Source organism: Caulobacter sp. GW821-FHT10E02, assembly GCF_059415225.1.
The window spans coordinates 783810-894191 of record NZ_JBWKMV010000003.1; the positions used below are offsets into that span (position 1 = coordinate 783810).

The 110382-nt window shown below is 68.9% G+C and carries 108 protein-coding genes and 1 riboswitch (2 of these 109 running past the window's edge); of the genes, 61 read left to right on the plus strand and 47 right to left on the minus strand.

The features are described from left to right. From AC07NI_RS18875 to AC07NI_RS18885, 3 genes are all read left to right on the plus strand, one after another. Positions 1 to 1081, plus strand: the 3' portion of a protein-coding gene (locus AC07NI_RS18875; RefSeq protein ID WP_494621889.1) for a S41 family peptidase. 215 nt of this gene lie to the left of the window's left edge; the window shows 1081 of its 1296 coding nt (coding positions 216–1296); the start codon falls outside the window, past its left edge; its stop codon occupies positions 1079 to 1081. A 15-nt stretch (positions 1082 to 1096) separates the two neighbouring features. Beyond that, complete coding sequence (locus AC07NI_RS18880; RefSeq protein ID WP_494621891.1) at positions 1097 to 1552, plus strand: MarR family winged helix-turn-helix transcriptional regulator; 456 nt, start codon at positions 1097 to 1099, stop codon at positions 1550 to 1552. 260 nt (positions 1553 to 1812) lie between these two features. Then, entirely contained in the window at positions 1813 to 2403 is a 591-nt protein-coding gene (locus tag AC07NI_RS18885; protein WP_494621893.1) for a hypothetical protein, read from the plus strand. Positions 2404 to 2460: 57 nt separating this feature from the next. Here the strand turns inward: AC07NI_RS18885 and AC07NI_RS18890 are convergent, their stop codons facing one another. The 3 genes from AC07NI_RS18890 to AC07NI_RS18900 are packed head-to-tail and all read right to left on the minus strand — an operon-like array spanning position 2461 to position 5445. Next, positions 2461 to 3468: an HlyD family secretion protein gene (locus AC07NI_RS18890; protein ID WP_494621895.1), complete on the minus strand. Its 1008-nt coding sequence runs from the start codon at positions 3466 to 3468 to the stop codon at positions 2461 to 2463. A 19-nt stretch (positions 3469 to 3487) separates the two neighbouring features. Continuing rightward, positions 3488 to 4237, minus strand: a complete 750-nt coding sequence (locus tag AC07NI_RS18895) for an ABC transporter ATP-binding protein (protein ID WP_494621897.1) — start codon at positions 4235 to 4237, stop codon at positions 3488 to 3490. Continuing rightward, entirely contained in the window at positions 4234 to 5445 is a 1212-nt protein-coding gene (locus tag AC07NI_RS18900; protein ID WP_494621899.1) for an ABC transporter permease, read from the minus strand. Before AC07NI_RS18900 ends, AC07NI_RS18895 begins: the two co-directional genes overlap by 4 nt. 158 nt (positions 5446 to 5603) lie before the next feature. On the opposite strand from AC07NI_RS18900, the gene AC07NI_RS18905 reads away from it, so the two are divergent. From AC07NI_RS18905 to AC07NI_RS18925, 5 genes are all read left to right on the plus strand, one after another. Then, positions 5604 to 7667, plus strand: coding sequence for a S46 family peptidase (locus AC07NI_RS18905; RefSeq protein WP_494621901.1), 2064 nt, complete (start codon positions 5604 to 5606; stop codon positions 7665 to 7667). A 177-nt stretch (positions 7668 to 7844) separates the two neighbouring features. Next, the gene (locus tag AC07NI_RS18910; RefSeq protein ID WP_494621903.1) at positions 7845 to 8759 is read left to right on the plus strand and encodes an EF-hand domain-containing protein; all 915 of its coding nucleotides are present in this window, start codon (positions 7845 to 7847) and stop codon (positions 8757 to 8759) included. Position 8760: 1 nt separating this feature from the next. Next, the gene (locus tag AC07NI_RS18915; protein ID WP_494622275.1) at positions 8761 to 8886 is read left to right on the plus strand and encodes a hypothetical protein; all 126 of its coding nucleotides are present in this window, start codon (positions 8761 to 8763) and stop codon (positions 8884 to 8886) included. Positions 8887 to 9028: 142 nt separating this feature from the next. Next, the gene (locus tag AC07NI_RS18920; RefSeq protein WP_494621905.1) at positions 9029 to 10309 is read left to right on the plus strand and encodes a NupC/NupG family nucleoside CNT transporter; all 1281 of its coding nucleotides are present in this window, start codon (positions 9029 to 9031) and stop codon (positions 10307 to 10309) included. A 62-nt stretch (positions 10310 to 10371) separates the two neighbouring features. Continuing rightward, positions 10372 to 10989, plus strand: coding sequence for a glutathione S-transferase family protein (locus AC07NI_RS18925; RefSeq protein ID WP_494621907.1), 618 nt, complete (start codon positions 10372 to 10374; stop codon positions 10987 to 10989). Here the strand turns inward: AC07NI_RS18925 and AC07NI_RS18930 are convergent. Next, the gene (locus AC07NI_RS18930) at positions 10986 to 11438 is read right to left on the minus strand and encodes a PaaI family thioesterase (protein WP_494621909.1); all 453 of its coding nucleotides are present in this window, start codon (positions 11436 to 11438) and stop codon (positions 10986 to 10988) included. The genes AC07NI_RS18925 and AC07NI_RS18930 overlap by 4 nt on opposite strands. A 108-nt stretch (positions 11439 to 11546) precedes the next feature. On the opposite strand from AC07NI_RS18930, the gene AC07NI_RS18935 reads away from it, so the two are divergent. From AC07NI_RS18935 to AC07NI_RS18960, 6 genes are all read left to right on the plus strand, one after another. Further along, a complete protein-coding gene (locus AC07NI_RS18935; protein ID WP_494621911.1) occupies positions 11547 to 11858 on the plus strand; it encodes a DUF3253 domain-containing protein in 312 nt (103 codons plus the stop codon). A 45-nt stretch (positions 11859 to 11903) separates the two neighbouring features. After that, on the plus strand, positions 11904 to 12818 hold the full coding sequence (locus tag AC07NI_RS18940) for a S1/P1 nuclease (protein WP_494621912.1): 915 nt from the start codon (positions 11904 to 11906) through the stop codon (positions 12816 to 12818). 40 nt (positions 12819 to 12858) lie between these two features. Then, the gene (locus tag AC07NI_RS18945) at positions 12859 to 13443 is read left to right on the plus strand and encodes a uracil-DNA glycosylase family protein (protein WP_494621914.1); all 585 of its coding nucleotides are present in this window, start codon (positions 12859 to 12861) and stop codon (positions 13441 to 13443) included. Next, the gene (locus AC07NI_RS18950) at positions 13440 to 14498 is read left to right on the plus strand and encodes an alpha/beta hydrolase (RefSeq protein ID WP_494621916.1); all 1059 of its coding nucleotides are present in this window, start codon (positions 13440 to 13442) and stop codon (positions 14496 to 14498) included. Before AC07NI_RS18945 ends, AC07NI_RS18950 begins: the two co-directional genes overlap by 4 nt. A gap of 61 nt (positions 14499 to 14559) precedes the next feature. Further along, on the plus strand, positions 14560 to 15621 hold the full coding sequence (locus AC07NI_RS18955) for a Leu/Phe/Val dehydrogenase (RefSeq protein WP_494621918.1): 1062 nt from the start codon (positions 14560 to 14562) through the stop codon (positions 15619 to 15621). Between the two features lie 49 nt (positions 15622 to 15670). Then, on the plus strand, positions 15671 to 15877 hold the full coding sequence (locus AC07NI_RS18960) for a UvrB/UvrC motif-containing protein (RefSeq protein ID WP_494621920.1): 207 nt from the start codon (positions 15671 to 15673) through the stop codon (positions 15875 to 15877). Here AC07NI_RS18960 and AC07NI_RS18965 read toward each other — a convergent pair. Then, positions 15849 to 17261 (minus strand): MFS transporter, encoded by a 1413-nt coding sequence (locus AC07NI_RS18965; protein WP_494621921.1) that lies wholly within the window; start codon positions 17259 to 17261, stop codon positions 15849 to 15851. The two genes, AC07NI_RS18960 and AC07NI_RS18965, sit on opposite strands and share 29 nt — an antisense overlap. A 192-nt stretch (positions 17262 to 17453) precedes the next feature. Between AC07NI_RS18965 and AC07NI_RS18970 the strand changes: the two genes are divergently transcribed. Beyond that, positions 17454 to 18254 (plus strand): DUF4908 domain-containing protein, encoded by an 801-nt coding sequence (locus AC07NI_RS18970; protein WP_494621923.1) that lies wholly within the window; start codon positions 17454 to 17456, stop codon positions 18252 to 18254. 7 nt (positions 18255 to 18261) lie between these two features. Here AC07NI_RS18970 and AC07NI_RS18975 read toward each other — a convergent pair whose 3' ends face one another. The 5 genes from AC07NI_RS18975 to AC07NI_RS18995 all read right to left on the minus strand — a co-directional run bounded on the left by AC07NI_RS18975 (position 18262) and on the right by AC07NI_RS18995 (position 22091). Then, positions 18262 to 19113 (minus strand): hypothetical protein, encoded by an 852-nt coding sequence (locus AC07NI_RS18975; protein ID WP_494621925.1) that lies wholly within the window; start codon positions 19111 to 19113, stop codon positions 18262 to 18264. 117 nt (positions 19114 to 19230) lie between these two features. Further along, entirely contained in the window at positions 19231 to 19377 is a 147-nt protein-coding gene (locus AC07NI_RS18980; RefSeq protein WP_494621927.1) for a hypothetical protein, read from the minus strand. A gap of 31 nt (positions 19378 to 19408) precedes the next feature. Next, positions 19409 to 20284: a transglutaminase family protein gene (locus AC07NI_RS18985; protein ID WP_494621929.1), complete on the minus strand. Its 876-nt coding sequence runs from the start codon at positions 20282 to 20284 to the stop codon at positions 19409 to 19411. 46 nt (positions 20285 to 20330) lie between these two features. Next, the gene (locus AC07NI_RS18990) at positions 20331 to 20999 is read right to left on the minus strand and encodes a TetR/AcrR family transcriptional regulator (protein ID WP_494621931.1); all 669 of its coding nucleotides are present in this window, start codon (positions 20997 to 20999) and stop codon (positions 20331 to 20333) included. Between the two features lie 120 nt (positions 21000 to 21119). Next, the gene (locus AC07NI_RS18995) at positions 21120 to 22091 is read right to left on the minus strand and encodes a glycosyltransferase family 2 protein (protein WP_494621933.1); all 972 of its coding nucleotides are present in this window, start codon (positions 22089 to 22091) and stop codon (positions 21120 to 21122) included. Positions 22092 to 22247: 156 nt separating this feature from the next. On the opposite strand from AC07NI_RS18995, the gene AC07NI_RS19000 reads away from it, so the two are divergent. Together AC07NI_RS19000 and AC07NI_RS19005 are read left to right on the plus strand one after the other, a co-directional pair. Further along, positions 22248 to 22595 carry a helix-turn-helix domain-containing protein gene (locus tag AC07NI_RS19000; protein ID WP_494621935.1) on the plus strand — a complete coding sequence of 116 codons (348 nt, stop codon included), beginning with the start codon at positions 22248 to 22250 and terminating at the stop codon, positions 22593 to 22595. Positions 22596 to 22609: 14 nt separating this feature from the next. After that, a complete protein-coding gene (locus AC07NI_RS19005) occupies positions 22610 to 23998 on the plus strand; it encodes a calcium-binding protein (protein WP_494621937.1) in 1389 nt (462 codons plus the stop codon). A 2-nt stretch (positions 23999 to 24000) separates the two neighbouring features. On the opposite strand, the gene AC07NI_RS19010 is transcribed toward AC07NI_RS19005, so the two are convergent. From AC07NI_RS19010 to AC07NI_RS19020, 3 genes are all read right to left on the minus strand, one after another. Next, positions 24001 to 25179: a vWA domain-containing protein gene (locus AC07NI_RS19010; RefSeq protein WP_494621939.1), complete on the minus strand. Its 1179-nt coding sequence runs from the start codon at positions 25177 to 25179 to the stop codon at positions 24001 to 24003. A gap of 65 nt (positions 25180 to 25244) precedes the next feature. Then, entirely contained in the window at positions 25245 to 25751 is a 507-nt protein-coding gene (locus tag AC07NI_RS19015; RefSeq protein WP_494621941.1) for a GNAT family N-acetyltransferase, read from the minus strand. Positions 25752 to 25789: 38 nt separating this feature from the next. Next, complete coding sequence (locus AC07NI_RS19020) at positions 25790 to 26794, minus strand: zinc-binding alcohol dehydrogenase family protein (RefSeq protein WP_494621943.1); 1005 nt, start codon at positions 26792 to 26794, stop codon at positions 25790 to 25792. Between the two features lie 108 nt (positions 26795 to 26902). On the opposite strand from AC07NI_RS19020, the gene AC07NI_RS19025 reads away from it, so the two are divergent. The 6 genes from AC07NI_RS19025 to dxs all read left to right on the plus strand — a co-directional run bounded on the left by AC07NI_RS19025 (position 26903) and on the right by dxs (position 32046). Then, entirely contained in the window at positions 26903 to 27259 is a 357-nt protein-coding gene (locus AC07NI_RS19025) for a winged helix-turn-helix transcriptional regulator (RefSeq protein WP_494621945.1), read from the plus strand. Between the two features lies 1 nt (position 27260). Next, positions 27261 to 28181, plus strand: coding sequence for a histone deacetylase family protein (locus AC07NI_RS19030; RefSeq protein ID WP_494621947.1), 921 nt, complete (start codon positions 27261 to 27263; stop codon positions 28179 to 28181). Beyond that, the gene (locus tag AC07NI_RS19035) at positions 28156 to 28836 is read left to right on the plus strand and encodes a histidine phosphatase family protein (RefSeq protein ID WP_494621949.1); all 681 of its coding nucleotides are present in this window, start codon (positions 28156 to 28158) and stop codon (positions 28834 to 28836) included. Before AC07NI_RS19030 ends, AC07NI_RS19035 begins: the two co-directional genes overlap by 26 nt. Before the next feature lie 98 nt (positions 28837 to 28934). After that, complete coding sequence (locus AC07NI_RS19040) at positions 28935 to 29189, plus strand: exodeoxyribonuclease VII small subunit (protein WP_494621951.1); 255 nt, start codon at positions 28935 to 28937, stop codon at positions 29187 to 29189. Then, complete coding sequence (locus AC07NI_RS19045) at positions 29189 to 30091, plus strand: polyprenyl synthetase family protein (RefSeq protein ID WP_494621953.1); 903 nt, start codon at positions 29189 to 29191, stop codon at positions 30089 to 30091. The genes AC07NI_RS19040 and AC07NI_RS19045 overlap by 1 nt, the downstream gene beginning before the upstream one ends. Before the next feature lie 17 nt (positions 30092 to 30108). Further along, a complete protein-coding gene (gene dxs / locus AC07NI_RS19050) occupies positions 30109 to 32046 on the plus strand; it encodes a 1-deoxy-D-xylulose-5-phosphate synthase (RefSeq protein WP_494621955.1) in 1938 nt (645 codons plus the stop codon). Here the strand turns inward: dxs and AC07NI_RS19055 are convergent. From AC07NI_RS19055 to flgF, 5 genes are all read right to left on the minus strand, one after another. Further along, entirely contained in the window at positions 32043 to 32510 is a 468-nt protein-coding gene (locus tag AC07NI_RS19055) for a hypothetical protein (protein WP_494621956.1), read from the minus strand. The two genes, dxs and AC07NI_RS19055, sit on opposite strands and share 4 nt — an antisense overlap. A 129-nt stretch (positions 32511 to 32639) precedes the next feature. After that, the gene (flgH, locus tag AC07NI_RS19060) at positions 32640 to 33374 is read right to left on the minus strand and encodes a flagellar basal body L-ring protein FlgH (RefSeq protein WP_494621958.1); all 735 of its coding nucleotides are present in this window, start codon (positions 33372 to 33374) and stop codon (positions 32640 to 32642) included. Between the two features lie 15 nt (positions 33375 to 33389). Next, a complete protein-coding gene (gene flgA / locus AC07NI_RS19065; RefSeq protein ID WP_494621959.1) occupies positions 33390 to 34181 on the minus strand; it encodes a flagellar basal body P-ring formation chaperone FlgA in 792 nt (263 codons plus the stop codon). A gap of 4 nt (positions 34182 to 34185) precedes the next feature. Continuing rightward, complete coding sequence (flgG, locus tag AC07NI_RS19070; protein ID WP_494621961.1) at positions 34186 to 34974, minus strand: flagellar basal-body rod protein FlgG; 789 nt, start codon at positions 34972 to 34974, stop codon at positions 34186 to 34188. A 12-nt stretch (positions 34975 to 34986) separates the two neighbouring features. Further along, on the minus strand, positions 34987 to 35724 hold the full coding sequence (flgF, locus tag AC07NI_RS19075) for a flagellar basal-body rod protein FlgF (protein WP_494621963.1): 738 nt from the start codon (positions 35722 to 35724) through the stop codon (positions 34987 to 34989). 226 nt (positions 35725 to 35950) lie between these two features. On the opposite strand from flgF, the gene fliL reads away from it, so the two are divergent. The 9 genes from fliL (at position 35951) to glk (ending at position 47288) form a co-directional block, all read left to right on the plus strand. After that, a complete protein-coding gene (gene fliL / locus AC07NI_RS19080) occupies positions 35951 to 36574 on the plus strand; it encodes a flagellar basal body-associated protein FliL (RefSeq protein ID WP_494621965.1) in 624 nt (207 codons plus the stop codon). A gap of 26 nt (positions 36575 to 36600) precedes the next feature. Continuing rightward, entirely contained in the window at positions 36601 to 37746 is a 1146-nt protein-coding gene (gene fliM / locus AC07NI_RS19085; protein ID WP_494621966.1) for a flagellar motor switch protein FliM, read from the plus strand. Then, on the plus strand, positions 37743 to 38345 hold the full coding sequence (locus AC07NI_RS19090; RefSeq protein ID WP_494621968.1) for a DUF6468 domain-containing protein: 603 nt from the start codon (positions 37743 to 37745) through the stop codon (positions 38343 to 38345). Before fliM ends, AC07NI_RS19090 begins: the two co-directional genes overlap by 4 nt. Next, positions 38342 to 39178 (plus strand): MotE family protein, encoded by an 837-nt coding sequence (locus AC07NI_RS19095; protein ID WP_494621970.1) that lies wholly within the window; start codon positions 38342 to 38344, stop codon positions 39176 to 39178. The genes AC07NI_RS19090 and AC07NI_RS19095 overlap by 4 nt, the downstream gene beginning before the upstream one ends. 9 nt (positions 39179 to 39187) lie before the next feature. Continuing rightward, positions 39188 to 42061, plus strand: a complete 2874-nt coding sequence (locus AC07NI_RS19100; RefSeq protein ID WP_494621972.1) for a tetratricopeptide repeat protein — start codon at positions 39188 to 39190, stop codon at positions 42059 to 42061. 244 nt (positions 42062 to 42305) lie between these two features. Then, positions 42306 to 43769, plus strand: a complete 1464-nt coding sequence (gene zwf / locus AC07NI_RS19105; protein ID WP_494621974.1) for a glucose-6-phosphate dehydrogenase — start codon at positions 42306 to 42308, stop codon at positions 43767 to 43769. A 2-nt stretch (positions 43770 to 43771) separates the two neighbouring features. After that, the gene (pgl, locus tag AC07NI_RS19110) at positions 43772 to 44464 is read left to right on the plus strand and encodes a 6-phosphogluconolactonase (protein WP_494621976.1); all 693 of its coding nucleotides are present in this window, start codon (positions 43772 to 43774) and stop codon (positions 44462 to 44464) included. A gap of 5 nt (positions 44465 to 44469) precedes the next feature. Continuing rightward, the gene (edd, locus tag AC07NI_RS19115) at positions 44470 to 46278 is read left to right on the plus strand and encodes a phosphogluconate dehydratase (protein WP_494621978.1); all 1809 of its coding nucleotides are present in this window, start codon (positions 44470 to 44472) and stop codon (positions 46276 to 46278) included. A gap of 14 nt (positions 46279 to 46292) precedes the next feature. Further along, positions 46293 to 47288 (plus strand): glucokinase, encoded by a 996-nt coding sequence (gene glk, locus AC07NI_RS19120; protein WP_494621980.1) that lies wholly within the window; start codon positions 46293 to 46295, stop codon positions 47286 to 47288. A 22-nt stretch (positions 47289 to 47310) separates the two neighbouring features. Here glk and AC07NI_RS19125 read toward each other — a convergent pair whose 3' ends face one another. Further along, positions 47311 to 48081: a hypothetical protein gene (locus tag AC07NI_RS19125; RefSeq protein WP_494621981.1), complete on the minus strand. Its 771-nt coding sequence runs from the start codon at positions 48079 to 48081 to the stop codon at positions 47311 to 47313. A gap of 182 nt (positions 48082 to 48263) precedes the next feature. On the opposite strand from AC07NI_RS19125, the gene AC07NI_RS19130 reads away from it, so the two are divergent. From AC07NI_RS19130 to pyk, 3 genes are all read left to right on the plus strand, one after another. Continuing rightward, entirely contained in the window at positions 48264 to 49283 is a 1020-nt protein-coding gene (locus AC07NI_RS19130; protein ID WP_494621982.1) for a LacI family DNA-binding transcriptional regulator, read from the plus strand. A gap of 304 nt (positions 49284 to 49587) precedes the next feature. Next, on the plus strand, positions 49588 to 52050 hold the full coding sequence (locus AC07NI_RS19135; RefSeq protein WP_494621984.1) for a glycoside hydrolase family 3 protein: 2463 nt from the start codon (positions 49588 to 49590) through the stop codon (positions 52048 to 52050). A 19-nt stretch (positions 52051 to 52069) separates the two neighbouring features. After that, entirely contained in the window at positions 52070 to 53500 is a 1431-nt protein-coding gene (gene pyk, locus AC07NI_RS19140; RefSeq protein WP_494621986.1) for a pyruvate kinase, read from the plus strand. Positions 53501 to 53569: 69 nt separating this feature from the next. Here the strand turns inward: pyk and AC07NI_RS19145 are convergent, their stop codons facing one another. The 6 genes from AC07NI_RS19145 to AC07NI_RS19170 form a co-directional block, all read right to left on the minus strand. Then, positions 53570 to 54253: a Crp/Fnr family transcriptional regulator gene (locus AC07NI_RS19145; protein ID WP_494621988.1), complete on the minus strand. Its 684-nt coding sequence runs from the start codon at positions 54251 to 54253 to the stop codon at positions 53570 to 53572. A 313-nt stretch (positions 54254 to 54566) separates the two neighbouring features. Continuing rightward, positions 54567 to 55067 carry a pyridoxamine 5'-phosphate oxidase family protein gene (locus tag AC07NI_RS19150; protein WP_494621990.1) on the minus strand — a complete coding sequence of 167 codons (501 nt, stop codon included), beginning with the start codon at positions 55065 to 55067 and terminating at the stop codon, positions 54567 to 54569. Between the two features lie 214 nt (positions 55068 to 55281). After that, on the minus strand, positions 55282 to 55941 hold the full coding sequence (locus AC07NI_RS19155; RefSeq protein ID WP_494621992.1) for an SH3 domain-containing protein: 660 nt from the start codon (positions 55939 to 55941) through the stop codon (positions 55282 to 55284). 121 nt (positions 55942 to 56062) lie between these two features. Further along, a complete protein-coding gene (locus tag AC07NI_RS19160; RefSeq protein ID WP_494621994.1) occupies positions 56063 to 57190 on the minus strand; it encodes an acyl-CoA dehydrogenase family protein in 1128 nt (375 codons plus the stop codon). Then, positions 57190 to 57849: a 2-hydroxychromene-2-carboxylate isomerase gene (locus AC07NI_RS19165; RefSeq protein ID WP_494621996.1), complete on the minus strand. Its 660-nt coding sequence runs from the start codon at positions 57847 to 57849 to the stop codon at positions 57190 to 57192. Before AC07NI_RS19165 ends, AC07NI_RS19160 begins: the two co-directional genes overlap by 1 nt. After that, on the minus strand, positions 57806 to 59014 hold the full coding sequence (locus AC07NI_RS19170) for an acyl-CoA dehydrogenase family protein (protein ID WP_494621997.1): 1209 nt from the start codon (positions 59012 to 59014) through the stop codon (positions 57806 to 57808). Before AC07NI_RS19170 ends, AC07NI_RS19165 begins: the two co-directional genes overlap by 44 nt. Positions 59015 to 59188: 174 nt before the next feature. Between AC07NI_RS19170 and AC07NI_RS19175 the strand changes: the two genes are divergently transcribed. Beyond that, positions 59189 to 60847 carry a phosphatidylglycerol lysyltransferase domain-containing protein gene (locus AC07NI_RS19175; protein WP_494621999.1) on the plus strand — a complete coding sequence of 553 codons (1659 nt, stop codon included), beginning with the start codon at positions 59189 to 59191 and terminating at the stop codon, positions 60845 to 60847. Here AC07NI_RS19175 and AC07NI_RS19180 read toward each other — a convergent pair. Then, positions 60844 to 61059 (minus strand): hypothetical protein, encoded by a 216-nt coding sequence (locus tag AC07NI_RS19180; protein WP_494622001.1) that lies wholly within the window; start codon positions 61057 to 61059, stop codon positions 60844 to 60846. The two genes, AC07NI_RS19175 and AC07NI_RS19180, sit on opposite strands and share 4 nt — an antisense overlap. Positions 61060 to 61268: 209 nt before the next feature. Here AC07NI_RS19180 and AC07NI_RS19185 point away from each other — a divergent pair, with 209 nt between their 5' ends. The 4 genes from AC07NI_RS19185 to AC07NI_RS19200 all read left to right on the plus strand — a co-directional run bounded on the left by AC07NI_RS19185 (position 61269) and on the right by AC07NI_RS19200 (position 66461). Next, the gene (locus AC07NI_RS19185) at positions 61269 to 64247 is read left to right on the plus strand and encodes a peptidoglycan-binding protein (protein WP_494622003.1); all 2979 of its coding nucleotides are present in this window, start codon (positions 61269 to 61271) and stop codon (positions 64245 to 64247) included. A gap of 68 nt (positions 64248 to 64315) precedes the next feature. Continuing rightward, a complete protein-coding gene (locus AC07NI_RS19190) occupies positions 64316 to 65239 on the plus strand; it encodes a sulfite exporter TauE/SafE family protein (RefSeq protein WP_494622005.1) in 924 nt (307 codons plus the stop codon). Beyond that, positions 65236 to 65997, plus strand: coding sequence for a TIGR02186 family protein (locus tag AC07NI_RS19195; RefSeq protein ID WP_494622007.1), 762 nt, complete (start codon positions 65236 to 65238; stop codon positions 65995 to 65997). Before AC07NI_RS19190 ends, AC07NI_RS19195 begins: the two co-directional genes overlap by 4 nt. 2 nt (positions 65998 to 65999) lie before the next feature. Beyond that, on the plus strand, positions 66000 to 66461 hold the full coding sequence (locus AC07NI_RS19200; RefSeq protein ID WP_494622009.1) for a DUF3429 domain-containing protein: 462 nt from the start codon (positions 66000 to 66002) through the stop codon (positions 66459 to 66461). A gap of 6 nt (positions 66462 to 66467) precedes the next feature. On the opposite strand, the gene pdeM is transcribed toward AC07NI_RS19200, so the two are convergent. Then, positions 66468 to 67175 carry a ligase-associated DNA damage response endonuclease PdeM gene (gene pdeM / locus AC07NI_RS19205; RefSeq protein ID WP_494622011.1) on the minus strand — a complete coding sequence of 236 codons (708 nt, stop codon included), beginning with the start codon at positions 67173 to 67175 and terminating at the stop codon, positions 66468 to 66470. Beyond that, entirely contained in the window at positions 67172 to 69622 is a 2451-nt protein-coding gene (locus tag AC07NI_RS19210; protein WP_494622013.1) for a ligase-associated DNA damage response DEXH box helicase, read from the minus strand. Before AC07NI_RS19210 ends, pdeM begins: the two co-directional genes overlap by 4 nt. A gap of 146 nt (positions 69623 to 69768) precedes the next feature. On the opposite strand from AC07NI_RS19210, the gene AC07NI_RS19215 reads away from it, so the two are divergent. The 4 genes from AC07NI_RS19215 (at position 69769) to AC07NI_RS19230 (ending at position 74597) form a co-directional block, all read left to right on the plus strand. Continuing rightward, positions 69769 to 70740 carry an SEL1-like repeat protein gene (locus AC07NI_RS19215; protein WP_494622015.1) on the plus strand — a complete coding sequence of 324 codons (972 nt, stop codon included), beginning with the start codon at positions 69769 to 69771 and terminating at the stop codon, positions 70738 to 70740. Between the two features lie 49 nt (positions 70741 to 70789). Next, the gene (locus AC07NI_RS19220) at positions 70790 to 73615 is read left to right on the plus strand and encodes an ATP-dependent DNA helicase (RefSeq protein ID WP_494622017.1); all 2826 of its coding nucleotides are present in this window, start codon (positions 70790 to 70792) and stop codon (positions 73613 to 73615) included. An 89-nt stretch (positions 73616 to 73704) separates the two neighbouring features. Then, positions 73705 to 73971, plus strand: a complete 267-nt coding sequence (locus AC07NI_RS19225) for a helix-turn-helix domain-containing protein (RefSeq protein ID WP_494622019.1) — start codon at positions 73705 to 73707, stop codon at positions 73969 to 73971. 50 nt (positions 73972 to 74021) lie between these two features. Next, positions 74022 to 74597, plus strand: a complete 576-nt coding sequence (locus tag AC07NI_RS19230; RefSeq protein WP_494622021.1) for an SRPBCC family protein — start codon at positions 74022 to 74024, stop codon at positions 74595 to 74597. Positions 74598 to 74599: 2 nt separating this feature from the next. Here AC07NI_RS19230 and AC07NI_RS19235 read toward each other — a convergent pair whose 3' ends face one another. Further along, a complete protein-coding gene (locus AC07NI_RS19235) occupies positions 74600 to 76237 on the minus strand; it encodes a pectate lyase (protein WP_494622023.1) in 1638 nt (545 codons plus the stop codon). 537 nt (positions 76238 to 76774) lie between these two features. Between AC07NI_RS19235 and AC07NI_RS19240 the strand changes: the two genes are divergently transcribed. After that, positions 76775 to 76957 (plus strand): hypothetical protein, encoded by a 183-nt coding sequence (locus AC07NI_RS19240; protein ID WP_494622024.1) that lies wholly within the window; start codon positions 76775 to 76777, stop codon positions 76955 to 76957. Here AC07NI_RS19240 and cuyB read toward each other — a convergent pair. Together cuyB and cuyA are read right to left on the minus strand one after the other, a co-directional pair. After that, the gene (cuyB, locus tag AC07NI_RS19245; RefSeq protein WP_494622026.1) at positions 76947 to 77615 is read right to left on the minus strand and encodes a cysteate racemase; all 669 of its coding nucleotides are present in this window, start codon (positions 77613 to 77615) and stop codon (positions 76947 to 76949) included. The genes AC07NI_RS19240 and cuyB overlap by 11 nt on opposite strands. A gap of 11 nt (positions 77616 to 77626) precedes the next feature. Further along, positions 77627 to 78628 carry a D-cysteate sulfo-lyase gene (gene cuyA / locus AC07NI_RS19250; RefSeq protein ID WP_494622028.1) on the minus strand — a complete coding sequence of 334 codons (1002 nt, stop codon included), beginning with the start codon at positions 78626 to 78628 and terminating at the stop codon, positions 77627 to 77629. A 146-nt stretch (positions 78629 to 78774) separates the two neighbouring features. On the opposite strand from cuyA, the gene AC07NI_RS19255 reads away from it, so the two are divergent. The 3 genes from AC07NI_RS19255 to ypfJ are packed head-to-tail and all read left to right on the plus strand — an operon-like array spanning position 78775 to position 80633. Continuing rightward, on the plus strand, positions 78775 to 79332 hold the full coding sequence (locus AC07NI_RS19255) for a tetratricopeptide repeat protein (protein WP_494622030.1): 558 nt from the start codon (positions 78775 to 78777) through the stop codon (positions 79330 to 79332). 47 nt (positions 79333 to 79379) lie between these two features. Further along, on the plus strand, positions 79380 to 79769 hold the full coding sequence (locus AC07NI_RS19260) for a hypothetical protein (protein ID WP_494622032.1): 390 nt from the start codon (positions 79380 to 79382) through the stop codon (positions 79767 to 79769). Between the two features lie 15 nt (positions 79770 to 79784). Then, positions 79785 to 80633, plus strand: a complete 849-nt coding sequence (gene ypfJ, locus AC07NI_RS19265; protein WP_494622034.1) for a KPN_02809 family neutral zinc metallopeptidase — start codon at positions 79785 to 79787, stop codon at positions 80631 to 80633. A 3-nt stretch (positions 80634 to 80636) separates the two neighbouring features. On the opposite strand, the gene AC07NI_RS19270 is transcribed toward ypfJ, so the two are convergent. Further along, positions 80637 to 81161: a RidA family protein gene (locus AC07NI_RS19270; RefSeq protein WP_494622035.1), complete on the minus strand. Its 525-nt coding sequence runs from the start codon at positions 81159 to 81161 to the stop codon at positions 80637 to 80639. A gap of 69 nt (positions 81162 to 81230) precedes the next feature. Continuing rightward, complete coding sequence (locus AC07NI_RS19275; RefSeq protein WP_494622037.1) at positions 81231 to 81983, minus strand: alpha/beta hydrolase; 753 nt, start codon at positions 81981 to 81983, stop codon at positions 81231 to 81233. 106 nt (positions 81984 to 82089) lie between these two features. Continuing rightward, positions 82090 to 82195: riboswitch (TPP riboswitch) on the plus strand. Positions 82196 to 82269: 74 nt separating this feature from the next. On the opposite strand from AC07NI_RS19275, the gene thiC reads away from it, so the two are divergent. The 4 genes from thiC (at position 82270) to AC07NI_RS19295 (ending at position 89008) form a co-directional block, all read left to right on the plus strand. Continuing rightward, positions 82270 to 84108 carry a phosphomethylpyrimidine synthase ThiC gene (gene thiC / locus AC07NI_RS19280; protein WP_494622039.1) on the plus strand — a complete coding sequence of 613 codons (1839 nt, stop codon included), beginning with the start codon at positions 82270 to 82272 and terminating at the stop codon, positions 84106 to 84108. 47 nt (positions 84109 to 84155) lie between these two features. Beyond that, entirely contained in the window at positions 84156 to 85544 is a 1389-nt protein-coding gene (locus tag AC07NI_RS19285) for a S41 family peptidase (RefSeq protein WP_494622041.1), read from the plus strand. Positions 85545 to 85587: 43 nt separating this feature from the next. Beyond that, the gene (locus tag AC07NI_RS19290) at positions 85588 to 85944 is read left to right on the plus strand and encodes a DUF1428 domain-containing protein (RefSeq protein ID WP_494622043.1); all 357 of its coding nucleotides are present in this window, start codon (positions 85588 to 85590) and stop codon (positions 85942 to 85944) included. A gap of 331 nt (positions 85945 to 86275) precedes the next feature. Continuing rightward, positions 86276 to 89008 (plus strand): TonB-dependent receptor, encoded by a 2733-nt coding sequence (locus tag AC07NI_RS19295; protein WP_494622045.1) that lies wholly within the window; start codon positions 86276 to 86278, stop codon positions 89006 to 89008. A 3-nt stretch (positions 89009 to 89011) separates the two neighbouring features. Here the strand turns inward: AC07NI_RS19295 and AC07NI_RS19300 are convergent, their stop codons facing one another. After that, positions 89012 to 89824 carry a tetratricopeptide repeat protein gene (locus AC07NI_RS19300; protein WP_494622047.1) on the minus strand — a complete coding sequence of 271 codons (813 nt, stop codon included), beginning with the start codon at positions 89822 to 89824 and terminating at the stop codon, positions 89012 to 89014. Positions 89825 to 89977: 153 nt separating this feature from the next. On the opposite strand from AC07NI_RS19300, the gene AC07NI_RS19305 reads away from it, so the two are divergent. The 3 genes from AC07NI_RS19305 (at position 89978) to AC07NI_RS19315 (ending at position 91311) form a co-directional block, all read left to right on the plus strand. Then, the gene (locus AC07NI_RS19305) at positions 89978 to 90364 is read left to right on the plus strand and encodes a hypothetical protein (RefSeq protein ID WP_494622049.1); all 387 of its coding nucleotides are present in this window, start codon (positions 89978 to 89980) and stop codon (positions 90362 to 90364) included. Positions 90365 to 90427: 63 nt separating this feature from the next. Further along, positions 90428 to 90763 carry a GIY-YIG nuclease family protein gene (locus AC07NI_RS19310; protein WP_494622051.1) on the plus strand — a complete coding sequence of 112 codons (336 nt, stop codon included), beginning with the start codon at positions 90428 to 90430 and terminating at the stop codon, positions 90761 to 90763. Next, positions 90763 to 91311 carry a DUF2239 family protein gene (locus tag AC07NI_RS19315; protein WP_494622053.1) on the plus strand — a complete coding sequence of 183 codons (549 nt, stop codon included), beginning with the start codon at positions 90763 to 90765 and terminating at the stop codon, positions 91309 to 91311. Before AC07NI_RS19310 ends, AC07NI_RS19315 begins: the two co-directional genes overlap by 1 nt. Here the strand turns inward: AC07NI_RS19315 and AC07NI_RS19320 are convergent. Further along, the gene (locus AC07NI_RS19320; RefSeq protein WP_494622054.1) at positions 91308 to 92363 is read right to left on the minus strand and encodes a ThuA domain-containing protein; all 1056 of its coding nucleotides are present in this window, start codon (positions 92361 to 92363) and stop codon (positions 91308 to 91310) included. The two genes, AC07NI_RS19315 and AC07NI_RS19320, sit on opposite strands and share 4 nt — an antisense overlap. A gap of 7 nt (positions 92364 to 92370) precedes the next feature. Beyond that, positions 92371 to 92757: a VOC family protein gene (locus AC07NI_RS19325; RefSeq protein ID WP_494622056.1), complete on the minus strand. Its 387-nt coding sequence runs from the start codon at positions 92755 to 92757 to the stop codon at positions 92371 to 92373. 126 nt (positions 92758 to 92883) lie between these two features. On the opposite strand from AC07NI_RS19325, the gene AC07NI_RS19330 reads away from it, so the two are divergent. Then, positions 92884 to 93321, plus strand: coding sequence for a hypothetical protein (locus AC07NI_RS19330; RefSeq protein ID WP_494622277.1), 438 nt, complete (start codon positions 92884 to 92886; stop codon positions 93319 to 93321). On the opposite strand, the gene AC07NI_RS19335 is transcribed toward AC07NI_RS19330, so the two are convergent. Next, positions 93318 to 94331, minus strand: a complete 1014-nt coding sequence (locus AC07NI_RS19335) for an SDR family oxidoreductase (RefSeq protein ID WP_494622058.1) — start codon at positions 94329 to 94331, stop codon at positions 93318 to 93320. The genes AC07NI_RS19330 and AC07NI_RS19335 overlap by 4 nt on opposite strands. Before the next feature lie 112 nt (positions 94332 to 94443). Here AC07NI_RS19335 and AC07NI_RS19340 point away from each other — a divergent pair, with 112 nt between their 5' ends. Further along, positions 94444 to 95862, plus strand: coding sequence for an MATE family efflux transporter (locus tag AC07NI_RS19340; RefSeq protein ID WP_494622060.1), 1419 nt, complete (start codon positions 94444 to 94446; stop codon positions 95860 to 95862). On the opposite strand, the gene AC07NI_RS19345 is transcribed toward AC07NI_RS19340, so the two are convergent. From AC07NI_RS19345 to AC07NI_RS19360, 4 genes are all read right to left on the minus strand, one after another. Continuing rightward, on the minus strand, positions 95859 to 96755 hold the full coding sequence (locus AC07NI_RS19345) for a cobalamin biosynthesis protein CbiG (protein WP_494622062.1): 897 nt from the start codon (positions 96753 to 96755) through the stop codon (positions 95859 to 95861). The two genes, AC07NI_RS19340 and AC07NI_RS19345, sit on opposite strands and share 4 nt — an antisense overlap. 135 nt (positions 96756 to 96890) lie before the next feature. Continuing rightward, positions 96891 to 98882, minus strand: a complete 1992-nt coding sequence (gene mdoH / locus AC07NI_RS19350) for a glucans biosynthesis glucosyltransferase MdoH (RefSeq protein WP_494622064.1) — start codon at positions 98880 to 98882, stop codon at positions 96891 to 96893. 372 nt (positions 98883 to 99254) lie between these two features. Further along, positions 99255 to 100106, minus strand: a complete 852-nt coding sequence (gene kdsA, locus AC07NI_RS19355) for a 3-deoxy-8-phosphooctulonate synthase (protein ID WP_494622066.1) — start codon at positions 100104 to 100106, stop codon at positions 99255 to 99257. A 53-nt stretch (positions 100107 to 100159) separates the two neighbouring features. Further along, positions 100160 to 101185, minus strand: coding sequence for an NADP-dependent oxidoreductase (locus tag AC07NI_RS19360; RefSeq protein WP_494622068.1), 1026 nt, complete (start codon positions 101183 to 101185; stop codon positions 100160 to 100162). A 116-nt stretch (positions 101186 to 101301) separates the two neighbouring features. On the opposite strand from AC07NI_RS19360, the gene AC07NI_RS19365 reads away from it, so the two are divergent. Then, positions 101302 to 102219 (plus strand): Gfo/Idh/MocA family protein, encoded by a 918-nt coding sequence (locus AC07NI_RS19365; RefSeq protein WP_494622070.1) that lies wholly within the window; start codon positions 101302 to 101304, stop codon positions 102217 to 102219. On the opposite strand, the gene AC07NI_RS19370 is transcribed toward AC07NI_RS19365, so the two are convergent. Continuing rightward, positions 102216 to 103127, minus strand: a complete 912-nt coding sequence (locus AC07NI_RS19370) for a LysR family transcriptional regulator (RefSeq protein WP_494622072.1) — start codon at positions 103125 to 103127, stop codon at positions 102216 to 102218. The genes AC07NI_RS19365 and AC07NI_RS19370 overlap by 4 nt on opposite strands. Before the next feature lie 100 nt (positions 103128 to 103227). Between AC07NI_RS19370 and AC07NI_RS19375 the strand changes: the two genes are divergently transcribed. After that, positions 103228 to 104073, plus strand: a complete 846-nt coding sequence (locus AC07NI_RS19375) for an NmrA family NAD(P)-binding protein (RefSeq protein WP_494622074.1) — start codon at positions 103228 to 103230, stop codon at positions 104071 to 104073. Here the strand turns inward: AC07NI_RS19375 and AC07NI_RS19380 are convergent. Then, the gene (locus AC07NI_RS19380; RefSeq protein WP_494622076.1) at positions 104070 to 104996 is read right to left on the minus strand and encodes a GlxA family transcriptional regulator; all 927 of its coding nucleotides are present in this window, start codon (positions 104994 to 104996) and stop codon (positions 104070 to 104072) included. The two genes, AC07NI_RS19375 and AC07NI_RS19380, sit on opposite strands and share 4 nt — an antisense overlap. A gap of 126 nt (positions 104997 to 105122) precedes the next feature. Here AC07NI_RS19380 and AC07NI_RS19385 point away from each other — a divergent pair, with 126 nt between their 5' ends. Continuing rightward, positions 105123 to 105920, plus strand: a complete 798-nt coding sequence (locus tag AC07NI_RS19385; RefSeq protein ID WP_494622078.1) for an SDR family NAD(P)-dependent oxidoreductase — start codon at positions 105123 to 105125, stop codon at positions 105918 to 105920. 9 nt (positions 105921 to 105929) lie between these two features. Here AC07NI_RS19385 and AC07NI_RS19390 read toward each other — a convergent pair whose 3' ends face one another. The 4 genes from AC07NI_RS19390 to xth all read right to left on the minus strand — a co-directional run bounded on the left by AC07NI_RS19390 (position 105930) and on the right by xth (position 110368). Beyond that, positions 105930 to 107897, minus strand: a complete 1968-nt coding sequence (locus tag AC07NI_RS19390) for a potassium transporter Kup (protein WP_494622080.1) — start codon at positions 107895 to 107897, stop codon at positions 105930 to 105932. A gap of 116 nt (positions 107898 to 108013) precedes the next feature. Then, positions 108014 to 108967, minus strand: coding sequence for a hypothetical protein (locus tag AC07NI_RS19395; RefSeq protein ID WP_494622082.1), 954 nt, complete (start codon positions 108965 to 108967; stop codon positions 108014 to 108016). Positions 108968 to 109011: 44 nt separating this feature from the next. Further along, entirely contained in the window at positions 109012 to 109515 is a 504-nt protein-coding gene (locus AC07NI_RS19400; RefSeq protein WP_494622084.1) for a hypothetical protein, read from the minus strand. A gap of 64 nt (positions 109516 to 109579) precedes the next feature. Next, positions 109580 to 110368, minus strand: coding sequence for an exodeoxyribonuclease III (gene xth, locus AC07NI_RS19405; RefSeq protein ID WP_494622086.1), 789 nt, complete (start codon positions 110366 to 110368; stop codon positions 109580 to 109582). Here xth and AC07NI_RS19410 point away from each other — a divergent pair. After that, on the plus strand, positions 110368 to 110382 hold the 5' end (the start) of the coding sequence (locus AC07NI_RS19410; RefSeq protein ID WP_494622088.1) for a hypothetical protein. 360 nt of this gene lie beyond the right edge of the window; the window shows 15 of its 375 coding nt (coding positions 1–15); the start codon lies at positions 110368 to 110370; its stop codon lies beyond the right edge, outside the window. The genes xth and AC07NI_RS19410 overlap by 1 nt on opposite strands.

Below are 110382 nucleotides of genomic sequence, written 5' to 3' on the forward strand. Positions count from 1 at the left end.
GTTCGCGGCCAGCCTGGCGCAAGGCCTGGTCAAGGCGAGCAACGATCTGCACTTCTCGGTGGCTTTCGATCCCGAGGAAGTCGCCGCCAACCGCCGGGCGAAAGCCACGGGCGAGGCGACGACCCAGGCCCAACGCGACAGCGAGCGGGCGGCCAATTTCGGCTATCGCGACGCCAGGCGGCTGGACGGCGGCCTGGCCTATGTCCGGTTCGACTTCTTCGCCGATCCGCAATACGCCCAGGACATCGCCGCGGGGGCCATGCGCTTCGCCGAAGGCGCCAAGGGGCTGATCTTCGACCTCCGCTACAACAACGGCGGCGTCCTGGAGATGGCGCAGTTCCTGATGAGCTACCTCTACCCGGCGGGCAAGGAGCAGAAGTTCTTCGACTACTATTACACCGAGAACGGGGTTCGCGTTGAGCGCAGCCAATGGAGCCTGGCGGCCGTGCCCGGCCAGCGGTCGGGGACTGTTCCCGTCGTGGTGCTGACCGGCTCGACGTCCTTCTCCGCCGCCGAATGGATGGCGTTTTCGCTGCAACGGCTGGGCCGCGCGACGGTGATCGGCGAGCGGACCGCCGGCGGCGCCCATCCGGTCACCCGCGTGCCGATCGACGACCGCTTCATGCTGCAGACGCCGTTCGGCCAGATCCGCGATCCGGTGGGCGGCAAGGACTTCGAGGGTGTCGGTGTGACGCCTGATCTCGCCGTACCGGCTTCGGACGCCCTGTTGGCGGCGCAGAAGTTCCTGCTGCAAGGCCGGGCGGCGAAGGGCGACGCGGACGCCAAATGGGCCCTGGTCCCGGTCGAGTTTGTGCTCTCGGGCCAGGCGCCTAGCGCCAAGGACCTGGACGACGCGGCCGGCGCCTATGAGGGCCGGACCCTCGTCCGCACGGCCAGCGGCCTGGCCTATCACTGGCGCGACCGCTTTGTGCTGGCCCTGGATCCGATCGGCAAGGACCTGTTCGCGGTGCAGGGAACGGATGATTACCGGTTCCATCTGGTGCGCGAGAATGGTGTTGTGCGCGGCCTTGAGCGCGTGTGGAAGTCTGGCCAGACGGCCACCTATCGTCGCCTGAACTGAAGGACTGTCGGGCGAATGACCGAGTTGAGCCGCACCTTCCTGGGCCGCCTGAGCGAACAACTCAGCGACCTGATCGAGCAGCAGTCGGCCGAGGTGTTCAAGCGCGCCGGCCTCGTCCTGCCGGTCAAGTCCGCGTCGTTATTGAGCGCCATCGCGACGCAGGGGCCGGTGTCGGTGTCCGACCTCGTGCGGGCCCTCAACCGCTCGCACCAGCTGATCCAGCAGAAGATGCCCAAGCTGGTGACCCTGGACCTGGTCACCCGCCGGCCCGATCCGGATGATCAGCGCGTGATCCTGGTCGAGATCACGGAGAAGGGGCGGGAACAGCTGGCGCTGCTGGACCGGCTGGCCCCGGAGTTCGAGCGGGCCTATGCGGAGATCGAGGAGGACGCCGGGCCTGTGTTCGACGCCATAGATCGCGCGATCCAGGCGCTGAAGTCGCGGCCGCTGATCGAGCGGATAGGCGGCTGAGCGCTCAACCCCTCTCTCTTAGAGAGAGGGAGGGGCCCAGCGCCGCAGGCGATGGGAGGGTGAGAGGTTTCACCGTTGGCCTGTGAAGCCCAAACCGTTCCGTTGAACTTCTAAGAGGCGCGCCCTCGTCAGAGCTTCGTTCGGAGAAAGTGTAACCTCTCACCCTCCCACCGCTTCGCGGCGGGCCCCTCCCTCTCTCAAAGAGAGAGGGTTGCCAATTAATGTTGCCATAATGTTCTTATTTTGGCAGCCTCGCACCTATGATGTTCAACGATGTTCATGATCGCACCGTCGACAGTTGGGTGACGTGGGGAGAGCATTTTCTTTGGCAGCAGAACGCCGAAGAAGCCCTATGGAGTTTCCAGGAGGCGCTAAGACTTTCAAGGCGATCGCTAAGAGCTGAGCCGAGCAACCTCCTTCGCGTTCGAGACGTAGCTGAGTGCTGGGATAGGGTCGCCTTTGCCCATCAAATGATGGGTGAGCCTGCGCTGGCTTTGGAAGCCTACGCGGAGGCGTTTGCTCGACGTCTGCGGCTCTCACGGATGGAAGAAAGATACGGTCGGGTCACGGGGGAGATGGCGCTCGGATTAATAAGGTTTGCGGGACTTTTTGCCTTTGAGGACGATGTCGTCTCCGCCCTAATGATAAGCGAGCAAAGCATTTTGATCCTTAGAATGCGCGACGCGCTAAAGCCTGGCGATGAACAACGCATGAGCGATTTAGCGAGAGCCTTGCGCGTTGCCGCTAAAATACGAGCGCAGGCTGGCCTATTCTTGTGGGCCCAGACGTATCGCCTTGAGGCTATTTCCATCGAATCTCGAATTAGATCGAGTGAGCGCCTCCACAAATGAAAACGCCGCGCGGGAGACGCGCGGCGTTCCAATGAGATTTGAGCCGGAGGCGGCCTACTACGCCTTCTTCTTCGTCATCCCACCCGCCACCGGCTGGGTCGGCTTGTCCCGCTTGATGCCGGCCTTCTGGCCCGGCTTCATGAACTTCACCAGCACGCGCTGGCCCACCAGGAACGGGGCGCCGTCGGCGCTGACCACGACCTCGACGACGCGTTCGTCGCTGCGTTGGCTGGGGTCGTCGGAGGCCAGCTTGCGGGCGCCGAAGACGGCGGCGCGGCGCAGGACCTTGCCGACGAAGGTCTTGTCCGGATCGCCTTCCGGCTGGATCTCGACTTCCTGGCCGATGGCGATGTTGGGGATGTCGGCCTCGACGATCTCGGCGCGGACGATGCGCTGGGTGTTGGGCTCGAGGTCGAACATGGCCGTGACGTTCAGGGTCGAGGCGCCGGCGCCCGGATTGGCCTGGCGGCGGGCGATGCGGCCGTCGGCCGGGGCGCGGATGATCGTCAGTTCCTGGTTGTACTGGGCCTGGGCGACCTGGGCCTGGGCGACGCCGATGGCGGCCTGCTGGGCGCCGATATTGGCCTGGGCCGAGGCGATCTGGTCGCGGGCCGTGTCCAGGCGCTGGGCGGCCACGAAGTTCGAGGCGCTGAGGTTCTGCAGGCGGGCGTATTCACGCTGGGCCGTGCGCAACTGCACCTGGAAAAGCTGCAGCTGGGCGCGGGCCGAGGCCAGGGCCGCGGCGGCGGTCTGCGAGGCCAGGCGGACGTCGTCGTCCTCCTGTTTGGCCAGCGGCTGGCCGGACTTCACGACGTCGCCTTCCTGGACGAAGACCTCGCGGACGATGCCCTGGCGGCGCGCGGCCACCTGGATCACGCCGCCCTCGACGTCGGCCTTGCCCTGGGCGATGGCGGCGTAGGGGGAAGGCTCTTCCTGGGCGGCGGCGGCCTCGAGCTGCTTCTTCTTCTCGGCCGCCTGGCTCTTCATGTAGAAGAAGCCGCCGCCGAGCAGCACGACGACGACGATGGCGATCCAGAAGGCGGGTCGGCGCAGAAACGCGGGCATTCTCAAATTCCCCCAGAAATCAGTGGCTGAGCGACGCGGGATTGGCGTCGGGCGTTCTACGCACGTCGTCCAGGATCCGGCCGTCTTCGATGTGGATGACGCGGTCGGCATAGGCCTCGAGCCGCGGGTCGTGGGTGACGCAGATCACCGCCGCGCCGCGTTCGGTGGCGGCGGCGCGCAGCAGCTTGATCACGGTCTCGCCGCTCTTGCCGTCGAGGGCCGAGGTCGGTTCGTCCGCGAAGATCAGGTTCGGGTTCTTGGCGAGCGCCCGGGCGATGGCCACGCGCTGCTTCTCGCCGCCCGACAGTTCCGACGGGCGCTGGTTGACCCGGGGGCCGAGACCCACCGACTCCAGCGCCGCCTGGGCGCGGCGCGAGGCCTCGCCGGGGCTGACGTCCTGGTACTTGAGGATGGTCATCACCTGCTGCTTGGCCGTGAGGGCCGGGAACAGGTTGAAGCCCTGGAAGATGAAGCCGCAGTGGTCGAGGCGGAACTTGTCGATCTTGCCCTTGGGCATGGCCCACAGGTCCTTGGCCTCCAGCGCCGAGACCTTGCCCTCGTCAGGCATCAGCAGGCCCGAGAGGGCGGCCACCAGGGTGGACTTGCCCGAGCCCGAGGGGCCCATGACCATGGTCACGTCGCCGTGGCGGGCGTCGAAGTCCACGCCCTTGAGCACCTCGATGAAGGTGCGGCCGGTCTTGAAGCGCTTGACCAGGCCCTTGGCGGCCAGGGCGGACTCGCCGCGCTTGTGGCTGTGATCGTTGCTCATCGCAGCAGGTCCGCCGGTTGGCTGTTCTTCAGGATGCCCAGCGACAGGAAGCCGGAGAGCATGGCGATGACGATCAGGAAGACGGCGACGATGATCACCAGCGTCGGCGGGAAGTACATCGGCACGCCGCCGGCCACGGCCAGCAGGCTGACCAGCCAGGTCAGCAGGCCCGCCGCCAGCACGCCGACGACGCCGACCCAGAAGCTGAGCTCCATGACGATGTTGCGCAGGTCGCCCATCGAGACCCCGAGCGCTCGAAGGGAGGCGAACTCCTTGATGTTGGCCATGATCGCGCCGCGCAGGGTCTGCCAGGTGATGGCCACGCCGATCAGCAGGCCCAGGAAGGCCGAGAAGCCCAGCATGATGCCGATGATCTGGTCGTCCAGCATGGCCCCGGAATTGGCGTCGGCCAGCTCCTGGCGGGTCCAGGCGCGGAACTTGCCGTCGGCCTTCTTGTTCAGCTGGGCCGCGACGATCTCGGCGCGGGCGGGGTCCTGGATCTCGACCATCAGCGGGCCGACGCGCTGGCCGGTGTCGGCCTCGCCCAGCATCCGCAGGGTGTCGCGCGACATGACCAGCGTCGGCTGGATGATGTTGGGATAGCCGCGGGTGACGACGGCGATGTTGATGGTCTTGCCGTTGTAGAGGGCCTTGTCGCCCTTCTTGACGCCCAGGCGCTTGAGGGCCGTCTCGTCCACCGCCACGGCGTAGGGGCGGCGCAGGGCCTCGATCATCGACTGGGTGTAGTCGGTGGGCACGGTCACGTAGCCGGGGATCGCGTCGATCACCGTGACGTTGACGAACTCGCTCTTGCGGGCCGAGCCGCCAGCGGGGCCGCCCTTGCCTTTGCCCTTGCCGGCCTTCTTGGCGCGGGCCTCTTCCTTGGCCTGCTGCTCGGGCGTCAGGATGTTCTGGAAGCGGCCGCCGGAGCCGTCCAGCGGGGCCACCTGGGTGACCTCGGGATGGCTGTAGACCAGCGGGATCATGCGGCGCGGCAGGCCCGAGGGACCGCCGAACAGGGCCTTGGCGCCGGGGCCCAGCACCATGATGTCGGCGCGGGCGCGGTCGATCTGGGCGGTGAAGCCCTTGCCGATGCCGACGAACATGCCGACCTGCGCCAGGACGAGGAGGCCCGAGAAGGCGAGGGCGACCACGGCCGCCATGTAACGACGCCACTCATAGAGAAGAGTGGCCAAGGCCAACGACATTCGAAACCCTGCTCCCCAAACCGACGGTTGCAGGAATGACCGGCGATCGGCGAGCGGCCAAGTTAAATCGGGGTAAGGAGAATTTCCGCCCTGACATAATCGTCGCAGGGGCAGGAGAAAGGTAGTTCGACCGTCTGCGTGCGTTGTAATCGACTCACATGACCGTCCTGAAATCCGCCCTGGCCTTGGTTGTCGCGCTCGCCGCCACGGCGTCGGCGCATGCCGACGAGGGCATGTGGACCTTCGACAAGGTCCCGGTCGCGCGGATCAAGGCGGCCTATGGCGTGACCCTGGACCAGGCCTGGCTGGACACGGCCCAGGCCTCGGCGGTGCGGCTGTCCAGCGGCTGCTCGGGCGGCGTGGTCAGCGCCGGGGGGCTGGTCGTCACCAACAACCACTGCGTCGCCGAGTGCGTGCAGTCGCTGTCGACCTCGGGCCACGACTATGTCCGCGACGGCTTTCTGACGCTCGGTCCGCTGGAGGAGCAGAAGTGCGTCGGCCTGCAGGCCGAGGTGCTGCTGTCGATCATCGACGTCACCGACCAGATCCGCGCCGCCGCCGAGGGCAAGGGCCATGAGGACTATATCCGCGCTCGCGACGGGGCCATGGCGCTGGCGGAAGTCGCCGCTTGCGGCCAGGACGCCACCCTGCGCTGCCAGGCGATCAGCTTCTTCCGGGGTGGCGATTACAAGGTCTACAAGTACCGCCGCTATACCGACGTGCGCCTGGTGTTCGCGCCCGAGATCGCGGCCTCGGCGTTCGGCGGCGATCCCGACAATTTCAACTTCCCCCGCTACGGCTTCGACGTGGCGTTCATCCGGCTCTACGCGAACGACCGACCCGCGACGACGCCGACCTTCCTGAAGTGGCGCGAGCGGGCGCCGGCCGAGGGCGAGGCCAGCTTCGTGGTCGGCAGCCCGGGCTCGACCGATCGCCAGATGACGCTGGCCCAGCTGGAGACCCAGCGCGACCAGACCCTGCCGATCGGCCAGCTGCAACGCGCCGAGCTGCGCGGCCGCCTCGTCCAGTTCGCGACCCAGAGCCCGGATCGCGCCCGCATCGCCGGCCCCGCCGTGGCCTGGGTCGAGAACGCCTTCAAGGCCGGGCAGGGGCGGCAGGCGGCGCTGAACGACAGGGCCTTCATGGCCTCCAAGCGGGCCGCCGAGGACGCCCTGCGCGCCAAGGTCGCCGCCGATCCCAAGTGGGCGGCGCAGGTCGGCGACGCCTGGGACCAGATCGCCAAGGCGCAAGCGGCGGCGGCCGATCTCTATCCGGCCGTGCGGCAGCTGGAGATGCAGGCCGGCGGCGGCTCGGACCTCTTCTACCTGGCGCGGCTGCTGGTGCGCGCGGCGCAGGAGCGCGACAAGCCCAACGCCGACCGCCTGCCGGAATATGTCGACACCCGCCTGCCGATGATCGAGCGCAAGATCAGCGAGGCCCTGCCGGACGAGCCGAGCGTCGAGGAGCTCTATCTTGAGCAGTGGCTGCTGAAGACCCGCGAGCTGCTGACGGTCGACGCGCCGCAGGTCCGGGTGATGCTGGAGCGAGACAGCCCCGCTGACCTCGCCGACCGGCTGGCCCGCAGCCGTGTGGGTGACGCGACCTTCCGCAAGGCGCTGTGGAAGGGCGGGATCGACGCGATCGAGGACTCCGACGATCCGCTGATCCAGCTCGTCCTGCGCACCGACCACGGCGCCCGCGTGGCGCGCTCGGCCTGGGAGAAGACGGTGTCGGGCCCCACGGACCTCGCCGCCGAGAAGATCGCCCGCGCCCGGTTCGCCCTGCTGGGCGACAGCGACTATCCCGACGCGACGTTCTCGCTGCGCCTGTCGTACGGGAAGGTCGCCGGCTGGCAGGACCGCGACGGACCGGTGGCGGCCATGACCACCTTCGCCGGCCTCTACGATCGAGCGACAGGATCAGCGCCCTATGCCGCCGCGCCGCGCTGGCTGAAGGCCAAGGCCCGGCTGAACCCGGACACCCCGTTCGACTTCGCCACCTCCAACGACATCATCGGCGGCAATTCCGGCTCGCCCGTGCTGGACGCCGAGGGCAAGGTCATGGGGGTGGCCTTCGACGGCAACCTCTACTCGCTGGGCGGGGCCTATGGCTACGACGGCGCCCGCAACCGGGCCGTCTCGGTATCGACGGCCGCGGTCACCGAGGCCCTGACCAAGGTCTATGGCCGCAACGCCCTGGTCCGCGAGCTGACCGGCAACTGACGCGCGAGCCTCTGCACGCGGCCCGTGCAGCGTTAACCATGTCCGCAAAAGGCCTCATTTCTTAACCGCAACACGCTGAAAACTGGAATGTTTTTCGCGTGATCCCTCAGGCGTCGAAGCGTCGGCGCGGCGAGAGGTTCGCCCACGCAGGCGGCCTCCCAACAGAGGGTGAGCACTATGACCATAACCAGCGCTGGCTCATCGACGAGTCTCGCCCAACTTCGCCAGCTGCAGCAGGCGGCCTTCAAGACGGCGGACGCCGACGGCGATGGGCAGCTTTCGCTGACCGAGTTCCAGTCCATCGGGCAAAATATGCAGGGCTCGGACGGCCAGAAGGGCCCGCCGCCCATGCGCGGGGCCGGCGGACCGGGCGGACATTTCAAGGGCGACACACTGTCGTCGCTGCTCAAGACCCAGTCGGTCGACGACCTGACCAGCTCGCTGATGAAGGCCGGCGACGCCGACGGCGACGGCAAGATGACCGCCAGCGAGTTGACCTCGGCCCTGGCCGCCAAGGCTCCGGACGGCGCGCCGGCGGACGCGAGCAGCAAGCTGGCCTCGGACATCATGTCGGCCCTGGACACCGACGGCGACGGCAGCCTGTCGTCGTCCGAGATCTCGTCGGCGATCACCACGGCCGCCGCCGACCAGTCGTCGGCACACGCCATGCGAGGCCACCACGGTCATCATGGCGGCCCGCCGCCAGCCGGTGGGGCTGAAGGGTCTTCGGGCTCCAGCGGCGTGTTCGCGAGCCTGGACACCAACAAGGACGGCACGGTCTCGGCCGAGGAACTGGCGGCCGCGGGCAGCGGCGGTACGGATGCGACCAGTGGCGCCGCCGACCTGATCAAGACCGCCGACCAGGACGGCGACGGCACGCTGAGCGGCGGCGAGTTCGCGGCCATGCTCGACCAGGGCAAGTCGACCGGCACGGACGCGTCCTCGACCTTCGCCAGCCTGATGTCGGGCTCCACGGCGGCGGCGGATCTGATGCAGAAGCTGCTGGCCCAGCTGGACGCGGCGATGACGACGTCGTCGGCGTCGTCGAGCACCAACTCGACTGTGAGCGCCGGGACGAACGTCACGGCCTAACATTCCAGCTTGTCATCCCGGCCGTAGCGAAGCGGAGAGCCGGGACCCAGGGGCGACCGCGTTGCGCCGGCCCCTGGGTCCCGGACAAGCCCTACGGGCTTTCCGGGATGACACGGTTGGGAGGTAAGCGTCCTCTGACTTAGGCAATCCGCCCCTTCCTTAACCAAACCTTACGCAAGGCGCTTGCGTGCGACGGCTGACTTGGTGTCATTCTTCGCCCCTTGATCGGCGTCGCGGGGGCGTCGCCCCTTTGTAAGGTTGTCGTCTTGATGTTCCGTCCCGAGAACGTTCAGGCCCTGGCGGGTCTGGCGCTCACTTTGGGCCTTTGCTGGCTCGTCTCCGAGAATCGCAAGCGATTCCCGTGGGTTCTGGCGATCGCCGCCCTGGTCGTGCAAGTGCTGCTGGTGGTGGTGCTGTTCGGCCTGCCCCAGGCGCGCCAGCTGCTGCAGGGCGTCAACGGCGCCGTCGAGGGCCTGGCCAGCTCGACTCAGGCCGGCACCGCCTTCGTGTTCGGCTTCCTGGCCGGCGGCGACCAGCCCTATCCGGTCAGCAATCCGGGCGCGGGCTTCATCTTCGCCTTCCGCGTCATGCCGGTGATCCTGGTGGTCTGCGCCCTGTCGGCGCTGCTGTGGCACTGGAAGATCCTGAAGTGGGCCGCGCAAGGCTTCGGCTTCATCTTCCAGAAGACGCTGGGCCTGCGCGGCCCGCCGGCCCTGGCCACCGCCGCCACCATCTTCATGGGCCAGATCGAAGGCCCGATCTTCATCCGCGCCTATCTCGACAAGCTGTCGCGGTCCGAGCTCTTCATGCTGATCACGGTCGGCATGGCCTGCGTCTCGGGCTCGACCATGGTCGCCTACGCCACCATCCTGGCCGGCGTGCTGCCCAACGCCGCCGCCCACGTGCTGACCGCCTCGATCATCTCGGCCCCGGCCGGCGTGCTGCTGGCCCGCATCATCGTGCCGTCGGACCCGATGGAGAAGGGCGGGGACCTCGATCTCGCCGCCGAGGACAAAACCTACGGCTCCTCGATCGACGCCGTCATGAAGGGCACCACTGACGGCCTGCAGATCGCGCTGAACGTCGGCGCGACCCTGATCGTCTTCGTGGCCCTGGCCACCATGGTCGACAAGGTCCTGGGCGCGATGCCGATGGTCGGCGGCCAGCCGCTGAGCATCGCGCGCGGCCTGGGCGTGATCTTCTCGCCCCTGGCCTGGTCGATGGGCGTGCCCTGGAAGGAAGCCGGTACCGCCGGCGGCCTGCTGGGCGTGAAGCTGATCCTGACCGAGTTCACCGCCTTCATCCAGATGGCCAAGATCGGCGCGACCACGCTGGACGAGCGCACCCGCATGATCATGACCTATGCGCTCTGCGGCTTCGCCAACATCGGCTCGGTCGGCATGAACGTCGCCGGCTTCTCGGTCCTGGTGCCGCAACGCCGCGCCGAGGTGCTGAGCCTGGTCTGGAAGGCGATGATGGCCGGCTTCCTGGCCACCTGCCTGACCGGCTCCCTGATCGGACTGATGCCCAGGGCGCTGTTCGGGCTCTAGGGCCTTTCATTCCGCTGCGGAAAACGATCATCCTCCCGGTCACAAGCCGGGAGGATTTTCTTTTGAAGCTCTACGACAGCCGCCGCGCGCCCAATCCCCGGCGGGTCCGCTGGTTCATGGCGGAGAAGGGGATCGCCGACATCGAGATCGTCGATGTCTCGATCTTCGAGGGCCAGCACAAGACGCCAGACTACCTGGCCAAGGCCGGCTTGCCGCACCTCCCGGCGCTGGAGATCGACGAGACCACGACGATCACCGAGTCGGTGGCCATCTGCCGCTATCTCGAGAGCGTCTATCCCGAGCCCAACATGTTCGGCCGCGACGCGCGCGAGACGGCGATCATCGAGATGTGGATGCGGCGGGTCGAGATGATGGTCTCCACGCCGCTGATGATGGCCGTGCGCCACACCCATCCGGCCATGGCGGGCATCGAGACCCAGGTCCCGGAAGTCGCCCAGGCCCATTTCGGCATGGCCGAGCGGGCGCTGAAGGTGCTGGATCAGCGCCTGGCCGAGAGCCCGTTCATCGCCGCCGACCGCGTGACCATGGCCGACATCCTGGCCATCACCGCCATCGACTTCGCGCGCATGATCCGCTTCCGGCCGCCCAAGGAGCTGGAGCACCTGGCAGCGTGGCGCGAGGTGATGATCGCGCGGCCAGCGGCCGAAGCCGGCGTCTAGCGCGCCCGGATCTTCTTCACCACGCCCGAGAAGTTCAGCATCGGCCCTGTGCCGGTCGAGATCAGCCCTCGGATGAACAGCAGCGAGCCGCCGGCCTTGATCACCTCGCCCGTCGAGGTGACGAGGTCGCCGGGCTTAGCCGGGCCGATGAACTCACCGTTGAGGCTGACGGTCACGGCGCGACTGTCGGCCAGGGCCTTCCAGCCGATCGCGAACAGCGAATAGTCGGCGAAGGTCATCATGCAGCCGCCGTGCATGAAGCCGCCGCCGTTCATGTGGTGGGCCTCGGCGCGGAAGGCGGCGGTGATGCGGCCGTCTTCCTCTTCCTTGAAGTAGAAGGGGCCGGCGCGGTCCTCGAACGGGTCCATGCCGGTCCAGGTGCGCCAGCCGGCCCACTCACCGGTCTCCACCAGGCGCGGCCCGCTCCAGATGTCGTTTCCGCCGTCCATGGCCGATCCCCTCCACTTGTTCTTATCGTTGTTCAGTTAGAAGGGCGCAGACTGGCGCGCAAGCCGTCGGTCTCGCCTCTGCTGACAATCCGTGGCATGGGAGCGCTCATGACCTCCCCGATCCAAGACACGATCCTGTCCCTGCTCGCGCCGCTGGCCGAGGGCAAGTCGATCGACCCGATGAACGTCGCCAAGGCAGTCCAGCCCGAGCGCTGGCAACAGATTCTGGGCCACGTGCGCACCAACGCCATCGAGCTGGCCCGCGAGGGCAAGGTGGTGATCCTGCGCCATAACAAGCCGGTGAACCCCGAGAAATTCCGCGGCGTCTACCGCATCCGCACGCGCCTCGAGGGTGACCCGACCAGCTTCGAGGACACGGTCGCCGACGACGAAACCGGCGACGACGCTACGGAAGCTTGACCCCGAGGCGGCCGGGCCTGTGTTCTCTCCTGAAAGGGAGAGCACATGCGCAAGGTCGTGATCGCCGTGGCCGTATCGACGGCCATGGCCCTGGGCGCGCTGGCGCCCGCGCCGGCCCTGGCCTGGAACGACCAGGGCCACATGGCGGTCGGCGACATCGCCTACGATACGCTCTCTGTCCGTGACCCGAAGGCGGTGGCCGCCATCGTCGCGATCATGCAAGGCCACCCCGACCACGCCAGGTTCGAGAAGCGCCTGACCGGCCTGACCGGCAAGGCGCGGGAGCGGCGACTGTTCGCCCTGATGGCCGTCTGGCCCGACGACACGCGCGGCAGCCCCAACGACCATCCCGACTGGCACTACCAGTTGAAGCTGGCCTCGCCGACGCGGTTCGTGCTGCCGTTCTCGGCGGGCAAGGCCGAGAAGGCCTTCGCCGAACAACTGGCCATCGCCCGCGACCCGAAGGCGCCCCGCGCCCAGCGGGCCATCGCCTTGTGCTGGCTGATGCACCTCGTCGGCGACCAGCATCAGCCGCTGCACGCCGGCCACTGGCTATCGTGGGACTATCCCAAGAGCGATCGGGCCGGCTCCATCGCCTATGTCCGCCGCCAGCCGGGCGCGCCGCCGGTCGACCTGCACGAGCTGTGGGACAGCGCCCCCAACCGCGTGGCCGCCAGCAACGAGGCCGGCGCCGAGGCGATCGCGGCGACGGTCGAGAGGGCCTATCCGCGTCCGGCCCGCGTCGCCGATCCTTCCGCCGCGCTGAAGGGCTGGGAGCGCGAGAGCTGGGTCTTGGCCAAGGACGTCGCCTACCAGGGCGGCGCGCTGGCTCGGTCGCCGGACAAGGCCAAGGCCCCGGTGCTGCCGCCGGGCTACATGGCCAGGATGCGGTCGGTGGCCGATGCGCGGGTGGCGACGGCCGGCTACCGGCTCGCGGACGTCTTGTCGCTGGTGCGCTGACCGCGCTTGTTTTCGCGGGCATCGGGCTTAAGTGGCGACCATGCCGCTCGACGAGATCCTGGCCGACATCGCCGCCTGCCGGGCGTGCGCGCCGTACCTGCCGCACGTCCCTCGGCCCGTGACGCGGGTGCGCGAGGAGACCCGCATCCTGATCGCCGGCCAGGCGCCGGGAAGGATCGTCCACGAGACCGGCCTGCCGTTCAACGACGCGTCCGGCAACCGCCTGCGCCAGTGGATGGGGATCGACCGCGAGACCTTCTACGGCCGGCCCGAGATCGGCGTGGCGGCCATGGCCTTCTGCTTTCCGGGCACCAATCCGAAGGGCGGGGACTATCCGCCGCCGCCGCGCTGCGCGGCGATGTGGCGGGCGCCGTTGTTGGCTGAACTCCCGAACGTCGAGCTGGCCCTGCTGGTCGGCAGCTACGCCCAGGACTGGGCGCTGCCGGGGCGGACCAGCAAGACCATGACCGAGACCATCGCCCGTTGGCGCGAGTTCGGACCCAACGTCCTGCCGATGCCGCATCCGTCGTGGCGCAACACCGGCTGGCTGAAGCGCAATCCGTGGTTCGAGGCGGACGTCGTGCCCTTCCTTCAACAGCGTGTCGCGGACATTCTGGGCCGATGAACCGCCGCGCCCTGATCTTGACCGCGTCCGCCGCCACGCTGAGCGCCTGCGCCCCGCTGCGGCAGGGACCGGGCCTGGGGCCGCTGGGCTTCCGGGGGCCTCGGATCACCGACGACGGCTTCGTCAGCTTCGACGGCTCGACGCTGGGCCTGATGCGCTGGCTGCCGGCCGGGGAGCCTGAATGGGTCGTGGTGGGCCTGCACGGCATGAACGACTACTCGAACGCCTTCCACCTCGCCGCCGGCTGGTGGGCCGGGAAGGGGATCGCCACCTACGCGCTGGACGTCCGCGGCTTTGGCCGTTCGCCCGAGCGCGGGGTGTGGGCGCCGACCAATCTGGTGCTCGACGATGTCAGAGCGCTGATCACCGCCGTGCGTGAGCGCCACCCCAACGCCAAGCTGGCCCTGGCCGGCATCAGCATGGGCGGCGGCCTCGCCATCAGCGCCATGGCTTCCGACAACCCGCCGCCGATCGACAAGCTGATGCTGTTCGCCCCGGCCGTCTGGGGCTGGTCGAACCAGCCGTTGCCCAACCGCATGAGCCTGTGGGTCAGCGCCCACGTGCTGGGCCAGTGGGTGGTCAAGCCGCCGGACTGGCTGGTCCGCAACGTCATGGCCTCGGACAATATCGACGAGCTGCGGGCCATGGGCCGCGACCCGCTGATGATCTGGGGCGCGCGGTCCGACACCATCTACGGCCTGGTCGGGCTGATGGAGCGGGCGTGGAAGTCGACGGGCGGCATCAATGTCCCGGTCGCCTGGTTCTACGGCGCCAACGACCACATCATCCCGCGCGAGCCGACGGTCGAGGCCGTGGGCCGCCTGAAGCCCGGCGCCAAGACCGCCTACTATGCCCACGGCTACCACCTGCTGCTGGTCGACCGGCAGGCCTCCCACGTCTGGGGCGACGCCGAGGCGTTCCTGCGCGACGCGCCCGGACCCTGGCCGCCGTCGGGCGCGCCGGCCATTCCCGGGAGCGTGGCGGCGATGACAGCGTTGGACCCGCCCAAGCCGGCCAAACACAAGACGTCGCAACGTCCGTCTTCGGGGTTGTGAGGGGCGGCGAGGGGGCGTAAACCGCCGCCACGTTCATTCTAGCTGACGCGAGACCGACGGCATGACCTTGTTCGATTCCCCCGATTTCGAGGGACACGAAGGCGTCCACGCTTTCTTCGATGAAAAAACTGGTCTGAAGTCGATTATCGCGATCCACTCGACCGCGCGGGGCCCGGCCGCCGGCGGTTGCCGCATGTGGGACTACTCCAGCGCCGACGCGGCCGTCACCGACGCCCTGCGCCTGTCGCGCGGCATGTCGTACAAGAACGCCATGGCCGAGCTCGATCTGGGCGGCGGCAAGGCCGTGATCATCGGCGACAGCCGCAGCCAGAAGACGCCGGAACTGTTCGAGGCCTTCGGCCGCGCCGTCGACAGCCTGGGCGGCAAATACTGGACCGCCGAGGACGTCGGCGTCTCGCCGTCGGACCTGGAAAGCACCCGCAAGACCACCCGCTTCGTCGCCGGCCTGGAAGGCCACGCGGCCGCCTCGGGCGATCCGTCGCCGGTCACCGCCGAGGGCGTGTTCCGCGGCGTCCGCCTGTGCGTCGAGCGCGCGCTGAACCGTGACCTGAAGGGCGTGCGCGTCGCCATCCAAGGCGTCGGCCATGTCGGCGCCTATCTGGCCGAGAAGCTGCACGCCGCCGGCGCCGAGCTGATCATCGCCGACGTCAACCAGACCGCCCTGAACGAAGTGGCCGCCAAGACCGGCGCCCAGATCGTGCCGACCGACGCCATCTTCGACGTCGAGGCCGATGTCTTCGCCCCTTGCGCCCTGGGCGGCGCGATCTCGGCCGCGACCCTGCCGCGTCTGAAGGTCAAGGTCATCGCCGGCGGGGCCAACAACCAGCTGGCCGACGCCATGATCGGCCAGACCGTGTTCGATCGTGGCATCCTCTACGCCCCGGACTACGTCATCAACGGCGGCGGCATCATCAACGTGGCCGCCGAAATCCGGGGCCTGGAAGCCGGCGCGGCCTTCGATGGCCAGTGGGTCTCGACCAAGCTGGACCGTCTGGCCCAGACCCTGGCCGAGGTCATCGACCAGTCGATCAGCGAAAAGCGCCCCGCCAACCTGGTCGCCGACGAGATCGCCCGCGCCCGCATCGCGGCGGCGCGCGGCTAAAAGCGACGTTCGCGCGTTCTCCAGGGGAGCCCATCCCCTGGAGGCGCGCATGTCCCATCTCGACGACCTGAAGGAACAGCTGGAAGGGGCGGTCGCCGCCCAGGACTTCGATACGGCGGTCCGACTGCGGGCCGAGATCGACTCCATCCAGCACAGCGCCAAGGTGCGTGGCGTCGAGGACGCCCCGCAGGCGGCCTATTTCCACAAGCGCCGGGAAGAGGACGCCTTCAGGCCGCCGCCCGGTTCCGGCCGCTGATTGCCGAGCCGGCGTCCTTGTCCAGCGACAGGTAGACCGGCAGGGCCAGCAGGGTCACGAGACCGATGGCCACGAACGGGAAGGTGAAGCGGTCGGGCGTCAGCGCCCCGCCGCTGCCGCGCGCCAGGTGCAGCATCATGCCGCCGAAACTGACACCCAGCGCCAGGCCGACCTGCTGCGTCACGGCCGACAGGGTCGAGGCGGCCGCCGTCGAGGTTTCCGGCACGTCGGCATAGGCGATGGTGTTGGCGGCGATGAACTGGTTGGAGCGGCAGAACCCGCCCAGGGTCAGGGCCGCCATCATCAGCGCCATCGGCGTCGCGGGTCCGAAGAAGCCCGGCGCGGCGGTGAACAACGCCGTCAGGCTGACGAACACGGCCAGCGAGGTGCGGAAGCCAAAGCGCTTCAAGCCCGCCGCCGCGAACGGCCGGGCGACCAGCACGCCGATGCCGGTGGCCAGGGTGACGAAGCTGGCCTTCAAGGGTGTCCAGCCCAGCGCCACCTGCAGCAGCAGCGGCATCAGGAACGGGCTGGCCCCGATGCCCAGTCGCACCAGCGTCCCGCCGACCAGGCTGGCGCGGAAGGTCGGGTAGCGCAGCAAGGTCAGGTCCAGGATCGGCCGGCCGGTGCGCTTGGCGATGCGCAGATAGATCCAGCAGCAGGCCACCGACAGCGTCAGCAGGGTGATCTGCGCCCAGGGGGGCAGGAGGTTGATGCCCGCCGTCTCGGCCACGACCACCAGGCCGCTGATCGCCAGGGCCGACAGCACGAAGCCGGGAGTGTCGAAGCGGCCCAGATCGCGCCGGGGCTCGCCCTTGGGCACGAAGCGCATGACCGCGATCACGCCCAGCAGGCCGACGGGCAGGTTGATGTAGAAGATCCACGGCCAGTCGGCGACGCTGAGCACCAGCCCCGCGATCGGCGGACCGATCAGCGGGCCGACCAGGGCGGGCATGGTGAACCAGCCCATGGCGGTCAGCAGTTTGTCCTTGGGCGTGGCCCCGACCACGATCAGTCGCGCCACCGGCGTCATCATCGCCCCGCCGATCCCCTGGACGATCCGCGAGGCGACCAGGGCCTCCAGGCTGCGCGACTGGCCGCACAGGGCCGAGCCCAGCAGGAAGACGGTCATGGCCGACAGGAACACCCGCCGCGCCCCGAACCGCTCGGCCGCCCAGCCGCTGGCCGGCGTGAACACCGCCAAGGCCAGGATGTAGGAGGTCAGGGCCAGCTTCAGGTGGATTGGATCGACCGCGAAGGCCCGCGACAGCGTCGGCAAGGCGGTCGACAGGGCCGTGGAGTCGATGAACTCCATCAGGAGCGCGCTGGCCACGGCGATCGAGATCAGGCGCGTGGCGAGCGGGGAGGTAGGCTGATCGGGCACGAGGGCGCTTTACGCCCCTGGACGGCCAGGGTCCATACGCGTGTTCGTCACATCCTTGCAGAGCGGAAACAGGGCTTCGCGCAGCTAAGGGGTGTTGCTCGCGAACGACACTGGAGAGGCCAAGCTAAGGCGTGGCTGGCGCAAGGTCTTTGTGGCCAATATTCGCCCTACTCGGCGATCATGACCTTGGGCATGAACAGTCAATCCGCGGCGAAGGCGGGGCCCGGGAGGCGCGCGATAGTACTGGCGTTCGCGCTCGCGGCCTGCGCCGGGACGGTGAACGCCCAGCAATCGAGTCACCGTCTCCGTGACTTGCTGTTCGGCGGCCACAATGGTTCGGACTCGCGTCAGGCGCCGCCGCCCGTGGCCCGCTACGTGTCCGAGACCGGCTACGTTTTCGTCCTCGACCGGGGCGCGCGCCTGCCGCTGATGAAGTTCGAGAACAGCGCCGAGGTCTGGGTGCTGTTCGCCCAGCCGGCCCCGCGGGGCGACACCATCTACAGGAACGAACTGGGCGAGCCGGTGCTGCGGGCCAGCAAGCTGGGCGGCATGACCCTGTTCACCAGCGAGCGGCCGGCCGGCGACGCGGCCGCCCTGACGGGGAAGGCCGCGTCGATCCAGCCGCCGCCGTTCATGTCGGTCAATGCCGTGTTCCAGCGGTTGCTGCAGGCCAGCGTCCGCGCCAGCCGGGCGGCACAGCATGGCGTCTCGTTCGAGGCGATCGACGACGCCGGCGGCGCCTCCGACGACGTCACCCCCGCCACTTCGGTGCTGGTGGCCGACACCGCCACCGTGACCGCCGAGGCCTTGGAGCGCATGGCCCGCAACGGGGATCGGGCGCTGCTCTCGCGCGTGGTCCGCGTCCTGTTGGTCAGGGGGCCCAAGCCCGGCGCCAGCCTGAAGGGCGGCGACCTGACCGTCACCTACAGCCCCGACAAGGGCCTGGCCGGCAGGCCATCGTCAAAGCGCATCATCAAGGTCGTGGCCCGATAGGGACGGCCTAGCGGCCGCGCACCGAAACCGTGACGCCAACGACCGTGTCCTTGTCGGAATAGTCGATCGAGTTGAGCTTGCGGCGGGTGGCGGTCAAGGCGACCTGGCGGTTGTCCTTGCGCCAGCCCAGGCCGACCTGGCGGCTGCCGAAGCGGGCGACCTTGTCCTCGCTGTAGCCGGCGTTGCGCCAGCCGCCGATGGTGTCGCGGATCAGGTTCAGGCCATAGGACTTGCCCGAGCTGGCGGCGAACAGCATCCAGCGGCCGCGGCGCAGGTCCTCGGCCGAGGCGCGGGTCTTGGACATCAGGTTCGAGGCGTTCAGCGTCAGGCGCTTCACCGCGCCCGATTGCAGGCCCATCGGCGTGAAGGCCAGCGGCTGGTCGTCCACCTGCATCTGCAGGACCTTGCCGGCGGGGCGCGGGTGATCGACGCGGGTCAGGGCCAGCACCGGACGGCGCGGCATTGGCGGCCCCTCGGCCAGGATACGGGCGGTCGGACGGGCCGGTTCGACGCGGGCAGGTGTCGGGGCAGGGGCGATCTTGGCGTCCGCCGGGCCCGCACCAGCAAGGCCGGTTTCGTCTAGACCTCCAGCGAGCGCCACCGTGGCGACGGCCGGAGCAGCATGGGTCTCGGCGGCGATGGCGACGGGGACGACCGGTGTCCGGGGACGCTCGCCGCCATAGCGGGCGGTGGCGATCGGCGCATCGGGATCATCGACCGGCGTCCGCGCGTCGGGGCCGCCGGCCAGGGTCAGGGTCTGGTTGAATTCCTCAGGGGCGTGAGTCGACAGGGCCGTCGCGGCGCTCACCACCGCGAGGCCGGCCGTCGCCAGCAGACATCCGAGCGCGACGCGTCGCATGCTCGCAGTGCTCCCCGTTCCCCTAGCGTCAAAAGTTACTGACAGCTTAAGTGCCTGTACAGGCCGCTCGCGTGACACGGGCGCCGGAACGCGTGGATCTTCACGCTCTTTTACAATTCAGTGGCCCGGTTTGGGTTCGAAGGTCCGCTTTTCCTTCAGCTTCAGGCAGTCCTGGTCCGGCTTCTGGCCGTGCTGGGCCTTGGGCTCGGTCTTGGGGATGCTGAAGTTCCGCATGGGGTCTTGGTGCTGGAAGCCGCTGGTCATCACTCTTCCTCCCGTACGCATACTGATCATATCACTCCGTTGGGTTGTTGGAATCGACAAGGCGCACATCCACGGAGACGTGAAGACGCGCCGCGCCGGGGTCGCCGATGATGGCGCCCGAGACGGGTAACGCTTGAGCGGGCGTTCGGGTGGCGGCGACACGGATCAGATCGGGCGATTCCACGAGGCCGTTGGTCGGGTCGAACTCCAGCCAGCCCAGGTCGGGCAGGAACACCTCGCACCAGGCGTGGGTGGCGCCGGCCCCGCGGATCGAAGTCCCGGGCGAGTGGATGTAGCCGGTGGCGAACAGCGCCGCGTAGCCCAGGCGGCGCAGGCCCTCGACCATCAGCCAGGCCAGGTCGCGGCAGGCGCCGCTGCGCTTCTTCAGGGTCTCGACCGGGGCCTGCACGCCTTCCTCGTAGCGCGTGCAGTATTCGAACTGGGCGTGGATCAGCTCGTTGATCCGCAGCAGGAAGGCCAGGGCCGGCTCGTCGCGATGGGCGCGGATGTCGCGCAGCCAGCGCAGCAGCACCGCGTCGGGGTCGTCGGTGACCGGAGCGATGAACGGCTCCAGTGTCATCCGGTCTTCGCGCGAATAGACGATGGGCGTCAGGGTGTCGGGGTTCTCGATCCGCTGCGGGGCCAGCGGGGCGGGGTAGCGGTCGATGACTAGCTCGCTGGCCACCCGCATGGCGTCGGCCTTGCCGGTCGGCTCGAAGATGCAGACGCAGTTCCCGTTGGCGTCGTAGCTCCAGCGCGTGCCGCCGGGCGGGAACAGGCGCAAGCTGGCCTCGACGATGCGCAGGGCGTGGCTGTCGCGCGGACGGATCATCAGCCGCTGCGGTCCGAACCGCACCGGCCGTTCATAATAGTACCGGGTCTCGTGAAGGATCCGCAGCCGTCCCATGGCGCAGCTGAAACGCGCGCGCCGCGACCGGGTTCCTGGCTACGCGTTAGGCGCGAAAGCCGGCTTCGGCGAAGGCCAGCATGCGCTCCAGCAGGGCCACGACGTCCGACTCGCTGGTCTGGCCTTCCGACAGCACGTTCAGGCGGTCGAACTCGGCGAAGCGGTTGTTGTGCAGCATGCCCAGGGTGAAGTGCAGCCGCCAGTAGACGTCTTCCGGCGACAGGTCCGGGCGGGCCTTCAGCAGGGCGTCGGAGAAGCGGCGCAGGTGCGAGACGTCGGTCTTCAGCACGGTGCGGATCTCGTCGGTGCCCTCGCTGCGGGCGCGGATCAGGAACTGCAGCGAGATGCGGCGCTCGTGGTCGGGGGCCAGCCAGCGCAGGGGCGGGGTCAGCAGGGCGGCCAGGATCTCGCGGACCGGCGGCGCGCCGGCGTTACGGTCGTTGGCCTCGTGCAGCATCTTGGCCCGCTCGCGATTGAGCTCGGCCGTGCGGCGACGGAAGATCTCGAACAGCAGGGCGTCCTTGGACCCGAAGTGGTAGTTCACCGAGGCCAGGTTCACGCCGGCGGCGGCGGTGATGTCGCGCACGGAGACGTTCTGGAAACCGTGCAGCGCGAACAGGCGCTCGGCGGCGACGAAGACCAGGTTCTTGGTGGCGGCTTCGGTCTCGGCGGCCTCGACCTCGTTGGAGGCGGCGGCGTCGGTGGTCGGACTCACTACGTATTCCCCTTTACCCGTGGGGAAGTCTTACGGGCGTTCGAATTTGGCGCAAGCGTCAAGATCACCGTCAGAACGCGGATCGTGGGCGTTCGTCGCATTTTCAGTCAGGCGTGTGGCTTAGCCGACGGCGGCGAGGCGCTCGACGGGGCGGCCCATGCGACCGCGACGCAGTTGGCGCAGCAGCGGCCGGCCGACGGCGACGCCCAGGATCAGCGGGGCCAGCACCAGGGCCAGGGCCTTGCGCGGCAGGCTGTCGGCGCGCTTGAGGAAGTAGCGGACCAGGCCGCGACCCTTGTGCCACTCGACGATCAGCGGGTTCTCCTTACTGGTCGAGCCGACGTGGACGATGCGGGCGTTGGGCTGGAACAACACGCTGCCGCCCTTCTTGCGGGCCCGCCAGCACAGATCGACGTCCTCGACGTGCAGGAAGTAGCCCTCGTCGAAGCCGCCGAGGACGTGGAAATCGGAGGCCCGCATATAGAAGCAGGCGCCCGAGATCGTAGGGGTGTCCACCGGGTGCGAAGGGGGGGCCTCGCTCTCCCGGTGGATCTCGAAGCGGCGCAGCGGGGGCAGATGAGCGCTAAGCTTCGAGAGGCTAAGCAGGGTCGTGACGGGCGTGATCTCGCCGCGCCGCGCGCCCCGCTGTTCGGTTCCGTCGGTATTGAACACCCGCGCCCCGATCACGCAGGGCGAGGGGCGGTCGCGGGCGGCGTCTTGCAGAGCCGCCACCGCGCCGGGGGTCAGAAAGGCGTCGGGATTGAGGAAGACCAGTTCCTGGCCCTTGGCCGTGGCCGCGCCCAGATTGGCGGCGCGGGCGAAGCCGATGTTTCCCAGGCCTTGCAGCAGGCGCACGCGTGGTTCGCGGCGGGACAGGTCGCGCAGCCAGGCCGCGTCGGCCAGGGACGAGCCGTTGTCGACGATGATGAACTCCTCGACCCGCGGCTCGGCCAGAGCGTGACGCACGCTCTCCATCAGCGCCGGACCGGTCATGTAGACGACCATGATCAGCGACAGGCGCGGCTGGACGTCCCATTCCTTGTTGAAGGGGGCGGCCTTGCGGGAGTGGGCGGGATCGATCGATACGTACATGCGACCAGTGCATTCAAAATAGTTGCATAAAAACTGTATGTGGGTCGAAGATGATCCGCAAGGCCTCTCGCGAGGCCGACGATCGATTGTTGCGTTTTTATGCAATGTGTAACAACTAGGGAGCGCCCGTGTGTTGGGCGTGGAAGCGGCTTAGCGATGTCCAGAACGGCGATGAATCCCGCCAAGGCGGCCCTCACCAAGACCCTGCGACGCGAAGCGGGTCGCTGGCTGAAGTCCGCGCGCGAGGCGGCGGGCCTCACTCAAGCGGAACTGGCCGAAAAGACCGGGCTGCGCTATTACACCTTCGTGTCCCAGGTGGAGAACGGTCTCGGTCGAGTGCCGATCGAGGCTCAAGCCGTCTGGGCCGAGAGCCTGGGTCTTGAACCGGGGCAATTCGCCCGCACTTTGCTGCGATACTACGAACCTGAGCTGTATCGGCTTCTGTTCGACGGCGCCGCCGAAGAGGCGGAGCCGGCCGAGACCGAGCGAGCGGCCCAGGCCTGACGAGCGACGACGACATGGGTGAGATCCTAGCCTTCAGCCCGCGGCCTCCGGCCAGCGACTGGTCCGCCAACGAGCGGGGCCTGCTGATGCTGCTGACGCAGCAGCTGGAGACGGCCTATGGCGAAGTCGACGGGGTCTTCGGCCAGACTGATTCGGGCGACCCCTGGTACGTGGTCACCGACGCCAACCAGGATGTCGTCGTCCATATCGCCCGCATCGACGGCCAGTTCGTCGTGCACGACGCGGCGATCGACATGTTCCACCAGGTCGGCAGCCTGTGGGGCGCGCTGCGCCAGGTGCTGTCGTCGGGCATTCCCGAGCAGAACGGCACGGTCGTCGCCTTCAACCCCGCCAGCCGCGAGGCCCAGTCCTTCCTGTCGCTGGTCATCGCCGTCGGCCTGTATCTCGAGATGCGCGGCGTCACGGTGGGCGATGCGGGCCATCTGAGCTTCGAGAACCTGCCGCGCGCCGACGACCCGGCCCTCGACACCCTGGCCTCCAAGCTTATCGCCGCCCTCGGGGGCGATACCGATCAGGCCCGCAGCCACACTCCGTCCGCCGCCACCGGTGGCGAGGCCGCGCCGCAGTCGACGATCAAGCCCGAAGGCTCCGCGCCGGTCGTGGTCCAGGCGCCGGACGAAGCTCATCAGGGCCTGCCGGCGTTCAAGATCGCCCACCTGGCCGCGCTGGCGGCTCCGACCGCGGGGGCTGGCCATGCGCTTGCCGCGCCCGAGGACAAGGCGGTGGTCGAGGAGCTGGGCGGGCAGGGCTTTACCGACACCAAGACCGTCATCGTCGGGACGCCGGGCAACGACGTCCTGTACGGCACGTCCGGCGGCGACACGATCCGCGGCGGGGCCGGCGACGACTATATCGACGGCAAGGGCGCCGCGAAGGGTCAGGTCGATCGCCTGGACGGCGGCGACGGCAACGACCGCATCGTCATGAACGCCCGCGTGGTCGCCACCGGCGGCAATGGCGCCGACACCTTCCTGATCTCGGCCGCTCAGCCGGCCGATAAGACCGCCGCCCTGCTGGGCGTGGTGCTCGACTACTCGACCGCCAAGGGCGACCACCTGGCCGTGATGGGCGATGGCCACGCGACCGTGGTCAGCACCGCGACGGTCGCCAACGTGTGGACGGCCCAGGTCGAGGCGCTGAACGACGCGGCCCTGACGCAGGCGACGGATACCAGCCATGCGGTGGCCGGGGCGCGCGTCGGCTTCGACATCGACGGCGACGGGCGCGAGGACGTGTTCATCCTGCTGGGCGGCGCCAACAGCCTGACCTTCCGGGTCGGGACCACGATCGCCAACGACCACACCGGGTCGCCGGAAGTGCCGCTGGTCGGCCAGCCGTCCACGGACGCCGGCCACTACGGCGATACGACGACCGGCCGCTAGGGCTAGCCCCGCACCAGCTCCCGCATGGCCTTGTCCAGGCCATCGATGGTCAGCGGGAACATGCGATCAGAGACGATCTGCTTCATCACGCCGATCGACTGGGTGTAGTCCCAGTGCCGCTCGGGCGTCGGGTTCAGCCAGATGCAGCTCTGGTAGATGTCGACGACCCGCTGCATCCAGATCGCGCCGGGCTCCTCGTTCCAGTGCTCGACGCTGCCGCCCGGATAGGTGATCTCGTACGGGCTCATGGTCGCGTCGCCGACGAAGATCACCTTGTAGTCGGCCGGGAACTTGTGGAGCACGTCGAAGGTCGGGATCTTCTCGGTCAGGCGGCGCTTGTTGTCCTTCCAGACCGTCTCGTAGAGGCAGTTGTGGAAGTAGTAGAATTCCAGGTGCTTGAACTCAGTCTTGGCGGCGCTGAACAGCTCCTCGCAGAGCTTGATATGGCCGTCCATCGAGCCGCCGATGTCGAAGAAGATCAGCACCTTGATGGCGTTGCGGCGTTCCGGGCGCAGCTGGATGTCGAGGTAGCCCTTCTCGGCCGTGCCCTTGATCGTGCCGTTCAGATCCAGCTCGTCGGCCGCGCCGGTGCGGGCGAACTTGCGCAGGCGGCGTAGGGCGACCTTGATGTTGCGGGTGCCCAGCTCGACCGAGTCGTCGAGGTTCTTGTACTCGCGCTTGTCCCAGACCTTCACCGCCCGGCCGTGGCGGCTCTTGTCCTGGCCGATGCGCACGCCTTCGGGGTTGTAGCCGTTGTTGCCGAACGGCGAGGTGCCGCCCGAGCCGATCATCTTGTTGCCGCCCTCATGGCGCTTCTTCTGCTCGCGCAGGCGCTCCTGCAGGGTCTCCATCAGCTTCTCGAAGCCGCCCAGGGCCTCGATCTGGGCCTTTTCCTCGTCGGTCAGGAAGCGCTCGGTCAGGGCCTTCAGCCACTCTTCCGGAATGTCGGCGGCCAGGCCCTCATTGACCGTCTCCAGCCCCTTGAAGACGTGGCTGAACACGCGGTCGAACTTGTCGAGGTTCTTCTCGTCCTTCACCAGGCTGGCGCGCGAGAGGAAGTAGAAGTCCTCGACCGTGCGGTCGATGACGTCCTTGTCCAGGGCCTCCATCAGCAGGAGGTATTCACGCAGGCTCACCGGCACCTTGGCCTGGCGGAGCTCGGAGAAGAAGCGAAGGAACATCGGCGCGGCTTTCGAACAGATGTTCGGGAGAATGGAGGGTTCTCAAACGGGACGCAATGCCGAGGTCACCCGCGCCGCAGGATGAACTCCAGGTCGTTGGTCTCGCCGACCTTGAAGAAGTATTCCCCGACCTTCTCGAAACCCTTGCTGGCGTACAGCTTCTGGGCCCCGAAGTTCTCGGACCACACCCCGATCCAGATGCGGCGCGGACCCAGCCAGTCGAGCGCCGTCTTCAGCAGGGCCGAGCCGCGCCCGCCGCCCTGGTGGCTCTTGAGCACATAGATCCGCTTCAGTTCGCCGTCCTCGGCCGCGACCGCGTCATGCGGCAGGTCGCACGGCCCAGCCAGGGCGTAGCCGATGGCCTCGCCGTCCTCGTCCTCGAGGATCCAGGTCGCCTTGTCGGGATGGGCCAGGTCGTTGCGCGTCCGCTCCAGCCCGTAGGCATAGGCCAGGAAGGTCTCCAGGTCCTCGGGCGGATAGAGGTAGGCAAAGGTTTCCGTGAAGGTGCGCGCGCCCAGGCTGGACACGGTGTCGGCGTCTTCAACGGTGGCGCGGCGGATGGTGTCGGTCATGGCGACTTGGTAGCCGCCATGATCTCGACCTTCAACGATCAGAAGCCTTCCAGGACGATCTTGCCGCGCGTGCGGCCGCTCTCGATCGCCGCGTGGGCCTTGATCAGGTTGGCGGCGCTGATCGGCGTCAGCACCTCCGAGAGCGTGGTGCGCAGGTCGCCGGCGTCGACCAGATCGGCGACGGCGTTCAGCAGGCGGTGCTGCTCGATCATGTCGTCGGTCTGGAACAGCGAGCGGGTGAACATCAGCTCCCAGTGCAGGGAGGCGGCCTTGCGCTTCAGCGGATTGACGTCCAACGCCGGCGGATCGTCGATCACCCCGATGCGGCCTTGCGGGGCCAGGATCTCGACCAGGGCGGGGAAGTGGTCGTCCGTATTGGTCAGGCTGGCGATCAGCCCGACCGGCGGCGCGTCCAGCGCCTTGATCTGGGCGGCGAGATCGCCCGAGTGGTCGACGACGTGGTGCGCGCCCAGGTCCACCACCCAGTCGCGGGTCTCGGGCCGCGATGCGGTGCCGATCACCGTCAGCTTGGTCAGCTTGCGGGCCAACTGCACCAGGATCGAGCCGACGCCGCCAGCCGCGCCGATGATCAGCAGGCCGCCCGTGCCGTCGCGCGTCGCGCCCAGGCGGTCGAACAGCAGCTCCCAGGCGGTGATGGCCGTCAGCGGCAGGGCGGCCGCCTGGGCGAAGGACAGGCTGGCGGGCTTCCGGCCGACGATCCGCTCATCGACCAGATGGAACGCGCTGTTCGAGCCCGGCCGGTCGATGGCGCCGGCGTAGTAGACCTCGTCCCCGACCTTGAAGAGCGTCACCTCCGGGCCGACGGCCTCGACGACGCCGGCGGCGTCCCAGCCCAGCACCTCGGCCTGACCTTCGGCGGGCTTGCGGCTCTTGCGGATCTTGGTGTCGACCGGATTGACCGACACCGCCTTGACCGAGACCAGCAGGTCGCGCCCCGTCGGGACGGGCGTGGGAAGCTCCAGATCGACCAGCGCTTCGGGCGCGTCGATCGGGGAGGGGACGTGGTAGCCTATGGCCTTCATGGCGGGTCTCCGGATGGCTTTGGTTGGCCTCGAGCCCCAGATCGCGCTAACCTGCGGAAGTCGCAAGTACGGTAAAAAGCTGTACGTAGTACCCAAAAGGATACTGTGATGAAGCTGCGCGATTACAGCTGCGCCGAGGGTTGCCCCGTCGAAGCGACGCTGGACCTGATCGACGGCAAGTGGAAGGGCGTCATCCTCTATCACCTGCGCGACGGGACCTTGCGGTTCAACGAACTGGGCCGCCGCCTGACCGGCATCACTCAGCGGATGCTGACCAAGCAACTGCGCGAACTGGAGGAGGCGGGCCTGGTCGACCGGGTCGTCTACGCCCAGGTGCCGCCGAAGGTGGAGTACAGCCTCTCGGCCGAGGGCCGCAGCCTGGAGCCGGTGATCGCCGCCCTGGCCGCGTGGGGCGAGGCGCGCATCGCCCGCATGGCCCATGCTTCCGATGGGAAGGCGGCGTGACATGACCCTGGCGCTCTATACCCACCCCGACATGCTCGACCACCAGCCCGGCCATGGGCATGTGGAGAGCCCCGAGCGCCTGCGCGCGGTGATCGACGCCCTGAACGACGACCCCAATCTGGCGCTGGAGGCGCTGGACGCGCCGCTGGTCGAGGTCGAGGACCTGCTGCGGGTGCATCCCAAGGCCTTCGTCGACGCGGTGTTCGCGGCCGCGCCAAAGTCCGGCCGGCTGGCGCTGGATCCCGACACGGTGATGTCGAGCGGCAGCCTGGCCGCCGCCCGGCGCGCGGCCGGGGCCAGCGTGGCGGCGGTGCGGGCCATCGCGGCGGGGGAGACCAATAGGGCCTTCTGCGCCGTGCGGCCGCCGGGGCACCATGCCGAGCCCGGCGTGGCCATGGGCTTTTGCGTGTTCTCCAGCGTCGCCGTGGCGGCGCGGGCGGCCCAGGCGGCGGGCTTGAAGCGGGTGGCGATCGTCGATTTCGACGTCCACCATGGCAACGGCACCCAAGCCGTGTTCGAGCACGACCCGACGGTGTTCTTCGCCTCGATCCACCAGTCGCCGCTCTATCCCGGCACCGGCGATCCGTCCGAGACCGGGCTGGGCAACATCGCCAACGCCATCGTCGCCCCGCACGCGGCCCGCGAGACCTGGCGGTCGCGATTCGAGGGGCTGATGGACAAGGTCGACGCCTTCGCGCCCGAACTGCTGATCGTCTCGGCCGGTTTCGACGCCCACGTCCGCGATCCGCTGTCGGCCCAGAGCCTGGACGAGGACGATTTCGCCTGGGCGACAAGGGCGATCGTCTCGGTGGCCAACGCCCGGGCCAAGGGCCGGGTTGTGTCCTCGCTCGAGGGCGGTTACGACCTCCAGGCGCTGGGGCGTTCCGCCGCCGCGCATGTGCGCGCTCTTCAGGAGGGGTGAGGGGACGGAACGGCTTTTTGCCCACCGACTTCTCTTCAACATGGCCGACGTCACCATCGCCGACCAAGCGTCCTCGCCCGTGAAATCGGGGACCATCACCCTGGCCCGCCACGGCGAACCCGCCCTGTCGCGCAAGGTGAAGCTCAACGCGCCTGAATACGGCGACTGGTGGGCCCGCTATGAAGTGGGCGGCCTGAAGGACGGCCAGACCCCGCCGGACCAGCTGATCCAGATCGCCCGAGACGTCGACGTGATCATCGTCTCGACCCGCCGCCGCGCCATCGAGACGGCCAACGCGGTGGTCGCCGGCCGCGCCTTCACCACCGACGAGACCTTCATCGAGGCCCCGCTGCCGCCGCCGCCGTGGCCCCTGTGGCTGCGGATGTCGCCCAAGCGCCTGGGCTTCTTCGCCCGCTTCTGGTGGTGGTTCTTCAACAACCACGGCGGCCAGGAGACCCGGGCCGAGGCCGAGGCCCGGTCGGGCCAGGCCGCCGACAAGCTGGTCGCGCTGGCCGACCAGGGCCAGGACGTTCTGGTCGTGGCCCATGGCTTCTTCAACTGGATGATCGCCGATGCGCTGAAGGCGCGTGGGCTGACGAAACTGGTGGATGAAGGTCACGCCTACTGGAGCATCAAGCGCTTCCGCCGCGCTTAGGCCCCAAAACCCTCTTCCCTTAACCACGCCTTGGCTCTAGGCCGTTGTCCGCGCGGCCTTGCGCCACTAGGCTGAGCGCTGTTCTCCTGAGAGTTGAAATGACCGACGCCGCCGCCACCCCCGCAGACATCTCCGCCCTGAGCTTCGAGGAAGCCCTGGCGCAGCTGGAACGGATCGTGGCCGAGCTGGAGTCGGGCCAGGCCCCGCTGGAGCGCTCGATCGACATCTATGAGCGCGGCGCGGCCCTGAAGGCCCACTGCGAGAAGAAGCTGGAAGCCGCGCGCCTGAAGGTCGAGAAGATCGTTCTCGGCCAGGGCGGCGCCGTCTCCGCCGAAGCGGCCGAGTTCAACTGATGGCGGGCGCGCGTCCGGCCAGCGACCTCGAGAAGCGGATCGTCCAGGCCGCCGACATCGTCACCGTGGCGTTGGACGAGCTGCTGCCCCGCGCCGATGGCCCGGAAACCCGCCTGACCGAAGCCATGCGCTACGCGGCCCTGGGTCCGGGCAAGCGCCTGCGCCCGTTCTTCGCGCTCGAGACCGGCAAGATGTTCGACCTGCCCGAGCGGCCGGTGCTGCGCGCGGCCTGCGCGCTCGAATGCATCCACGCCTACAGCCTGGTCCACGACGACCTGCCGGCCATGGACGACGACGACGTGCGTCGCGGCCGTCCGACCGTGCACAAGCAATATGACGAGGCCACCGCCATCCTCGCGGGCGACGCCCTGCAGACGGCGGCCTTCGAGATCATGGCCCACCCCGACACCCACGACGACGGCCATGTCCGCTCGGAACTGGTGCGCAAGCTGGCGATCGCCTCGGGCGCCAAGGGCATGGCCGGCGGCCAGATGATCGACATCCTGGGCGTCCGTGACGACCTCGGCGCGGTGGCGCGGATGCAGCGGCTGAAGACCGGGGCGCTGATCGCCTTCGCCTTCGAGATCCCGCTGATCATCGCCCGGGCCAAGGACGCCGAGCGCGCCGCCCTGATGGCCTTCGCCCAAGACCTGGGCCTGGCGTACCAGATCGTCGACGACATCCTGGACGCCGAAGGCGACCCCGAGACCATGGGCAAGGCCACGGGCGGCAAGGACGCCGCCATGGGCAAGGCCAACTACGTCACCCTGCTGGGGCTGGACGCGGCGAAAGAGCGCGTGGCGCTTCTGGCCGACCAGACCCGTTCCCATCTCGAAATCTTTGGCGAGCGAGCCGAACATCTGCGCGAAAGCGTCGATTTCGTGCTGGACCGCCGCAACTGACCGCGCTCTTGTCAAACATGTCTTCCAAAACGCCACTGCTCGACACCATCGCCTCGCCCGCCGACACGCGGGGCCTGTCGGTACCGGAACTCAAGCAGCTTGCCGCCGAGGTCCGCGCCGAGATGATCGACGCGGTGTCGGTCACGGGCGGGCATCTGGGCGCGGGCCTGGGCGTGGTCGAGATGACCGTGGCGCTGCACCACGTGTTCGAGACGCCCAAGGACATCGTCATCTGGGACGTCGGCCACCAGGCCTATCCGCACAAGATCCTCACCGGCCGCCGCGACCGCATCAAGACGCTGCGCCAGGGCGGCGGGTTGTCGGGCTTCACCAAGCGGACCGAGAGCGAATACGACCCGTTCGGCGCGGCCCACGCGGCCACCTCGATCTCGGCGGCGCTGGGCTTCTGCGCCGCGCGCGACGCCCGTCTTGCTCGGGGGGAGGGCGAGGACAACAGCGTCATCGCCGTGATCGGCGACGGCTCGCTGGGCGCGGGCATGGCCTATGAGGCGATGAACGCGGCGACGGACACCACCAAGCGCCTGATCGTCATCCTCAACGACAACGACATGTCGATCGCCCCGCCGGTGGGCGGCATGAGCGCCTACCTGGCCAACCTCGTCTCGGGCGGCGCCTACCGCTCGGTGCGCAAGCTGGGCAAGACCGTCGTCGAGAAGCTGCCGACCCCGATGCGCGAAGCCGCCCGCAAGGCGGAAGAATATGCCCGGGGCATGGTCACCGGCGGCACCTTCTTCGAGGAGCTGGGCTTCTACTATATCGGCCCGATCGACGGCCACGACATGGACGCCCTGGTCAGCGTGCTCAAGAACGCCAAGGCCTTCGGCGACAAGCCGGTGCTGGTCCACTGCGTCACCCAGAAGGGCAAGGGCTACGCTCCGGCTGAGGGCGCCGACGACAAGCTGCACGCCGTAGCCAAGTTCGACGTGGTCACCGGCCAGCAGCAGAAGGCGGCCGCCGGCCCGCCCAGCTACACCAAGGTCTTCGCCCAGGAACTGGTCAAGCAGGCGCAGCGCGACGACAAGATCGTCGCCATCACCGCCGCCATGCCCTCGGGCACGGGGCTGGACATCTTCCAGAAGGCCTTCCCGGACCGCACCTTCGACGTCGGCATCGCCGAGCAGCACGCGGTGACCTTCGCCGCGGGCCTGGCCGCCGACGGCATGAAGCCGTTCACGGCGATCTACTCGACCTTCCTGCAGCGCGGCTACGACCAGGTGGTGCACGACGTGGCCATCCAGGGCCTGCCGGTGCGCTTCGCCATGGACCGCGCCGGTCTGGTCGGCGCCGACGGCCCGACCCACGCCGGCAGCTTCGACATCGGCTTCATGGGCGCTCTGCCCGGCATGGTGCTGATGGCCGCCGCCGACGAGGTCGAGCTGGCCCGCATGGTCGCCACCGCCGCCGAGATCGACGACCGCCCCTCGGCCTTTCGCTATCCGCGCGGCGAGGGTCTGGGCTTGGACATGCCGGCGATCGCCGAGCCCCTGGAGATCGGCAAGGGCCGCATCGTCCGCGAAGGGACCAGCGTCGCCATCGTCTCGTTCGGCACCCGCTTGTCGGAAAGCCTGAAGGCCGCCGACCTGCTGGCCGCTCGCGGGCTTTCCGCGACCGTCTGCGACGCCCGCTTCGCCAAGCCGCTCGACCTTGATCTGCTGCTGCGCCTGGCGCGCGAGCACGAGGCCATCGTCACGGTGGAAGAAGGCTCGATGGGCGGCTTCGGCGCCTTCGTGCTGCAGGCCCTGGCCCAGCACGGCGCGCTGGATCGCGGCCTGAAGATCCGCACCCTGTGCCTGCCCGACGTCTTCCAGGACCAGGACAAGCCCGACCTGATGTACGCGCAAGCCGGCCTCGACGCCGAGGGCATCCTGCGCGGCTCGCTGTCGGCGCTTGGGATGGATAATGTGAGCGCCGCGGGGGCGGGACGTAGGGCCTAAACCCCGCAGGCTTTGAAGAAGGCCTTAACGTGACCCCGGTCGGCAGACTCTGCCGCCAGGTTGTGGCGTTCGCCCTTGGTCAGCAGCGCCAAGTCGCCTGAGCGCTTGAAGCCGTCCAACGCCGGGGCGCTGGCCTTGCCGCGGCCTTCCAGGAAACCGCCTTCGCTCAGGGCGTCGTCGACCTTGGCGGCGGCGAAGCGGCTTTCCGCGCGGCCCGAGGCCAGGACGATCTCGCCGCCCGAGAGGCCCACGGCGGAGACATCGACCTGATCCTGGCCGGGCCGGCAGCTGATCATCAGCACGACATCGTCGGTGTTGGGGCGGCCGTAGGCGAGGCGAGGGGCCTCCGAACCGTCCGCCAGATAGGCCCAGCGGTAGCCGTCCAGCGCGACCTTCTCATGCGCGCAGCCGGCCAGCAGGCTGGCCAGGCTCAGGGCGGCGAAGGCGGCGATGCGGCGTCCCATGAAGGTCTCCTCGCCCTGATCAACGCAGCCGGAACGTGAATGGCTCCTGAAACGCATCGGGCGCGGCCACCTTGCGATGACCGCGCCCGACAGACTTGCAGCCCCTTGAGAGGACTTGGACGTTTCGGCTTAGAACGGCGAGAACTTCTCGACCAGCGACTGGCCGGCCGGGGTCTTCTGGACGCGGCTGATGTCGCCGCGGCCGCCGTAGCTGATGCGGGCTTCGGCGATCTGGGTGTGCTTGATGGTGTTGGCCGAGGAGATGTCCTCCGGACGCACGATGCCGGCCACGGTCAGTTGGCGCAGCTCGGCGTTGGTGCGGACTTCCTGGGTGCCCTGGATGACCATGTTGCCGTTCGGCAGGACCTGGCTGACCACGGCGGCGATCGTCAGGCTGATCTTCTCCGAGCGCTGGACGCTGCCGGCGCCGGCATTGGTGGTGGCCGAGTTGGTGTTCAGGGCGTTGGCCGGGTCGAAGCCGCCCGGCAGCACCTTGCCCAGGCTCGATTCCAGGCCCAGCAGGTTGGGGATGCCGGCCTTCATGTTCGAGGTGCGCGAGCTGGCGGTCTGGTTCTTGGTGCTGGCGCTGTCGTCGATGTCGATCATGACGGTGACGATGTCGCCGACGCGGCTGGCGCGCTGGTCGTTGAAGAACGCGCGGGCGCCGACGCGCCACAGCGAGTTGGCCGAGGCCGCCTGCGGGGCGGGCTCGCGCGACGAGACGTATTGCTGCTGCATCGGGGCCAGTTCGGCGGGATAGCCGACCGGGGCCAGGTTCGGGCCCTTCACGGCTTCCTGGACGGTGGAGCAGGCGGCCAGCGGGGCCAGCAGGAGGGCGGCGGCGATGATGACGGGGCGACGCATGGGGTGACTGACCTCTTAGCGAGCGGCGAAACGGACGGGTTGCGAACGGGCTTGCAAGGCCTGGGCCTGCGGACCGACCGCTGCGGAGCCAGGACCGGTGGCGACCGCCTGGATGACTTTCTTGGAGAGCGTGTTCTGGACGGCGAAGACGTCGCCCGTGGCGGCGGCGGCCATGGCTTTCCCTTGAAGCGAAAGGGAAATCCCGTCCGCGTCGTAGCTGATGGTGACGATGTCGCCGGTCTTGATGACCTGGGCGGCGGCCACGTCTCGGCTCTGGACTGCGGCGCCTTCACGCAGGGGGCGCTTGGCGGCCAGGCCGATCACGGCGTCGGCGTCGCGGGGCGCGTCCATCGGGGCGCCGGCCATCTTCACGTAGATCAGGTCCTGCGGCTGGACGATTTCGCCGGCCATCAGGCTGCGGGCGTAGGCAAGAACTTCCACATTGGCGCGGGCGGCGCCGGCCAGGCTGGCCCGGGCGCCGGTCGCGCCGGCCGAGACGCCGCCATTGTCCAGGCCTTCGCGGACGATGATGCGGCGGATGCCGTTGCTGTTGGTCCAGTCGTAGCCGGCGCGGCGGGCGAAGACCTGCACCTGGCCGGCTTCGAGCACGGCGGTGGGGCCCATGCGGGCGGCGACGACCATGTTGGCGGCCGAGCCGGTCACGCCGTCGAACAGGTCGCCCAGGGTGATGCGGCCGTCGGCGTCGGTGGTGTCCATGCGCAGGGCCACCGGCGTGCCGGCGTGGGCCGGAGCCGAGAGGACGGTCAGCGCCAGGGTGGCGGCGGCGGCGAGGAGGAAGGCCTTCATCAGCTTAGCTCCGCAGCTGCGAGGTGGCTTGCAGCATCTGGTCGGCCGTGGTGATCACCTTCGAGTTCATCTCGTAGGCGCGCTGGGCCGTGATCAGCGAGGTGATTTCGGTCACCGCGTCGACGTTCGAGGCTTCGGTGTAGTGCTGCATCAGCACGCCGAAGCCCGGCTCGCCGGGGGCGGCGAGGTTGGCGGCGCCCGAGGCGGCGGTTTCCAGCAGCAGGTTGTCGCCGATCTGTTCCAGGCCGCCTTCGTTCATGAAGGTCGCCAGTTGCAGCTGGCCGATGGTCTGCGGCTGGGGCTGGCCGTCCAGCTTCACCTGCACCAGGCCGGTCTTGCTGATCGTGATGTCGGTGGTGTTCTGCGGGACCGTGATGCCCGGCTGGACCGTGTAGCCGTCCTCGGTGACGATCTGGCCCTGGTCGTTGGTCGAGAAGTTGCCGGCGCGGGTATAGGCCGTCTCGCCCGAGGGCAGCAGGACCTGCAGGTAGCCCTTGCCCTGGATCGCGACGTCCAGCGGGTTGTCGGTCAGGGTCGGGGTGCCTTGCTCGGTGATGCGATAGACCGAGCCGGCCTTGACGCCGCCGCCGACCTGGACGCCGGTCGGGACGATGTTGCCGTCGCTGGACGACTGCGAACCCGCGCGCTCCACCTGCTGGTACAGCAGGTCCTGGAACTCGGCCCGTTGGCGCTTGAAGCCAATGGTGTTCATGTTCGCGATGTTGTGCGAGATGACTTCGACGTTCAGCTGTTGCGCTGACATGCCCGAAGCGGCGGTGCGGAGAGCTTGCATCGGCTAGGCCCCTTAATTCAGCTTGCCCAGACGCTCGACGGCGCTGCGCGAAAGTTCTGCGGTGTTGTCCATCATCTTGGCGACGCCCTCGTAGGCGCGCTGGATCTCGATCAGCTTGGTGATCTCGACGACGGGTTGGACATTCGAGGATTCCAGCATGCCCTGGTGGACGCGGGCGTCCGGAGCGGCGGCCAGGGTGGTGTTGCTGGTGTTGCGGTAGAGGTTGTCGCCGTCCTTGGCCAAGGAGGCCAGGTCGTCGGGACGAACCACGCCCAGGCGGCCGACGCGGACAGCGCCTTGGCTGACGATGCCGTCCTTGCCGATCGAGACCGGGCCTAGGGCCGGGTCGATCAGCAGCGGACCGCCGCCGTCGTCCAGGACCTGGTTGCCTTCCTGGGTGACCAACTGGCCTTCAGGGTTGGTCGTGAAGCGGCCGTCGCGGGTGTAGCGATCGCCAGCGGCGGTCTGGATGTGGAAGAAACCGTTGCCCTCGATGGCGAGGTCGAAATCGCCGCCCGTCTTGGTCATGGCGCCTTGCGTGAAGTTGCGGGCGACGCGGTCGTCCAGCACGAACTTCACGGGCGAGGCGCCGTCCAGGGTCTTGGCCGGCTTGGCCTGTTCCGTGCGGACCATCAGGTCCTCGGTCTTGAAGCCGGTCGTGTTGGCGTTGGCGATGTTGTTGGCCACGATGTCGAGCTGGCGGCGCAGCGTCATCTGACGCGAGAGGCCGACGTAGAGCGCGTTGTCCATGGCGAGTTAACTCGGGCGGCTGGCGCGACAAATGCGCCGAAACCCTAGAAGCAACCTTCGTGCCAGTCTGAAAACACGTTATAAAACAACAAATAGGAAGGTTAACGGCGGGGTGTTGGTCAGAGTCTGCCGGGCAGATTCAGCCTGCGACCAAATGGCTTCAAAAACACATCGTTAACCATGTGCCCCGCATGTGTACGGGTATAGATTCCAAGGAACCGTGCGCGTGGCCAAAGCCCCCGAAAAGGAAGCTCCGGAAGGCGAAGAAGGCGTCGAGGGCGAAGCCCCCGCCAAGAAGAAACCGCCTATCCTGATCATCGCGATCGCCGCGGGCGTCCTCGTGCTGGGCGGTGGCGGCGCCGCGGCCTTTTTCCTGATGAAGCCGAAGCCGGATGCCCACGCCGAAGCCGGCGAGCACGGCAAGGAAAAGAAAGAGAAGAAGGAAAAGAAGGAAGAAAAGGGCGGTCACGGCGAGAAGAAGGAAGGCGAGGGCGGCGCGGCCGCGGCCGGCGGCGCAGCCCCGGTGATCAAGGAAGGCCCCGACGGCGTGGTCTTCTACACCCTACCCGACATCGTCGTGAACATGCAGACCGCCGACGGCAAGTCGACCTTCCTGAAGCTGAAGCTGACCTTCGAACTGCCGGATGAAGACACGGCCGAAGAGCTGACCCCGAACCTGCCCAGGCTCCAGGACATGTTCCAGGCCTTCCTGCGCGAGCTGCGTCCGGAAGACCTGAACGGCAGCCAGGGCACCTACCAACTGCGCTACGAGCTGCTGCGGCGGGTCAATATGGTCGCCGCGCCGGCCAAGGTGAATGCGGTCCTCATCGAGGAGATGCTGGTCAACTAGCCTTAGGGCTGGCTGGGCGAACGATCATGGCGGACGAAATCGACGATCAGGCCGCGATGGCCCAATGGGCCTCGCAGAACCCGCCCGGCGCCTTCGGTGAAGGCGACGGCGGCGGTGGCGGCGGCAATGAATTTGGCGACTTTTCCGGCGGCATGGGCGGCTGGGACGACGGCGGCGGCGAAGGCGGCTCCGAGCGCATCCTGAACCAGGACGAGATCGACAGCCTGCTGGGCTTCGACCTCTCCGGCGATGGCGGCGAAGACCGCACGGGCATCCGCGCCATCATCAACTCGGCGCTGGTCTCGTACGAGCGCCTGCCGATGCTGGAAATCGTCTTCGACCGCCTCGTGCGGTTGATGACGACCTCCTTGCGGAACTTCACGTCCGACAACGTCGAGGTCAGCCTCGACAACATCAGCTCGATCCGCTTTGGCGACTATCTGAACTCGATCCCGCTGCCGGCCATCCTGGCCGTGTTCCGGGCCGAGGAACTGGACAACTACGGCCTGCTGACGGTCGACTCCAACCTGATCTACTCGATCGTCGACGTGCTGCTGGGCGGTCGTCGCGGCACGGCCGCGATGCGCATCGAGGGCCGTCCCTACACGACGATCGAACGCGTGCTGGTGCAGCGGATGATCGAGGTTGTCCTGCACGACCTGAAGAGCGCCTTCGAGCCGCTGCATCCGGTGTCGTTCAGCCTGGACCGCCTGGAAACCAACCCGCGCTTCGCCGCCATCGCTCGCCCGGCCAACGCCGCGATCTTGGTCAAGCTGCGCATTGACATGGAAGACCGCGGCGGCCGCATCGAGCTGCTGCTGCCCTACGCCACGCTGGAACCCATCCGGAAGATGCTGCTGCAGCAGTTCATGGGTGAGAAGTTCGGTCGCGACAACATCTGGGAAGGCCACTTGGCCACCGAGCTGTGGACCACGCAGATGGAGGTCCGCGCCGTGCTCGACGAGCAGCAGGTGCCGCTGTCGCGCGTCCTGAACATGCAGATCGGCGACACCCTGATGCTGAACGCAACGCCCGACAGCCTGGTCGAGCTACGCGCCGGGGCCATCCCGCTGACGCGCGGTCGCATGGGCCGCCGGAATCATTCTATCGCCGTCCGGGCCGAGGCTCCGCTGACGCCCGCCGCCAAGAAGGCCGTGCAGAAGCTGAAATGAGCCTGATCGCCTTCGCCATGAATGGGTTCCTGGCCGTGCTGCTGATCGCGGCGCTGGTCTTCGGCTGGCGCCTTGAGCGCCGCCTGAAGGCCCTGCGCGACAGCCACGAAGGCTTCGCCAAGGCGGTGGTCGACCTGGACAAGGCCGCGGCCCGCGCCGAGCAGGGGCTGGCCGATCTGCGCGCCGCCACCGACGAGGCCGCGGAGACCCTGGCGGTACGCATTGAGCGCGCCCAGGCCCTGGCCGCCCAGCTGGGCGATCTGGTCGCCCGTCCGCTGCCGGCCCCGACCAAGGCCCCCGCGCCACAAGCCGCGCCGGAGCGTCCCGCGCCGCGCCTGAGCCGCGAGATCCCGCCGGCCGCCGCCCCGCAGACCGATCGCCGCCTGTCGGCCGCCGACTTCGAGCGCCTGCTGGACCGCGAGGACCGCGTCGAGCGCGCCGTCCGCAGCGGCGAACCCATTCCTCGCCCGGCCTCGCGTCCGGGCATGGCCTCGAGCCAGCCGACAGAAACCCCGCGTTCACGGGCGCGGATCGATGATGACCTCTTCGACGGACCGGGCGATGGCCCGTCCGCCAACCCCAGGGCTCCCCGCCGATGAAGAACGTTCCGCGCATCCTCCCCCTGGTCGGCGTCGCCGTCGGCGGCGTCCTGGCGATCAACGCCATGGCCGGCGCCAAGTCGCTGCCCGACCTGCTGGGCGGGGCCAAGGCCTTCGCCGAAGAGGTGGTCAAGCCCGGCAAGGGCAAGGACGCCAAGGCTGAAGGCGGCGAAGAGGCCGCCTCGGCCGAGAGCGCCGGCCAGCCGGCCGCCGCCAACGCCCCGCCGCCGCGCGTCTGCGCCCCCTCGGCCGACGCGCTCGCCAAGGAAGCCGGCCTCTCGCCCGCCGAACTGCGCGTGCTGCAGAGCCTGGGCGCCCGTCGTGGCCAGTTGGACCAGCGCGAGCAGGACATCGACGTCCAGCTGCAGCTGTTGGCCGCCGCCGAAGCCAAGCTGGACGCCAAGATGAAGGCCCTGACCGGCCTGAAGGGCGACATCTCGGGCCTGCTGGGCCAGGTCGACGCCCAGAAGCAGGCCGAGGTCGATCGCCTGGTGACGGTCTACCAAGGCATGAAGCCCAAGGACGCCGCCGCCCGCATGACCCTGCTGTCGGACGAGGTCCGTCTGCCGATCGCCGCCAAGATGAAGGAACGGGCCCTGTCGCAGGTCCTGGCCAACATGGCTCCGGGCGACGCCAAGATCCTGACCGAGCGCCTGGCCTCGCGCATGGCCAACCCGGCCGTCGAGAAGGGCAAGGCCGCCATCGCCGACAACGCCGCGGCTGCTCCGGGCGCGACGCCCAACAAGCAGCAGGCCGACGCCGGCCTGGCCGGCGCGACCGACCCCGCCGCCGCTCCGAAGGGCAAGGCGGCCGCCCCCAAGAAAGCCGGCTAAGGGAGGCCCATGACCCTTCGCCAGCTCCTGCGCTCCAGCGTCGCCGCCGCGGTCATCGCGGGGACGCTGGCGCCGTCCGTGTACGCCGCGCCGCCGCCTCAGGCGGCGCGCGCGTCGTTGGACGTGCGTGTGGCGCAGGCGGCGGACTTCTCGCGCATCGAGTTCCACTGGAACACGGGCGCGAAGCTGGTTTCCCATCGCGAAGGGCAGACCCTGGTGCTGCGGTTCAGCCGTGACACCAACCCCGATCTCTCGGCCCTGAAGATCGCGCCGCCGCGCTGGCTGAAGGCCTCCGAGGCCCGCCACATCAACGGCGCGCTCGAGATCGTCATTACACTGACGGATGACGCCGACGCCCGCCTGGGCAATGCGGACGGCATCGATTTCGTCAACCTGTTCGCCCGTCCGGGCGCGCCGCCGGCCAGCCAGACGCCCGCGCCCGCCGCGCCGATCGGTCGTCCCAATCCGATGCCCGCCGGCGGCGTGGTCAAGGTCGGCTTCGAGCGCCAGGATCAACAGGTGAGCCTGTCGTTCGACTGGGCCGCCCCGGCCGGCGCCGCCGTGTTCCGGCGCGGCGAGGCGGTCTGGGTGGTGTTCGACACGCCCGCGCGGCTCGACATCTCCAAGCTGCCGTCGTCCAGCATCCGCTATTCGAAGATCCAGGCCCTGAAAGGGCCGGACTACACGGCGCTGCGCATCGTCACCCAGTCGGGCACGCCCTATGTGGCCGAAGGGCAGGGCGGGTCGTGGAAGATCAGCCTGGGTCCCGGCTCGCAGGCCACGCCCGACGTCATCAAGGTGGCGCGCGACGAGAGCGTCCACCCCGCCACCCTGTCGGCCGCCGTCTCGGGCGTGACCCGGCCGGTCTGGGTCGCCGACCCGGCCGTCGGCGATCGGATGATCGTGGCCCCCGCCCTGGCGCCGTCCAAGGGCCTGCCGTCGCGCCGCGAATATGTCGAGATGGCGCTGCTGCAGTCGGCGCAAGGCCTCGCCGCCGAGGCCTATGCCAGCGACCTGGTGGTCCAGGCTAGCGGCGACCTGCTGCGCATCGGCCGGCCCAAGGGCCTGATCCTGTCGCCGATCTCGGCCAACACCCCACCGGAAGAGGCTGCCGCCGGCGCGCCCCAGCCGATGTCGATGCCGGCCCTGATCGACCTGGACAACTGGCCCAAGACGGGTTCGGGCGGCTTCCTGACCCGCTACAACGCCCTGCAGAGCGCCGTCGCCGCCGCGCCGGACGGCGAGGGCAAGGACAGCGACCGCGCCGCGCGCATGTCGCTGGCCCGTTTCCTGGTCGGCTCGCAGATGTCGTTCGAGGCCATCGGCGTGCTGAACGCCGCCGGCCGCAAGCACCAGACCCTGCTGGGCGACGCCGAGTTCCGCGGCCTGCGCGGCGTGGCCAAGGTGATGGCCGGCCGCCTGACCGAGGCCGACGCCGACTTCTCCTCACCAGTGCTCTCCGACGACCCGTCCAGCGCCCTGTGGCGCGGCTACATCTCGGCCAAGCAGGGCCAGTGGGCCGACGCCCGCACCAAGTTCACCGGCGGCGGTCGCGCGCTGGACCTCTTCCCGCCCACCTGGCGCGCGCGCTTCCTGCACGCCCAGGCCCAGGCGGCGCTGGGCACGGGCGACGTCACCGGCGCCCTGCAACTGATCACCAAGGCGCTGGCCGTCCCCAAGGTCCCGCTCGAGGACCAGCTGGACATCCGCCTGACCCAGGCTCGCGCCTTCGAGGCCAAGGGTGAGAAGGTCCGCGCCCTGCGCATGTTCCAGGCCATCGCCAAGGCCCCGTACGACCGCCTGGCCACGCCGGCCCTGCTGCACGCCACCGAGATCGGCTACGCCAAGGGCCAGATCACCGCGCCCAAGGCTGCCGAGACCCTGAACCAGCTGCGCTATCGCTGGCGCGGCGACGGTGTCGAGCTGGAGGTCATCCGCTCGCTGGGCCGGCTCTATATCGACCAGGGCCGTTATCGCGAGGCGCTGGAAGTGCTGCGCTCGGCCGGCCGCCAGCTGCCGGACCGCCCGGAAGCCGTGGCGCTGCAGAACGACCTGTCCAACACCTTCCGCCAGCTGTTCCTGCAAGGCCTGGCCGACGGCATGCAGCCGGTCCAGGCCGTGGGCCTATTCTACGACTTCCAGGACCTGACCCCGATCGGCGCCGACGGCGACCAGATGGTCCGCAACCTGGTGCGTCGCCTGGTGGACGTCGACCTGCTGGACGACGCCGCCAAGCTGCTGAAGTACCAGGTCGACAACCGCCTGAACGGCGTGCCCAAGGCCCAGGTCGCCACCGACCTGGCCTGGATCTACCTGATGAACAAGCAGCCGGAGAACGCGCTGGACGCCATCAACGCGACCCGCACGACCATCCTGCCGCCGGCCCTGAACGCCGAGCGCCGCCTGGCCACCGCCCGCGCCCTGATGGGCCTGGGCCGCTTCGACGACGCGCTGGAGCTGATCGACAAGGACAACAGCCGCGACGGCCAGGAGATCCGCGCCGAGATCGCCTGGAAGCAGCACACCTGGCCGACGGCTGGGGCGCTGTACGAACGCTCGCTGGGCGACCGCTTCAAGACCCCGGGCGCGCTGACGCCGGGCGATGAGGCCCGCCTACTGCGCTCGGCCGTGGCCTACAGCCTGGCCGACGACGACGCCTCCCTGGCCCGCCTGCGCGCGCGCTGGTCGGGCTTCGTCGACAGCGCCGGCAATCCCGACGGCCTGCGTGTGGCCCTGCAAGGCATGAACGTCGAATCGCTGTCGGCCTCGGACTTCAGCCGCGTCACCGCCGACAACGAGGCCTTCAACGGCTGGATCGGCCGGATGAAGGACAAGTTCCGCACCGGCCAGCCCGCCGGCTCGCCCGCCCGCGCGGGCAAATAGGGCAGGGATTTTCCCCAAGAGGCCGTTTGCGCCGAACGTCGAGGCACGCGTGGCCTCGCGCGGCCTGCGTCATCGAAAATTCACCCGCCAAAAGCCGATTGGTCTTATGGCGGGCTCCAGACGTTTAGCCTAGGTAGGGCCGGCCAGTGGGCGCCATTGGGCGCCCATATGGGCTGGCGGTCGGCGGCCGCTTGCCTTTCCGACGCAGGCATGTCATGACAACGTTGTCATAGGGTGGACGACATTGGCTAAGAAGAACCAAGACGCCGACAACGGGCGCGAAGTGCTGGTGCTGCTGGGCGGCGCGGGGGATCTGGCCCTGCGGATGCTGTTGCCTTCGCTGTATTTCCTCGAGCTTGATCGTCTGCTGCCGCATGATCTGCGGATCGTCGGCGTTGCTCGCGCCGACCATGACGCCGACAGCTACAAGGCGCTGGTGCGCGAACAGCTGGGCAAGCGCGCGACGGTCGAGGAGGGGGTCTGGAGACGCCTGGCCGAGCGCATCGACTACGTGCCCGCCGACATCACCAGCGAAGCCGACACCAAGAAGCTGGCCGACCGCATCGGCGCGCACGGCTCGCTGGTCATCTTCTTCTCGCTGTCGCCCAGCCTCTACGGCCCGGCCTGCCAAGCGCTGCAAGCCGCCGGCCTCACGGGCCCCAGCACCCGCCTGATCCTGGAAAAGCCCCTGGGCCGCGACCTGGAGAGCTCCAAGGTCACCAACGCCGCCGTCGCCGCCGTGGTCGACGAGAGCCAGGTCTTCCGCATTGACCACTATCTGGGCAAGGAGACGGTCCAGAATCTGACCGCCCTGCGCTTCGCCAACGTGCTGTTCGAGCCCCTGTGGGATCGCAACACCATCGACCACGTCCAGATCACCATCGCCGAGACCGAGAAGGTCGGCGATCGCTGGCACTATTACGACGAGTACGGCGCGCTGCGGGACATGGTGCAGAACCACATGCTGCAGCTGCTGTGTCTGGTCGCTATGGAGGCGCCGTCGGGCTTCGACCCCGACGCTGTCCGCGACGAGAAGGTCAAGGTGCTCCGCAGCTTGCGCCCCTTCACCAAGGAGAGCGTGGCCCACGACACCGTGCGCGGCCAGTACGTGGCCGGCGTGGTCGAGGGCGGGGCCCGGCCGGGCTATGTCGAGGAAGTCGGCAAGCCCACCAAGACCGAGACCTTCGTGGCCATGAAGGTGGCGATCGACAACTGGCGCTGGGACGGCGTGCCGTTCTTCCTGCGCACGGGCAAGAACCTGCCCGACCGCCGCACCCAGATCGTCGTCCAGTTCAAGCCGCTGCCGCACAACATCTTCGGTCAGGCGACCGACGGCGAGCTGTGCGCCAATCGCCTGGTCATCGACCTGCAGCCGGACGAGGACATCTCGCTGACGATCATGAACAAGCGGCCCGGCCTGTCGGAAGAGGGCATGCGCCTGCAGTCGCTGCCTCTGTCGCTGTCGTTCGGCCAGAGCGGCGGCCGTCGCCGCATCGCCTACGAGAAGCTGTTCGTCGACGCGTTCCGCGGCGACCGCACCCTGTTCGTGCGTCGTGACGAGGTCGAGCAGGCCTGGAAGTTCATCGACGCCGTCTCGGCCGCGTGGGCTGACGCCGGCATCGAACCGGCGCCCTATGCGGCCGGCACCTGGGGTCCGCAATCGTCGCAGGGGCTGATCTCGCCCGGCGGCCGGTCCTGGAAGGCGTAAGCATGGCAGAGCACCAGATCGAAGCCTTCCCGACTCGCGAGGCGCTGTACGACGCGGCCGCCTCGACCATCGTCGAGGCCCTGACCACGGCGGTGGCGACCCACGGCGTGGCCGGCTTCGCGGCCACGGGCGGCTCGACGCCGGCTCCGGTCTATGACCGCCTGGCGACCCTGACCGCGCCCTGGGACAAGGTCATGGTCACCCTGACCGACGAGCGCTGGGTGCCGGCTTCGGATCCCAGCAGCAACGAAGGCCTGGTCCGTCGCCACCTGCTGACGGGCGAGGCGGCCAAGGCCGGCTTCTCGCCGCTGTATTTCGATGGCGTCAGCCATGAAGAGGCCGCGCTGAAGGCTCAGGCCGGCGTCGCGTCGGCCGCGCCTTTCGGCGTCGTGCTGTTGGGCGTGGGTCCCGACGGCCACTTCGCCTCGCTGTTCCCCGGTTCGCCGGTGCTGGCGCGCGGTCTGGACCCCGAGTCCGACCGGCTGGTGCTGGCCGTTCCGCCGGGCGATCCGGCCCCGGACATCCCCCGTCTGAGCTTGACCTTCCAGGCCCTGACCCAGACGGCGCTGATCGTGCTGCTGGTCACCGGCCAGGCCAAGCGCGCGCTGCTGGACGGCGAGGTCGATCCGACCCTGCCGGTTGCCGCCATCCTGAACCAGGACCGCGCCAAGGTCCGCATCCTCTGGGCTGAGTAATCGTCATGGCTCTCAATCCCGTCATCGCCGAAGTCACGGCGCGGATCGTCGAACGCAGTAAGGACAGCCGCGCGGCCTACCTCGCCAACATGCAGCACGCGATCGAGAGCCAGCCGGGCCGGGCCAAGCTGTCCTGCGCCAACTGGGCCCACGCCTTCGCCGCCTCGCCGGGCGTCGACAAGGTCCGGGCTCTCGACCCGAACGCGCCGAACATCGGTATTGTCTCGGCCTATAACGACATGCTGTCGGCCCACCAGCCGCTGGAAGAGTATCCGGCGCTGATCAAGGTGGCCGCGCGCGAAGTGGGCGCGACCGCCCAGTTCGCCGGCGGCGTGCCGGCCATGTGCGATGGCGTCACCCAGGGCCGTCCGGGCATGGAGCTGTCGCTGTTCTCGCGCGAGGTCATCGCCATGGCCACGGCCGTCGCCCTGACCCACGACGCCTTCGACTCGGCGCTGTATCTGGGCGTCTGCGACAAGATCGTGCCGGGCCTGGTGATCGGCGCCCTGACCTTCAGCCACCTGCCGGCGCTGTTCGTGCCCGCCGGCCCGATGACCTCGGGCCTGCCCAACAGCGAGAAGGCCCGCATCCGCGCCCTCTACGCCGAGGGCAAGGTCGGCCGCGCCGAGCTGCTGGAAGCCGAACAGGCCAGCTATCACGGCCCGGGCACCTGCACCTTCTACGGCACCGCCAACACCAACCAGATGTTGATGGAGCTGATGGGCTTCCATCTGCCCGGCTCGGCGTTCGTGCATCCCAACACGCCGCTGCGCGAGGCCCTGGTCAAGGAAGCCGCGCGCCGCGCCGCCGCCGTCACCAACAAGGGCAACGAGTTCATCCCGGTCGGCCGGATGATCGACGAGAAGTCGATCGTCAACGGCGTGGTCGGCCTGATGGCTACCGGCGGCTCGACTAACCTGGCTTTGCACCTCGTCGCCATGGCCCACGCGGCCGGCGTGATCCTGACGCTGGAAGACCTGGACGACATCTCCAAGGCCACCCCGCTGCTGGCCCGCGTCTATCCGAACGGCGCGGCCGACGTGAACCACTTCCAGGCCGCCGGCGGCATGGCCTTCATCATCCGTGAGCTGCTGAAGGCCGGTCTCGTCCACGAGGACGTCCAGACCATCGCCGGCCCCGGCCTGTCGCTCTACGCCCAGGAGCCCCACCTCGAGGACGGCGTCCTGAAGTGGCGCGAAGGCGCGACCGAGAGCCTGGACACCGCCATCGTCCGTCCGGTCTCCGACCCGTTCAGCCCCGAGGGCGGCCTGCGCCTGCTGGCCGGGAACCTCGGTCGCGGCGTCATGAAGATCTCGGCCGTGAAGCCCGAGCACCACATCATCGAAGCCCCGGCGGCCGTGTTCCAGGAGCAGGAAGACTTCATCGCCGCCTTCAAGCGCGGCGAACTGGACCGCGACGTGGTGGTGGTCGTCCGCTTTCAGGGGCCGTCGGCCAATGGCATGCCGGAGCTGCACAACCTGTCGCCGTCGATCTCGGTGCTGCTGGACCGCGGCTACAAGGTCGCCCTGGTCACCGACGGCCGCATGTCGGGCGCTTCGGGCAAGACGCCGGCGGCCATCCACGTGACGCCGGAAGCCGCCAAGGGCGGGCCGCTGGCCTATGTCCTCGACGGTGACGTGATCAGCGTCAACGCCGAGACCGGCGAATTGAAGATCCTGGTGGACGAGGCGGTCTTGCGCGCCCGCACGCCGGCGAACGTCCCGGCGTCCAAGCCGGGCTTTGGTAGGGAACTGTTTGGATGGATGCGCAGCGGGGTCGGCGCGGCCGACGCCGGCGCTTCTGTCTTCGCCTAAGGAAGCATCAGGTTATGGACGGCAATCACAGCGTGGGGCTCGGCCTCGTCGGCGACATCGGCGGCACCAACGCCCGCTTCGCCCTCGTCGAATTCGACGGTCAGGACCCGCGCCTGATCGAGCCCACGACCTATAAGGGCGAGGACTACGGCACCGCCGAGGACGCCATCGAGCACTACCTGCAGAAGGTCGGCGTCCGCCATCCCGACCAGGCGGTGGTGGCCGTGGCCGGCCCGATCGAGCACGGCTCGGTTCACATGACCAACCTCGACTGGCGGATCTCGGAAGACAGCCTGCGTCGCGCCGGCGGCTTCCGGAACGCCAAGCTGATCAACGACTTCACCGCCCAGGCCCTGGCTGCGCCGCGCCTGGGTCCCAAGGACTTGCGCCAGATCGGCCACCTGCCGACCTCGGGCGAAGGCGATCTCGCCATCCTCGGCCCGGGCACCGGCTTCGGCGTCGCCGGCCTGGTGCGCCGTCACGGCCAGGAACTGCCGCTGGCCACCGAGGGCGGCCACGTCGCCTTCGCCCCGGTCGACGAGGTCGAGATCGAGGTGCTGCGCGCCCTGACCAAGCAATTGGACGGCGGCCGCGTCTCGGTCGAGCGCATCCTGTCGGGTCCGGGCATGGAAGACCTGCACATCGCCCTGGGCGCCGCCGAAGGCCGTAAGGTCGAGGCCTTGGCCGCCAAGCAGATCACCGAACGCGCGGTCGAGGGCTGCGCCGACAGCCTGGCCACCGTGAACCGCTTCTGCGCGGTGCTGGGCTCGACGGCCGGCGACATCGCCCTGACCCTGGGCGCGCGCGGCGGCGTGTTCATCGCCGGCGGCATCGCCCCCCGGATCATCGACATCCTGGAGAAGAGCCCGTTCCGCGAGCGCTTCGACGCCAAGGGCCGCCTCTCGGGCTTCACCCAGGCGATCCCGACCCACGTGATCCTGCACCCGCACACCGCGCTGATCGGCGCGGCGGTGGCGCTGACGCCGGAGGGTAGGGCGGCGGTCGCTTAGGCGACCACCGCGCCCGTTCGTCCTAGCGCGGGGTCGCCTTCAACGCGGCGGCCCGCGTTGTCAGCAGACGGTTGCACTGGGTGGCGTCGAGGTTCAGGTCGGCGAGGCTCTCGCGGCCCTTCTCCTTCCAGAAGTCGAAATAGGCGATCGCCTTGTCCTCCACCGCCATCGAGAAGCGGTTGGGGGCGTACAGTTCGGCGACATAGGCGTTGGACTGGGCGCGCGTGAGGTAGGCGGCGCAGGCGGCGACGGCCTGCACGACATCGGCGCCCGCGCGGATGTACGGCGTCTGCCAGCTGGCCAAGCCCGTCGGCATCAGCACCTTGTCCGAGAAGTTGCGGACCAGGACCTCGTCGCTGGAGGACGGGGCCTCGATGATCGCCTGGGCCATCGGGTCATTGGCGGCCGCACGACAGGCCGAGACGATCTTGCGGGCCTGGGTGTGGATGTTGTCGACGAACCGGACCTCGTCCTCCTGGTCGACAGCCGACATCTGCTTGATGTCGGCCTGCGCCTCGGCCATGGCCTGGTTCATGGCGGTCTGGATGTAGGTCCCGGAAGTCTCCTCCGAGAAGCCGGCGCGAACGCCGAAGGCTATGGCGTCGTTGGCCAGCTCCTCGACTTTGTCCTGGTGAACCTTGAAGCCGAATTCCTCGCAAACCGTCGCGCGGCCGACGTGGCGGCCCAACTGATTCAGGCGCGCAGCGGGCGTGGTCGCGACCTGGGCCAAGGCGGAGGTGGCGCTCAGCGCGCCGAGCGTGGCGGCCACGGCCACGCGTTTCCAGTTCAACATCAATGAGCCCCCAAGGCGGTCAGGACGACGCCACAACCTCTGGATAGCGGTGTCCATTTCCGGCTGTAAACCCCGCGCTCCGCTCCTTTTGAGGAGCGGCAAGCTAGGGGGCTCGCCATGACAACCCTGTCATGGCTTAGTACGCGCCACGCCGGGGAGAATCGGCGCGGTGAGGGACGGAATTGAGCGCCAAAGTCACGATCCACGATGTGGCCCGCGAGAGCGGGGTCTCGATCAAGACCGTTTCGCGGGTCCTCAACCGTGAGCCCAACGTCAAGGCCGACACCCGCGATCGGGTGCAGGCCGCCGTGGCGGCGCTGAATTATCGGCCCAACATCTCGGCCCGCAGCCTCGCGGGTTCGAAGGCCTATCTGATCGGCGTCTTTTTCGACAACCCCAGCCCTGGCTACGTCACCGACGTCCAGCTGGGGGCCATCGCGCGGTGCCGTCAGGAAGGCTTCCACCTGATCGTCGAGCCGATCGACTCCACGGGCGACATCCAGGAACAGGTCGAGCCGATGCTGGCCACCCTGCGCATGGACGGGGTGATCCTGACCCCGCCGCTCAGCGACCATCCGGTGGTGCTGGCGGCGCTGGAGCAGGAGGGCGTCGCCTATGTCCGCATCGCGCCGGGCGGCGACATCGATCGCGCCCCGTGGGTCAGCATGGACGACCGTCTGGCCGCCTATGAGATGACCAAGCACCTGATCGGGCTGGGTCACCGCGACATCGGCTTCATCATCGGCCACCCCGATCACGGCGCCTCGCACCTGCGCCACCAGGGCTTCCTGGACGCCATGCGCGACAGCGGCCTGATCGTCCGCGACGACCGGGTGGAGCAGGGGTTCTTCTCGTTCCGCTCGGGCTTCGACGCGGCCGAGAAGCTGCTGGGCGGCGCGGATCGTCCGACCGCGATCTTCGCCTCCAACGACGACATGGCGCTGGGCGTGATGGCCGTGGCCAACCGCATGCGCCTGGACCTGCCGGCCCAGCTGTCGGTGGCCGGCTTCGACGACACGCCCGGCGCCAAGATCACCTGGCCGCAGCTGACCACCGTCCGCCAGCCGATCTTCGCCATGGCCGGCGCCGCCGCCGACATGCTGATGCATGGCGTCGAGCGGGAGGAGGGCGCGCCGCCGCCCTCGCGCGTGCTGGAATTCGAACTGGTGGTCCGAGAGTCCACCGGACAAGCCCCTCACTAGACCATCGGACCACGCCTGGCGGGTGTTACCGCAATCATATTGAACTTGACAGCGCTGTCCAATCGGCGCGACATCAAACCGATCAAGACGGTCGTCCACGAAGGCGGCGTCGGAGGAAACGCCAATGATTTCGCCTTCCAGCGCCCGTCGCGTCCTGCTTGACGCACGATCACTCCCCTCCAGGCGGCCCTGAAGCCGCTTCCCTTCCGCTCGACGCGGTTTCCCGCAAGCGCCGCGTCGAGCGTTTTTCTCTCCTGACAATCCATTCGATCCGCCCGGGGGCGGGCGCATCCTGGGAAGAACCATGTCCGCATCCAGCCTCGTCCGCGCGTCCGCCCTGGCCCTGATCCTGGCCGGCGGCCTGGGAGGCGCTGCCTTGGCGCAGAACAGCGCGATCGCCCATCCGGACGTCTGGCCCAAGGCCCACAGCCCCGCGACGATCACCGACGCCAAGACCGAGGCCTTCGTCGCCAAGCTGATGAGCCAGATGACCGTCGAGGAGAAGGTCGCCCAGACCATCCAGGCCGACGGCGCCTCCATCACGCCCGAGGAACTGGCCAAGTACCGCCTGGGCTCGGTGCTGGTCGGCGGTAACAGCGCTCCGGACGGCAATGACCGCGCGACGCCCCAGCGCTGGGTCGAGTGGATCCGCGCCTTCCGCGCCGCGGCGCTGACCAGCCGGGGCGGCCACCAGGAGATCCCGATCATCTTCGGCGTCGACGCCGTGCACGGCCACAACAACGTCGTGGGCGCGACGCTCTTCCCGCACAATGTCGGCCTGGGCGCGGCGCGCGATCCCGACCTGATCCGCCGCATCGGCGAGGCGACGGCCCAGGAGATGGCCGCCACCGGCGCCGACTGGACCTTCGGCCCGACGGTGGCCGTGCCGCGCGACGAGCGTTGGGGCCGGGCCTATGAGGGCTATGCCGAAGACCCGGAGGTGGTGAAGTCCTATGCCGGCCCGATGACTCTGGGCCTGCAGGGCGCGCTGGTCGCCGGCAAGCCGCTGGCGGCGGGGCACGTGGCGGGCTCGGCCAAGCACTTCCTGGCCGATGGCGGCACTGCGGGCGGCAGGGACCAGGGCGACGCCGACGTCTCCGAGGCCGATCTCGTCCGCCTGCATGCCGCCGGTTATCCGCCGGCCATCGATGCCGGCATCCTGTCGGTGATGGTCTCGTTCTCCAGCTGGCATGGGGTCAAGCACACCGGCAACAAGAGCCTGCTGACCGACGTGCTGAAGGGGCGGCTGGGCTTCGAGGGCTTCGTGGTCGGCGACTGGAACGCCCACGGCCAGGTCGAGGGCTGCACCAACACCAACTGCGCCCAGGCCTACATCGCGGGCATGGACATGATCATGGCCCCCGACAGCTGGAAGGGCCTCTACGACAACACCCTGGCCCAGGTGAAGGCCGGCCAGATCCCGATGGCGCGGATCGACGACGCCGTGCGCCGCATCCTGCGGGTCAAGGTCAAGGCCGGCCTGTTCGCGGACAAGCGGCCGCTGGAGGGCAAGTACGAACTACTCGGCTCCCCCGCCCACCGCGCCGTGGCCCGCGAGGCGGTCCGCAAGTCGCTCGTCTTGCTGAAGAACGACGGCGTCCTGCCGCTGAAGAGCTCGGCCCACGTGCTGGTGGCCGGCGACGGGGCCGACGACATCGGCAAGGCCGCCGGCGGCTGGACCCTGACCTGGCAGGGCACGGGCAACAAGAACAGCGACTTCCCCAACGGCCAGTCGATCTATGCCGGCATCGCCGACGCGGTGAAGGCTGGCGGCGGCTCGGCGGAACTGTCGGCCTCGGGCGAGTTCAAGGCCAAGCCCGACGTGGCCATCGTCGTGTTCGGCGAGAACCCCTATGCCGAGTTCCAGGGCGACATCGCCAATGTCGAGTACCAGCCGGGCGCCAAGACCGACCTGGCCCTGCTCAAGAAGCTGAAGGCCGCAGGCATCCCGGTGGTGTCGGTGTTCCTCAGCGGCCGGCCGCTGTGGATCAACCCGGAGATCAACGCCTCGGACGCCTTCGTCGCGGCCTGGCTGCCGGGCTCGGAAGGCGGCGGGGTCGCCGACGTGCTGATCGGCGACAAGGCCGGCAAGGCCCGCCACGACTTCCAGGGCAAGCTCTCGTACTCGTGGCCCAAGCGCGTCGATCAGGAGCCGATCAATGTCGGCGACAAGGGCTACGATCCGCAGTTCGCCTATGGCTACGGCCTCAGCTACGCCAAGCCGGGCAAGGTCGCGACGCTGTCGGAAGAACCCGGCGCCGCCTCGGCCGCGGTCAATGTCGATCGCTACTTCGTCGCCGGCCGCGCGCCCGCGCCGTGGGCGCTGGACGCCGGTGGGGCCGTGTCGCTGAAAACGGTCGATGCGGGCGCGCAAGAAAACGCACGTCAGGCGACCTGGAGCGGCGAGGGGAGTGGGACCGTTACCATCGCTGGCCCGCCTGTGGATCTGTCGCGACAGACCACCGGCGACATGGCGATCTCGATCCGTTACAGGGTGGATGCGTCCCCAGGGAAACCGGTTTCCCTGGGTTTGGCCTGTGGCGAATCCTGCGGGGCGGCGGTAGACGTAACGTCAACGTTGTCAGGTGCGAAACTCGGCGAATGGCGTACGGCCAAGATCAAACTTTCCTGCTTCAAGGCCAAGGGCGCGGACATGACGCATGTTTCGTCCCCCTTCACGCTGTCCTCCGCCGGACGCATGACACTGTCATTCACCGAAATCAGACTGGCTTCCAACGAGGGCGACGCCTTCTGTCCGCCAAGCTGAAACAAGAAGGAGCGACGGCATGATCCGCGCCCGCCGCTCACGCATCGTCGCCACCCTCGGTCCGGCGTCCAGCACGCCGGAAATGATCGTCACCCTGGCCAAGGCCGGGGCGGACGTCTTCCGCCTGAACTTCAGCCACGGCGCCCACGAGACCCACGCGGCCGTCTATGCGGCGATCCGCGAGGCCGAGAAGACCGTGGGCCGTCCGCTGGGCATCCTGGCCGACCTGCAAGGCCCCAAGCTGCGCGTCGGCAAGTTCGCCAACGGTCCGGTGATGCTGAAGGCTGGCCTGACCTTCCGCTTCGACAACGACCCGACCCCGGGCGACGAGACCCGCGTGCACCTGCCGCACCCGGAGATCCTGACCGCCATGCGGCCGGGCGCGACCCTGCTGCTGGACGACGGCAAGCTGCGCATGGTCGTGACCGACGCCGGTCCGGGCTACGCCAACACCACGGTCTCGAACGGCGGCAAGCTGTCGGAACGCAAGGGCGTGGCGGTGCCGGACGTCGTCATCCCGATGTCGCCCCTGACCGCCAAGGACCGCGAGGACCTGGCCTTCGCCCTGCGTCTGGGCGTCGACTGGATCGCCCTGTCGTTCGTGCAGGCGCCTGAGGACATGGCCGAGCTGCGCCGCATCGTCGAAGGCCGCGCCGCCGTGCTGGCCAAGATCGAAAAGCCCCAGGCCCTGAAGGTGCTGGGTCCGATCCTCGACCTCTGCGACGGCGTCATGGTCGCCCGTGGCGACCTCGGCGTCGAAATGGCTCCGGAAGAAGTGCCGGTGGCCCAGAAGGAAATCCTCCGCGCGGCGCGCGAGCGCGGCATCCCGGTGATCGTCGCGACCCAGATGCTGGAGTCGATGATCAGCTCGCCGACCCCGACCCGGGCCGAAGCCTCGGACGTGGCCAACGCCGTCTATGAGGGCGCGGACGCGGTCATGCTGTCGGCCGAGTCCGCCGCTGGCGAATATCCTGAAGAGTCGGTGTCGATGATGAACCGCATCATCGAGCGCGTCGAACGCGACCCGCGCTGGCCCGAACTGATGCAGGCCGAACAGAAGCACGACGATGACGACGCCGACGTGCTGGTGGTCGCCGCCGCCGGCGCGGCCAAGTCTGGCTCGACCAAGTGCCTGGTCGCCTTCACGACCACGGGCGCGACCGCGCGTCGTCTGGCCCGCGAGCGTCCGCTGCAGCCGGTCCTGGCCTTGTCGCCCGACATCAACGCCGTGCGCCGCATGACCCTGTGCTGGGGCATCGAGCCCCGCGTCAGCGCCCAGCCCGACAGCCTGGAGGTCGTCACGACCGACGCTTCGAGCAAGGCGCTGGAGCTGGGGTTGGTGGCTCCTGGCGAACGCCTGCTGGTCGTGGCTGGCACGCCCTTTGGCGCTCCCGGCGCGGCCAACCTGTTGCGATTGGCGCACGCGCCGGCGCCGGCCCGCCGACGTTAGTCGGCAAAGGGAGAAGGTCGGCGATAGGCTGAAAACAGAAACCCCGGACCGCAGGTCCGGGGTTTTCCTTTACTTGAACGAAGCCGGCAGCAGCCGCTCGTACCCTCGGCGCACCGCGCCGTAGCACTCGCAGGTCATCGCCTCGAGGCCCGAGCGGTCCAGGATGTCGACCACGCCGCGGCGATAGCGGATCAGGCCCTTGGTCTGCAGCGAGCCGGCCACGGCCGTGACGGTGGTGCGCTGGACGCCCAGCATGTCGGCCAGGAACTCCTGGGTCAGGCTGATGGTGTTGGTGTCGATACGGTCGTGGCACGACAGCAGCCAGCGGCAGAAGCGCGCCTCGACCGCGTGCAGGGCGTTGCAGGCCACCGACTGGATGGCGTGGCCGAACAAAGCCTCGTTGTGGCGGTCGACCAGGTCGCGCAGCGGCGCGCTGCGTTTCCAGACGTCGTGCAGCGGACCGGCGGCGATGCGCAGCGCCGAGCCGGGAGCCTGGACGATCGCCCGGCTCAGCGACTGGCGCGGAGCCACGGCGGCCATCAGGCCCAGGGCGCCTTCACGGCCGATGGTGGCAGACTCGATCGCCGCGCCGTTCTCCATCAGGGTCATCAGCGAGATGACGCAGTCGTTCGGGAGATAGACGTGATCGATCAGGTCGCCCGGCTCATAGAGCAGGCGGCCCTTGTCGAGATCGACCGTGGACAGATGAGGCGCGAGGAGGGCCCTGTCTTCGGACGGCAATGCGGATAGCAAGCGGTTCTTCAAGGTCGCTAACGGCCCAGTCATGCCGAATCGAACGCCGTCTCACGGCAAGGGTTGCAAGCTATAGGTTGGGACGTTGCTGTGCGCCGTCGCTTAGCCGACACAATCCAGTCAGGATGGTCGCAAAAACAGAAGAGTCCATGAAACGGTCTGTTTTTCGCCATCATTTGGCATATCGAATGTCTGTCGGGTTGCCGACATAATTACTCAGTCAAGGCACGCCGCAACTTGAGGTGATCTGAAGCGGGCAAAGAAAAAGCCGCCCTCGGAAAGGGCGGCTTGAAGTGGGTCGGGGGAGGAGGGGTCAGGACAGGGTGACGTGGTCCTGGCGTCCGACATCCGGGCGTTCGCCGGTGAGGTTGGCCTTGGCGATCTCCCAGGCGACGCGCACCGCGCCCTTCGAGGCCCAGGTCTGGGCGTCGGCGAGGTCGAAGCGGATCAGGGTCAGGTTGGGATCGTCCTTGCCGCGTGGGAACCAGGCGGCGGCCATCGGGGTCCAGAAGCGCTCGATGCGCTCGCGGTCGCGATCCTCGGACAGGCGGCCGCCGATGCAGGCCTGGAACTCCTGGTCCTTGGCCTGGATGATGAACATGGCCTTGTCCTCGCCGTCGCGCACGGCCTTGAGCAGGTCGTTATCGTCGCTGGCGAAGAACCACAGGGCGTTGTCTTCGGGTTCGGCGAAGGCGGTCATCGGCTGGAAGTGGCCGCCGGTGGCCGGCACGCCCAGCATGCCGAAGCGGGCGTGGTCGATTTCCTTCCAGAGGCGGCGCTCGGCCTCGCCCTGGTCGTGAGTGGCGTCTTGCATGGGAGGTCTTCCTTGCGATCGGGGAATCGCAAGGAAGAACCGTCGGCGCAGGCGGCGGTTCCTACGCCCCAGGTCGCCGAACCGAACCCGGGGACGGGAGGGGCTCGGACGATCTGGTCCCACGTGCGAGCCCCCGTCAGCTACCCTGAAGGCGAAGGTTCGTACGCCGGGGGCTTCTTGGGACCGCACCGCCGAGCGGTCCCGCCGTTCGAAACTATTGCGGCTTGGCGAAGGCCGAGGACATCCAGCCCCGGGCGCCGTTCTCGTCGTCGACCTCCATCCAGACGCCGTTGCGCTGGCCGGTCGGATAGACCGTGCCGCCGGCCTTGACCTTGCCGACGATCGCACCGGTGGGCGAGGCGGCGCCGCGCAGGGTGACCTCCTGCGTCGTGGCCAGCAGGTTCGGCGAGGCCGCCGCGGCCGGGGCCGAGGTGGTCATGGTGGTCGAGACCTGGGTGACGGCGGCTGCGCCGCACTTGCCCTGGTAGAGACCGCCCATGACGGCGCGGCGCTGCTGGGCGACCTGGATATTCTGGGCCTCGCGCTGGGCCTTGGCGGCGGCCGAGGCCTTGGCCTGGGCGGCTGCGGCGTTGGCGAACATGCCCAGGCCCGGGACGCGGCCCAGGGCCCCGCTGTAGAGCGCGGCGTTGACGCCCAGGCTGGCGGCGGTCTCGGCCCCGCGCGCGCCGGCCTCGGCGCTGGCGATGGCGTTGTTGGAGACGCCCATCATCTGGTCCATGCGGACCATCTCGGCGTTGATCTGCTCGCAGCTCATGGTCGCGTCGGCCGGATAGCTGAGCTGCAGCTGGGCGTGGGCAGACGTGGCGGCGAGGGCGAGGCCTGCCGCGGCGAAGATGGCGATGGTCTTGGTCATGATGGCTCCCCTGGACGGAAGCCGTCTAAAGGACCCGCTCCCCGCGAGACCCCGGTCCGTCAGTACGAGAACGACGGTATCCGGGGCTCGCGGGGCGGGCCTATCCCCAGGTCTGGGGGTGTTAGAAACCCATCAGGCGGGCGTAGCGGTCGCGGTGGAAGCTGGCGCCGCCGAACAAGGCCTCGGTGACGCGCGCGCGCTTCATGAACAGGCCCGCATCGTGGGCGTCCGTCATGCCGATGCCGCCGTGCATCTGGACCATCTCGTTGGAGGCCAGGTGCACCAGCTCGCTGGCCTTGGCCTTGGCGAGGGATGCGAGCGCGCGGGTGTCGCCGCCGGCGTCGAAGGCTTCCAGCGCGGCCTCGACGCACGAGCGGGTGGTCTCGATGTCGGTGAACCACTTGGCGGCGCGGTGCTGCAGGGCCTGGAAGGTGCCGATGACCTGGCCGAACTGCGTGCGGGTCTTGATGTAATCCAGCGTGATGTCGAAGGCGGCCGAGGCGCTGCCCAGCATCTCGGCCGCCAAGCCGGCATAGGCGCGGTCGAGAACCGGCTCCAGCACCGCCCAGCCTTTGTCGACCTCGCCCAGCACGGCATCAGCCCCGACCTCGACGCCGTCGAAGGCGATCTGGGCCGCGCCACGCGAGTCGAGCAGCGACAGGTGGGTGCGGGTCACGCCCGGCGCGTCGCCGGCGACCAGGAACAGGGTCAGGCCCTCGGTCCCCGAACCGCTGGTGCGGGCGGCGACGATCAGTAGGTCGGCGGCTTCGCCGTCCAGCACCAGGGTCTTGGTCCCGTTCAGCACATAGCCCGAGGCGCCCTTGGTCGCGGTCAGCGCGGTGCGGGCCGGGTTGTGGTGCGAGCCTTCGTCGATGGCCAGGGTAGCGACGGCCTCGCCGGTGGCGATCGTGGGCAGCCAGGCCGACTTCTGCGCGTCCGAGCCACCCAGCTGCAGCGCCGAGGCCCCGATCATGGCGGTAGAGAGAAGCGGGGAGGCGGCAAGGGTGCGGCCGGTCTCTTCCAGGATCAGGCCGAGGCCCAGATAGCCGAAGGCCGAGCCGTCATAGTCTTCGGGCACCACGACGCCGGCCCAGCCCATCTGGCCCATCTCGGCCCAGGCGGCGGGATCGAAGCTCTGCTTGGACTTGCCGTCGCGCAGTTTGCGGAGAGCCCCCACGGGGGCGCTTTCGCTGGCCCAGCCCTTGGCGGCGTCGCGCAGCATCGTCTGTTCTTCGGTCAGGACGGCCATCAGGCGTGCTCCCTGGATTGATGACGGACGGCCCAGTCGAGGGCCTGTTCCAGACGGTCGTTGCCCCAGAAGAGCTCGCCGTCGGCGGTGAGGAAACTGGGCGCGCCGAACAGGCCGCGCTCCTTGGCCATGCGGACATGGTCCTTCAGCAGGGCCTTGATCGGAGCGGATTGGGCGGCCGCCAGGACGTGCTCGGGACCCGCGCCGACCTCGGCGATCAGCGGGGCCAGGACCTCGGGACTGCCGATGTCCTGGTCGTCGACGAAGTTGGCCTGGTAGACGGCGCGGCTGAACTGCGGCGTCCAGCCATCCTCCAGCCCGACCAGCGCCACGCGGGCGGCCAGCAGGCTGTTGCGCGGGAACTGGCTGGGGTGATGCAGGGGCAGGCCCTGCTGGTCGCAGACCCGCTCCAGGTCCCGCCACATGTACTCACCCTTCACGGGGAAGGCGTTGAAAGGACTGTCGTTCAGGCCCTGCTGCTCATGGAACAGCGGGCCGACGATGAACGGCCGCCAGGCCACGGCCACGCCCTTGTCGGCGGCCAGGCGCTCGATGCGCATGGCCGCCGGATAGGAGTAGGTCGAGGCGAACTCGTACCAGAACTCGATCATCTGCTTACTGATGATCCAGCAGGCCGAGGACGCGCTTGGCGACGACATTGAGGTTCACCTCGCTGGTGCCGCCCTCGATCGAGTTGCCCTTGGCGCGGAGCATGGCGCGCGGGGCGGCCAGCTCGGCGGCGCTGAAGCCTTCGCCCTCCCAGCCCAGACCCTGGAGGCCGAGGGCCTCGACCAGCAGCTCGGTGCGCTCCTGGTTCATCTTGGCGGCGGCGTATTTGATGATCGAGACGGCGGCGCTGGGGCCCGAGCCCTGCTTGGACTCGGTCTCGGCGCGGCGCACGGTCAGCATGAAGGCGTGGGCGTCCATCGAGTGGGCCGCGAGGCGGGCGCGGAAGTCGCCGTCGGCGATCCGGCCTTCGCTGTCGACGCCGATCTCCTTCTTGGCCGCCTCGACGGGGGAGAGGCCGCCGCCGCCGCCGAAGCCCGAGGCGCTGATGTTCTGGCGCTCGTACTGGAGGAGACGCTTGGCGATGTCCCAGCCGCCGTTCAGCTTGCCGACCAGCTGCTCCTTGGGGACCTTCACATTGTCGAAGAAGGTCTCGCAGAAGGGCGAGGAGCCGCTGATCAGCTTGATCGGGCGGGCCTCGACGCCGGGCGAGGTCATGTCGAACAGCACGAACGAGATACCCTCGTGCTTCTTGGTCGTATCGGTGCGCACCAGGCAGAAGATCCAGTCGGCCTGGTCGGCGTAGCTGGTCCAGACCTTCTGGCCGTTGATCAGGTAGTGGTCGCCCTTGTCCTCGCACTTGGTCTGCAGGGCCGCGAGGTCGGAGCCGGCGCCCGGCTCGCTATAGCCCTGGCACCAACGAATCTCGCCGCGCACGATCTGCGGCAGGAAGCGCTGCTTCTGCTCCTCGGTGGCGTATTCCAGCAGCACTGGGCCCAGCATCCAGATGCCGAAGCTCATCAGGGCGGGGCGGGCCTTCAGGCGACGCAGCTCCTGCTCCAGCACCTTGTTCTGGCCCTTGGAGAGGCCGCCGCCGCCGTATTCCTTGGGCCACATCGGGGCGGTCCAGCCCTTCTCGGCCATGCGGTCGAGCCACAGCTTGGCGTCCGGGTTCTTCCAGACCATCCGACGGCCGCCCCACGGGGCCTCGTCCTCGCTGCTCATCGGCGCGTTCAGGGACGGCGGATAGTTGGCCTCGAGCCAGGCGCGGGTCTCGGCGCGGAAGGCGTCGAGCTCGGTTCCCCCGAAATCGGCCATCGTCTCATCTCCCTAAGCGGACGGTTATTGGCCGACACACTACGCCGCCGAGCGCCGGCGGCAAGTCGATTCAAACGATCGTTCGCATCTTGTCCGGCGCCCATGTCACGCTTTGCGCGCTATACGAGGGCTCGCTGTTGGATCCCGCAGGGGATTCGTCACTTCGGGATCTGGATGTCCTCGACAGTTTTCAGGCCCGCGGCCCTGGCGATCGCCCCGACCCTGGCGGCGATCCTGACGGCGTCGGCCGGCGTCATGCTGCTGGCCTCGGGGGCGACGCCGTCCGAGCCGACCCGCTTCCTGCTGCTGCTGGCCTTCGCGCCCGACCTGCTGATCGAGATCAGCCACTTCTTCTCGTCGATCCTGGGCCTCGTGCTGCTGCTGCTCGCCTTCGGCCTGCGCGCGCGACTGGGCGCGGCCTGGTGGGCGGCGCTGGTCGTGCTGGCCGCCTCGGCGGTGCTGGCGATCTTCAAGGGCCTGAACTGGGAGGAGACGGCGCTGCTGACCGTCTGCTTCCTGTCCATCGTCCCGTTCCACGACGCGTTCCCGCGCAAGGCGGCCCTGACCAAGATGGAGGTCACGCCGGGCTGGCTGCTGTCGGCCGGCGCGGTCGTCCTGGGCGTGGCGCTGCTGGGCTGGTGGTCGTTCAACCACACCGAATATGTCGACAAGTCCTTCTTGCGGGTGCTGCAGGACGATGAGCTTCGGGCCATCCGCTCGTCGGTGGCCGCCGCCATCGTGCTGCTGGCCGTCGGCGTCTGGCGCCTGATCGCCACCGCCGCCACGCCCGCCGTGGTCGACGACACCGATCCGGACTTCGACCGCGTCCGCGCCATCCTGGCCAAGGCCCAGGACGCCGAGCCCAGCGCCAACCTGGCCCTGCTGGGCGACAAGCGCTTCCTGTTCTCGGCCTCGGGCGAGAGCTTCCTGATGTTCGGCGTCCGTGGTCGCTCGTGGATCGCCTTGGGCGCGCCGATCGGCAAGGACGAGGAGCGCATGGAGCTGTTCTGGCGCTTCCGCGAGCTGGCCGACGCCCACGCGGCGCGCGCCGGGTTCTATGGCCTGGGCCCCGACGACCTGCCCGACAGCGTCGACCTGGGTCTGGCCATCCAGAAGACCGGCGAGAGCGCCGCCGTGCCGCTGGAGGCCTTCAGCCTGGTCGGCCGCCGCCGTGAGGTCCTGCGCCGCAACTGGCGCAAGGCCGGGGAGGGCGGCGCGGCCTTCGAGGTCCTGCCGGTCGGCGCGGCCATCGCGATCATGGACGAGCTGCGCGGCATCTCCGACGCCTGGCTCAGCCACCACGCCGGCGGCGAGAAGAGCTTCTCGATGGGCGGCTTCGACCCGCGCTACGTGGCCGAGTTCCCGGTCGCGGTGGTGCGCGGCGAGGAGGGCAAGATCGTCGCCTTCGCCACGATGTGGCTGACGGCGTGCAAGACCTCGTTCTCGATGGACCTGATGCGCTACTCCGACGAGGCGCCCAAGAACGTCATGGACTACCTGTTCGTCGAGCTCCTGCAGTGGGGCAAGGACGAGGGCTACCAGGCGTTCGAGTTCGGCATGGCCCCGCTGGCCGGCCTGGAGGATCGCCCCCTGGCGCCGATCATGTCGCGCGTCGGCCGGCTGCTCTACGAGCGCGGCGAAGAGATCTACAATTTCCAGGGCGTGCGGCGGTACAAGGACAAGTACGACCCCGTCTGGCAGCCGCGCTACATTGCCGCGCCCCACAAGTGGGCCATCCCTTTCCTGCTCGCCGACATCGGTCTGCTGTCCTCGGGCGGCATGTCGGGGCTCACCAAACGGCCCAAGAAGGCCCCCGCGACTCCTGCGACCTAGTAGCGCTGCTGGTTGCCGGTCTGCACCCCCAGCAGGTTGAACAGGTGCACCAGCATCAGCATCAGGCCGACCACGCAGACCATCATCAGCGGGCGCCACGGAATCATGCGCGGACCCTTGAGGACGTTGATCGGACGCGCCCCACGCCACCCGCAAATGAGTGCAAGCGCAAGGAACACAACCGCGGCGGAAATAGTTAATGGTAGGTCCATGGCCGCTTCTAAGCCTGCGACAATCCGCCTGGCAAATGGTTAACCCGCGTTAACCCTCTTGCGTTTTAACCACGCTACAGAACCTTGGGACTCCGTTCCGATTCCTCCACAATGAATCGTCCGGCCACAACATCTGGCGTTTTGGTCGCGTTTACACCCCAGGAATCGGTGACTAGCGTTTTCCTCAGATGCGAGGAGATCGATTCGCAATGACTGCGGCGTCGCCATGGAGCGTTAAGGGGATCGACCCCAAGGCACGAGAGGTCGCTAAAGACCTCGCGCGTCGCTCCGGCATGACTCTCGGCGAATGGCTCAATCGCATGATCATCGAAGGCGATGGTCAGGCGGCGGACCAGTTCGCGGATCGTGAAGAGGCGCCCAACCGCGCCTATCTGGAAATCGTCAAGGACGACGCTCCCCCGCGCATCGAGATCGCCGAACACCCGGCGGACGAGGTCGGCCGCGTGGCCGTGGCCCTGGACCGCCTGACCCAACGCATCGAAGCCGCCGAAGGCCGCAACGCCGCCGCCATCTCCGGCATCGACCATTCCGTCCGCGATGCGCTGACCCGTCTGGGCCAGTCCGAGCGCGAGCAGATCGCCGTGGCCGCCCGCTTCGAGGGCGCGGTCAACGAGCTGAAGACCGAACAGGCCCGCGCCGTCGAGCGCACCCGTCGCATCGAGAGCGAAGCCGCCGGCCCGCGTTCGGCCGAGGCTCTGCGTGCGCTGGAAGGCGCGCTCGGCAAGGTCGCCGGCCACCTCTATGACGGCGAGGCTCGGACCCGCGAGGCGATCGCCGCCCTGGAAGCCCGCGTCAACGAACAGACCGCCCCCGCGCCGCAGGATCCGACCGCCCTGGTCGACGCCGTCGTGGCCCGCCTTTCCGAACGCCTGGAAGCCGCCGAGACCCGCACCAGCGAGGCCCTGCGCGAGATGAGCTCGTCGTTCTCGGCCCTGGACCAGCGCATGGGCGCCGTCGAAGGCGCCAACCCGACCGCCGGCGTGCAGGAGCGCCTGGACAGCCTGGCCGTCAGCCTGACCCAGAAGATGGAAGCCGCGCGCCTGGAAATGGCCGCCAAGCTGAAAGAGTCCGCCGACGGCCGCTTCGACCGCATGGAGCGCAAGCTGGGCGAGATGGCCGCGCACGTGCAGGCCGCCGAGCAGCGCTCGGCCCAGGCCATCGAGCGCATGGGCCGTGAAGTGGTCGGCGTCGCCGACGCCTTCAACCGCCGCGTCCAGGCCGCCGAGAGCCGCAACGCCGCTGCCATCGAGCAAGTCGGCGGGGAGGTGGCGCGCATCGCCGCCACCGTCGAGCACAAGCTGAACCGCAACGACAGTGTCCAGGCCCAGGCCCTCGAGAAGCTGGGCAGCGAGATCGCCCGCATCACCGAGAAGCTGGCCGAGCGTATCGGCAGCGCCGAGCGCCGCAACGCTCTCGCCATCGACGATGTCGGCGAACAGGTCGCCCGCGTCACCGATCGCCTGAACCAGCGCCAGGAACGCTCCAGCCAGGAGCTGGTCGACCGCATCCGCCAGAGCGAGGAGCGCACGCTCCGCATGCTGGAAGAGGCGCGCGACAAGATCGACACCCGCCTGCACGACGCGGCCCGCAAGCTGGAAGCCGCCCCGGCGCCTGCACCGGCTCCGGCTCCCACGCCCGCCCGCGCCGCGCCGGCCCCGGCCATCTCGCCGTTCGACGACCCCTATTTCGGCCAATCGGCGTCCTTCAGCCAATCTCCTTCTTACGGTCAGGCGGCCTCGTTCAGCCATTCCGACGACGACCAGGACGTGTTCGAAGCGCCCGCGGCTCCGTCGCGCGCCCCGAACTTCGAGATCGCCGAGTTCCCGGCTCATGAGCCGGAAGAGCGCACCTTCGCGCACGACGACTACGCCATGGCCGACGGCTTCGAGCCCGAGGAAGAGCCGCGCTACGAGGTCGAGCCGGACGTGTCCGACTTCGCCCCGGCCCAGCCGGCCCGGCCGATGTCGACCCGCGACATCATCGAGCAGGCCCGCGCCGCCGCGCGCGCCGCCGCCGCTTCCGACGCCAAGACCCTCGGCAAGGCCAAGCCCGAAAAGAAGGGCAAGGCGCCGAAGGCCCCCAAGGCCGAGAAGGCCGCCTCGTCGTCGCTGTTCAGCGGCTTCGGCTTCGCCAAGAAGTCCAAGAAGAGCTTCGGCGCGACCGCCGCCACCGCCGTCATGGTGTTCGGCGGCGCCGGCGCCCTGGGCGCCATGGTTGGCGGCTTCCTGCTGCTCAGCGCCGACGGCAGCGGGGCCACCCCGACGCGCGTCGCCGAGGCCATCGCCGGCCGCAAGGCCGACGTCGAGGTCACCCGTCCGGAAGCCGACACCACGCCGGGCGCGCCGCGCGCCGCCGTGGCCCTGGCCACCGGCGCCACGCCGGTCCCGGCCGAAGGCGCCGCTCCGGTCGCCACCGACAACGCCAAGGCCCTGTTCGAGGACGGCGTGCGAAAGATCGAGACCGGCGACCGCACGGGCCTCGACACCCTGCGCAAGGCCGCCAACGGCGGTTACCCCGCCGCCCAGTTCTACCTCTCGAAGATGTACGAGGGCGGCAAGGGCGGCCTGAAGCAGGACATGCCCGAAGCCCGCCGCTGGAGCGAACGCGCCGCGGCCGGCGGCGACCCGCGCGCCATGCACAACCTGGCGCTCTACTATTTCAAGGGCGAAGGCGGTCCGCGCAACTCGACCACGGCCGCCACCTGGTTCCGCAAGGCCGCCGACACCGGCCTGGTCGACAGCCAGTTCAACCTGGCCCAGCTCTATGAGAGCGGCCTGGGCGTCAACACCAACCCGGCCGAAGCCTACAAGTGGTACGTGATCGCCGGCCGTTCGGGCGACGCGACGGCCCGCGGCCGCGCCAACGCCCTGCGCGCCCAGCTGACCGCCGAAGCCCAGCAGACCGCCGACCGCTCGGCCCTGGCCTTCCGTCCGCAAACCCAGACCCAGACGGCCAGCCTGGCGACGGTCGCTCCGGTCGCCAACGGCAACCTCGGCGTGGCCCAGAAGGTGCTGTCGCAGCTCGGCTACTACCAAGGCCCGCGCGACGGCGTCGCTTCGCCGGCCCTGCGCATGGCCATCGCCGCCTACCAGCGCGACCAGGGCCTGCCGGCCTCGGGCGCCATGGACGGCGAGACCCTGAACCGCCTGTCGGTCTACGCGCGGTAACGCGTTGACGCACAAGGCCTCGACCGGCAATCAGGGATATCCCTGACGCCGCGAAGGCCGCGCGAGCTTTGCACTTCTACCTTCCCATCGCCGAGGTGTCGGTGAACGCGCTGCTGCTGGTGGTGCTGGGCGGGCTCGTGGGCTTCATCTCCGGCATGTTCGGCATCGGCGGCGGCTTCCTGATGACGCCGGTGTTGGTGTTCATGGGCATCCCGCCGGTGGTGGCCGTGGCCAGCGAGGCCAACCACGTCGCCGCCTCGTCGGTCTCCAGCGTCATCGCCTACAGCAAGAAGCGGTCGGTCGACTTCCGCATGGGCGGGGTGCTGGCCTGCGGCGGGGCGATCGGCTCGTTCATCGGGGTCGAGGTGTTCCGCTGGCTGCGCCTGATCGGCCAGGCCGACTTCGCCGTGTCGCTGTCCTACCTGCTGTTCCTGGGCGTGATCGGCGGGCTGATGCTGACGGAGTCGGTCGGTACGATCCTGCGCCGACGCAGCGGCCAGCCGCCCAAGCCGCGCCGCGACCGCCGGCCGGCGCTGCTCTACGCCCTGCCGTTCAAGGTCCGCTTCCCGCGCTCGCGCCTCTATATCAGCGTCATCCCGCCGATCCTGTTGGGCGTATTTGTCGGCATCCTGTCGGCGGTGATGGGCGTGGGCGGCGGCTTCATCCTGGTGCCGGCCATGATCTACCTGCTGCGCATGCCCGCGCCGGTGGTCGTCGGCACCAGCCTGTTCCAGATCGTCATCACCACCTCGCTGACCAGCGTGCTGCAGGCCGGCCGTAACCAGACCGTCGACATCGTGCTGGCGACCTTGCTGCTGATCGGCGGGGTGATCGGCGCGCAGCTGGGGGCGCGCGCCTCGGGCCGGTTCCGCGCCGAGGAGCTGCGGGCGCTGCTGGCCCTGCTGGTGCTGGTCGTCGGCCTGCGCATGGGCGCGGACCTGTTCATCAAGCCCGCCGAAGCCTTCGTCATCATGACGGGGACGGCGCGATGATCCCGCTCGTTGAGGCTCCTCCCGCGCCGGCCGTATCGGCTGCTCTGACCGACACCGAGATCCGAGTCAGCTCCGGCTTCCGGGGCGCGCGCATCGTGCTCTACGGCGCGGTCTTCGATCCCAAGGACCGGCCCAGCGACATCGTCGTCATCGTTCGTGGACCCGACACCCCGCTGCGCATCGCCCGCAAGACCCAGGTCGCGGGCCTGTGGTTGAACAGCCGTCCGGTCGTGTTCCGCGGCGCGCCGGGCTTCTACCGCGTGGCCTCGACCCGCAGGCTGCAGGACATCGCCGGCTTCGCGCCGCTGCGCCATCTGGGAGCTGGTCTGGAGCACCTGGCCATCGCCGCGCCGATGGAGCAGCGGGTCGAGACCACCTACGGCGTCCGCGACGTGGTGGTCAGCCGCCTGGGCGCCGACTATCTCGACTGGCGGCGCGCCGTGCTGCGCCTGAAGGAGAAGGCCGGCCTCTACGCCGCCGACCCGCAAGGCGTCCGCTTCGTCGACAAGGGCCTGTTCCGCGCCCAGCTGGACCTGCCGGCCGAGGCCCCGATCGGTCAGTACTCCGCCCGTATCGTGCTGTTCCAGGACGGCAAGCCGGTGTCGATCCGCGACCGCGCCTTCGTCGTCGAGAAGGCCGGCGCCGAGCGGGCGCTGTATGTCTTCTCCAAAGATCGTCCGTGGACCTATGGGCTCGTGTCGGTAATAGTCGCGCTCGGGGCAGGGTGGGCGGCTTCAGTCGCCTTCCGAAGGAGTTGAGCATGAACGAGTCCGCGGGCGGGCGGACGCCGGTGCCACCGGCGGTATGGGTCTTTGGTCTATCGACCCTCATTCCCTTTTTCGTTTCGTCGGTGCTGTTCTGCTACGGCCCCGACAGCATCCAGAAGTCGTCGCTGCTGGCCCTGCTGGCCTATTCGGCGGCCATGGTCTCGTACTTTGGCGGCGTGCGCACGGGCCTGGAGATCGAGAACCCCAGCCCGCGCTGGTCGGTTCTGGGCATCTCGCTGCTGTTCCCCCTGTCGGGTTTTGGCCTGCTGCTGGGCGAGCTGAAGTTCGAGCCGGCCTGGCAGCTGTCAGGCTTCCTGCTGGTGTTCCTGCTGCAATGGGTCTGGGACGTGACGGATCACGACGGCCCCAGCTGGCGGCCCCGGATGCGGACGCTGATGACGGCCGGCGCGGCGATCTCGCTGGCGTTCGCCCTGGAGCAGGCGCTGCATATGTAGCTTCGGCTAGTCCGGCCGTAGCGACTTTCGTCCCACCGCATGGACCCGCTTGGGGCCTAGCGCGCCCGCGAGCAGCGGGCCGGCGAACAGGTTCGAGAACGCCTCGTCCAGGATGTTCAGGCCACCCGTGAACGCGCCGAACGCCGGAAGCACCAGCCTCTGGCCGTCGGTGACGAAGCAGCGGCGGCGCGTCGTGGCGCGGCCGCTGGTGATCTTGGCGGCGGGGTGGAGGTGGCCGGCGACTTCGCCCAGCTGGACGCCGGGGACCGGCTCGTGGCGCAGCGTGAGACCCGCGATCTCGGCTTCGTCGATGATCTCGCCGGGCAGGACCTTGGGGCCGTCGGCGTCGTGGTTGCCCACCGCCCAGACCAGCTCGCGGCCCAGGGCCAAGCCCTCCAGCCGCTTGTAGTCGTCGGCCGCCAGGCGCGACTCGCCGCCGCCGTCGTGGAAGCTGTCGCCGAGGAAGATCAGCCGCGCGGGCGAGAGCAGGGCCAGTTCGCGATCCAGCCGGTCCAGGGTCTCGCGGGTGTCGTAGGGCGGCAGCATCTGGCCAAAGCGCGCGGCGTAGCTGCTGCCCTTCTCGAAGTGCAGGTCGGCGACGACCAGGGTGCGCTCGCGCTCCAGCCACATCGCGCCGGACCAGCGCAGCATGACCTCGACATTGGCCAGGGCGACCCGCAGGCCGCCGCACGCGGAGGCTTCGAAGCGGGTCACGACATGGCCTCGGCGATCAGGTCTTCCTCGGCCTCGGCCAGGATCATCTCGCCGGCGGCGTCGCCCGGGGCGCGTTCGCGGCCGATCTCCAGCATGATCGGCACGGCGAAGGGCGAGACGCGGTCCAGCCGGACGTGGCGGATGCGGCCCTGCACGCGGGTCAGCATGTCGCCCAGGCGGGCGATGTCGAGCATGCCGGTGGCCGCGTCATGGCGGGCGCAGCGGAGCATCAGGTGGTCGGGTTGGTGTTTGCGCAGCACGTCGTAGATCAGGTCGGTGGAGAAGGTCACTTGCCGCCCGGACTTCTCGGCGCCGGGGTGGCGGCGCTCGATCAGCCCGGCGATCAGGGCGCAGTGCTTGAAGGCCCGCTTCATCATGAAGCTCTCGTCGAGCCAGGCCTCCAGGTCGTCGCCCAGCATGTCCTGGGCGAACAGTTCGTCCAGATCGAGGCCGTCCATCGGCCGCAGCGACCAGATGTTGAGGGCGTAGTCGTTGCAGACGAAGCCCAGCGGCCCGACGCCCAGGCGGTCCAGCCGCCGGGTCAGCAGCATAGCCAGGGTGGTGTGGGCCAGTCGCCCGTCGAACGGATAGCAGACCAGGTGGAAGCGCTTGCCGCGTTGGAAGGTCTCCAGCAGCATCTCGCCATCGCCCGGGATCGCCGAGCGGACCTTCTGCCAGGAGAGCCACTCCTGGACGTCCGGGGGCAGGGCGGTCCATTCGCGCTCGTCATGCATCATCTGGCGCACGCGGCTGGCCAGATAGGTGGAAAGCGGGAATTTCGAGCCGCCCCAGCTCGGCATCTTCGGATCGTCGTTCGGCGCAGGCGAGACGAAGGCGTCGGCGCCGACCAGGCTGTTGTAGCGCCAGACTTGCCCCGCGAAGACGAAGGTGTCACCGGGCGTCAGCTGCTCGAAATAGCCTTCCTCGGCCTCGCCGATCTTGCGGCCGCCCATCGGGCGTTTGCCGCCACCGATGCGGATGTTGATCATACCGGGCGTGACGATGACGCCGACGTTCATCCGGTGCTGCTGCCGTGCCTGGGCGTTGCGAGCGGTCCACAGGCCCTCGGGCGTCTGCACGATGCGGCGGAACTTGTCGTAGGTGCGCAGCGCGTAGCCGCCGGTCGAGACGAAGTCGACGACGGTCTCGAAGTCTTCCCAGCTGAGCTCGGCATAGGGGCCAGCCGAGCGGATCTCGTCATAGAGCGCGGTCAGGGCGAAGGGCTCGGAGCACGCGCAGCCCATGACGTGCTGGGCCAGGGTGTCCAGCGTACCGATGCGGGCCGGCTCGCCGTCCAGGTGGTTCTCCAGGATGGCGTCGGCGGCGGCGCGGCACTCCAGCATCTCGAAGCGGCTGGCGGGCACGAACAGGGCGCGGCTGGGTTCGTCCAGGCGGTGGTTGGCGCGGCCGATCCGCTGGACCATCCGCGAGGCCCCCTTGGGCGCGGCCAGCTGGATGACCAGGTCGACGTCGCCCCAGTCGATGCCCATGTCCAGCGTCGAGGTGCAGACCACGGCCCGCAGTTCGCCGCGCGTCATGGCCGCCTCGACCTTGCGACGCTGCTCGGCCGACAGGCTGCCGTGGTGCAGGGCGATCGGCAGGTCGTCCTCGTTCAGCTCCCACAGGCGCTGGAACGCGAACTCGGCCTGGAAGCGGGTGTTGACGAAGATCAGCGCCGTCTGGGACGACTTGATGATCTCATAGACCTCGGCCATGGCGTGCTCGGCCGTGTGGCCAGCCCAGGGCACGCGGCCGCCGGAGACGAGGACCTCGACGACGGGCTGAGCGCCGCCGGAGCCGAGGACGAGGTCGATGCTGTCACGGCCGCTGTCGCCCAGCCACTTGCGCACCAGGTCCGGGTCGTCGACCGTCGCCGACAGCCCCACGCGCCGCATCGACGGCGCGAACTGCTGCAGGCGCGCCAAGCCCAGAGCTAGCAGGTCGCCCCGCTTGGACGGCCAGATCGCGTGGGCTTCGTCGATGATCACACAGCGCAGGTCGCTGAAGTACTCGCGCGCGCCTTCCCAGGCGCAGAACAGCGCCAGCTGTTCGGGCGTGGTCAACAGGATGTCCGGCGGGCGCACCCGCTGGCGGGCCTTGCGGGCCTCGCCGGTGTCGCCGGTCCGGCTCTCGGCGACGATCTTCAGGCCCATCTCGCGGATGGGTGTCAGGAGGTTCCTCTCGACATCGACGGCGAGGGCCTTCAGCGGCGAGATGTAGAGGGTATGGACGCCGGCCGGGGCGTTCCTCGGCGGGCGTTCGTCGAGCTCGATCAAGCTGGGCAGGAAGCCGGCCAGGGTCTTGCCGCCGCCGGTCGGGGCGATCAGCAGGGCGCCGCGACCCTCGCGAGCCTTCTCCAGCATGGCCAGCTGGTGTTCGCGCGGGCTCCAGCCGCGCTTGGCGAACCAGTCTTGGAACTTGGGAGGAAGGGCGTCAGCCGCGAGCATTGACCGCGATATAGCATGTTCCCCTTCTGTTTCATCCGTCTTTTGAACCCGTATCGGGCGAGTCCGGTTGCACGGGGCGGGGCGAGCGGTTGTCTGCCTTGACGCCCTCGCGGTCGGTGCGACGATCCGGGGTCGGTGGGGACGTGATGCGGACCAGAGTGCTGCCCGTGGTGTTGGCCTTGGCGTTGTCGTTTGGCGGCGCGGTCTCCGCGCGGCCGGACGGTTCCGTCGAAGCCAAGGCCACGTTCGCGGCAACCCTCAAGGAAGCCCAGGCCGGCGCGGCGACCCGCTATGTCGATCTGGCCATGCTGTATCTCGATGGCGAAGGCGTGGAACGCGACGTGCCCCAGGCCCTGGCCTGGCTGCGCAAGGGCGTGGCGGGCGGCGACACCGACGCCATGGTCGAGCTGGGCAATGTCTATTTCGACGGCGCGGACGGGGTGAAGATCGACCGCCGCGCCGCCATGAAGCTCTACGCCCGGGCCGCGCGGCTGGGCGACCCCAACGGGATGTACAATCTCGGCGTCGCCCATGAGGGCGGCGAGGGCTTGCCGGAGAACCAGCGCCTGGCACTGTCCTGGTACTTGAAGGCCGCCGCCGCCGGCTCCTCGCGCGGCTACTACAGCGCCGGCGAGGCCTATCTGGACGGCTACGGCACGCGGGTCGACACCGCCAAGGGCGTGGCCCTGCTGCGCAAGGCGATCGAGATGGGCTCGCCCGACGCCATGAACGAGATGGGGCGGCTGCACTCGGAGGGCACGGGCGTGCGCCTGGACCATGCCGAGGCGCTGAAGTTCTACAAGGCCGCCGCCGCCAACGACCTGCCGGCCGGCATGTCGAACCTGGGCGTCGTCCATCACAACGGCGAGGGCGTGCCGGTCAACTACACCCAGGCCATGCACTGGTTCCAGATGGCCGCCGACCGGGGCTATCTCGAGGCCTGGTTCGACCTGGGCGTCATGTGTGAGCGCGGCCAGGGCATCAAGGCCGACGACGATCTGGCGCTGGCGATGTACCGCAAGGCGGCCGAGAGCAAGGACGCCGACCTGCGCCAAAAGGCCCAGAAGGCGATCGCCCGGCTGGAAGGCTTCGACGATGACGACGTCCCGGTCGTCTGAAGGCTCTGTTCTTATTCTGTTTCCCGGCGGTTTCTGCTAACGGAGTCGGGTGACTGCTTTCCCGCCGACTCTGGATCTCGCCCCCGCGCTCGTCGTGCTGCCCGGGCCGCGCGCGGGCGTGGCCGACGGGGCGGGCGAGGGGCGGATGCTGCGGCCGCCGGACGCTCGCGACCTCTTCGAGCACGGCCCGGTGCTGGTGGCCCACGCGGCCATGACCGCCCGCCGCCTGAACCTGTCGCCGCCCTCGCGCCACCCGCGCCTGTTCGACGTGCTGGAGCTCTACGCCTTCGTCCGGCCGGCGACCTTCTGCGCGCCTTCGGCCGTGGGTCTGGCCATGGCGCTGGGCCTGCGCGAGCCGCATGGCGCGGCCGAACAGGCCCAGACTCTGCGCGAGGCCGCCGACGCCCTGCTGCGCGACCTGATGGTGGCTCCGGTCCCTTCGCGCGAGGAAGCCCTGGCCGTCGCCGAGACCCTGGCCAAGGCCGGCTGGTCCTGGGGCCCGGCCGTGATCGGCGCGCTGCGCTCGGTGCAGGCCGGCAACCACTTCCGGGGCTCGGGCCTCGACGTCTGGGCGCGCATGGTCGAGTGGGAAGATCAGGCCCCGCCCGGCGAGCCCGGCTCGCGGCCGATCGATCCCGAACGGGCGGCCGAGCGCCTGACCCAGCTGCTGCAGCGCTCGGGCCTGGAAGAGGTGCGCGAGGCGCAGATCACCTTCGCCAAGGAGGCTGCCTTCGCCTTCCAGCCGCGCGAGCGCGAGGGCGAGCCGCGCATGATGCTGGCCGAGGCCGGCACCGGCGTCGGCAAGACCCTGGGCTATCTGGCCCCGGCCTCGCTGTGGGCCGAGGCCAATGGCTCGTCGGTCTGGGTTAGCACCTATACCCGCGCCCTGCAGCGCCAGATCGAGCGCGAGAGCCGGTCGATCTATCCCGACCCCAAGGAGCGGGCCAAGAAGGCCGTCGTGCGCAAGGGGCGTGAGAACTATCTGTGCCTGCTGAACTTCCAGGAGCAGATCAACGGCGCCCAGTTAGGCAATGGCGACCTGATCGGCCTGGCGCTCACCGCCCGCTGGACCCGCGCCAGCCGCGACGGCGACATGACCGGCGGCGACTTCCCGGCCTGGCTACCGACGCTTTCCGCTGTTCCACCTTCGGCCCAGGCCAGCCCGTCGAACCTCGTCGATCGGCGCGGCGAGTGCATCCACGCCGGCTGCCAGCACTATCGCATCTGCTTCATCGAGAAGGCCGTGCGGGCGTCCAAGCGCGCCGACATCGTCATCGCCAATCATGCTCTGGTCCTGACCCAGGCCGCCTTCGACGGCGCGCGGACGGCGCGGGGGCTGAAGGGCGACAACGAGACCACCAGCCTCAAGCGCATCGTCTTCGACGAGGGCCACCACCTGTTCGAGGCCGCTGACAGCGCCTTCTCGGCGGCTTTGTCGGGCGCGGAAGCCGCCGAGTTGCGCCGCTGGATCCGGGGTCCTGAGGGACGCGGCCGTCGTGGCCGTGGGCTCGAAGCGCGACTGCTCGACATCCTGGGCGACCGCGAGGGCGCGCGGGGGGCGATGAACCAGGTGCTCCAGGCCGCCGCCGCCTTGCCGGGCGAGGGCTGGTCGGGCCGGGTCGCGCCGCCGGACGGCCAGATCAACCCGATCGGGCCGATCGAGAACTTCCTGGTCGCGGTGATCGAGCAGCTGCGCGCCCGCACCAGCGAGCGGGGCGGCGCCGACCTTGGCCTGCAATGCGATGCCCGGCCGGCCACCGATCTCGTCCGCGAGCGCGCGCCGGAAGCCGCCAAGGCCCTGGCCGCCATCGAGGCCCCGCTGCTGGCCCTGGCCCGCGCCCTGGAAGACGTGCTGGACGAGGACGCCGAGCACCTGGGCGCCTCCGAACGCGCCCGGATCGAAGGGGCGTTGCGCGGCCTGGACCGCCGCGCCCGCATGACCCTGCCGGCCTGGCGTTCGATCCTGAAGGCCATCGAGGACGACGACGTCGAGCCGACCGAGAGCGATCCGGACTTCGTCGACTGGTTCGAGGCCACCTTCCTGTACGGCCGCGTCGTCGACGCCGCCTGCCGCCGCCACTGGGTGGACCCGACCGAGCCGCTGCGCGCTGCGGTGCTGTCGCCGGCCCACGGCGTGCTGGTGACCAGCGCCACCCTGGTCGATCCCGCGCTGGAAGACCCGTTCGCCCTGGCCGAGATGCGCACGGGCGCGGCCCGCCTGCCGACCGCGCCCAAGGTGCTGCGCCTGGTCTCGCCGTTCGACTACGAGCACCACGCCAAGGCCTATGTCGTCACCGACGTGAACAAGGAAGACCCGCGACAGGTCTCGGCCGCCATGCGCGAGCTGTTCCTGGCCGCGGGGGGCGGGGGCCTGGGCCTGTTCACCGCCATCCGACGCCTGAAGGCCGTGCACGAGCGCATCGCCGCGCCGCTGGCCGATCAGGGCCTGGCCCTCTACGCCCAGCACGTCGATCCGCTGGAGGTGGGAGCGCTGGTCGACATCTTCCGGGCCGAGGAGGACGCCTGCCTCTTGGGCACTGACGCCATCCGTGACGGCGTTGACGTGCCGGGCCGGTCCCTGCGCCTGCTGGTCTTCGATCGCGTGCCGTGGCCGCGTCCGGACGTGCTGCACAAGGCCCGCCGCCTGCGCTTCGGCGGCAAGGGCTATGACGACGCCGTGGCTCGGGCTCGGATCAGCCAGGCGTTCGGCCGCCTGATCCGCCGCGCCGATGACCGGGGCGTGTTCGTGATGCTGGACGCCGCCGCGCCGACGCGATTGTTCTCGAGCTTGCCCGAGGGCGTGACCCTGGAACGGGTCAGCCTGGTCGAGGCGATCGAGGCCACGGGGGCCTTCCTGGCCAAGAAGGCCGATTGATAACGCGGGCCTGACTCAAAGCCGTCGAATTTCTGCAATCGAGCGGGCCTAGAAGCCGTCCTCGGGGATAGGCAGTAGGAGCGTACCCGATGATGACCCGCAGCGCCGACCCCGCGATCGACGAAACCGCCGCCCCCTCGCGTTCGCGCTCGGCGCGGGCCCTGGTCCAGGCGGTGCGATGGCGCACCGGCCTCAGCCAGGCCGACTTCGCCCGCATCTTCCACATCGACCTGACGCTGCTGGAAGACCTGGAACACGGCGACGCCCGTCCGGACGCGGCCCTGACCGCCTATCTCCGCGTCATCGACCATGCGCCGGACGTGGTGCGTGATGCGCTGGCCCAAGCGCGACCCTAGCGTCTATTCGCCGACCCTCGCCGTAGCTGCTCCAGGCAAGGAGCAGGCGCATGCGGCGATGGATCGTGACGGCGGGGATTTTGTGGGCCTTCGGCGGCTCCGCCCAGGCCGTCGAGCTGACGCCCAAGGCCCAGGCCGCCCTGGCCAGGGGCGAGGCCTATGCCGAGGTCGCGCCCGATGCCGACGGGATTTCCGGACGCGTGCGGGCGGTGGTCGACATCGCCGCGCCGCCGGAGAAGGTCTGGGCGATCATGACCGACTGCGCCACGGCGGGCAGGATGATCACCAACCTGGCCAGCTGCCGCATCGTCTCGGGCGACCAGCGCAAGGGCTGGGACATCCGCGAGCACGTCACGCGGCGCACCTTCGTGTTCCCCGGCATGCGGATCGTGTTCCGCTCCGACTACGAGCCGGTCAGCCGCATTCGCTTCCATCTGGTGGAGGGCGATCTGAAGGTCGAGCAGGGCGAATGGCGGCTGCAGCCGCTGGACGGCGGGCGGGGCACGCGGGTGTTCTATGACAACCGCCTGGCGGTCGACTGGCCCGTGCCCAAGGGCATGATGCGCGAGGCGCTGCGCAAGGACACGCCGAAGGTCCTGATGAACCTCCGGCGCGCCTGCGAGTAGGCTTAGGCGACGTCGATATATTTGATCAGCGTCGCCATGTTGGCGATGAACGCGCCGGTCGAGATGCCGATCTTCGGATGCGGATCGGGGTAGGGCGAGGTGTCGTACTTGTCGCCGACCTTGGTCTCCGAGAAGTCGCCCGGCGTCGGTTCGGCCGGAGGCTCGCCGGCATAGGGCTGGCTGGTCGAGGTCAGGGGCGTGGGCCACCAGCCTTCGCCGTTCAGTTCCATGGTCAGCTTGGTGACCTTCTCGGCGTCGGCCGACACGGCCTTGGGGGCCGAGCTGGACAGATCGCCGCCGACCGACAGGTCCTCGACCGAGATGTCCTTGACCATGAAGTACTTGGGCAGCGGGCGCTGGCCCTTCAGCGGCGAGTGCTTGCTGACCTCTTCGGGACCCATGGCCTTCAGCTTCTCGTAGCGGGCGCGCAGGCCTTTGACGTCGACATTGCGGAACGACGAGTAGTGGGTGACCGTCTTCTGCGGGTTCTCGTCGGTGAAATAGCGGCCGCTGACCACGTTCGAGCCGGTGCGGTGCACGTACAGCGGACGGCCGTTGCCGATCTGGATGAAGGTCGGGTAGCGCGGCTTGCCGGGCATGACGTCGTCGGGCAGGCGGACCGAGTCCAGCCAGTCCAGGGCTTCCGGCACGCGGGCGATGTACTTCGGATCGCCGGTCAGCTGGTAGAAGGTCATCATCTGCGACAGGCAGCTGGCCGAGGCGTGGGTGGCGAAGGCCTTGGGCTCGTAGGTGCGGGCGCCGGCCGGCTTCAGGTCGGCCACGGTGTGCTGCAGGCCCCAGCCCGGCTGCGGCGCGGGCTGTTGGCAGGCGACGTAGCAGTCCATGGCGCGGCGGATCGGATCCAGGACGGTTTTGTCGCCCAGGGCCTGGTAGACCATGATCAGGAACTCGATGTTCTCGCCGACCACGTCGTCATTGAAGGTGATGAAGCTGGTGTAGTCCGGGTTGCCGTGGTGGTGGAACTCGTCCTTCAGCGGATAGCGCTGCGGCCAGCCGCCGACCGGGTACTGGCTTTCCAGCACGAACTTCAGGGCCTTCTCGAAGGCGGCCTTGTACTTCGGGTCCTTCTTCTCGACGTACATGCGCAGCATGAACTTGCAGCACTCGGCGGTGCCTTCGTCGTCGAAGGTGCAGTTGCCGTAGTAGTGCTGGAATTCCTCGAGGCGCCAACCGTTCTTGCCGATGGTGTCGTACCACTTCTTCAGCGAGGCCTCGCCGGCGAAGTCGCCGATATAGTTCCAGCCGCCGGCCGGGTTCTGGATGGCGATCAGGGCGTCGGCGGCCTTGCAGGCGGCGTCGTAGTAATACTCGTCCTTGGTCGCGTGATAGGCGTCCAGGAAGATGTGGCCGACCGTGCCGGTGCCGGGCGGTTGCACCCAGATCATCGTCGGGAAGGCTTCCATCTCGCCCCAGCGGCGCGAGAGGTCGGCCGAGTAGGACCAGACGTAGCCGCCCTTGTAGGCGGCCTTCTCGACCATGAACTTGGACGCCTTCTTCATGGTCCCCAGCGCGTCGGCCTTGGTCGGCGCGGCCAGGGCCTTCAGCGGCAGGCCCGCGGCGGCGAAGGCGGCGGCCGTGGTGGCCATCAGGCGGCGGCGGGAAATGGGGCTGAGCGGCATGCGGGACTCCGGGTGAGGCGGAGCCGTCGTCGATCGGGAAGCCGCTAGGGCTCTGGCGTTCCTCCCGGCCGTGAACGGCCCCGTCGTCTGCTGCAACGGTTTGAGACACCTTGCTACCGGTGTCATAGATTTGGCTACCCACTTTTTGCGACGGGTTCCCTCATTATGGGATCGCTGCGTCAGCGCGCCGCACATGCCGGCAAGTCTCTGTATGCAAAGGATTTCAAGCGTCGCTTCGTCCTCATAATGAGGGGTGCGACAGGGCGACACGTTGCTTGTGGACTCGCGTTCGGCGAAACAGCGTCATCGATTTCGAGGCGACGCCGCCGCGCTGGAACCTAGCGCAGCCGACGCCGTCCTGTTGGGGAACAGGACGACACCCCCGGACCTAGCGGTCCGGGGGTGTTTTCATTTGCGCGCTATGCTTGCGATTTAACATTCTGTGACAATCGGGCGCACGCCAAACCTTGGTTAATGAACGGTGTGCGTCCAGCGGTCGCATGGTGGTGTCGTTTAGGTCCTGTAAACGTTTGCAGCATGGGGAACCGAAACGACCATCTGAGCGAAGCGGAGCGTCTCGAGCGTCAAGCCGAGATCGCCGACAACGCCCACGCCCGCGCGGCGCTGCTGCGCATGGCCCAGGCCTCGCGCGGCGCGGCGGCCCTGCTGGGCATGTTCGAGGCCACCTACGACGAGGCCCGGCCGTCGATCACGCCGTAAGGCAGACCTCGACGCAGCGCTTCGCCAGCTCTTCCGTCGCATCCAGGAACGGGACCGACAGGTCGCCTGCGTCCAGCACCAGCGGCACTTCCGTACAGCCCGCCACCACGCCCTGAGCGCCCTTGCCGACCAGGCGGTGGGCCAGGGCGGCCATGGTCTCGCGTGAGGTGGGGCCGACATCGCCCTGCTTGATGCGATAGAGCAGGGCCATGAACTCGACCTGCTCGTGGTCGTCCAGCATCACCACCTCCAGCCCCATGTGCGAGAAGCGGTCGCGATAGAGGCTGAGCGCCAGGCTGGTGCCCAGCACGCCGACGACGCTGGCGCCCTTGGCCTGGGCGGCCAGGCCCGCCGTTTCCAGCATGTCGACCAGCGGCAGCCCCGAGGCGCGGACCTCCTCGGCATAGGCGTGGGCGGTGTTGCAGGCGATGGCCAGGACCTGGGCCCCGCCATCGCGCAAGCCCGTCGCCATCGCCGCGAGCACCGGACCGGGGTCCGAAGTGGCGACGTTACGGTCCGGCACCTTGGGATTGATGTCGACCAGCACCCGCAGGTGGTCCTGCTCGCGCTTGACCGGCGTGGCGGCCTGGAGTTTCGCCAGGAAGTCCAGGGTCGCCGCCGGACCCATGCCGCCCAAGACGCCGAGGATCTTGCTCATCGCTCTACTCCTCAGCCTAGGGCGGGCTCCAGCACGCTTTGATAGCCGAACAGGCCTTGGGCGCCGCCGGTATGCAGGAACACGACCCGCTCGCCCTTGAACGCGCCCTTCTTGGCCTGGTCGATCAGACCCTTCAGCGCCTTGCCCGAATAGACGGGGTCGAACAACAGGCCCTCGGTCTGGGCGGCCAGGGTCAGGGCGTCGATCACGCCCTGGTCCACCAAGCCATAGCCTTCGCCGACATAGTCGCAGTCGGCCACGACCATGTCGCGGGTCACGCGGCCGGCCGCGCCGATCTTCTCGGCGGTGGCGACGGCCAGGTTGAAGACATTCTCTTCCTGCTTGGCCTTGGGGGCGCGGACGCCGAAGCCCAGGATCGGGATGTCGACCGACAGGGCCGCGAAGCCGGCGACCAGGCCCGCGTGGGTGCCGGCGCTGCCGGTGGCGGTGACGAAGCGGTCGAATTTCAGGTCCATCTGGTCGGCCTGGACGACGAACTCGCGGGCGCAGTCGACATAGCCCAGGGCGCCGACCGTGTTCGAGCCGCCGCCGGGGATGACATAGGGCTTGCCGCCACGCTGGCGGACGCTGTCGGCGGTGGCTTCCAGCTCGGCGACCATGTCCGTGCCGCCCGGCACGTAGCGGATCGCCGCGCCCATCAGCTTGTCCAGCAGGACGTTGCCGTTGCCCATGTAGTCGCTGGCCTTGGAGCCCGTGCGCTCTTCCAGGATCACTTCGGTCTTCAGGCCGAAGCGGGCGCCGGCGGCGATGGTCTGGCGCACGTGGTTGGACTGCACCGCGCCCTGGGTCACCAGGGTGTCGGCGCCTTGCTCCAGGGCTTCGCCGAGCAGGAACTCCAGCTTGCGGGTCTTGTTGCCGCCGCCGGCCAGGCCCGTGCAGTCGTCGCGCTTGACCCAGAGGTCGATGCCGAGCTCCGCGCCCAGGCGGGGCAGGGGCTCCAGCGGCGTGGGCAGGTGGGCGAAGCGGGCGCGGGGAAAGCGGGCGAGATGCATGACGCGGGTTCCTGAGGGGACTCGCCGCCTCTGTTAGCACGACCCGCGCGCGATGCGATGGCGCCGCTTCGATCAGGTCCACGACGGTGCTATGATCGCCTCATAAGCGGCCGGCCATAGAGACCGGCCCGATGGGAGGAAGACATATGCGAGCGATCCCTCTCGCCGCCCTCTGCGCTGCGTCCGTCCTGGCCGCCGCCGGAGCCGCCGGCGCTTCGAACATGATCATCGGCGGCGGCTCGGCCCAGGAGTGTTCCGACGCGGCCGAGAAGGGCCGGACAGACAACCGCGCCGTCCTGGCCTGCACCACGGCCCTCGAGGTCGAGACCCTGAACTTCCGCGACCGGGCCCGCACCTTCGTCAATCGCGGCGTGCTGCAGATGCGCCAGCGCCAGTTCGGCGCCGCCCGCGCCGACTTCGACCAGGCCTCCAGCCTCGATCCCAACCTGGGCGAGGCCTATGTGAACCGCGGCGCGACCTTCGTCGGCGAGGAGCGCTACAAGGAAGGCGTCGAGCAGATCGACAAGGGCCTGACCATGGGTGTGAAGGCCCCGGAGAAGGCCTTCTTCAATCGCGGCCTGGCCAATGAGGGCCTGGGCGACCTGACCGCCGCCTACAAGGACTATTCGCGCGCGGCCGAGCTGAAACCCGACTGGCCGGCGCCGAAGACCGAACTCGCGCGTTTCACGGTCAAGCGGCCCTGACGCGTCCGGCGCGTCGTCGGCCGCCTCCGTATCCGGGAGTAGGTTCGATGACGCGCACGTTTCTCTTGCTGACGGCCGGCCTGGCGAGCCTGAGCGGCGCGGCCTATTCCGAGCTCGCCTGGGGGCAGACCGCGTTGCAGGACCGCTTCATGACCGAGCACGCCCTGCAGGACGCCCGGCGCGCGGAGTCGGCCAGCCAGACCGAAATCTCCAACGCTCAGACCCGGGCCGACACGGCCGTCCGGCTGCGCGGCCTGGAGGCTCAGCGCGCCGAGCCGAGCCTGCGGCCGGCGCCGACGGACGCGCTGCCGCAGCGCGATAGCGACCTCACCGCGTCGTCGCTCCAGCTTGAGCGCTTGACGCAGGCGGCGCTGGACGAGAGCAATGCGCGCATGCGGGCCATCCGGCCGGCCAGCGAACCCAAGCAACAGCGCTAGCAACGAGGATCACGCATGGAGTGGGAAGGCGGTCGCCGGTCCGGTAATATCGAGGATCGACGCGGCATTGGGCCTGTGGGCGTCGCCGGCGGCGGCATCGGCGCGGTGGTGCTGGCCGCCATCGGCTATTTCGTGTTCGGCATCGATCCGCGCACGACGATGGAGGCCACGCAGGGGCTGCAGCAGCCCGCCGCGCAGGAAGGCACGCGCGGTGAGGTCTCCGACCGCGAAGGCCAGTTCATCGACGTGGTCGAGACCTCGAACCGGGACGTCTGGACACCGATCTTCCGCAACGAGGGCGTCGACTACCGTCCGCCCGAGGCGATCGTGCTCTACAAGCAGGCCACCGGCACCGGCTGCGGCACGGGCCAGTCGGCCATGGGGCCGTTCTATTGCCCGGCCGATCAGAAGGTCTATCTGGACCTGTCGTTCTGGCAGGAGCTGGAAAGCCGCTTCGGGGCCAAGGGCGAGTTCGCCCGCGCCTATGTCGTCAGCCACGAGATCGGCCACCACGTCCAGCATCTGCTGGGCGCCGACCAGCAGGCCCGCCGTCTGGGCGCGCGCGGCGAGGAGAGCGGATCGGTGCGGCTGGAGCTGCAGGCCGACTGCTATGCCGGCGTCTGGGCGGCCCATGCGGGCGAGGCCTCGGGCGGCAAGATCGTCATCAACCGCGCCGACATCGAGGACGGCCTGGGCGCCGCCGCCGCGGTCGGCGACGACACCATCCAGAAGCAGACCCAAGGCCAGGTCGTGCCCGACAGCTTCACCCACGGCTCCAGCGCCCAGCGCATGCGCTGGTTCACGCGCGGCTACGACCAGGGCGACCCGTCGGCCTGCGATACGTTCGCCGCGCGCCGGCTCTAGGGGCTATTTCTTCTTCGGGGCGTAGGCGATCAGCTGGATCTCGACGATGCCGCCGGCCGGCAGCAGGCCGGTGGTCCCGACGGCCGTCCAGGCCGGCTGAGCGCCCTTGATGAACTCGCTCTTGACCGCGTTGATCATGCCCAACTGCTCCCAGCGCGGGGCGGGCTGGTCGGGGCCTTCCCAGACGTGGAAGCTGTTGATCATCACCACGTCGTCGAAGGTCGCGCCCGAGGCCTTCAGCGTGTTGTCCAGGGCCACGAAGGCGCGGCGAACCTGACGCTTGAACGACTCCGGGTCGGTGCCCTCGTCCTTGCCGCGCCCGGCGACCGCGCCCGAGACGTAGAGCATGTCGCCGGCCCGGCGGGCGGGGGCGTATTTGAATTCGTCATAGGCCTTCTGATTGCGCTCCGAGGGGATGATCACCTCGCCGCCCGGCGTGGGGATCATCTTCGGATAGGTTTCCTGCGCGAAGGCCGGCGTGGCCACGAGGGCGCAGAGGACCGGCAGGGCGAAGCGGCGGAAGGTCATGATGGCTCTCCGGAAGAACGTGGGTCTCCGGATCGCGTGCCAGCCCACCAACGGCAAGTGAATTAACCGTCACCCGGCCGCGCGGAGGATCAGGTCGGTGATCTCCCTGGGGTGCGAGATCATCGACACGTGGCTGGACGGCAGCTCGATGGTCGTGGCCTTCATCCGCTTGGCCAGGAAGCGCTCCAAGTCCGGATTGGTGGTCTCGTCCTTGGCCGAGACCGCGTAGAAGCTGGGCTTCTCGCGCCAGGCCGCCACGGTGGTCTTGCCGGCGAACAGGCTAGCGGCGATCGGCTGCTGCGTGGCGTACAGCGCCAGGGCTTTTGTCGGTTCGACGTCGCCGGCGAAATGGCGCAGGAACGCCTCCTTCGAGAGCCAGGAAAAGCCTTCGGCGGTCTGCACGCCGGCGCGCACCGGCATGGTCGGGTAGGTGGCGGCCAGGGCGTTGAAGTCCTCGCCGGCGTCCGGGGCGCGGGCGGCGACATAGACGAGGGCCGTGACCTTCGGGTCCAGGCCCGCTTCGGTGATCGGCACGCCGCCCCACGAGTGGCCGACCAGCACGGTCGGGCCGTCCTGCCGGGCCAGCACGCGGCGCGTGGCCGCCACGTCGTCGGCCAGCGAGGTCAACGGGTTCTGCACCGCCGTGACGTTGAAGCCCTTGGCTTGCAGGCGCGGGATCACCTCGCTCCAGCACGAGCCGTCGGCCCAGGCGCCATGCACCAGCACGATGTTCTTGGCCGGTGTTCGGGCCATAGCGGGGCCGGCGAGGGTGGCTCCAAGCGCGCCCAGCAGCAGGGCGCGGCGATCGGTTTGGAAGGGCATGGCGCGGTCTCCGCCTAAGATGAGGAGAGTAAACACCCGAGGCCGCTCGCCGAACATCGTCCGTAGGTAGGCCTTGACCCTAGCGGCAACGCGCCTAGTGTCCGGATTCTGTTCACCGGGGGGTCGCTTGCGCGGCTGAGATTGGGCTTTCGCCCTGACCCGTAGAACCTGATCCGGGTCATGCCGGCGAAGGGAGGGAACGCGGTCGCGGCGCCATCAGCCCATCCGTAAACCGACTCAAGCGCGACACGTCCGGGTCTCCTTAGAAGCTTGAGGAGCGCCCGAAATGAATATCCAGACCACCATCAAATCCGTGGCCGAGACGATCTCGACCGGCCCGATCCCCGGCTCGCGCAAGGTCTATCAGGCCGGCGAACTGTTCCCCGACATCCGCGTGCCGTTCCGCGAAGTGGCCGTCCACCCGTCGGCCAACGAGCCGCCGGTGACGATCTACGATCCGTCCGGCCCCTACAGCGACCCGACCATCGCCATCGACATCGAGAAGGGCCTGCCGCGCACCCGCGAAGCCATGGTCGTGGCGCGCGGCGACGTCGATGTGGTCACCGAGCCCCGCCAGGTGAAGCCCGAGGACAACGGCTTCGCCCAGGGCAAGCACCTGGCCCCTGAGTTCCCGGACAACGGCCGCACCATCTACCGCGCCAAGCCCGGCAAGCCGGTCACCCAGCTGGAATATGCCCGCGCCGGCATCATCACGGCCGAGATGGAATATGTCGCCATCCGCGAGAACCTGCGCCGCGAGCAGGACCGTCCATGCGTGCGCGACGGCGAGGACTTCGGCGCCTCGATCCCCGACTTCGTGACGCCCGAGTTCGTGCGCCAGGAAATCGCCCGCGGCCGCGCCATCATCCCGGCCAACATCAACCACGGCGAGCTGGAGCCGATGGCGATCGGCCGCAACTTCCTGGTCAAGATCAACGCCAATATCGGCAATTCGGCCGTGCTCTCCACCGTCGCCGACGAGGTCGACAAGCTGGTCTGGGCCACGCGCTGGGGCGCCGACACGGTCATGGACCTGTCGACGGGCCGCAACATCCACAACATCCGCGACTGGATCATCCGCAACTCGAGCGTTCCGATTGGCACCGTGCCGATCTACCAGGCGCTGGAAAAGGTCAACGGCGTGGCCGAGGACCTGAACTGGGAGGTCTTCCGCGACACCCTGATCGAGCAGTGCGAGCAGGGCGTCGACTACTTCACGATCCACGCCGGCGTGCGCCTGCCGTTCATCCCGATGACCGCCAAGCGCGTCACCGGCATCGTCTCGCGCGGCGGTTCGATCATGGCCAAGTGGTGCCTGGCGCACCACAAGGAGAACTTCCTCTACGAGCGCTTCGAGGACATCTGCGAGATCATGCGCGCCTACGACGTGTCGTTCTCGCTGGGCGACGGCCTGCGTCCGGGCTCGACCGCCGACGCCAATGACGAGGCCCAGTTCTCGGAGCTGCGCACCCTGGGCGAGCTGACCAAGGTGGCCTGGAACCACGGCGTCCAGGTGATGATCGAAGGGCCGGGCCACGTGGCCATGCACAAGATCAAGGCCAACATGGACGAGCAGCTGAAGCACTGCCACGAGGCCCCCTTCTACACCTTGGGCCCGTTGACCACGGACATCGCGCCCGGCTACGACCACATCACCTCGGCGATCGGCGCGGCGATGATCGGCTGGTTCGGCACGGCGATGCTCTGCTACGTCACGCCCAAGGAGCACCTGGGCCTGCCGGACCGCGACGACGTGAAAACGGGCGTCATCACCTACAAGCTGGCCGCCCACGCCGCGGACCTCGCCAAGGGGCACCCCGGCGCGGCCATGTGGGACGACGCCATCAGCCGCGCGCGCTTCGAGTTCCGCTGGGAGGACCAGTTCAACCTGGGCCTCGATCCGGAAACGGCCCGCAAGTTCCACGACGAGACCCTGCCGAAGGAAGCGCACAAGACCGCCCACTTCTGCTCGATGTGCGGCCCCAAGTTCTGCTCGATGAAGATCAGCCACGAAGTCCGCGACTTCGCCGCCGGCATCGCGCCGAACAACGCCGAGCTCGGGATGGCGCAGATGAGTGAGAAGTTCAAAGAGCAGGGGTCGGAGATCTATCTGAAGACCGAATAGGCCGATTTCACTGGCGCGGCGGTGGAGACATCTTCACCGTCGCCGCCATGAAACGTTTGAGTCTCCTGGCGGCCGTCGCCGTTCTCGCTATCGCCGGGCCGGCGTTGGCCGATAGTCCGTTCTGGCCGGTGCAGGCGAAGGGCCAGCCCGTGGCCGCCGAGCTGCGCGGGGCCTGGAAGTCGCGCGGCTATGGCTGGATCGTGCAGTTCGGGCCGGACGGCGCCCAGCTGTTCCAGACCGCTGGCGAGGCCTGCTATCCCGACCCGCGCCGCGAGCCCGATCCGGACGGCGTCATGAGCCTGTGGCGGGCCGAGGGGCAGGGGACGATCTCGCTGACCGGCAGCGCCGACAGCACGCGCTATCTGTTCGACAAGCTGCCGAACCTGCCCACGCCCTGCATCGCTGCGGCCGCCTGGACGCCCGACCGCATCGTCGCCTTCGCCGCCGACACCTTCGCCGCCTACTATCCGCGCTCGGCCGAGCGCAAGCTGGACTGGTCGGCGCGCAAGGCCGCCGCCTTGGCCCAGGTCAGCCCGACCGCCACCGACATGCAGCTGTGGACCGCGCTGTCGGGCCTGCTGGCCGGTCTCGACGATCCGCATGTCGAGCTGCACGGCATGGTCGGCGGGGCCCAGCGCGACCTGGAGCCGGGCGAGTCCCCAACCCTGAACCGCGTCCACGCCGCCGACCCGCAGGGCGAGGAGAAGGCCTGGCTGCAGGCCTATCGCGAAGGCATCCTGACCGGGATCCTGCAAGGCAAGGGGCGGCAGGCGGCCAACAACCGCGTGTTCTGGGGCCGGGTCGACGACATCGGCTACCTGAACATCGTCACCATGGGCGCCTTCGCCCGCAATGCCGCGCCGGACGATCCCCGGCCGCTGGACGCCGTGCTGGACGAGGCCCTGACCGCCTTTTCCGTGGCCAAGGCGGTGATCGTCGACGTCAGCAACAACCGCGGCGGCTACGACGTCATCGGCCAGCGGATCGCCGGCCGCTTCGCCGGCCAGCTGCGCGCGGCCTATGCCAAGGTCCCGGTCGGGGCCAAGGCGCCGCCGCAGCCGGTCAAGCTCGAGCCGGCCAGCGCGGTCAGCTTCACCGGGCCGGTCTACCTGGTCACCAGCGACATCACCGTCAGCGCCGGCGAGACCTTCACCCTGATGATGAAGGCCCTGCCCAATGTCACCCAGGTGGGCGGCACGACGCGCGGGGCGTTCTCGGACCAGCTGCCCAAGCCGCTGCCCAACGGTTGGGCCCTGGCCTTGCCGGCCGAGCTCTACAAGGGGCCGAACGGCGAGGACCTGGAGGGCAGGGGGCTGGTCCCCGACGTGCCCCTGGCGATCTTCCCGGACTCGGACCTGTCGGGCGGCCACGCCAAGGCGATCACGGGCCTGATCACGAAAATTCGCGACGGGAGTGTCGGAACACCCGGACACTGAACGTCCTTGTGTCGTCAACGACGACAACCCAGGGAGAAACGTCATGGCCTATGTCGATGGTTTCGTGCTCGCGGTGCCCAAGGACAAGCTGGACGCCTACAAGGCGATGGCCCAGCTGGGGGCCGAGGTCTGGATGGAGTACGGCGCGCTGTCCTACGTCGAGTGCTTCGGCGACGACGTGCCCTATGGCGAGCTGACCTCGTTCCCGCGCGCCGTCCAGGCCAAGGAGGACGAGGTCGTGGTGTTCTCGTGGATCACCTATACGGACCGCGCCAGCCGCGACGCGATCAACGCCAAGGTCATGGCCGACGAACGCATGAACGCCTATCAGCCGGACAACATGCCGTTTGACGGCAAGCGGATGATCTACGGCGGCTTCCAGCCCTTCCTCGAGAAGTAACACGCAAGGATTGCGTCGCTCGCTTCGGGGCGCTGCGAGCGACGCTTCCAATCCCCTGTTCGGGCGCCCTTGCGGCATGACGGCGCAGTTTGTTTCCGCACCGCAACATCGTTTCGCGTGCAACACGCGATGGCCGAAAATGTGACCAGATTTCAATGCCTGAACGCTGTTTAGGCGTTCGAAGACACACGAGTGTGCGCTTTATGCTGCATTGCTTTTTCTTAACGCCGGGGGGCGTTGCGGAGGGCGTCGCACCCCCGTAAGGAGCGGCAACCCAGCGTTGGCGCGGCCGAGCGACGACGTCCCTTGTCACTCGTGTTCTGTGGGCCTGATGACCCTTTCGACGATCCTGTTCTACGGACTGGCCTCGGCCGCGCTCGACCCCGTGACCGCCGCCTCGGCCGCGCCGGCGATCACAGCTCCGGCCCCGCCCGAGGCGGTCGCCGAGGCCGATCCGAAGAAGCCTCAGGTCAAGGACGACGGCCCCAACGAGGTCGAGGGCCTTGTCATCCAGGCCGATCCGCGCGGCAAGGTCGAGGGCAATATCGAGCCCGAGATCGAGCTGAACGAGGAAGAGATCAAGAGCTTCGGCGCCGGTTCGATCGGCGAGCTGCTCACCATGCTCACTCCGCAGACCACCAGCACGCGCGGCCGCGATGGCGGCGGCGGGCCGGTGCTGCTGATCAACGGCCGCCGCATCTCGGGCTTCCAGGAGATCCAGGGCATCCCGCCGGAAGCCATCGAGCGCTTCCAGGTGCTGCCCGAGGAGGTCGCGCTCAGCTACGGCTACAAGGCCGACCAGCGGGTCGTGAACATCATCCTCAAGAAGAACTACAACGCCCTCCAGGTGCAGGGCGCCGTGACGGTTGCCACGGATGGTGGCCGCGTCGCGCCGAACGTCGGCGGCAACCGCGTCAACATCGACGGCGACAAGCGCTGGAACGTCGACGTCCAGCTGTCGCACGACCCGTACCTGCTGGAGACCGACCGCAACATCGTGCGTTCGCCCAACGGCCAGCCGTTCGACCTCGTGGGCAACGTCGCCAGCCCGAACGGGAGCAACCTGGATCCGACCGTGGCGTCCAGCTTCGCGGGCGTGCCGGACTCGGCGGTGAACGGCCGCGCGCCGCTGGCCGACTTCGGTCCGCTGGCCGGCCGCTACAACACCGGCGACCTGACGGCCAGCCGCTCGCTGATCTCCAAGGCCGACAAGGGCACGTTCAAGGGCTCGATCAGCCGCGACCTGAACAAGCAGACGCAAGTGACGCTCAGCGGCAACCTGGAAGACAGCAGCAGCCACGCGCTGCTGGGCCTGCCGGGCATCGCCTTCACCCTGCCGGGCGGCAGCCCGTTCTCGCCGTTCTCGCAGGCGGTGACCGGCTATCGCTATATCGATGCGCCGGGCGCCCTGTCGCGCGACGTCGACACCCTGCGCACCCAGGTCAGCATGGCCGCCAACGGCCGGGTCAAGGATTGGCGCTGGAACGTCACCGGCGACTTCGACCGCACCAAGACCGACACCGAGACCGGCCGGGGCCTAGACGCCTCGGCGTTCCAGGCGGCGGTGGCGGCCGGCGACCCGACCGTCAATCCGTTCGGTGTCATCTCGCCCACGCTCTACAAGGCCATGGCGCCCGACACGGCTCACTCGATCTCGACCGCGGCCAGCGCGGAGCTCGTCCTGAACGGCAACCTGGTCATGCTGCCGGCCGGCGGCCTGCAGACGACGTTCAAGGTCGGGGCCAACAGCAAGGGCCTGGACTCCGAGACCGTCCGCTCGGGCGTGACCACCAAGCGCGACATCACGCGCACGACCGAGAGCTTCCAGAGCAGCTTCAACCTGCCGATCACCAGCACCCGCCAGAACGTTCTGGCCAAGCTGGGCGACCTGTCGGCCAACTTCAACGCCGGCTACGACAACCTGTCGGACCTGGGCGGGCTGACCACCCTGGGCGGGGGCCTGAACTGGTCGCCGATCAAGCCGCTCAGCTTCATCGCCAGCTACACCGACGAAGAGGGCGCGCCGACGACCAACCAGATCAACGATCCGACCGTGGTGACCCCGAACGTCTCGGTGTTCGACTTCACGACCGGCCAGACGGTGATCATCAGCCGCACCGACGGCGGCAATGCGAACCTGCTGAACGACAATCGCCAGGTCGCCAAGTTCGGCGTCAACTACAAGCCGTTCTCGAAGATCGAGCTGACCTTCAACGGCACCTACACGCGGTCCGAGATCAAGGACATGATCGCCAGCTTCCCGTCGATCACGCCGGACCTGGAGCGGGCCTTCCCGGACCGCTTCGTGCGCGACGCCTCGGGGCGCCTGCTGTCGATCGACGCGCGGCCGGTGAACTTCGCCAGCGCCCAGACCGAGAACATCCGCTGGGGCTTCAACCTGTTCAAGGCGATCGGCACGCCGACGCCGGGCGCGGCCAACCCGGGCGCGCGCTTTGGCGGCGGCGCGGGCGGTGGTCCTCCCGGCGGTGGCATGATGCGCATGGGCAGCCCTCCGGGCGGCGGTGGTCCCGGCGGCGGCATGGGTGGCCCGCCTCCCGGCATGATGCGACCGGGGCAGGGCCTCTTCCAGCTGTCGGTCTATCACACCTGGCGTCTCAGCGATGAGATCACGGTCCGCAAGGGCATGCCGGTTCTGGACCAGCTGGACGGCGCGGCGATCAGCAGCCGTAACGGCCAGGCGCGCCACGAGGTCTCGGTCCAGGGCGGCTACTTCAAGGACGGCCTGGGCTTCCGCTTCAACGGCGCCTGGAAGGCCTCGACCTGGGTCGACGGCGGCTCGACCGGCGGCCAGACCCTGTACTTCTCGGACCTGGCGACGCTGGGCGTGAACCTGTTCGCCACCTTCAACAGCCCCGCGCGCAAGGCTTTGGTCGACAAGCATCCGTTCCTGAAGGGCGCCCAGATGTCGCTGAACTTCGAGAACGTCTTCGACGCCAAGCAGTCTGTGCACGACCAGAACGGCGCGACGCCTCAGGCCTATCAGCGCGACTATCTGGACCCGCTGGGCCGGACGGTGCGCCTGGGCTTCCGCAAGCTGCTGTAGCGGTTATGGCTTGGCCGGGGCGGCGTCGCCGTCCTTGGCCTTGTCGCCGGTGACCAGGCCGATATCGGCCTGTGGGCCGCCGCGGCGCTGTTTCTGGATGTACTCCAGCTCGGCCTTGGCGCCGGCGTGGTTGGGCTCCAGCTTCAGCGCCGCCTCATAGGCGGCCTGGGCCTCGTCCAAGCGCTTCAGCTCGATCAGGGCGAAGCCCTTGCCGCGCAGCACCCGCGCCTCGCCGCCGGGCTCCAGCAGCTTGGTGATGAAGTCGATCTTCTCGGCGCTTTCGTAGAGATCCAGGGCGTCGGAGAAGCGCTTCAGCACCACCAGCGCGCCGCCCTTCTCGGTGATCAGGGCCAGGTTGTCGGGCTGGAAGGCCAGGCCCTTGTCCAGATAGGCGATGGCCGCGCGCGGGTCGCGCCGCTCGTTGGCGATCGAGCCCAGCAGCAGGGCGGCCATGGCGTAGGTGTTGAGGCTGGTGGCGACGGTTCCCGACTTGCCCTCCTTGCCGTTGAGCGCGCTGATCAGGATCGCGCCGCTCATGCCGGTCGTGCCCGAGCGCGAGCGGACGATGGTCGTGTCGCCCTGGCGTTCGATTTGCGGATAGCTGGCCGGGGCGTGGCTCAGGACCGTGGCCAGATCCTTTTCGAACGCCTTCGCGGCCTGCAGCGAGCCGGCCTGATAGGCCTTCTTCAGGACCTCCTGGTCCTGGGCTTCCTGCTCGGAGACCTTGAACTGGGTGATGGTCTGGGTCGGTCCAGCCAGGGCGGGCAGGGGCGCGCTCGCGAGGGCTACGGCGACGACAACGGCGATCCAGCGCATGGGAGCTCCTTGGTTGGTTGGAGCTTATGCTACATCTGTAATAAATCAACCTCCGCGTCAGTCGATACGTCGCATCGCGCCTCAACCCGTCCTTAAGCTGTGAGGCGCAGGCTTCCTGTCAGAACGGCCGATCTCGGCCGGATGGAGACCGTCATGGCGATCATGACTTCCAGCACCCGCCGCACCGGCGACCACTTCGAGCCCAACGACGTCGATCCCCAGGTCCAACGCCGCCTGCGCGGCTATCTGGAGCAGATCGACTATACCGCCTTCGCCTCGAACAAGGCGGTGCTAGGCGCGACCGTGCCGCACGCCGACGCCGGGCGCTTCCAGCGCCTGGCCGTGGCCACCGCGACCGCCCGCGCCAAGTGGGTGGCCGAGGCCGCGTCGATGGCCGACGCGGGCGCTACGCTGTCCGAGGCCCAGGTCGCCCGTCTGGCCCACCTGCGCACGGCCTATGAGGAGCTGGCCGCGGCCTATGAGGCGACCCGGCGTCTGGTCGAGCGGGGCTACGTCGCCTTCCGCGCTGCCGAAGGATAATACCCGGGCAATATTGACTTTGCATTTCATCCGGGTAAAAGGCGCGTCTCCGAGGAGATGAGCATGTCCGGACGCAAGGCGCTGCTGCGCGAATACAAGGAACGCAAGGTCGAGGCCGGCATCTACGCCGTGCGCTGCGTCCCGACCGGCCAGGCGTGGGTCGGCGTGGCGCCGGACCTGTCCAACCGTCAGAACGGCGTGTGGTTCTCGCTGCGTCTGGGTTCGCATCGCGAGAAGACCCTGCAGGCCGCCTGGAACACCCATGGCGCGGACGCCTTCGTGTTCGAGGCCGTCGAAGTGGTCGACACCGAGGGCCTAGACGGGGCCATGAAGACCTCGAAACTCAAGGATCGCCGCGCCCACTGGGTCCAGGCGCTGAACGCCACGGGGCTGAACTGATGGACGAGCTCTTTGTCGTGTTCCACGGCCAAGCCCGCGTGGCGGTCGGTTCGCGCCTAGACGCGGCCCTGGCGGCGCAGAGGCTGATCGGCGAGGCGGGGGTGCTGATCTTCGACCCCACGGGCCGGTCGGTGGACTTCGACCTCAGCGGCGGACCCGAGGCCCTGGCCGTGCGTCTTGCGCCGCCGGAGGAGGCCCCGCGTGGACGTGGCCGTCCCAAGCTGGGCGTGGTGGCGCGCGAGGTGACCCTGCTGCCCCGCCACTGGGACTGGCTGGCTTCGCAGCCCGGCGGCGCCTCGGTGGCCCTGCGCAAGCTGGTCGAGGCCGCGCGCCGGGCCAGCGAAGGCCCTGACCGTATCCGCGCCGCCCGCGAGGCGGCCTACCGCTTCGCCTCGGCGATCGGCGGCGACCTGCCGGACTTCGAGGAGGCCATGCGGGCCCTGTTCGCCGGCGACGATGCGGGCTTCGAGGCGCGGATCCAGGCCTGGCCGGCGGACATCGCCAGCCAGCTGCGGACCTACGCTGCCGAGGCCTTCGGCGAGGCTTAGCCGCCCGACTTCGCCACGACGTCGTCCAGCACCGCCTTGTAGGCCGCGTCGAACGGGGCCTTGTCGCTGTCGGGCTTGGCGGGCCACAGCGGACGCAGGGCCGCCGTGCGCGCGGCGGCGTCGCGCAGCCAGGCCGGATCGGCCTTGGAAAGCTTGGCCAGGCGCGCCTCGACCTCGGCCTTGGGGCGGCCGTCATAGGCCAACAGCGAGCGCAGGGCCCACAGGGCCTGCTCGTCCGGATTGGGCTTGGCCGCGCCCGGCTTGCGGTGGGCGGTCCAGCGCACGGCCTCCAGGATCTGGGCGCGATAGAGCGGGTCGTTCCAGGTGCTGGGCGTGTGGCCGATGCTGGTCTGGAACAGGCGGCCCTGGCCGATCTGGCGGGTCCAGGTGACCGGCACGAACCACGGGCGCTTCAGGGCCATGTCGGTGAAGTCCAGCGCCTGCAGCGCGCGGACCTTGGTCGGGTCATAGTCCGAGTACTGATAGATCTCCTCGGCATAGGGGAAGCGGGCCGGCCAGGCGGTGTTGACCGGGTCCTTGCCGCCCAGCGCCTGGACCGTGATCGGGGTCCCTTGCGTCCAAGGATGGCCGGCGAACTTGCCGTTGATGAAGGCGGTGTAGGTCTGGCCGGGGCCGGCATAGTCCCAGTGGGTGTCGGTGGCGCTGTGCAGGCCCACGAACCCGCCCTTGCCGCTCTCGACCCACTTCTGGACGGCCGCCCAGTTCTCGGCCGAGATCGGCAGCTCGCCGGTCGTGTAGAAGATCAGGACGTCGATGCTCTTCAGCTTCTCCGGCGTGATCACCCGGGCGTCCTGGGTGGACTCGACGGTGAAGGCGCCGGTCTTGGCCCCGATCTCGGCCAGGGCGATCTCGGACTGCGTCGGACCGTTGCTGTTGGCCGGGCGCGCGACCGGCCTGTGCACGAACCCGACCGACTGGTCGAGATAGAGCACGCGGATCTTGGCCATTCCTTTTGGAGAAGGTTGGGCGGCTTCGGCGACGGAAACGGAGAGCGCGGCGACCGCCGCAAGCAGGGTCAGCAGTCGGCGCATCAATGTCTCAATTCTTGGGTTGCAGCAGGTCCCAGCGATTGCCGGAAAGGTCCTCGAACACCGCCACCGTGCCGTAGGCCTCGTGACGGGGCTCTTCCAGGAAGGTGACGCCGGCGGCGCTCATGCGGGCGTGGTCGCCGGCGAAGTCGTCCGTGTGCAGGAACAGCCAGACGCGTCCGCCGCCCTGGCGGCCGATGGCCTCGGCCTGGTCGCCGGTGGCGCGGGCCAGCAGGAAGTTGGTGCCGTCGCTGCCGGGCGAGACCACGACCCAGCGCTTGCCGTGGCCCATGTCGGTGTTCTCGACCAGGGTGAAGCCCAGCTTGCCGACATAGAAGCCGATGGCCTCGTCATAGTCGGCGACCAGCAAGGACACGAGCGCGACGCGGCGGGCCATTTTTTCGACTCCCTGAATTGAGTCGAGTGCATAGCACGCCGCCGTCGGTTTAGGGTCGGGCGTCCCTTCAAGGAGATCGCCATGAGCCACCCCGCCCTCTGGGTCCTGTCCTTCGCGCTGGGCGCCATGGCCGAGACCAAGATCACCCCGGTCGCCGCCAAGGACCTGCCGGCCGCCGTGGTCTCGGTCGTCAAGGCCGCCGCGCCGGGCCTGACCATCAAGGAAGCCGAGTTCAAGGAGCGCGAGGACCGCCGCTACTACGACGTCGAGGGCCACATGCCCGACGGCTCGGAGATCGAGTTCGACCTGCTGGAGAAGAACGGCGCCTGGGAGATCGTCGAGACCCAGCGCGACGTCGCCTGGGCCAATGCGCCGAAGATCGTCCGCGACACCGCCGCCGCCTCGGGCAAGGCGATCAAGCCGGTGCGGGTGATCGAGAGCAAGCAGGCCGACGGCATGCTGATCTACGAACTGTTCGCGGCCGGCAAGCCCGAGGAGCCGTCGATGGAGGTCAGCCTCAAGGACGGCCAGGCCAAGGTGCTGGCGGAGGTTTGGCCGCACTAGCCTCCAGCATACCCGCCAATGATCGGCAGGATCTCGCCGGTGATGTAGCTGGCGGTCTGGGGCGAGGCGAGGAACACGTAGGCCGGTGCGATCTCCTCCGGCTGGGCGGCGCGCTTCATCGGGGTCTTGGCCCCGAACTGGGCGACGTCCGGCCCCAGCTTGTCGGCCGGGTTCAGCGGGGTCCAGACGGGACCCGGCGCCACGGCGTTCACGCGGATGCCCTTCTCGATCAGGTGGGTGGCCAGCGAGCGGGTGAAGGCGTGGATGCCGCCCTTGGTCATCGAGTAGTCCAGCAGGTCCTTGTTGCCGAGCAGGCCGGTGACCGAGCCGGTGTTGATGATAGAGCCGCCATTGGGCAGGTGCTTCACCGCCGCCTTGGCCATGTGGAAATAGCCGTAGAGGTTGGTCCGCAGGGTGCGGTCGAAGTGCTCTTCGGTCAGGTCCTCGAAGTCGAGCACGTGCTCCTGGAAGGCGGCGTTGTTGACCAGGATGTCGAGGCGGCCCAGTTCGGCCACTGTCTTCTCGACCGCCGCCTTGGCGTAGGCCGGATCGGCGACGTCGCCGGGCAGCAGAATGGCGCGGCGGCCTTCGGCCTCGACGGCCATGCGGGTCAGGTTGGCGTCGTGGTCCTCGTTCAGATAGCCGATCGCCACGTCCGCGCCCTCGCGGGCGAACAGCACCGCCACGGCCCGGCCGATGCCGCTGTCGGCGCCGGTGATCAGGGCGACCTTGTGCTCCAGCTTGCCCGAGCCTCTGTAGAACGGCGCGTCGTACATCGGGGCGGGATCGAGCGCGGCCTCGTCGCCGGGCTTGGCCTGGTGCTGCTCGGGGTAGGGCGGAGCCGGGTAGGGACGGGCGCCGGCCTGCATGGCGCGGCTGCGCTTGGGGTCCTCTTCTTTCGGCTTGAACGAGCGCTCCTCCTTGGCGTCCAGCGGGGCCTGGATGTCGCGATAGGCCTGGGCGATGCGGTCGCCGGTCTGCTCGAACTCGGGGGTCTGGGTCTCGGACATCGGGCGCTCCTGAAGGGCTGACCCGAAGAACCGCTGGCTGCTCTCGATGTTCCAAGCCTTGCCGAAAGCGGGTTGCCGCAAAAGCAGGCATGGGTCAGGTTGCGCCCCTTCTTTGACATTGGTGACCACCATGCCGCGCGACGCGGCCGGAACGGCGCTCCCCTCGGAGCGGCCGCGCGGCCCCATTCTGACCGATCTGCTCGAACTGCTCCGCTTGGCGGGGCCGGTCGTGCTGTCGCGCCTGGGCATCATGGTCATGGGCCTGACCGACGCCATCGTCGTCGGCCACTTCTCGGCCCGGCAACTGGGCTTCCACGCGATGGCCTGGGCCCCGACCTCGGTGTTCGTCACCGCCACGGTCGGCCTGCTGGTCGGCGTGCAGGTGATGACCGCCCGCGCCATCGGAGCCGGCAATCCGCACGAGACAGGCGCGGTGCTGCGGCGGGGCCTCAGCTACGGCGCCTGGCTGGGCCTGGGCTCGGCGGCGCTGCTGGCGCTGTTCGGGCCTTTGTTCCTGCACGCCATGGGCTTGAAGGACGGCCTGGCCGACGGGGCGACCGCGCCGCTGATCGTCTTCTCGCTGTCGCTGCCGGTCTATGCGATCTCGGTGGTGCTGACCTTCTGGCTGGAAGGCCTGGCGCGGCCGGCGCCGGGGGCGGTGATGATGTGGCTGGCCAATGTCGTCAACCTGGCCGCCAACCTGCTGTTCGTGCCCGGCACCTTCGGCCTGCCGGCCTTGGGCGCGGTCGGCGGCGCCTGGTCGACCTTTGTGGCCCGCACCGCTCTGGCGGTGGCCCTGGCGATCTATGTCCTGCGCATGAAGGAGTCCCGCGAGCTGGGCGTCTTCGACAAGCCGGCCCGCAACAAGGCCGCGGAGATCGAGCAGCGCAAGATCGGCTACGGCGCGGGCGCGTCAAACTTCTTCGAGGTCTCGGCCTTCGCCGGCATGAACCTGATCTGCGGCTGGATCGGCAGCCTCGCCGTGGCCGCCTACACCGTGGTGCTGAACGTCTCGGCCATCGTCTTCATGGTCCCGCTGGGCGTGGCCACGGCCACCGCCGTGCAGGTCGGCCGGGCCTATGGCGCGCGCGATCCGGAAGGGATGAAGCGGGCCGGCTGGATCGCCTTCGCGGTGATCGCGGTGATCGGGACGCTGTTTGGCCTGCTGCTCTATCCGGCCAAGCACTGGGTGGCCCTGGCCTATACGACCGACCCGGCGGCCATGACGCTGATCCTGCCGGCGATGGCGCTGGCCTGTCTGTTCTTCGCGCCCGACGCGGTGCAGGTGGTGGCCGCTCAGGCTCTGCGGGCGCGCGGCGAGGTGTGGATCCCGACGGTGACCCACCTGATCAGCTACGCGCTGGTCATGGGACCGCTGGCCTGGTGGCTGGCGATCCCGCGCGGCATGGGCCTGAACGGGGTGCTGATCTCGATCATCATCACCAGCTTCCTGGCCGCCGGCTTCCTGCTCTTCAGGTTCCGGATGCTGGACTGGCGGGACCGCAAGCTGGCGGAAGAGAAGGGGGGCTAGGCCCCCAGAATCCAGCCCTCTTCGGTCGCGGCCGCTTCCAGAGCTTCCTCGGACAGGCCCTTGGGCGCATCGAACACCGCGCCCAGCTTGCCGGCTTCGTCCAGCTTGGCGAAGTGCTCGGCCAGGGTGCGCACCTGGGTCAGGTCCTTGATCTCGCCGTGCACAGGGGCGGGCTTGATCAGCGACGGATAGACCTCGGCCGTCACCACGGCGACGCCCTCGAGGTCGGCCTCGGTCAGGGTCTTGAAGCCGGTCTCGAACGGCCACACCCGCACGGCGTCGCCGCGCGCGTCTTTCAGGCGGCGCACGGCCGGGATGCCCATGATCGCCTGACCACCGACCGAGCCGTTGTAGTAGAGCTTCCAGATCGAGTGCGCGCCCTTGGCGGCCTCGTCGGCATAGCGGAATTCGGGCAGGTCATCCGCGCCATGCTCTCGCGGGCGCTTGGGCTGCAGGGTCGTCAGGGCGTCCTTGGGCGGGCAGCCCCAGAACGGGAAGGGCCCGCCGGTCAGGCGACGGTTGATCTCCGAGCCGACGCCGAAGCGGTTGTTGGTGTTGTCGGCCTTGTCCTTGACCATCTTCGCCAGCTGGTCCCACACCGCGCGCCAGGCGGTCTCGCCGGGCAGCGACAGCGCCTTGGACAGCCCGCGCGGGAAGCCCAGCGGGAAGTCGAAGCCGACCAGGGCCCGCTCACCGCGCTTCTTCAGGTCGTCGAGGATGGCGGCCAGCTTCGTCTCGGCCTCGCCACGCGTCGCGGGGTTGAAGCTCTCGAAGGTCAGCCGGAAGCGCACGTCGCGCTTGAGCACGCCGATCCAGATGGAGTCGGCGCCCGTCGTCGGCTTGGCCGCGGCGCTCCAGTCGACGATCACATAGGCGCTGAACAGACGCGACACGATACGCGGCTCCCCGGGAAGGACAGGAAGCCGCGCTTCTACTCCGGCGCGAACTTCAGGGCCAGCCCGGGAGCGGCCCGCAAACGAAAAGAGCCCGTCCTTTCGGACGGGCTCTGGAGCGTTTCAGCGGCGAGATCAGGCCGCGTCGCGGATCTTGGTGGTCGGGCCGATCGGGCGACCGTCGCGGGCGAACCAGCGGATCGGCGGCTCGGCGGCGGTGCCCAGGGCCGCGCGGACGATGGCCGGCGGGCGGCGCTCTTCCGGGGTCATGAACAGGCCATTGGTCTTGACCTTCAGGCCGGCGATCTTGTTGGCGCCCAGCATGGTCAGCGGCACGGCCAGGACCAGACCCAGCAGGATCGGGGCGGTCGCGGTGAACAGGTCCGGCGTGAACCAGAACATGCCGCCCAAGACGAGGCCCGTGGCGCTGATCCAGCCCATGGCGGCCGAGGCCTCCTTGAAGCTGACCTTGTCGGCGTCGCGGCGTTGGGTGGCCCAGCCGCCGACCTTGCCGGCCATGATCTCGACGATCGCCCGGGTCTGGGTGAACATCAGCATCGGGGCGACCAGGGCCGAGAGCAGCATCTCGACGGCCAGACCGGCCGCGACGCGGCGCTTGCCGCCGAAGCCCTTGATCTCGGCCTTGCGGCTGAAGACCAGGATCGAACCCATGATCTTGGGGCCGAACAGCAGCAGGAAGGTGATGATCATGGCCCAGGCGGTGGCCTGGATCTCGCGCCAGTCGATCAGGGCGTGGGCGGCGGCCTGCAGGTCGGCCATGGTGAAGGCCGCCTTTTTCAGCTCGGGCATCAGGGCGCGCGAGGTGATGCCGGCCGACAGGGCGATGAACCACAGCGGCGACAGGGCGTAGCTCAGCACGCCGATCACCAGGTGCATGCGGCTCATCCAGTGCAGGCCGGGCAAGGCGACCAGCGGCACGTGCTGGACATTGCCCCGGCACCAGCGACGGTCGCGGGTGGCGAAGTCCAGCAGGTTCGAGGGGCTCTCCTCGTACGAGCCTTCCAGGTATGGAGCCAGGTGCACGCTCCAGCCGCCGCGGCGCAGCAGGGCGCTTTCCAGGGCGTCGTGGCTCATCACCTCGCCGCCGAACGGCTTGGGGCCGCCCAGGTGGGGCAGGCCGCAGGTCTCGGCGAAGGCGCGGGTGCGGACGATGGCGTTGTGGCCCCAGAAGGAGCTCTCCGTGCCCGACCACCAGGCCAGGCCCGTCCAGGCGACGCGGCCGTACAGGCGCGTGGCGAACTGCAGGGTGCGGGCGAAGATCGTCTGGCCGTTGATGATCATCGGCATGGTCTGGATCAGGCCGGCGCCCGGGTGACGCTCCATGGCGTCGGCCAGGCGGACCATGGCCTCGCCGGTCATCAGGCTGTCGGCGTCCAGGACCAGCATGTGCTCGTAGGCGCTGCCCCAGCGGCGCACCCAGTCGGCGACGTTGCCGGCCTTGCGGCCCGTGTTTTCCTTGCGGACGCGGTAGTAGACGTTGCTGTGGGCCTCGCGGCGGAAGCGGGCGAAGCAGGCCTGCTCGGCCAGCGCCACCTGGGCGTCGCGGGTGTCGCTGAGCACGAAGATGTCGAAGTGGCGGCTCATACCGGTCTCGGCGACCGAGGCGTCCATGGCGCGCAGGCGAGCGAAGACGGCGGCGGCGTCCTCGTTGTGCACCGGCATCAGGATGGCGGTGCGCGTGTGCAGCTTGGGCATCGGGGCCTCGCCGTCGATGCCCAGCGGATCCTTGGGCTTGCCCAGCAGGATGATGAAGCCGGCGACGGCCGTGCAGAACCACAGCGACAGGGCCAGGAACAGCGGGGCCAGCAGGGTCAGGACCACGCCTTCCAGGCGGGTCACGCCACCAAGCGCGATGGTGTCGAAGGTGGCCTTCCAGCCGGCGAAGCCCATGACGATGGTCGCCAGGGCCACGACCCAGCGGCGCATGGTCATGTTGGCGGCCACGGCGGCGGCGCGGCGCGAACCGCCTTGCCAGAAGCCCAGCGGCTGGACCGGCATGGCCAGCGGCACTTCGGCCGGGATTTCCACCGTGTCACGGCGAACGACCTGATCGAGGGTCACGCTCGTGGAAGAGCGCACGTCGAAGAGGCTGGAGCGATCGCTCATGTCGGCAAATCTCGGGGCTGTTCCGGCGTGGAAGGTCGCCGGTTCCGCCTAGAGTAAAACTTCGATCACAAATTCGCTACCGGAAATCACGCGGATTTCGCAGTTGCGAGAAAAAACCTTGGTGACGCCTTCCGTAGCGGAGGCTCGCCGATTTGGGGAATTTCTGTAATTGGCTGTAATTTATAGGATTTCTTAAATTTCTCTAAGCTCGACCATTCGGAAAGGGTTATCAAGCTAGGCCGTGAAGCTCATCACGTTCGCGCGGCGCGGGAGCGCCGAAAGGGGATTGAACGCCCGCCGCCTGGCGACTCGTCGCGCGTGATTTCGACCGGGAAGAGCCGAATTCTCACGCGCGATCACGGAGCCGCGAGCTTACGCTCGCACCACTTCGTGCAGGGCCTTCAGGGTCTTCAGCAGCGCCGCCGCGCCATCCAGCGGCAGGCAGCTGGGGCCGTCGCACAGGGCCTTGTCCGGGTCCGGGTGGAATTCCAGGAAGATCGCGTCGGCCCCGGCCGCCATGGCCGCCTTGGCGATGATCGGCACGCCGGCGCGGCGACCGCCCGTCGAGGCCCCGCCGGTGCGCGGATCAGCGCCCGGCAGTTGCACGGCGTGGGTGGCGTCGATCGACACCGGCACGCCCAGGGCCTGCATCTCGGCGATGCCCAGCATGTCGACCACCAGGTTGTTGTAGCCGAACGAGGCGCCGCGCTCGCACAGCATGATCTCCAGGTCCGGCGCGGCCTCGCGGGCCTTGCTGATGATGTTCTTGCAGTCCCAGGGCGCGATGAACTGCGCCTTCTTGGCGTGCATGATGCCCTGTTGGGCGGCCGTGGCCCGGGCGGTGGCGACGATCAGGTCGGTCTGGCGCACCAGGAAGGCGGGGACCTGGACCAGGTCGGCGACGGCGGCGACCGGTTCGGCCTGCTCGACCTCGTGCAGGTCGGTGCAGATCGGCACGTTCAGCTGGCGCTTGACCTCGGCCAGCACCTTCAGGCCTTCCTCAAGGCCCGGGCCGCGATAGCTCTTGATCGACGAGCGGTTGGCCTTGTCGAAGCTGGCCTTGAAGACATAGGGCAGGCCGAGGTCGGCGCAGATCGCCTTCAGCTCGGTCCCGACCTCCAGCGCCAGGTCCAGGTTCTCCAGCACGTTCAGGCCGGCGATCACCGCCAGCGGCTGGCCGTCGCCGATCGAGATGTTCCAGCGCTTGAGGTGGGCGACGGGCATGCGGAATCTCCTGGGGGCAGATGGCGTCATCTACCCCCAGGCGATGGCGAGAACTAGCCCAGCTTCACCAGCATCTTGCCCATGTTCTCACCCGAGAACAGCTTGATGAAGGCGTCCGGGGCGCGCTCGACGCCGTCTTCGACGGTTTCCTTCCAGGTGATCTTGCCGGCCTTGATCCACTCGCCGATGTCCTTGGCGAACTGCGGATAGAGGTCGTAGTGGTTGGAGACGATGAAGCCCTCCAGGCGCAGGCTCTTGCCGACGGCCAGGATGATGTTGGACGGGCCCTCGGCCTTACCGGTCTCGTTATATTGCGAGATCATCCCGCACAGGGCGAAGCGGGCGAAGGGGCGGGCCGAGTTGATGGCCGCTTCCAGGTGGATGCCACCGACGTTCTCGAAATAGACGTCGATGCCCTTGGGGGCGACCTTGGCCAGTTCGGCGACGACGTCGGGCGTGGCCTTGTAGTCGATGACGTGGTCGACGCCGATCGACTTCAGGAACGCCACCTTCTCGGGCCCGCCGGCCGAGCCGATCACGGTGTGGCCCTTCAGCTTGGCGATCTGGCAGACGATCGAGCCCACCGCGCCGGCGGCCGCCGAGACGAACACCACGTCACCGTCCTTCAGCGCCGCGATCTTCAGCAGGCCGACATAGGCGGTCATGCCCGGCATGCCGGCCACGCCGAGGAAGGCTTGGGGCGGCACGCCCTGCGTGTCGACCTTGGTGATCGCGCCCATGCCGGCGGCGGCCAGGGCTTTCGGATTGGCGTTGAAGGCCTCGCGCCAGCCGAACATCGAGTTGACGATGTCGCCCGGCTTGAAGTCCGGATCGTTGGAGGCCGTGACCTCGCCGATCGCGCCGCCCTGCAGGGCCTGGCCGATCTGGAACGGCGGCACATAGCTGGGGCGATCGTACATGCGGCCGCGCATATAGGGGTCGACCGACATCCACAGGTTCCGGACCTGGACCTCGCCATCGCCCGGCGCGGCCAGCTCGACGGTGGCCAGGTCGAAGTCGGAAACCTGGGGCACGCCCACGGGACGGCTCTTCAGGCGGATTTCGCGCGAGGTGGTCATGGTGGTTCCTCCCAAGGCTCTTGGTGAGCGTTGCTAATTTAAACGGATGTTTAGCGCGTCCTTACGGGAGGCTCCAGTGCTTCTATGCGTCACCGAAGCGGGATAGACAGCGCGTCATGACCCAGACCTTGAAAGCGGGCGTCGTCGGCGCCGGAGTGTTCGGCGGCTACCACGCCAAGAAGTACGCCGAGCTGGAGGGCGTGACCCTGGTCGGCGTGTTCGACATCGACCTGTCGCGCGCCAAGGCCCTGGCCGAACCGCTGGGCGCGGAAGGCTTCGACGACATGGACGCCTTCCTGGCCGCCGTCGACGTCGTCACGGTCGCCACGCCCGCCGTCCACCACGCCGAGGCGGCGTTGAAGGCGCTGAAGGCGGGCAAGCCGGTCTATTCCGAAAAGCCCCTTGCCGTGACGCCCGAGGACGCCGACCGCCTGGTCGCCGCCGCCGCCAAGGCCGGCGTGCCGCTGGCCTGCGGTCACCAGGAACGGGTCGTGTTCCAGGCCATGGGCCTGCTGGACATCCCCGAGCAGCCGCTGCGCCTCGAAGCCGTCCGCCGAGGCACGCCCTCGGACCGCAACCTCGACGTCTCGGTGGTGCTGGACCTGATGATCCACGACATCGACCTGGCCCTGGCCCTGTGCGAGGCCCAGCCGATGACGGTGGATGGCGAGGGCGCGATCACCCGCTCGACCTCGCTCGATTGGGTCAAGGTCGAAGCGATGTTCGAGAACGGCTTCATCGCCGTGTTCGACAGCTCCCGCGTCGCCGAGGCCCGCGAGCGGACCATGAAGGTCGTCTACCCCTCGGGCGAGGTCGAGATCGACTTCCTGGCGCGCACCTTCCGCAACACCACCCCGTTCCCGCTGATCGAGAACTTCACCGAAACCCCGGCCGGCAGGGATCCGCTGGGCCTGTCGGTCGCCGGCTTCCTGAAGGCCGTGCGCGGCGAGGCCCCGCGTCCAGTGGTGACCGGCGAGGAAGCCTCGCGGGCGCTGGACCTGGCGCTGGCCGTCGAGCAGGCGGTCGAGGGCTAGGCTTTCACCACCTCCGCCACGAAGTCCACGAACGCCCGGGTCTTGGCCGCCGGCAGGTGGCGGGACGGGTAGAGGGCAACGAGCGGGAAAGTCTCGCCGGTCCAGTCGGGGAAGAGGTCGACCAGCTCCCCGCGGTCGATCAGGTCCTGCACGCCGATCACCTTGACCCGCGCGATGCCGACGCCCGACAGGCACGCGCCCATCAGCGCCCCGACCTCGTTGACGGCCAGGCGGCCGGTGGTCGGGACGGTCAGGGTCTCGTCGCCGCGCCGGAAGGTCCAGGCCAGGGGCTCGCCGGTCTGGGCGTTGCGCATCTGGATGCAGGCGTGGGCGGAAAGCTCGCTCGGATGCGTCGGGTGACCGGCGCGGACCAGGTAGGCGGGTGAGGCGAGGGTGGCGGTGCGGGTCTCCAGCAGCTTGCGCGACACCAGCGACGACGCTGGCGGGTCGCCGAAGCGGATAGCGAGATCGAAGCCGTCGCCGATCAGGTCGCCCAGCTGGTCGCGGGCGACGAGCTCCAGGCTGATCTCCGGATAGCGGTCGAGGAAGCTGGCCAAGTGCGGGGCCAGCAGCAGGCGCGAGAAGAAGGCGTCGACATTGACCCGCAGCCGGCCGCGCACGGCGGCGGCCGCGCCGGCGGTTCCGGCCACTACATCCTCGATGCCGTTCAGCAGCGGTCCGATCTCGGCATAGAGCCGGCGGCCCTCGTCAGTCAGGGAAAGCGAGCGGGTGGTGCGCTCCAGCAGGCGCACGCCGATCCGCTGCTCCAGTCGGGCCAGGGCGCGGCTGACGCCCGACGGCGTCAGGCCCAGGGCGTCGGCGGCGCGGGCGAAGCTGCCGCACTCCACGATCGCCGCCAGCACGCCGATATTGGCCACCAGCCGTCCGTCGAAACCCATACGCGCCATCCGTGATTTCCAGTCATCAATGATGTGACTCAATGGCGATTAAGGCAATGAGGCCTTGGGCGTAGATGTCTTGGCGCGTCATCGAACAAAGGAGCGCGCCATGTACGTCATCACGGGAATCACCGGTCGGGTGGGCGGGGCCGCGGCCCGTCGTCTTCTGGAGGCTGGCCTGCCGGTGCGGGGCGTTGTCCGCGACACCGCCAAGGGCGCGGCCTGGGCCGAGCAGGGCTGCGAGATCGCCCTGGCGGCCATGGACGACGCCGAGGCGCTGACCAAGGCGTTCGCGGGCGCCGAGGGCGTCTTCATCGTGCCGCCGCCGGTGTTCGATCCGCAGCCGGGTTTCCCGGAAGCGCGGGCGACCGTCGCCGCCGTGCGCCAGGCGCTGGAGGCCGCCAAGCCGGCCAAGGTCGTCTGGCTCTCCACCGTCGGGGCCCAGGCCGGCCAGCCGAACCTGCTGAGCCAGCACACGCTGATGGAGGCGGCGATCGCCGATCTGGCCCTGCCGCTGACGGTCCTGCGGCCGGCCTGGTTCATGGACAACGCGATGTGGGATGTCCCCGCCGCCCGCGACGAGGGCGTGTTGCGCAGCTTCCTGGCCCCGCTGGATCGCGCCATCCCGATGGTGGCTTCCAAGGATGTCGGCGAGACCGCCGCCGACCTGCTGCGCGAGACCTGGACCGGCAAGCGGATCGTCGAGCTGGAAGGCCCGGCGGCGATCAGCCCGAACGACCTCGCCGCCGCCTTCGCGCGGGTGCTGGAGCGTCAGGTCGAGGCTCAAGTCGTGCCCCGTGAGACCTGGGGCGGGCTGTTCCGCGACCAGGGCATGGCCGACCCGCTGCCGCGCATCCAGATGCTCGACGGTTTCAACGAGGGCTGGCTGACCTTCGAGGGCAAACCCCGCGTGGGCGCGACCGACCTGGACGCGGTGCTGCGGGGGCTGTTCTAGGCGCTGCGGCGGATCGCCTGCGGCGGCTGGCCGTAGGCGCGGATGAAGGCCCGCCGCATCCGTTCGCGGTCGGCGAAGCCGGTCTGGTCGGCGATGACCTCGATCGGGTGGCGGGTCTGCTCCATCATCAGCCGCGCGGCCTCGACGCGCAGGTTCTCCACGGCCTTGGCCGGCGACTGGCCGGTCTCGGCGCGGAAGGCGCGGCTGAACTGGCGGGGCGACAGGTGGGCGGCCTCGGCCAGGTCCTCGACCGACAGCTCGGCGGTCAGGTTGTTGCGGGCGTAGTCGAGGGCGGTCTGGATGCGGTCGGACTTGGCGTCCATCTCCAGAAGCACCGAGTGCTGCGACTGGCCGCCGGCCCGGCGGTGGTGGATCACGAGCTTGCGGGCGACCAGGCGGGCGATCTCGGGGCCGAGGTCGTTCTCGATCATCCCCAAGGCCAGGTCGATGCCGGCGCTGGCCCCGGCCGAGGTCCAGATCGGGCCGTCGACGGTGAAGATGCGGTCGGAGTCGAGCTTGATGGTCGGATAGCGCGCCGCCAGCTCGCGGGCCTGGGCCCAGTGGGTGGTGACCGAGCGGCCGTCCAGCAGGCCCGCCTGGGCCAGGACGAAGGCCCCGGTGCAGATCGAGGCCGTGCGCCGGGCCGCGCCGGCCGCGCGCCGCACCGCCGCGACCATGCTCTCGGAGACGTCCGACCCGTCCAGGTCGCCGCCGAAGATCACCGTGTCCCAGGTCCCGCCGTCCAGCGATGCGGTTTCCATCACCAGGCCCAGCGAGCTGCGCACCGGCCCGCCGGTCTCCGACAGCACCTGCACGTCATAGAACGGCGTGGGCGTCGTCAGGTTGGCGAACTCGAACGCGGGCAGGGCCGCGACGCTCATCAACTGGAAGTCGGGGGAAACCACGAAGCCGATCCGGTGCATGGCGGGTGTCCGAAATTGCATGTCCTTAAAGGTGGCATAAACGACATTTGAGACGCTAGCAAGCGCGCCTATTCCTCTCGCCATCGGGCCAGCACGGCCCAAGAGACTTGGATAGCGAGAAGAAAGATGAGCCAAGACAAGGGTTTCGCGCTGATTACCGGCGCTTCGTCGGGCATCGGCGCGGTCTATGCCGACCGCCTGGCCAAGCGCGGCCATGACCTGATCCTGGTGGCCCGCAGCGAAGGCCGCCTGAACGACCTGGCCGCCAGGATCACCGGCGAGACGGGCCGCAAGGTCGAGGTGGTTATCGCCGACCTCGGCGATCGGGCCGGCATGGCCAAGGTCGAGCAGGTGCTGAAGACCGACACGCGGATCACCACCCTGGTCAACAACGCCGGCGTCGGCTCGGCCACGCCCGCCCTGCAGGCCGATGTCGACGCGATGAGCGCGATGATCACCCTGAACGTCGAGTCCCTGACCCGCCTGACCTATGCGGTCCTGCCGGGCTTCGTGGCGCGTGGCGGCGGCACCATCATCAACATCGCGTCGATCGTGGCGGTGGCCCCGGAGATCCTCAACGGCGTCTACGGCGGGTCCAAGGCCTATGTCCTGGCGTTCAGCCAGAGCCTGAAGCACGAACTGGCCGACAAGGGCGTGCGCGTCCAGGCGGTGATGCCCGGCGCGACGGCGACCGACTTCTGGGGGACCGCCGGCGTCGATATCCACCAGCTGCCGGCCGAGTGGGTCATGCCGGCCACGGCCATGGTCGACGCCGCTCTGGCGGGTCTCGACCAGGGCGAGTTCGCCACCATCCCGGCCCTGCCGGAGCTGGCCGACTGGACCGCGTTCGAGGCCGCGCGTGGCGCGCTGACCCCGAACCTGTCCCGCAGCTGGCCGGCCGCGCGCTACGGCGTGCCGGCCTAGGGGCCGACGCTACAGGCTGACCTGGGCGCCCAGTTCCACCACCCGTCCCGGCGGCAGGTGGAAGAAGGTGGTCGGGTCAGCCGCGTTGCGCGTCAGGAAGGTGAACAGCTTGCGCTTCCAGGCGGGCAGGGCGTCGCTCGCCACCGACGGCACGATCGTGCGGCGGCTGACGAAGAACGACGTGCTCATGATGTCGAACTTCAGGCCCTGCTTGCGGCACACCGCCAGCGCCTGGGGGATGTTCGGGCTTTCCATGTAGCCGTAGCGCAGGGTGACCAGCCAGAAGCGCTCGTCCAGCACCTGGGTCTCGATCCGCTGCTCGGCGGGCACGTAGGGCGTGGTCTCGTTGACCACCTTCAGCAGCACGTTGCGCTCGTGCAGCACCTTGAAGTGCTTGAGGCTGTGCATCAGGGCTGGCGGCGTCGTGTCCGGGTCCGAGGTCAGATAGACCGCCGTGCCGGGCGTCGAGGCGGCCGGGCGGCGGGCGATCATCTCGCGGAAGTCGGCGAACGGCAGGCCGTCCTTGTTCAGCTTGGTGCGCAGCCGCTCGGTGGCGGTCACGAAGATCGACATCAACAGGCACAGGCCCGCGCCCAGGGCCAGAGGGGCCCAGCCGCCGGTCAGCACCTTCAGCAGGTTGGCGGTGAAGAAGGTCAGGTCCAGGGCGAATAGCGGCACGATCAAAGCGAGGGCCGCCCACAGGCTCCACTTCCAGACGTGGCGCACGACGATGTAGGCCAGCAGGGTGGTCACCACCATCGTGCCGGTCACCGAGATGCCGTAGGCGTGGGCCAGGGCCGAGGACGAGCGGAACGACAGCACCACCAGCACGACGCCGACGAACAGCATCCAGTTGATCGGCGCGACATAGATCTGGCCGGCCTCGGTGGTCGAGGTGATCTTGATGTCCATGCGGGGCAGCAGGCCCAGCTGGATCGCCTGCTGGGTCAGGGAGAAGGCCCCGGTGATCACCGCCTGGCTGGCGATGACGGTGGCCAGCCCCGAGAACAGCACCAGCCCGAGGCGCCACTGGTGGGGCGCCATCAGGAAGAACCAGTCGGCGTTGGGCAGGGCGACACCCGTAGCCTCGGCGGCGGCCAGGGCCTTGGACGCCAGGGCCGCCTGGCCGAAATAGTTCAGGGTCAGCATCGGCAGGGCCAGGCCGAACCACGACATCTGGATCGGGCCGCGGCCGAAATGGCCCATGTCGGCGGTCAGGGCCTCGGCGCCGGTCACGGTCAGGAACACCGCGCCCATGACCAGGAAGCCGGTCAGGCCGTGGTGCATCAGGAAATAGATGGCGTAGGTCGGCGAGATCGCCGCCAGCACGCTGGGGTCGTCCTTGATGTGCCAGATCCCCATCGCGCCCAGGCACAGGAACCAGCAGACCATGACCGGGCCGAACACGCCGGCCATCTTGGCCGTGCCCTTGGCCTGGAACGAGAAGAGGGCGGTCAGGATCACCAGGGCGGTGACGATCACCTCCTGGGCGCCGAACCAGTGCGAGAAGCCGGGGACCGACTTCAGGCCCTCGACCGCCGACAGCACCGACACGGCCGGGGTGATGACGCCGTCGCCGTAGAACAGCGCAGCGCCGATGGCGCCGAGGGCAAAGATCAGGCCGGTGCGGCCCTTGGCGCCTTGCTGGGCCAGGGCCATCAGCGACAGCACCCCGCCTTCGCCCTTGTTGGAGGCGCGCATCAGGAACAGGACGTACTTGACCGTCACGACCAGGATCAGCGCCCACAGGGCCAGGGACAGCACGCCCATGATCTCGGCGCGCACCAGGCCGTCGCGCGCGGCTTCGGCCAGCGCGTCGCGGAAGGCGTAGAGGGGGCTGGTGCCGATGTCGCCGAACACGACGCCCACGCTGCCCAGCGCCAACGGCCAGAAACGCGACGCCGCGTGGCCGTGGGAGGAAGATTGGGTTGTCGGGGTAGCGGAGGCTGCAGCGGCGAGAGGGTCTTTGCCCGCCATGTAAAGCTCGAGGCTCCAAAGCGCCAGCTCACGGCCGGCGGCGGCGCTTTACGCCTGTCGCTGCGCCGCAGCAATCGAAAATCGACGGATCACCGTTACCGTTCCCGGAAGCGTGATCAGTCGTCCAGATCGAAGGGTAGCTCGTCCTGGTCGGTCGGGGTTTCGCGGCGGGCCTTGGAGACGGGCTTGTAGGTCGGGGCCGGAGGCGGCGGCGCGTAGGGCTCGTCGTCCATCTCGTCGTCCCACGGCGGGTCGTCGAACATGTCGGGCTCGGCGGCGGGCTTGGGCGCCGGTGCGGCGGGCGGCGGCGTTGCCGGGCGCGAGATCGGGCGGGCCGGCGCGGCGCGCGGCGCCTCGTCGAACGACGAGCGCCGGGCCAGCGGCGGCGGGGTGTCGGGCAGGGGCGGCGGCGGCGCGTGGAAGTCGTCGTCGTCCTCTTCGTCCTCGTAGTCGAAAGACTCAGGCGGCTCAGCCGGCGGCGCGGGACGGGCGGCCACGACCGGCGCGGCTTCCGGCTTGAGCTCTGGTTTGGTTGGGCGCGGCGGCAGCGGACGGCGGACGATGGCCTCGCAGCGGGCCAGCCAGCGGTTGGCCTCCTGCATCAGCTCGCCGGCCGAGCGGCTCTCGCGGCGCTGCTCGTCGCCGGGCGCCCAGAGCTCCAGGGCGAAGTCGGGATGGCGCGGGTCGTCGAAGATCAGGCGCAGGGTGACCGACTGGGCCTGGGGCGCGACATGGTCGATGGCCCGGCGGCCTTCGCCTCGGAACACCCGGCCCATCACCTGGCCGTCGACCAGCAGCTCGGCCCCCATCAGCTCTTCCAGCCGATAGACCAGGCACCACGCGCCGCGATCCCAGGCCACGGCCAACAGGTTGGTCGAGAACGAGAAGCCCGCGCCCCGGCCACGGCCGCGCGCGACCACGAAGCCCTCGGGATCGCTTTTCAGCACGTTGCGCAGGGCCCGGCGCAGACGCCGGTCCTCGTCGCCGTACCAGATGGCCAGGCTGCCCAGGAACGTCACCGCCGAGCCGGCGATGGCCACGAAGAGCAAGAGACGCGCGAGTTCGCTCATAGTGAGGTCAGGCTAAAGGGAGTCGTGATTCCCCCAAAGATGGCCTACTTGCACATGTCCTGGCCTTCGATCAGCGACAGCTGCAACGCCGCGCCGCCGGGCCGGTTCGCGGTCGAGATCAGGGCGACCATCGGCCGCCCGGCCACCTTCACGCAGTGGCCTTCCTGGCGCATCGGCGCGGCGCTGTTGTAGGAGCCCGGGCCGCTGTCCTGGAAGGGCTTCGGCGGTCCCTCCGCGGAAAGAACGTCCAGGACCATGCGGCGCAGGTCCGCGCCGCCGCCCTGGCCGACGCGCAGGTAGCAGCCGACCTGGGGCGGGGTGTCCGACATCGTCACCTGGCCGGCCCCGTTCATTCGGTAGACGCCCTGCATCCGGATGAAGAAGGGGTTGTGGATATCGGCCAGCTTCACCCGCTTGCGCGCCGAGGCCAGGCAGCCCTGGGCCAGGGCGTAGCGCGCGGACTCGACCGGCGACACCAAGGCGGAGAGCGGCGGGGCAGGGGTTTTGGCGGGCGCGGCCAAAGCCAGCATCAGGACGGCGGCAAGCATGCGAACCTCCAAAAGTGAGTGTTCACATACTTGTCGCTAAACCTGAGGTTTGTCGAGCGGCTTCCTAGTCGCGGAAGTGGCCGACGACCGGCACGTGGTCCGAGGGCTTTTCCTTGTCGCGTTCGTCGCGGTGGATGACGACGGCTTCCAGGCGGTCGACGGCCTGGGGCGAGCACAGCAGGTGGTCGATGCGGATGCCCAGGTTCCGGGGCCAGGCGCCGGCCTGGTAGTCCCAGAAGGTGTAGCCGCCCGGCGCGCCGTCGACCTGCATATAGGCGTCGGTGAAGCCCAGGTTCTTCAGCGCCCGGAACGCGCCGCGGCTTTGCGGCTGGAAGAGAGCGTCGCCCAGCCAGGCCTCCGGATTGGCCACATCCTCGGCCTCGGGGATGACGTTGTAGTCGCCCAGGATGACCAGCGGCTCCTCGAACGCCAGCAGGCTCTGGGCATGGGCGTGCAGGCGACGCATCCAGGCGAGCTTGTAGTCGAACTTCTCCGTCCCGATCGGATTGCCGTTGGGCAGGTAGATGCCGACCACCCGGAACGGGACCGGCGCGCCGATCACCGCCTCGACATAGCGCGACTGCTCGTCGACCTCGTCCTCGGACAGGAACGGCAGGCCCTTGCCGACGTCCTCCAGCGGAAACTTCGAGAGCAGGGCGACGCCGTTATAGGTCTTCTGGCCGTGGACGACGACGTTGTAGCCCAGTCGCTCGAAGGCCTCGGTCGGGAACTTCTCGTCGACGCACTTGATCTCCTGCAGCACCGCGACGTCCGGGGCTTCCGATTCGAACCACGCCAGCACGCCTTCGAGGCGAGCGTTGATCGAATTGACGTTCCATGTGGCGATACGCATTGACGGCTCCAGAC

What these genes read in the sequence shown, in the direction of transcription:
- AC07NI_RS18880 (WP_494621891.1), top strand. Translation starts at nt 1,097, where the DNA reads ATGACCGAGTTGAGCCGCACCTTCCTGGGCCGCCTGAGCGAACAACTC.
- AC07NI_RS18885 (WP_494621893.1), top strand. Translation starts at nt 1,813, where the DNA reads ATGATGTTCAACGATGTTCATGATCGCACCGTCGACAGTTGGGTGACG.
- AC07NI_RS18890 (WP_494621895.1), bottom strand. Translation starts at nt 3,468, where the DNA reads ATGCCCGCGTTTCTGCGCCGACCCGCCTTCTGGATCGCCATCGTCGTC.
- AC07NI_RS18895 (WP_494621897.1), bottom strand. Translation starts at nt 4,237, where the DNA reads ATGAGCAACGATCACAGCCACAAGCGCGGCGAGTCCGCCCTGGCCGCC.
- AC07NI_RS18900 (WP_494621899.1), bottom strand. Translation starts at nt 5,445, where the DNA reads ATGTCGTTGGCCTTGGCCACTCTTCTCTATGAGTGGCGTCGTTACATG.
- AC07NI_RS18905 (WP_494621901.1), top strand. Translation starts at nt 5,604, where the DNA reads ATGACCGTCCTGAAATCCGCCCTGGCCTTGGTTGTCGCGCTCGCCGCC.
- AC07NI_RS18910 (WP_494621903.1), top strand. Translation starts at nt 7,845, where the DNA reads ATGACCATAACCAGCGCTGGCTCATCGACGAGTCTCGCCCAACTTCGC.
- AC07NI_RS18920 (WP_494621905.1), top strand. Translation starts at nt 9,029, where the DNA reads ATGTTCCGTCCCGAGAACGTTCAGGCCCTGGCGGGTCTGGCGCTCACT.
- AC07NI_RS18930 (WP_494621909.1), bottom strand. Translation starts at nt 11,438, where the DNA reads ATGGACGGCGGAAACGACATCTGGAGCGGGCCGCGCCTGGTGGAGACC.
- AC07NI_RS18935 (WP_494621911.1), top strand. Translation starts at nt 11,547, where the DNA reads ATGACCTCCCCGATCCAAGACACGATCCTGTCCCTGCTCGCGCCGCTG.
- AC07NI_RS18940 (WP_494621912.1), top strand. Translation starts at nt 11,904, where the DNA reads ATGCGCAAGGTCGTGATCGCCGTGGCCGTATCGACGGCCATGGCCCTG.
- AC07NI_RS18945 (WP_494621914.1), top strand. Translation starts at nt 12,859, where the DNA reads ATGCCGCTCGACGAGATCCTGGCCGACATCGCCGCCTGCCGGGCGTGC.
- AC07NI_RS18950 (WP_494621916.1), top strand. Translation starts at nt 13,440, where the DNA reads ATGAACCGCCGCGCCCTGATCTTGACCGCGTCCGCCGCCACGCTGAGC.
- AC07NI_RS18955 (WP_494621918.1), top strand. Translation starts at nt 14,560, where the DNA reads ATGACCTTGTTCGATTCCCCCGATTTCGAGGGACACGAAGGCGTCCAC.
- AC07NI_RS18960 (WP_494621920.1), top strand. Translation starts at nt 15,671, where the DNA reads ATGTCCCATCTCGACGACCTGAAGGAACAGCTGGAAGGGGCGGTCGCC.
- AC07NI_RS18970 (WP_494621923.1), top strand. Translation starts at nt 17,454, where the DNA reads ATGAACAGTCAATCCGCGGCGAAGGCGGGGCCCGGGAGGCGCGCGATA.
- AC07NI_RS18975 (WP_494621925.1), bottom strand. Translation starts at nt 19,113, where the DNA reads ATGCGACGCGTCGCGCTCGGATGTCTGCTGGCGACGGCCGGCCTCGCG.
- AC07NI_RS18980 (WP_494621927.1), bottom strand. Translation starts at nt 19,377, where the DNA reads ATGACCAGCGGCTTCCAGCACCAAGACCCCATGCGGAACTTCAGCATC.
- AC07NI_RS18985 (WP_494621929.1), bottom strand. Translation starts at nt 20,284, where the DNA reads ATGGGACGGCTGCGGATCCTTCACGAGACCCGGTACTATTATGAACGG.
- AC07NI_RS18995 (WP_494621933.1), bottom strand. Translation starts at nt 22,091, where the DNA reads ATGTACGTATCGATCGATCCCGCCCACTCCCGCAAGGCCGCCCCCTTC.
- AC07NI_RS19000 (WP_494621935.1), top strand. Translation starts at nt 22,248, where the DNA reads ATGTCCAGAACGGCGATGAATCCCGCCAAGGCGGCCCTCACCAAGACC.
- AC07NI_RS19005 (WP_494621937.1), top strand. Translation starts at nt 22,610, where the DNA reads ATGGGTGAGATCCTAGCCTTCAGCCCGCGGCCTCCGGCCAGCGACTGG.
- AC07NI_RS19010 (WP_494621939.1), bottom strand. Translation starts at nt 25,179, where the DNA reads ATGTTCCTTCGCTTCTTCTCCGAGCTCCGCCAGGCCAAGGTGCCGGTG.
- AC07NI_RS19015 (WP_494621941.1), bottom strand. Translation starts at nt 25,751, where the DNA reads ATGACCGACACCATCCGCCGCGCCACCGTTGAAGACGCCGACACCGTG.
- AC07NI_RS19020 (WP_494621943.1), bottom strand. Translation starts at nt 26,794, where the DNA reads ATGAAGGCCATAGGCTACCACGTCCCCTCCCCGATCGACGCGCCCGAA.
- AC07NI_RS19025 (WP_494621945.1), top strand. Translation starts at nt 26,903, where the DNA reads ATGAAGCTGCGCGATTACAGCTGCGCCGAGGGTTGCCCCGTCGAAGCG.
- AC07NI_RS19030 (WP_494621947.1), top strand. Translation starts at nt 27,261, where the DNA reads ATGACCCTGGCGCTCTATACCCACCCCGACATGCTCGACCACCAGCCC.
- AC07NI_RS19035 (WP_494621949.1), top strand. Translation starts at nt 28,156, where the DNA reads ATGTGCGCGCTCTTCAGGAGGGGTGAGGGGACGGAACGGCTTTTTGCC.
- AC07NI_RS19040 (WP_494621951.1), top strand. Translation starts at nt 28,935, where the DNA reads ATGACCGACGCCGCCGCCACCCCCGCAGACATCTCCGCCCTGAGCTTC.
- AC07NI_RS19045 (WP_494621953.1), top strand. Translation starts at nt 29,189, where the DNA reads ATGGCGGGCGCGCGTCCGGCCAGCGACCTCGAGAAGCGGATCGTCCAG.
- dxs (WP_494621955.1), top strand. Translation starts at nt 30,109, where the DNA reads ATGTCTTCCAAAACGCCACTGCTCGACACCATCGCCTCGCCCGCCGAC.
- AC07NI_RS19055 (WP_494621956.1), bottom strand. Translation starts at nt 32,510, where the DNA reads ATGGGACGCCGCATCGCCGCCTTCGCCGCCCTGAGCCTGGCCAGCCTG.
- flgH (WP_494621958.1), bottom strand. Translation starts at nt 33,374, where the DNA reads ATGCGTCGCCCCGTCATCATCGCCGCCGCCCTCCTGCTGGCCCCGCTG.
- flgA (WP_494621959.1), bottom strand. Translation starts at nt 34,181, where the DNA reads ATGAAGGCCTTCCTCCTCGCCGCCGCCGCCACCCTGGCGCTGACCGTC.
- flgG (WP_494621961.1), bottom strand. Translation starts at nt 34,974, where the DNA reads ATGCAAGCTCTCCGCACCGCCGCTTCGGGCATGTCAGCGCAACAGCTG.
- flgF (WP_494621963.1), bottom strand. Translation starts at nt 35,724, where the DNA reads ATGGACAACGCGCTCTACGTCGGCCTCTCGCGTCAGATGACGCTGCGC.
- fliM (WP_494621966.1), top strand. Translation starts at nt 36,601, where the DNA reads ATGGCGGACGAAATCGACGATCAGGCCGCGATGGCCCAATGGGCCTCG.
- AC07NI_RS19090 (WP_494621968.1), top strand. Translation starts at nt 37,743, where the DNA reads ATGAGCCTGATCGCCTTCGCCATGAATGGGTTCCTGGCCGTGCTGCTG.
- AC07NI_RS19095 (WP_494621970.1), top strand. Translation starts at nt 38,342, where the DNA reads ATGAAGAACGTTCCGCGCATCCTCCCCCTGGTCGGCGTCGCCGTCGGC.
- AC07NI_RS19100 (WP_494621972.1), top strand. Translation starts at nt 39,188, where the DNA reads ATGACCCTTCGCCAGCTCCTGCGCTCCAGCGTCGCCGCCGCGGTCATC.
- pgl (WP_494621976.1), top strand. Translation starts at nt 43,772, where the DNA reads ATGGCAGAGCACCAGATCGAAGCCTTCCCGACTCGCGAGGCGCTGTAC.
- edd (WP_494621978.1), top strand. Translation starts at nt 44,470, where the DNA reads ATGGCTCTCAATCCCGTCATCGCCGAAGTCACGGCGCGGATCGTCGAA.
- glk (WP_494621980.1), top strand. Translation starts at nt 46,293, where the DNA reads ATGGACGGCAATCACAGCGTGGGGCTCGGCCTCGTCGGCGACATCGGC.
- AC07NI_RS19125 (WP_494621981.1), bottom strand. Translation starts at nt 48,081, where the DNA reads ATGTTGAACTGGAAACGCGTGGCCGTGGCCGCCACGCTCGGCGCGCTG.
- AC07NI_RS19135 (WP_494621984.1), top strand. Translation starts at nt 49,588, where the DNA reads ATGTCCGCATCCAGCCTCGTCCGCGCGTCCGCCCTGGCCCTGATCCTG.
- pyk (WP_494621986.1), top strand. Translation starts at nt 52,070, where the DNA reads ATGATCCGCGCCCGCCGCTCACGCATCGTCGCCACCCTCGGTCCGGCG.
- AC07NI_RS19150 (WP_494621990.1), bottom strand. Translation starts at nt 55,067, where the DNA reads ATGCAAGACGCCACTCACGACCAGGGCGAGGCCGAGCGCCGCCTCTGG.
- AC07NI_RS19155 (WP_494621992.1), bottom strand. Translation starts at nt 55,941, where the DNA reads ATGACCAAGACCATCGCCATCTTCGCCGCGGCAGGCCTCGCCCTCGCC.
- AC07NI_RS19160 (WP_494621994.1), bottom strand. Translation starts at nt 57,190, where the DNA reads ATGGCCGTCCTGACCGAAGAACAGACGATGCTGCGCGACGCCGCCAAG.
- AC07NI_RS19165 (WP_494621996.1), bottom strand. Translation starts at nt 57,849, where the DNA reads ATGTCGTCGCCAAGCGCGTCCTCGGCCTGCTGGATCATCAGTAAGCAG.
- AC07NI_RS19170 (WP_494621997.1), bottom strand. Translation starts at nt 59,014, where the DNA reads ATGGCCGATTTCGGGGGAACCGAGCTCGACGCCTTCCGCGCCGAGACC.
- AC07NI_RS19175 (WP_494621999.1), top strand. Translation starts at nt 59,189, where the DNA reads ATGTCCTCGACAGTTTTCAGGCCCGCGGCCCTGGCGATCGCCCCGACC.
- AC07NI_RS19180 (WP_494622001.1), bottom strand. Translation starts at nt 61,059, where the DNA reads ATGGACCTACCATTAACTATTTCCGCCGCGGTTGTGTTCCTTGCGCTT.
- AC07NI_RS19185 (WP_494622003.1), top strand. Translation starts at nt 61,269, where the DNA reads ATGACTGCGGCGTCGCCATGGAGCGTTAAGGGGATCGACCCCAAGGCA.
- AC07NI_RS19195 (WP_494622007.1), top strand. Translation starts at nt 65,236, where the DNA reads ATGATCCCGCTCGTTGAGGCTCCTCCCGCGCCGGCCGTATCGGCTGCT.
- AC07NI_RS19200 (WP_494622009.1), top strand. Translation starts at nt 66,000, where the DNA reads ATGAACGAGTCCGCGGGCGGGCGGACGCCGGTGCCACCGGCGGTATGG.
- AC07NI_RS19210 (WP_494622013.1), bottom strand. Translation starts at nt 69,622, where the DNA reads ATGCTCGCGGCTGACGCCCTTCCTCCCAAGTTCCAAGACTGGTTCGCC.
- AC07NI_RS19215 (WP_494622015.1), top strand. Translation starts at nt 69,769, where the DNA reads ATGCGGACCAGAGTGCTGCCCGTGGTGTTGGCCTTGGCGTTGTCGTTT.
- AC07NI_RS19225 (WP_494622019.1), top strand. Translation starts at nt 73,705, where the DNA reads ATGATGACCCGCAGCGCCGACCCCGCGATCGACGAAACCGCCGCCCCC.
- AC07NI_RS19230 (WP_494622021.1), top strand. Translation starts at nt 74,022, where the DNA reads ATGCGGCGATGGATCGTGACGGCGGGGATTTTGTGGGCCTTCGGCGGC.
- AC07NI_RS19235 (WP_494622023.1), bottom strand. Translation starts at nt 76,237, where the DNA reads ATGCCGCTCAGCCCCATTTCCCGCCGCCGCCTGATGGCCACCACGGCC.
- AC07NI_RS19240 (WP_494622024.1), top strand. Translation starts at nt 76,775, where the DNA reads ATGGGGAACCGAAACGACCATCTGAGCGAAGCGGAGCGTCTCGAGCGT.
- cuyB (WP_494622026.1), bottom strand. Translation starts at nt 77,615, where the DNA reads ATGAGCAAGATCCTCGGCGTCTTGGGCGGCATGGGTCCGGCGGCGACC.
- cuyA (WP_494622028.1), bottom strand. Translation starts at nt 78,628, where the DNA reads ATGCATCTCGCCCGCTTTCCCCGCGCCCGCTTCGCCCACCTGCCCACG.
- AC07NI_RS19255 (WP_494622030.1), top strand. Translation starts at nt 78,775, where the DNA reads ATGCGAGCGATCCCTCTCGCCGCCCTCTGCGCTGCGTCCGTCCTGGCC.
- AC07NI_RS19260 (WP_494622032.1), top strand. Translation starts at nt 79,380, where the DNA reads ATGACGCGCACGTTTCTCTTGCTGACGGCCGGCCTGGCGAGCCTGAGC.
- ypfJ (WP_494622034.1), top strand. Translation starts at nt 79,785, where the DNA reads ATGGAGTGGGAAGGCGGTCGCCGGTCCGGTAATATCGAGGATCGACGC.
- AC07NI_RS19270 (WP_494622035.1), bottom strand. Translation starts at nt 81,161, where the DNA reads ATGACCTTCCGCCGCTTCGCCCTGCCGGTCCTCTGCGCCCTCGTGGCC.
- AC07NI_RS19275 (WP_494622037.1), bottom strand. Translation starts at nt 81,983, where the DNA reads ATGCCCTTCCAAACCGATCGCCGCGCCCTGCTGCTGGGCGCGCTTGGA.
- thiC (WP_494622039.1), top strand. Translation starts at nt 82,270, where the DNA reads ATGAATATCCAGACCACCATCAAATCCGTGGCCGAGACGATCTCGACC.
- AC07NI_RS19285 (WP_494622041.1), top strand. Translation starts at nt 84,156, where the DNA reads ATGAAACGTTTGAGTCTCCTGGCGGCCGTCGCCGTTCTCGCTATCGCC.
- AC07NI_RS19290 (WP_494622043.1), top strand. Translation starts at nt 85,588, where the DNA reads ATGGCCTATGTCGATGGTTTCGTGCTCGCGGTGCCCAAGGACAAGCTG.
- AC07NI_RS19295 (WP_494622045.1), top strand. Translation starts at nt 86,276, where the DNA reads ATGACCCTTTCGACGATCCTGTTCTACGGACTGGCCTCGGCCGCGCTC.
- AC07NI_RS19300 (WP_494622047.1), bottom strand. Translation starts at nt 89,824, where the DNA reads ATGCGCTGGATCGCCGTTGTCGTCGCCGTAGCCCTCGCGAGCGCGCCC.
- AC07NI_RS19305 (WP_494622049.1), top strand. Translation starts at nt 89,978, where the DNA reads ATGGCGATCATGACTTCCAGCACCCGCCGCACCGGCGACCACTTCGAG.
- AC07NI_RS19310 (WP_494622051.1), top strand. Translation starts at nt 90,428, where the DNA reads ATGTCCGGACGCAAGGCGCTGCTGCGCGAATACAAGGAACGCAAGGTC.
- AC07NI_RS19315 (WP_494622053.1), top strand. Translation starts at nt 90,763, where the DNA reads ATGGACGAGCTCTTTGTCGTGTTCCACGGCCAAGCCCGCGTGGCGGTC.
- AC07NI_RS19320 (WP_494622054.1), bottom strand. Translation starts at nt 92,363, where the DNA reads ATGCGCCGACTGCTGACCCTGCTTGCGGCGGTCGCCGCGCTCTCCGTT.
- AC07NI_RS19325 (WP_494622056.1), bottom strand. Translation starts at nt 92,757, where the DNA reads ATGGCCCGCCGCGTCGCGCTCGTGTCCTTGCTGGTCGCCGACTATGAC.
- AC07NI_RS19330 (WP_494622277.1), top strand. Translation starts at nt 92,884, where the DNA reads ATGGCCGAGACCAAGATCACCCCGGTCGCCGCCAAGGACCTGCCGGCC.
- AC07NI_RS19335 (WP_494622058.1), bottom strand. Translation starts at nt 94,331, where the DNA reads ATGTCCGAGACCCAGACCCCCGAGTTCGAGCAGACCGGCGACCGCATC.
- mdoH (WP_494622064.1), bottom strand. Translation starts at nt 98,882, where the DNA reads ATGAGCGATCGCTCCAGCCTCTTCGACGTGCGCTCTTCCACGAGCGTG.
- kdsA (WP_494622066.1), bottom strand. Translation starts at nt 100,106, where the DNA reads ATGCCCGTCGCCCACCTCAAGCGCTGGAACATCTCGATCGGCGACGGC.
- AC07NI_RS19360 (WP_494622068.1), bottom strand. Translation starts at nt 101,185, where the DNA reads ATGACCACCTCGCGCGAAATCCGCCTGAAGAGCCGTCCCGTGGGCGTG.
- AC07NI_RS19365 (WP_494622070.1), top strand. Translation starts at nt 101,302, where the DNA reads ATGACCCAGACCTTGAAAGCGGGCGTCGTCGGCGCCGGAGTGTTCGGC.
- AC07NI_RS19370 (WP_494622072.1), bottom strand. Translation starts at nt 103,127, where the DNA reads ATGGCGCGTATGGGTTTCGACGGACGGCTGGTGGCCAATATCGGCGTG.
- AC07NI_RS19375 (WP_494622074.1), top strand. Translation starts at nt 103,228, where the DNA reads ATGTACGTCATCACGGGAATCACCGGTCGGGTGGGCGGGGCCGCGGCC.
- AC07NI_RS19380 (WP_494622076.1), bottom strand. Translation starts at nt 104,996, where the DNA reads ATGCACCGGATCGGCTTCGTGGTTTCCCCCGACTTCCAGTTGATGAGC.
- AC07NI_RS19385 (WP_494622078.1), top strand. Translation starts at nt 105,123, where the DNA reads ATGAGCCAAGACAAGGGTTTCGCGCTGATTACCGGCGCTTCGTCGGGC.
- AC07NI_RS19390 (WP_494622080.1), bottom strand. Translation starts at nt 107,897, where the DNA reads ATGGCGGGCAAAGACCCTCTCGCCGCTGCAGCCTCCGCTACCCCGACA.
- AC07NI_RS19395 (WP_494622082.1), bottom strand. Translation starts at nt 108,967, where the DNA reads ATGAGCGAACTCGCGCGTCTCTTGCTCTTCGTGGCCATCGCCGGCTCG.
- AC07NI_RS19400 (WP_494622084.1), bottom strand. Translation starts at nt 109,515, where the DNA reads ATGCTTGCCGCCGTCCTGATGCTGGCTTTGGCCGCGCCCGCCAAAACC.
- xth (WP_494622086.1), bottom strand. Translation starts at nt 110,368, where the DNA reads ATGCGTATCGCCACATGGAACGTCAATTCGATCAACGCTCGCCTCGAA.